The following is a 111789-nucleotide window of genomic DNA, read 5'->3' as shown; positions in this document are numbered from 1 at the left end:
TAGAGAAGCACTGCGTAGGGCATGTCCCCGTTGCCAGGCAACATCCGGCCACCCGCCCCGCGCAAGCACACTTTCTAATCTTCATCACGTATTTGGGAGAGGCATCATGGATAAATTAACTGTTCGCACCCAGCTCACTCTGGCTTTCGGCCTGCTGGTCTTTTTCCTCATCGGCATCTCGATCCTGTCAGTGCGGAGCCTGTCCAACTTCAACACCAGTTTTGACAGGTACGTCAACGGCATCACCGCCCGCGCCAATACGGCGCACCGCGTGCGCGATGCGATCGACATGCGCGCCGTGGCGGCCAGGAACCTGGTGCTCGTTTCCAAGCCGGAAGACATGGAAATCGAACGCAAGCACGTCCTGCAGGCGCAGGCCGATGTCGTCAAGAACATGCAGCAGCTGCTGCAACTGGCGCAGGAGCCGGGCGTATCGGACGAAGTGCGCAGCACCATCAACAAGATCGACAGCATCGAAAAACGCTATTCGCCCGTGGCATTGGCCATCGTCGATCTGGCCTTGCAAAAGAAGAACGAGCAAGCCATTGTCAAGATGAACGAGGAATGCCGTCCGCTGCTGGCCGCCCTCGTCGCCGCCAGCGATGAGTATTTCGCGCTCACAGACCAGCGCTCCGCCCTCATCCTGCAGGAAGATAACGAACAGTACATTCTCAACAGAAATATCCTCATCGGCGCCAGCCTGCTGTCCATCGTGCTGGCTGCCCTGGCGGGTTGGCTCATCACGCGTCACTTGCTCAAGGCGCTGGGCGCCGAACCGCGCCAGCTGTGCGACGCCGTCAGCCTGCTCGCCGGCGGCGACCTGACAGGCAAACTGAGCGTCGCGCCGAACGATACGGCCAGCGTGCTGTCAGCGCTGCAGCGCATGCAGGTGTCGCTGACCTCGGTAGTCTCATCCGTGCGCCAGGATTCAGACACGGTCTCACTGGCCGCCGCGGAAATATCCACCGGCAATAACGACCTGTCGTTGCGCACGGAACAGCAAGCCAGCTCGCTGGAAGAAACCGCTTCCTCGATGGAAGAACTCACCAGCACCGTGCGCAAGAATGCGGACAATGCCCGCGAAGCCAATGTGCTGGCCAGCACGGCATCGGACGTCGCCAGCAAGGGCGGCGCCGTGGTAGGGCAAGTGATGGGCACCATGGACCTGATCAGCGAATCGTCGCGCAAGATAGTCGACATCATCAGCGTCATCGACGGCATCGCCTTCCAGACCAATATCCTGGCCCTGAATGCGGCCGTGGAAGCGGCGCGCGCCGGCGAACAGGGCCGTGGCTTTGCCGTCGTGGCGACCGAAGTGCGCGGCCTGGCCCAGCGCAGCGCCAGCGCGGCCAAGGAAATCAAGACGCTGATCGACGACTCCGTGAGCCGCGTCGATGCGGGTTCCAGGCTGGCGGCGCAGGCGGGCACGACGATGTCCGAGGTGGTCGCCAGCGTCGCCCGCGTCAGCAACATCATCGCTGACATCACGATGGCCAGCCAGGAACAATCCACCGGCATCGAGCAGATCAATCAGGCGGTGGCCCAGATGGACAGCGTCACGCAGCAAAACGCCTCACTGGTGGAAGAGGCGGCGGCGGCGGCCGAATCCCTGCGCGACCAGGCCAGCCACCTGGTGCAAACCGTGAGCATCTTCAAGACGCACGACAGCCAGGTGGCAGCGCCCGCCCCCACCCCGGCACGCGCCAGCGCCAAGCCGCTGCGCCTGGTACCGGCGCCCGCCAGCAGCCCCGCCAGGCGCCAGGCCGCACCCGCGAAACTGCGCGCGGTGCAGGCGGAAGCCGTGACGGCAGGCGACTGGGAAGAGTTCTGACGCGCTGCGGCCATGCGGGCGCGCATGCCTTGCTGCAACGACACATGGCAGGCAGCCGGCGCCGCGCGCCGGGAGGACCAGCCAGGTTCGCCTGCACGCGCGGCAGCGGTGCCCGCCCCCCAGCGGCGCAAGCTGCGCCAGTTTGGCTGGGCCGGCCTCGCCAGCAACAGGCTCGTCCCGCACCTAAGCCGGCCCGCCACAAGGCCGGCCGGCAGCAATTGCCCCACCAGCCAGAAATGGCACACACTCGGGCCAAGGCTGGAACGGATACAAAGTAAGGAGAGTTGACGCTGCGCAAGCCCGGCTTGCTCAGCTCTACGGCAACAATGACAGCGCTATGTCCGGCATCGTCGTGGCAGGCTGATGGAACCGGCAGCATGGACGCAGGTGGCTTTTTCGGAACAGAGCGTTTTGCGGAACTGGCGAAGGCTTGGAAAATAGTGAGTACTATCTCGGGGAATTACATGCGCGCTGATGGAGCCGGAATCGAAAACCGCCAGGCTAACTCAGCCAATAGCCCAAAAAACCATCATACATACCATCATTGGAGAAAAAGTTCTTCGATTCCATTCCGCCTGGAGCGGTTGATGGTGACTTCAGACAATCAATCTCGTACAGAAAACGTCAAATGGTAGTGCTCACGTTGAAGTTTTTTTCCTTTGTATTTTCGTCCCTGCAAGCATCGGCACTGAGGGAATACCTTCTTGAAAGGCATGGCCGAAAACTGCTGCGATTTTTTTGAGGCGGCGGTTTCTCTATTGCGGTGTCCGCTTACGCCCCAAAGCCGACACTCGCCTAACTTATGTCGAACACTGAGCCAGTTGGTCCAGTGCTCTCAACAAAGCCAACGATGCCGCAATTTCAAAGCTTCCCTCGTTCGAATCAATAGCATGTGATGACCCATCTACTATCCGAATCAGGAGACCTTCCGTGCTGTATGTACCAAACCTTGCGTGAGGCTGGAATTGTGCCTCGATGCCTCTGTAAACCGCTGCCTTAAATTCCTCAGGGATCCTTGTAGGCGAGACTTCCCATGTGAATGAAAGCGCCGTTTGCGCCGGTTCGACTGACAGGATTACGTGACCGTAGCGATGCATGCCGCCAACTTGTCGGACGATTAGCCCTTCTCCACGCAGTGGACCTTCAATCGCAAATCTCTTCATTGTTTAGTCACCATCGCCGTTTCCGCCACTCTGCAAAAGACCGCTCCTGGCCGGCTGCCGTCGTTGCCAGATTCTGCCCCGAACCAGATATTGCCTATGCTGAGGAGCATTCGACACCGCGCAAACGAAGCGAACGACAAAGCGTTTCCACCTTAATCTCATTGTCTTGCACGCTCACAAAATATCTTTCGTTTTGCAGAGCCTCAAATCCAGACGGCAGTGCCCAAATCGGATCAAGAGAATTTCTGACAGAGCCTTCTAAATAATAGTTAAATCCATCTATCGACTCGCGTTGGGAGTCATTGGCGAAGACGCAGTCGAACCCCTCAATCCATTTTGCGAACTGGGTACTCATTCCGTGCAGCCCCGGATACAGACGACGTAAAGGCGTCGGCAGAAATCGGACCTCGCCGATGGTCCAGATGACGTCGCGGCGAACCTTGGGAAGCAACACAGTCACCAGGGGCGAAGCATTGGCGTCAATCGCACCATCAGCGTGGTACTTGATCTCGCCGAAAGTCTTGAAGTGCAGAGCAGCGCCCCAGTCGGTAAGTGTAACGGCTGGGGGAACTGCGAGCGCACGAAACCATTCAAGTATTTCAGAGCATGCTTCTGGGCTAGCGGCGAATCGGTAAGTCGTAGCCATCTGAATAGAATCCTTTAACTAGATGATTCGGAAACGAATTCCTACGTCTGCTTGTGGCCGAACCAGGCCGTTCAGCTCAGCATAGCAGGTCGTCAGCACAAAAATCCAGCGCGTCCCACTACAGGCTTGATTCGACCCAAAGCCGCCGTACAAATGAAATGATAGCAGGCAAAGCTCAGTGCTTACGACGCCAGTCAAGGTATTCAAACTCGCTGTCGTCCCTGTCCAATTCCACGCGGTAGTAGGAACGCTTCGCCATCTCGCTAGGGGTATCGTGCCAGTAAAGTTCAGCAATCTTCTCAACTGTTAGACGTGCAAGTAACCGGTTGTAATAGGAGCCTGTAATCTCTCGAGCGCGCTGACTCGGCACCCCAAACCGTTTCTTTACCTCATCGATAGTTTGCTCTAGCAGATGCGGCATCGTGCATTCTATCGGTGCGTCCGAGTCACGAAAAGTGGTGACTGGTTGTTTTAACGCCGAGTCCAGAATGTATCTCGCTACGCTAGAACCAGAGTTGGTTGTGAGAACGAGTTCCCCCTCTTGCTCCAGCTCGACGAGAGACTGCAAAATCTTTTCTACGAGCTGCTCGTCGTCCATATAGAACTCCCGATAATTATGAATTTGCCGTCGGCCCGAAGCTGCCAGTCGGCGAAGGTCCGCTTTTGGCTGCGGATTCAATCGGTCAACGCAACTAGTTGTTTCTGGCCGTTTTCCGTCATTGGCAGGTTACGCCGCCATTGCGGACACTAACAATCGGCATAAACGCAACAACGAATTCGCGCGTTTAATTGCGACAGGTTATTCGGCAATCAGCCCCGGGGAATGAACCACACTTCCGTTCCTTTCGGAACATCATTTTTCGTAATATCTCTTGGTAAAAGGATTGGAGCCGTGATGACCATCTGTCTTGGGCGACCCAACATTTCCACACCTTGAATCACAGTTTCGAAGCTTTGCCCATCAGGCTTGCGCAACTGTAGGCGATCTCCAATTCGAAGCGGCTGCGCACCGGCCTCTCCAGAAGGGCCGGGAGCAAGCACGCATCCACGATTAGTTATCTGAAACGCGTCCTCGACTATAAAAAGTAGAATCGGCTCCATGTCGCAATCCCTTCTGTGTTGGTAATGTCCGCTTCTGGCTGCGGATTCAATCGGTCAACGCAACACACTGTTCAAATCGTTGAGCCGGTGTTTGGTAGTGTAGCGTCTTCCTGGGCCGCTCGTTGAGTCGTCTGGCTATTCCATCGAGTTGCTCTTGCGAATACGTGGAAATATCCAGCCCCTTGGGGAAATACTGGCGCAACAGGCCATTGGTATTTTCATTTGAACCGCGCTGCCATGGATTCTGTGGATCGCAGAAGTAGACCTGGATGTCGGTGGCCAACGTAAAGCGTTTATGCCCAGCGAGCTCGCTGCCACGATCCCAGGTCAGTGATTTATACAGTTCCTGGGGAAGCCTGCGGGCATTGTCGATCAATGCGTTAACCACTGTTTCGGTATTTTTGGCGGCGACTTTTATCAGCATGACATAGCGCGTCTGGCGCTCAACCAAGGTCACGATCTGGCTGTTGTGGCTGCCGCATAGCAGGTCTCCCTCCCAATGCCCGGGCACCGCTCGATCCGCTGCCGTCGCTGGACGCTCGCTGATCGACACGGCGTCGACAATTCTGCCGTGGTTGTCCGTCTTTTGGGTGTGATGACGTGAGCGGCGCATGGCGCGCGTACGACGCAAGTGCTCCAGCAGTTCCTTCTTTAAGGCGCCTCGGGCCTGGATATAGAGGCTGCGGTAAATGGTTTCATGCGACACGTGGCACTCCTCGTGGCGCGTGAACAGCCGCTTGAGCCAGCCAGCAATCTGTTCCGGCGACCACTGCAATTGGAGCTTGCTGGCAACCATGTTGGCCAGCATGCGGCTCTCCGTCAGCTTACAAGGTTTGGGGCGACGCGCCTGATCCCAAGCATGCTGATCCGCCTGAGTCGCACGATATGCTTCGCGGCCACCATTGCGCCTGAGTTCCCTGCTGATGGTCGATGGTGCGCGCCCAAGGCGCCGGGCAAGTGCGCGGATGGATATACACCGGTAACGATGGCGCGCGAGACTTCCTCGCGCTCGGCCAGTGTCAGCGCCAGTCTGGAACGGCTTCGCGGCGCTGGCCGTATACCACCAGATTCGGCCAGAATGCGCTGTATCGATGAGTGATTCCGATCAAACAGTTGGGCTATCATCTGCAGGGAATCACCTTGCTTCCAGCGCTCCCACATCAAGGCCTTCTGGCTCTCGGTGTAATAAATGCGTGGTTTCTGTTCCATCTTCAACACTCCTGTAACCTAGGCGTTTGGGTTAGAGTGTTGCGACCACCGATTGAATCCGCAGCCGGTTGCCGTCGTTGGTCGGTTACGCCCCGAAGCAGACATAGATCTGACGCATTCGACATATGCCACCGCAGCAGATTAACCGTCGTGATAAACAACGCCGTATGTGTCGAACATAGCTCCAGCTAGCTCGACCATGCTTAAGCCGCTGCGCTCCCAAAAAAACAGAAAGTACTCCAACTTGTCGTAAGGTGCTTCAGCGTCCATGCCGTGCAGCGCACAAATCGTGGTTCTGATACGCAACACCTCAGGGTCATCCGACATATCGCGTCCTCGGATGGTCTCCCAAAGCCTCACCCGGACAGCTAAGGCCTCGCTATCCGTTGCCGCGCCCTCAAGATATCGTTTAGCAGCCAAAACAGAAGACTGCGCGGTAACGGGTAGACATTCGATCACCCGAGCCAGGGCGTTAACCATAAAGCGTTGAGCATCACCGTGCTCTACCGGATCATCCAGATCAACGGTGGATGAAATAACATCAAAAGGATCACGGTGAGACATGCTGACTTTCTGAGTAAAGCTTAATTGGTCAATTGCCGACTGTCCGCTTCTGGCCGGTATCGGCCGCATGAATCTCCGCCGTTTCCTCGGCCGTGGGTGAAAAGCTCCACATGTTTCCCATTGCTTCGCGATTGATGTCGTCGGCATCAATTAACACCTCATCGTCTTGCGCCATTTCCAGTCATGCATTGACTGTCCTGCAATTCATCATGTCGTCATGCATCCCATGTTTTAAAAGCCGTCCATACCGAGCGCCATGCGCCATGCGGAAGTTTGGCCTGCATGGAAAGTGACAGTCCGCCGTCACCCATACGATCGCCTGGCTTCCATTGTTTATTCTTCAGACTAAGTGCCCGTGCTCTTCCCATGTCGACAGTTTTCATGTCTTTGATGTCATAGCCGACTTCCAATACGGGATGCAGCACTTCTCCATTAGCTGTCAAATATAAAGTATCGACATGGACCTTGGGTTTGTCAAAACGTTCGTAAAGCCTTGTTGCAGCGGATTTGAAACCCTGGCCAATGGCGATGCTGATGGTCGTTGGGCCATTGCAGCCCAGAAGCGAGGCAAGCGCCCAATAATCATGATCAGCCGTGACAAGCCTGGCCAAACAGCGTTCTATCCATGCCGATTCATCAGTTCTGAATTCTTTCCAGTATGGAGAAAACGAATTTTGCAGGTAGCCAACTTCGTGCAGCGCACCGACCAGGTTAATCTGCTTGTCCACGCAGCCAATATCTTGCAACAGATGGGCTGCGGCTGCGGCGACCGCATACTCGCCTTTGGCCATGGCCTTGTCTTCGAGTTTTTTCAGTTTGGTGTTAATACTCATTCTTTTCCTGGTGCGAACGATACCGCGTTCGTTATGGTTACTGGTGGCTCCTGGAAGCGGGAGCCGCGGCATGGCTCGCGTTGACGCAAGCTTGATCGCGCGCCCCTATAAACAGGCGGGGCGCCAACGCTCCATGCCGTCCTCTTCATCGAGAATGCTTAAAGTATTATCCAAAGTCTCCATCATTCCTTTTCTGTATCCTAGAAATATCAAAACCGATGTTGCGAAGGGCTGTTTCTGGCCGTTTTGCGCCCAAGAGCATAACAAGTTGCCAATCGGAAAAACTCACACATTGTCACATGCTGGTGCGAAGGCCCGCTATGGGGGGAGCTGCTCTTCGTTAAACGTCCGCTTCTGGCCGAACTCGGCCGTTACTCATCATATTCGTCGAGCAAAAGGAAGCGCTGCACTTCTTCATCGCCCGGCTGCCAGTCAGCACCACGTTCCTCGTAAATCTTTACTAGCCCCAGCAAAGTCAATGGGTCATCAGCGACAAAAATACCAGCGTCATCTTCCGCTTGATATTGTTGTTCAGCCGTCTTGTCTCGAGTTACCGCATAGCCAAGTTTGTGCAAGACTTCCAACGCAGGAGCAAGCGTGTTTCTAACTGCTGCAATTCGAATTTTATGTTGCATTTCAATGATTTCATCATCAGTACAGATGCATTTCGTGCCAAGGGCAGTCCGCTCTTGGCCGCAATGAAGCCGTCGGTCCCGCAATTTCCGCTATTTGACTCCGACGGCACCCCAGCCATCGTAATACCCGTTGCGAACTTCTGCCAGGGATTGCAGTGTGCGTGTAGTCGCCTGCATTGCTTGCAACTCTGGCACCATCTTGCGCTTGGCGTGAATTTCCCATTGCTTCGTGGTGGGCGGCTGGCCAACGCCTACAATCTCGTATCCCAAGGCACTGATTTTCTCCGCAGTGGCAACCGCGTCGTCCTTTCGTGTAAAGACAAGAAAGAAATCGATGTCGTGTACTTTGCTAACATCCGCGCCGTTCTGACGCAGAGTTTCTATGACCCGTGCATCCTGCTGTTCGGCAATTGATGTTTGAGCAATGACTGTCGATGCCGCAAACCATGCAGTTACCAACGTCGCGCAGGCTAACAGGCTAAGTGGTTTCATAGAGATGTGATCTTTCTTGATCTAGTATAAAAATGTGGTGAGCACATTGGCCAACGACAGCTGACTGTCTGCTTCTGGCCGATTGCAGCGTAGACCTGAACTGAAGAATCATTGGCTTCTCCATTGAATTCCTGGAGTTCTGCGCTGCAACGGTAACCAACACTTCAGAGTATTTATAGCAGCGCTCACCGTCAGTCCTTCGGCTATAAACCCGCAATGTTCATGTGCGACTATGGTGGCTTGTTCTTGTGCATCTATTTCAACTATAAGATTGCCGTAGTCTACGGACGCGCCAAGACACGCAACAAAAAGCTCTGAGCCGGGTTTAAGATTGAGATTCGAAAAACTAAGAACTTCAGCTTCGCTAACAGAACGAAAAGATGACCGAGTTGGCATATCTCCAAAACTTTCGAACTCAACATAGTAGTAGGTGTTTGGTCGCATTTATCGTGACAAAAATTTAGCCTAAGTGAACGTCTGGTAGTGGCCACTTGCCGCCGTTACCTAATTGAACCGCAGCCGACAAACGTCCCCGAGAATAGCAAATTGTCAAACGGAAAACTACACGTATTATCACGCCCGTGCAAATGACTCCCCACGCGCCAGACAGTCGCCACCATGTCGAAATGCAACCGGTAAAGCTGCTGCTAAGGTCGCCAGCACTTGGCCGGTTATCTGGCGCGTCCGCTCGAGCGTTTCCGGACAGCGCCCTGCGGCATGGGCAGCCTGGGCGGTAGCGGCGGGTCCGGCAGGTGCGCCATGCGCTCCAGGCAGGTTGCTGCGGCTGTTGCCACTGCTGCGCCCGATGCCTGCAGCAGCGCATAGCGTGCCGCTGGCCCTTCGGCCATGGCCGATGCGTGGCAGGTCAACCGGGCCAGCGCGCCAAATTCCGCGACCGTGATGGCGCTGCCGCTGCGGCAAAGCTCGGCCTCCATGCGGGATGCCGCCTGGCCGCGCAAGGCGTCGGCGACTGGCTGATCTCCCAGCGTTTTCCAGCCTTGTGCCGGGACACCTCGCGCCCGTAGCGATCAAACGCATCCTTGCACGTCTCTTCGACAACCTTCCTCTTGCCGTCCGCCAGTTGTACGCGCTGGCTTGCCTCCCATGCGAGAGCGGCCGCCCTGGTCTCGAAGCTTACGGACACACGAACGCCCTTGATCATGAGGCGATGCCGCCAAATTCTGCCATCCATGACCGGAGCTGCCATTTTGGTAAATCCATTGGTAAATTTTGGCAAATGGCAGCGGCATTTCGGTGTTTTATGCCGCATATTGCGTTTTGTACAGATGAAAAAAAACCGCCTTCTCCTATAAAAATAGAAGAAAGCGGCTTTTGTATCATAATGCGTTTTTTGTTCTTGGTGCCGGAGCCGGAATCGAAAACCGCTCTGTTAACTCAGCCAATATCCAAAAATACCATCATAAATACCATCATTGGAGAAAAAGTTCTTCGTTACCATTCCACCTGGAGCGGTTGCTGGTGACTTCAGACAAATAGTCTAGTACAAAAAACGTCAAATGCTAGTACTCGCGTTGAAGTTTTTTTGGCTTTGTATTTTCGTCCCTGCAAGCATCGGCAGTGAGGGAATACCTTCTTGAAAAGCATGGCCGAAACTACTGCGTTTTTTTGAGGTGGCTGCTTCTGTATTGCGGTGTCCGCTTCCGCCCCAAAGCAGACACTTTCCAGAGTCAACAGGATAGCTCGGGACATGGGAGCCCTAGCAACCAATTTCATCTGGCCGACGAATTCGAATACGTGTCCCTGCGCAAGCCTGTGGCTGCAGATCTGCGGGATGATTGCATGACAAAGTAATACTAACGACTCTTCAGTTACTCTGAAATACTTCCGGGAAAATCACAGCGCCGGTTTCATTGCCGTAAACAGCTTGACCGTCGCGTTGTAATACGCTGAACTCAATCCTTCGTAGCGCATGCCGATTCGTTCACATACGCCGATAGACGCAATATTTTCAGGATAGGTGACGGCGACCACTCGTTCAAGACCTTCACCGAATGCATGCTGTAGTAGTGCTGCCGCACTTTCGGATGCAAAGCCCTTGCCCCATGCTTTTGGGTGAAGTTGCCATCCAATTTCTGTGTCGTCGGGTGAGCATGATGCATTGTTTTCGAATGAAAATGGAATCGGCTTTAAAAATACGGTACCAAGCAAGGCTCCTGATTCTTTGGATGTGATGGCCCAGAAACCGTTGATCTCATGCCGCAGACTTTGCCACTGAAGGATTTTTTCCTCAGCCTCTGCTCGGCGTGCCAGAACTCGAGGGGAGAATCCGATGAAGCGTTGGACCTCCCATCGAGAGTACATGTCGAAAACGAACTCTACATCATCTAGCGTCCATGGACGTAGTATGAGCCGATCGGTGGTATGTGATTTCATAAGGTATTTCTTCTAACTGAAGCGTATCTGATTGTTGGCTGGTAGGGCTGTGCCTGTTGCACAGCCAACAACGGAAAGAACCGTCTCTGCTATTTCATGTGGCGAGCTCCCGGCGCATTCAATCACCGTGTCATCCACATTTGCATCGCGAAGAATTAAATCGAGCTCAAGGCTTCGTTGCAGATGCCATTGAAGCGCTTTCGAGTCGTTCTGATGCCGTACCTGCAAGCGCCGCAGTATCACTTCGGATGGGGCCATGAGCCGACAGATGAAGAGCGACTTGCCTCGCAGGGCTGCACGGTAACGCGCCGCGCTATTTACGCTCTCAATGACCCCGGCTATCACCAGGTATTGCGCCCCTGCACGTTCAAAGTTAGCGGCAAGTGCTGCCAAGTTCAATAGCTCAATTTCCAGGTTGAACGGATCGCGTGCCGACGCGGGCCAGTACTGCCGAATACTGTCTAAATCAATGACTGCATGGGGCATGGGGCGTGCTGCGCGCGGCAAGGCATGCCCCCAAGTGTTCGGCGGTGGTTGATTTCCCCACACCAACGGTACCGTTGAGGAAAATTGATTTCATATTTTCTTTTCTAAAAATTAATATGTGACTGATGCCTAACCATTAGGACGCCAAGCGCGCGCCCCATAAGTGCTGACTAGCATCAAGAAGAAACTCATCTTGATAGTGGCCTGCAGTTAAAGATAGACCGATTGGAACTCCATCGACCTGGGCCAGCGGGAGGGTTATTTCTGGCAATCTGGCAATACCCGCGAAGGACGTAACGGCCATGGTCCGGTCGTAATAGTCGAGAACGGCGGGAAGGTTGTCGCCAGTTAACGTGCCCTTCTTCGGTGCCAATACTGGTACGGTGGGGTAACAGAAAACATCGCCCGGCTTAGTGAAAGCAGCGATTCGGGTAAAGAGGTTCTCGCACAGGTTCAAGCCGTCACTCAGGGTACTGCGATCATAGTCTTCGACATTCCGATATCCAGCCTGGAAATTTGGTCCTAGTTCGGGTTGATTTGCACGAATCCAGCCACCTATCGCATTGCCCACCTCTACCGTCTGCAGAACGCGTAGCGCTTTCTTGTTGCATGACATCAAGTCCAGGTCCAGCCCTGTTATGTCGCGCAGCGTAATCGAAGAAACGGTGATGTCAGTGCGGTTGCGTAGGTAAGCAAGATGTTCAGATAGCGCAGCTTGGATAGCAGGATCGGCCAGCTTAAAGGCATCTTCCAATAGATACACATTTTTAACAGTTGGGGATATTGCATTTTGGCTGCGAAGAAGCACGCGCATTGCTTTGCGCAGAATGGGTAGACTTCGAGCCATTACACCGACGGTACTTACACTCGGTGCAAAAGGAAGCACGCCGGCTTCGGAAATGCGGTGTAAACTTGGACGCATCCCAAATACTCCGCAAAGGCTGGCTGGAACTCGAATAGATCCACCGCAGTCAGTACCAAGTGCAAAATCCACCAGCTCGCAGGCGACCGCTGATGCCGAACCACTAGATGAGCCCCCAGGAATTCGATCAGGTGCACGCGGATTCAATGGGGTGCCAAAGAAGTGGCTCTCGCCATCCAGGCTGTAGGTGAATTCATCGGCCACGGTTTTTCCGACGCAGTGAGCGCCGACCGCCAACAACTGTTCAACACAAACCGCGTGAAATGCTGAAGGCGGATGTACATCACGCCAGGGTTTACTGCCATATGAGGTCAGGCGGTCACAGATGTCGATGTTATCTTTGACCGCGAATCGCAAGCCGTCCAAAGTGCCAGGCGCATAGGGTTTAAGTTCAAATTCTTCCACAAAGGCGCCGCTGGCTTGAAACTGACTTTTGTCATAGCCGTCCTGAACACACGAAAATGCGGCAGGTACACGTTGATTCATAGGGTGTTTTTAGTCTGAGAAAAGTCTACGAAAACAGGCGCTGTCAACTGGAGCGTGACGACGTCTAGCAAGGGTACTGATCACCGAGAACAAGGTGGTAGTAGGCACCGGATTCCCAACGCTTGTCACCGATAGTCCGTTTTTTGCATTTCACTATCCCTGGGGATCGTAGTTAATTGCTGATAATTGCCCCCGAGGAGCGCTGACCAACCTCTGTGCCTCGCGAAGACCCGAGATGTAGGCCCCGTCAACATAGCCGAAACGTTGCATAGAAGTCGCCTCGCCGGCGAAGAGAACACGACCTACGGGTTCGCTTAGCGACCGCAAATCCTCAATTGTAGAAACGGGAGACAAATGTGTATACGCGCCGCGACTACAAGGATCTCCAGACCAATTGGTCTGATGGACGGCCGTAGGTTTCGGTACTTCACAAGCAAAGGCGGTAGCGAGTGCCGCTAAAGCCATCGCGAGCGCTGCATCGGGGCTGAAGTTAGCTAATGCAAGGGCTGGCGGCCCTGCGATGTGCGCGACCAAGGTCGGTCGACCGGCGGTGGAGGTTACATCAATCCAGTACGGGAAAACTGGGTGATCCCGAATGAATACACCACTGGGACTAGCATTCCCAATTTTCCAAAATGCCTGCTCGAATTGGAGAATAAGTTTTTCGAATGCCCCAAAACCCAGCTGCTCGATGGCTCTCTTTTTTGCCACTGGCAATTCCGGCGAAAAACGGATGCAACCAGCCTTCAGGACGCCCAGCGGCACGCTGATCACCACATGCGATCCCCGTTCTACGCGCCCGTCGGTACAGCGTACTGTAACGCCCTCAGTGGTTTGCTGCACCTCACTTACGAGCGCGTCGCAGTATATTTCCAAACCATCGGCTAGACGGGAAAGCATTTTTCCGTAACCGCCCACGATGCAGTCATCTCCCCCGCTGAACCCCGCATCAAAGGCGTAATTGGCAATGGAAATATCTTCTGCATGACATGCTAAATCAGCCTGAAACCCCGTGTATACAATAAAGCGCACCCACGCCCGTAGAGATGGATCGGTGATTGAGCGTAGTCGCAACTCAAGCAGTTCGGCCACGTTTTGTGTGGGCGCATATTTAAACGCCGACTGCGTCAGTTCCGTCTCAATCTCATCGGCAAGCTGCATAACACGATCACGCTCCAGCGTATCTAACACTTCCCCGTGCAAGCCTGCCAGCCGCATCTCCGAAAAGATGTCGCTCAGCGCAAACCGGCGTTGTTCGATAGAAAGAAACTTGGCCAGGTCGGTCAAAGGATTACCGATCGGTGCATGAATCCAGGCGCCCCCCGCCTCTACACTTGCACCCAGGGCGGGCAGCGTGCGCGTACGCCCACCGATCTGCGAGCGCCCTTCCAACACCACCACTTCCACACCGCAAGTTTGCAGTGAATTAGCGGCAGCAATACCCGAAAACCCTGCTCCCACGATAATCACCCGAGTGACGGGATCTTGAACTTTCGCCACAAATTCTTGTTCAATTGGCTCAAAAATGCGTCTATTAATGTCCAAATTTAAATAGTTGATAATAGTATTCCCATTTCAAAAGTACCATTAAAATTAATTGCTTTCTTACAGTTCTGCTCCAGTCGTGGCGCACAGTGTCTTTATCGCGTTCCTTGCTGGCGTTGCAGCTGGCCAGGCTGGCAAGTCGATGCGGATGCTGTGCTCCACAGCCAATGCCAATGTTATGGCGCTGGTGTCAGTCACGCCGCTATCCCGCGGCTGATCTGGACTTGACCACACCGAATATTGCTATTGTTTCCATAAAATCAGATAGCTTGCCGCTGCTTGTGCGGCGCTGCTGCGTTGCTCAACGAGTACGTAGCGTGGCGCGCCGTCAACGGACAAGCGGAATGCCTGAAGCCGGGTAGTGATGCCTATTTCCGTCAATCCGTCCCTCCCCAGCATGCGGTCCACTTCGGTGGCAGTGTAGGCAGTTGTCACGCCCGAGCCACCAGGCTGATGCGTGGTACGCCACAGCAAATTGCCCGCGCTGTCGAAGCGCAGACTTTCGCTGGCCGTGTCGTCTGCACAGTCGTCGAAACTGCTGTCGAATCGTTGCTCCGCCAAAGCAGCTGCTGTACTCACTACTTCGGCGACGGCGGCCACCAGTATATGAGTGGCTTTGCGGTTATCCTTTCCTCCTAAGCCAGACATGCACAACATGGCTGCATAAGGCAAATGCTTCGCCTGCGGATGGTGGTACGCAGTAACTCCCCCGTTTAGGCCAGCCCCCCAACTTGCCCGGCCATCGGCCGCTATCGTCAGGCTGCCACGCGGCGAAATCGTTGCTGGTGTACCTGTTGGTGCAATGCTAATACTGCCCGTGCCAGGTAGCAGCTTGGGCGCGTCATGTGTGTACACCAGGTAAGGAATGGTGGATGGGGGCATGGTTGCATCGACGCTACCGCCGCAGGCGGACAACAGGGCGACGAGCGACGCTGGGAGCATGGCCCATGCGGCGCGGCGAGGCGGCATCATGCCTCGCCTTCCAGGATGAAATCGACTGCAGCGAGTGCATGTAGTTGGGTGCTGTCGAGCAGGGGCAGGTCGCTGTGTTCCTGCTGTAGCAGCAAGCTGATTTCCGTGCAGCCAAGGACGACGGCTTGTGCGCCGCGCGCGGCTAGCGCATCGATAGTGCGCAGGAAGACGGCACGTGAGCAAGTTCGCACAATGCCGGCGCACAGTTCGGTATAAATGATGTCGTGCAAGGCAGTTTGCTGTGCCTCGGGTGGTACGAGCACTTCCAGGCCATGCCGTTCCAGCCGATCGCGCAGAAAGCGTTCCTGCATGGTGAACGAGGTGCCGAGCAGGCCGACCGTACACAATCCTAGCGCCTGTGCCGCGCTGCCAACGGGATCGGCAATGTGCAGGAATGGCAATGGCGATGCCGAAGCGATTTCGTCGGCGAGCACATGCATTGTGTTGGTGCACAGCACGATGCCGTCGGCGCCCCCCGCATGCAGACATAACGTCGCATCGCGCAGGATGGTACCGGCATCTTGCCAGCGGCCTGCATGCTGTGCTTGCGCGACTGGGCCGAAATCAACGCTGTATAGCAATACGGGCGCAGAGCGAAGCGGCCCCAGGCGGGCGCGTACGCCCTGGTTAATGATGCGGTAATATTCTGCACTGGATTCCCAGCTCATGCCGCCGATCAATCCGATTGTTCGCATATGCTTTCCTGTCGCGTGTGGTAGATGTACTGCTGTGAGCCCGGCTAGTATCTCCATTACCAACATTTTGATCTATCAGGAAATTTCACATGGCACGGCCACTTATCAAGGAGAGTACAGGCGGAGCAATGCCTGTCATCACACACGCAGCAGGCGGACTGTGCCTGCAGCTTTTGCCGGGCGCACCTTACAGCGCGCGCGACCCCGTGCAGTCACAAAGCATGGGCGTGTCGCTGCAGCGTCAGCGGGGCGTGCATGCGATAGGTTCCGACAGGCGCGTCGATTTCGATACATGGCCTGGCGTGCTCGCTTGCACACCAGCCGGGATTGATGTTTTTTCCGAATCTGCGCAGGGTGGCGAATATTTGGTCCTACGCTGGCATGGCGCGGTGTTGACCGACGTGCCGGAGGCAGATGCGAAAGGGGGGCGCGTGGAAATGGCCGGGCATCGGCAGGCCCTCACTCTGGCGCTACGCCTGCGGCGGCTAATGCTGGCTACAGAGGCTGACCCACTGGCACTGGAACACGAGGCGTTGGCATTTCTGTCGCTGCGGCAGGTATACCGAGACGCACCCCGACGCACGGCGCGGGCCGACATGACGCGGGTACTGGAGCGGATCGCTTGCCAGTTCGGGCAGGGACTGACCCTAGAACAGCTGGCTGCTGATGAAGGCTTGCCGGTCCTGCGCTTCCTGCGCGACTTTAGTCGGGCGACAGGCATGACGCCGCATGCCTACATTGTGGAAACGCGCATGCAGGCGGTGCGGAGCATGCTACAAGAGGTGGATCGGCCGCTGGCGGACATTGCCTGCGCCAGTGGCTTTGCACATCAGTCGCACATGGGTAGTGCAATGCGCGCCGCCCTGGGCATGACACCAAGCCAGTATCGCCATATGTTAGGGACTTAAATATCTGGAAGTTGTTCGCACACCGCCTATAGCGCGAACTCGTCCCGATACTGTGTAGCAACGACTGACAGAGTGAAGGGATCGCTCGCCATGTCAGACATGGGCAGCGAGATATCAAACTGGTAGACCGCACCCGGAAATGAAGAGCTGGCCGGAGGCCTATTCGCATCAAACCCGTCAGTGATTAGAACTTTGAACCACCACAGCGATCTTCACTCGGTAGCGGTAGGTAAGAACAAGGGCGATGTCAGCTATCGCCCCATAGCGGCCGGCCACGTCTGTGCCAAGGTCATCTGCGGGGCCGCGCCTCGAACTCATCGACCAAACGATACAATTTGCTTAATTGTGTTTCAGAATCGCCAGAACCTTCAAGTTCGTCGATCCGATGCCGCACAAGATAGAATTGGTTCTCCCCCCGGATCTTGCCGGTTGTCAGAATCTCTTCAAGGCGTTTAGCTTCCTTGGCAGCGAAATCTGGATAAAACGTACGCACGGCGCTGCTTAGCGCAGCTACAACTTGGGAACGGTTCTTTAGTTCAGCATCCGCAAGGAGCAAGGGCAATTCACGTAGGCCTTGCTCAAGGCCGGCAGCAATTCTCGACTTCGATTCGCCTGCAGAAAGAAACTTCTCATACTGTGCCTTTGCCAAATTCCATGAGTCTCGCAGATCGGAAATTCGTCGGTCTGACAGTTCAGGTAAGGATGCATAGAACTGCTCGAAGACATTGAACAGTTTGTCGTATTTCGTTCGGGGCTGGTTCGACGCTTCGTTCATCAAGTTCCCTAGGTCAAATCGATTGACCGCTTCTGGCCGTTAGCTGAACAAATATTCGTCGGCAAATGGAATCATGCCGGCTTCATGCCTTAGTCTGCCACTTGACATCTTTCGGGGATAATCCGAAAAATTGCACCAGCAGCGTAACTGCTGAATGGACATGGCAGGAGGCATCCACATATAGAGCTGTTAGTCCCGATGGGCTGTTGTCGTGCCTCATGATCAAAACCGTCCCCACTCCATCAATTTGTACATAGGCCCCCTCGAACCAGTCGAGGTCATCTTTATCTCTAAAGATGGTGGCATCAGTATCAACGATTAGCTCAACTGGAGTGCGCAGGGTAGCGATGATAGGTTTGCAGTCCCCACTCGGCCATACAAGGCCAGTCTGTTTACTCACTTGAGCCGCCCACCTATCAAAGAGAAAAATGAAATACCACAGGCAATACAAAGGGCCGCTTCTGGCCGGTTGCCGTCGTTGACCGGTTGAATCCGCAGCCGACAGCCGCCCCCGAGAATAGCAAATTGTCAAACGGAAAACTACACGTATTATCACGCCCGTGCAAATGACTCCCCACGTGCCAGACAGTCGCCGCCATGTCGAAATGCTAGCGGGAACGCTGCTGCCCAGGCCGCCAGCACCGGCTGCCGGTTATCTGGCGCGCCCGCTCGAGCGTTTCCGGACGGCGCCCTGCGGCATGGACAGCCTGGGCGGTAGCGGCGGGTCCGGCAGGTGCGCCATGCGCTCCAGGCAGGGCGCTGCGGCGGCGGCCACTGCTCCGCTCGATGCCTGCAGCAACGCATAGCGTGCCGCTGGCCCTTCGGCCATGCGCGGTGCGTGGCAGGTCAATCCGGCCAGCGCGCCAAATTCCGCGACCGTGATGGCGCTGCCGCTGCGGCGAAGGTCGGCCGCCAGGCGGGATGCCGCCTGGCCGCGCAAGGCGTCGGCGACTGGGTGCACGGACAGTTTGATCCAGGCCTGGAAGCGGCCATGCTGCACCGCCACTACGGCGGCGCTGTGCCAGCCGCGCGCGTCCAGGCGCTGCACATCGGCCTGTTGCAAGCCGTCGAGCAGCACCAGGCCATGCTGGCCTGCGGGCCACAGGGTGACGTCGTAGCCGCGCGCATTCATGCGCTTGAGCCAGGCCAGGCTGCGCAGCAGTTCCAGCCCGCTCCACTGCCGCGTCTCTTGCTTGCCGTCCCTTGCCTGCACCAGCCTGACGATGAACTGCGCGCAGCCCAGTGCCGTCATTTGCCCGCGCACGGCTTCCAGGCTGCGGTCGCGGGCCGGATCAGCGCGGCCAGCTGCTGCGCGTCCAGCACGTTCTGCAGCCTGGGGGCAGGTGCCAGACAGAGCCACAATGCGCTGGCGAGCAGACCCGTCATCATGCCCACCAGCGCGGCCAGCAGATACTGGCGCTGCGACAGCGTCCGGCTGCTGCAGTCGATTGCCTGGGCGCTCTCGCGCGCCGCCTGTTCCGCGCTGCGCCAGGCGCTCGTCGCCGCCTCGATCTGGCGCCGGAACTGCTCCCCCTGGCGCGTGCCGTCGAGGCCCAGCTGCTGCATCGTCTGGCGCGCCTCGTCCGTCAGGGCCGCCATCGCCTGCGCCAGCGGCTCCAGGGTCGCCGCCAGTTCCTCGGCGCTGGCCAGCTTCGCCTGGTGCAGCTGCGCCATCCTGCACGCCAGCGCGTCCAGCTGCGCCGTGTTCTCGGCAGTGGCCAACTGCCGCAAGGTCTCGCTCTTTGTCATAGTGGACTCCTCGTTTCGCCAATCCCATCGGGCTGTATCCGCGTCCCAGGTCGCTACCCTTCATCAGCACGCCATCGAGGCGGTAGGACAGGCCCGCCAGGGTGCTGTCATTGCGCTGCGTTACAGGCACCAGGGCCACGCCCGCCGCCGCCAGGCGCTGCATGAAAGCGGTGAAACTGCCGCAGCCGGTAATGGCGGCGTCGCACAGCTGCTGCAGGCGCTGCCGCGTCGAGGCGATGCCGGTGCGCAGGCCCGCCTCGATTTCGCCCCGGCTCGCCGCGCGGCGCGGCGCCTCGACGGAGGGGCGCAGCTGCTGCAGGCCGAAGTCGCGTTCGACCGCGCGCATGATGATTTCCTGGCGCCGGTAGTCGTGGCTGTCGCTGGCCACGCCGCCATCGCAGCGGACGCGGTTGACCAGCAGGTGCACGTGTTCATGCCGGGTGTCGGCGTGGCGCGTCAGCAGGTACTGGTTGTCGTCCAGGCCCATGCCCGCCAGATAGCGGCCCGCGATCTGCCTCCATTGGGCGTCGGACAGCTGCTCTCCCGGCGCGGCCGACAGCGATACGTGCAGCACCGCCTTGCCCAGGCCTGGGCGCAGCTTGCGCACGGCGCCGAATTCCTGCGCCAGTTCGCGCGGCGTGCGGCCGGTCATGTTGGTGTCGATCACGCGCGCCTGCTGCTTGCCCAGGTCATACGCCAGCACGCCGCGAAAGCCGCGTCCCTTGATGGCCTTAGCGATCATCGTCCTGTTCCTTCACGCCCAGCAGTGCCAGCCGCAGGCGGCGCGTTTCCGCGATCAGCCGCTGCAGCAGGGCGTCGGCCACGGCGACACGCCCGCCTTCGTTGGCGAGATGGGTCAACTGATTCAGGTTGGACGCCAGGCGGGCCAGTTCCACGTAGTGTTCGCGGTTGATGGCGGCGACGGGCGGCGGGGGCAAGGCGCGCGCCAGCGCTGCGGCGCGCAGCCATTGGGCGGGACGCATCTGCATGCGGGCGGCGCGTTCCAGCAGCGCCACATGTTCGGCGGCCGAGACGCGCACGCCGATGGTGGCGCCGCGCACGGCGGCCGGGTCGCCTTTCGGGCGGCCGCCTTGTCGCTTGCGTGGCGTGGTTTCGGCGTGCATCGATGCTCCTGGCGTGGTGGGCGAGCGCAGCGAGGATGGCCCCGCAGGGCAAGCCGGTTTGAGCGAAGCGAAAACATGGCTTGCTCCTCGCCAGCCCACGCGCCCGCGGCTCCCCGGTCTTTAATGTAGGCGCGGGCCAGCCGCTTTCCTTACGCGATATCAAACAGCGCGGGCGCTGTCGCGAAACAGGACGACGGCGGATGCGGGTGGACGCACGCCGTGTCGCCCATCGTGGCGCGGCGACGACATGCGCGCGTGGCGCGGCACCTGTTCCGGCCAGCGCCGCCGCTGGTTTTCTTTCTCCAGGCGGGCGTCGCCGTCAGGCTGGCGGCGTGGCGACGCCGTCGCGCAGGGCGTCGAGATAGTCGGCCCAGCGCTGCATCATGGCGCGGCGCGCAGGCAGGTGCGCCGTGCGGTTGTAGGCGCGCCCGTTCGGGTCGATGACGCTGTGCGCCAGCTGGTGCTCGATCAGGTCCACGCGCTCCTGCAGCACTTCGTCGAGGATGGTGCGGGCCATGGCGCGGAAACCGTGGCCGGTCATGACTTCCTTGGCATAGCCCAGGGACCGCAGCGCCGCATTGATGGTGTTTTCGCTCATGCAGCGCTGGCCGCCGCGCAGGCAGGGAAACACATAGCGGCCTTCGCCGGTGACAGGCTGCAGCGCGCGCAGGATCGCCACGGCCTGTGTCGGCAGCGGCACCAGGTGTTCGAGCTGCATTTTCATTTTCCTGGCCGGGATGCGCCACTCGGCGGCATCGAGATGGATTTCGCTCCATTCGGCGGCGCGCAGTTCGCCGGGACGCACGAACAGCATGGGCGCCAGTTTCAGCGCCGCCACCGCCGTGGCGTGGCCCTGGTAGCCGTCGATGGCGCGCAGCAGCGGCGCGACATCGCCCGGTTCCGTCAGTGCCGGGTAGTGCGTTCTCGGCACCGGCGTCAATGCGCCTTTCAGGTCCGCCGTGACGTCGCGCTCGACGAGGTCCATCGCCACGCCGAAGCGCAGCACCTGGCCGCACAGCTGCTTGATGCGGTGCGCCGAATCGATCGCGCCGCGCGCCTCGACGCGCTGTACCACGCGCAGCACGTCGCGCGGGCGGATGGTGTTGAGCGGCATCTTGCCCAGGTAGGGGATAACGTCGCCTTCGAGCCAGTTGCCGACTTTCTTTTGCGTATTGGCGCTGCCGTTGCGCTGGATGGTGAGCAGCCACTGGCGCGCCAGCTTGTCGAAGGTATTCAAGGCGGCGCTGCGCTGCTCGGCCTTCTGCGCGCGCTTGACGGCGTTCGGATCGATCCCTTCGGCCAGCGCCTTGCGCGCATCTTCGGCCTTGCGCCGCGCCTGGGCCAGGCTCACGCGGGGGTAGACGCCCAGGGCCAGTGTTTTTTGCTTGCCTGCATGGCGGTAATTCAACCGCCAGTACTTGCCGGTACGGGTGACCAGCAGGTACATGCCGTACAGGTCGGGATACTTGTCGCCGCTGGGCGTGCCCTTGTAGACGGCATGGCGGATAAGCAGATCGGACAGTGGCATGGCGCACTCCCTGATGGTATTTTTTTAGAGAAAATCCTAAATCCAGCAAAAAGTACCAACAAAGTTCATCGCTTTTAATGTACGCCGATGGACGCGAATGGACAACAAAAAACCCGCTCTCCTATGACGGAGGCGGGTTTTTGGACGTTCTTGGATTTTTACGGCTGAGTTCTTGGTGCCCGGAGCCGGAATCGAACCGGCACGCCCTTACAGGCGGGAGATTTTAAGTCTCCAGTGTCTACCAGTTTCACCATCCGGGCAGCGCGGCAAGATTCTAGCACAAGTGATATGGATTGCACCATCTTGCCTGGCAATTGGCCGGTCTCCCTCACTCGCTCCCATGACTGTTCGTGCGCGCCTGCTCCCGCGCCGCATCTGCGCACGCCAGACCATTGAAGAACAAATTGAGCAGCACGGCGACGATGGCGGCCAGCAGGATGCCGCTGTGCAACAATGGCGACAGTACCTTGGGCATATGCTGCGCGTATTGTTCCGCCACCAGCGGCAGCATGCCGAAGCCGATCGACAGGGCCACGATGAAAAGGTTGTTGCGGTTGCTCCTGTAGTCGACGCCGGCCAGGATGCGGATGCCGGTGGCGGCGACCATGCCGAACATCACCAGCCCTGCCCCACCCAGCACGAATGCCGGCACGGCTTCGGCCGTCTGCGCGATCTTCGGGATGACGCCCATGACGAGCAGAATGATGCCGGCCGCCACGCACACCCAGCGGCTGCGCACGCCCGTCACGCCCACCAGGCCCACATTCTGCGAGAACGAGGTGTAGGGAAAGGTATTGAAAATGCCGCCGATCAGGGTGCCCAGGCCGTCGACGCGCAAGCCGCGGCTGATGTCGGCCTGTTCGATACGCTTGCCCGTCATCTCGCCCAAGGCCAGGAACATGCCCAGGGACTCGATCATGACGACGATCATCACCAGGCTCATGGTCACGATAGCGACCAGGTCGAAAGTCGGCATGCCGAACTGAAACGGCGTGACGATGGCAAAGGCCTTGGCGCTGGCCACCTTGGCGAAATCGGCCTTGCCCAGCGCAAATGACAAGGCCGTGCCGGCGATGATGCCGATCAAGACAGCGATATTTGACAGAAATCCCCTGCCGTACTTGGCCACCAGCAAGATGACAGCCAGCACGAAGAAGGCGATGCCCATATTGTCCAGCGCGCCGTAGCCGGGATTGGCGATCATGGGCACGGGGCCTGGCGGCGCGGGCAAGCCGGCCGCCGCAGCAGCAGCGGCCCTCTGGACAAAGGCGGGGTCGGCAATCTGCGCCATGGCCGGCGGTCCGCCCATGGCCCAGTTCACCCCCACGCGCATCAGGGACACGCCGATCACGGCGATGATACTGCCCGTCACCACGGGCGGGAACAGCGCCAGCAGGCGGCTGATGAAGGGGGCGATCAGCATGGACACGACACCGGCGCCGATCACGGCGCCAAAGATGCCGCTGATGCCCAGGGACGGGTTATTCGCCATGGCCAGCATCGGGCTGACGGCGGCAAAGGTCACGCCCATCATCACGGGCAGGCGGATGCCGAAGTGTTTGCCTATCCCCAGGGACTGGATCAGCGTCACCAGGCCGCAGCAGAACAGGTCGGCACTGATCAGCGCCGCCACCTGTTCGGGCGGCAGCTTGAGGGCGCGGCCGACGATCAGCGGCACGGCAATGGCGCCCGCATACATGACGAGCACGTGCTGCAGGCCCAGGGTGAATAGCTTCCCTACAGGCAAGATTTCATCGACGGGCGATGTGGCGGCGGGCACGCTGCGGTGGACGGATTTCAGTCGGGGAGAGGCCATTTACGCTCCATTTCCTGGGTTGCCGCGGCCAGGATGGACGCGGGTGCAAGGGGAAAGCAAGAGAGAAACGGGACGACAGGAATACAATGGCGACCGACGATGCATGCGAAGCTCCTTGAACGGGCGAATGCCCATGGCTGAGCATGCATGCATCGTGCCAGGTCAATTGTATGCGGAAATTGTGCCGAAAATCACCAGCGATTGACCAATCTGACGGTGCATGCACCGATTTCTCGCATGGCGCCCCCTGCGCATGCACCGAAAAGCGGCAAAAATGCGACAGTGCTGGCAGGTGACAAGGATTTAGCCGCTAGAGCAGACATCAAGCAGCGATTCCAGTTGGCGGACATGGGCGGCACGTAGCTGTTCACGCGCCAGCAAGGCTTGCACTTGCTCGAAGATGCCATGGGATGGTACCGCTGGCAAGGCGGGCGCGACAGGACGCGTGGCTATGCATGGCGCGCTCACGGGCACAGCGTCCACCTTCGATGCTGGCAGGCATGTCGCACAGCCGCTCAAGAAACTCACCAACAATAGCGTGCTGGCACACTCGACACTCCGCCTCTTTGCCCGCCTGCCTGCACTCTCACGCGTTGGCCTCATGGCATTTCGCTGGCGATCAGCGCCTCGGCGGCACGGCAGGCTTCGCCTTCGGGCTGCAGCGCCAGGATACGCCTCGCAGCTGCCTGGGCATCAGCCTGCCCGACCTGTGCGCTGCCCAGCGCCTGGCGTAACCGCACCGACCGGCGTGCGCCCTCCTCCCGCATCGCATTCAGGGCCTGGTTCTAGCGCAGCAACAGCCCCTGCGTCTCCTGCACTTGCGCCGCGCACGCTGCACGACCTGCTTCGCGTCCCCAACGCTGCGCGGAAAACATAGCTGCCCCCAGCAGCAACAGCATGGCCAAAATGCTCAACGACGGCTTCATGCCAGCACCTTGCGCGCAGCCTGGTACAAGGACAGACGCTCTGCCAGGCCGTTCACGCCGCCGTTGATGCGGCGCGTCACCCGTTCCTGGTCACCCGCGTCGGCCAGGCGGTTCAAGCCGCGCGATTGCCAGAACCAGCCCGCCGAGCGACACGCGAAAGTCGTTTCCTCCAGCAACTGCGGCGCCGCCAGCAAGTCGATATCCAGCGCCACGCCGCACGCCGCATAGTTGGCGCGCCCCGTCACCTGCAGCAAGCCACGCCCCTTGAAGCGCACGCCATCGCCAGCGACCACGTTCCCCAGGTCCGCGCGTCCTTCATAGGCCGTGCCGCTGGCCAGCTCGCGCACATAACGCAACTGTCCCGATTCGTGCCCCACCTGCGCCAGAAACGCCGCCTGGCGCAGCGGCGTATCGATGCTGAACTCGCTCATCGCCGCATTCAGCGGTGCCAGGAATAGCGTAGCGCGGCGGCCGGCTAACGGCATGATCTGCATCAATTGCGCGCCTGTCACAGCATGCCCCGCACATCCTTGACGGCAGCGGCCGCATCGGCCGCCAGTTCGCCGATATCCTTGCCGCGCCGCTTATCGAACCAGCGCACGCAGGCGCCCAGTACCCACCAGGCAGGCAAGCCGGCAGCCACCATCAGCGGCGCGGCGATAAATAAAAATCCCGTGGCCGGGTCGCCGCCATACAGGCCCGCCACGGTTTTCGCACTGTCGAACAGGCTGGGCCACCACGACAGCACGGCGGCCACAAGCACAGGGCCGAGAAAGGTGGAAATGATGATGCTGGAACAAAAACGAATAAATGCCTCCTTGGTGGTTTGGGGCCACATGAACATGAAGCCCAGCGACGTGGCGGCGGCGCCGGCCAGCACGGGCACGCCAAACAGTTTGATCAATGCGCCGCCGGCGGCGGTGGTTTCGAGGGCCATGGTTGCCTTTCAGGTGGTGGAAATGAAAAACCCGCCGAAGCGGGTTTGTTGATGAGGTATAAGAAATACAGGAACTTAGGTCATCCGTTCGTCTGCGGGCACTGCGTCAAGCAATGGGGCTTCAAACTGCTTCGGCATGCCCCCGTCCGCAAGCCACTCCGTATATTTTATGTAATCGACGTTCTGGCAATCCATCGGTATGATCGCCCCGTCCGCTTCACGTATGATTACGTTTGCCTCTTCTGCGATGGTGTACATGCGTTCTCCTAATCTTAAATTTCGGCGATGGCTTCCCAGTTACCTTGGATATTGTACTGACGAGCCGAGGTATTGGACTTTACTTTCATGTACTTATTGGTAATTTCTCCGGCTTGTCCCAAAAAGCCCTGGACACCCCCTTGAGCTGCCGTACCTTGGCATGCCCAGCTGTACGGATTGCCCACATAGCCCCGCATATTGATCGTCGGAGTAGCACGCATAGGGATAGGAAACTTAACCGTATGACGGCCGTTATTTTCCAGAGAATCTACAGCTTCGCCTCCCGATAAAATTAACCCAAGCGCGTCAGTAGCAAGTACAGTTACATCTGCACCTTCAGGGAACGAATTGCAGTAGTAACGAATGCACAGACTCATTTCCTCTGCCATAGAGCGACGCGAGAATGGTGTTGCTGTGCCTACTTCAAACTGCACACCTGTGATCAGGAAGTTGCCATTATTAGCTAACATGTTTACAGCACCGGCTACACCTGTCATGTTGCCAGTAATCCAAGTACCTGTTACTGGACGTACAAAGTTAACCCCCGACCCCAAGTTAAAGCGCAGGTGCAGGCCTTGCATATTATTCGTGTTCATTGCACTTGCAAGGTCACCGGGGATAGAGACAGCGATTTTCGTCCATGTGTTCGCTACGGGAACCGAGAAAGAAAACACATAGCTTTTGTTTGCCAAAATGTTGTATAAAGCACCCGAATGTGAACCAGCGATGTTCGAGTAAACCCAAGCGGACAACGTGCAAGTTTTTGCACTGGCTGTGCCATATTGCAGGTCGGCTAAATGATTGCCCTCAATTACCTGCTGTAAGAGGTATGCCTCTATAGCCGAGGCAGAATAAGCGCCTTGAGCGCCCAAACCAAGGTAATTAGGGAAGCCGGGGGCACGAGTTGCCACATTGTAAAAATTAGGGCCATAGGCAACCTTACCTGCCACCGATGCATCGTAGTTCCAGCGATCCAAACCATAACCAATGAGATATGTGCCCGAATTAGGTACACCACGTTGATTGATACGCATATCGCCGTTGATGACACGATTCTGCATACCGCCGATGAACGAACCGTTAATACTGGCTAATTTAAAGTCCAGTGTGACATCACCGTTCTGCGATGCCTTTAAATCCAGCGCCGCTCTTTGCGTAATGCTGACTGGCTTGTCCATATCGGCCGTATTGTCGACGCTACCCAGGCCAACATCAACCTTGCTGCCTGACGTAGCCACCGCCGCAAACTGTGGCTTACCAGTAATGCTGCCCCAGGCCGGCACATACGAGCTAGGCTGCGCATCAGTAATGCCATAGCCAGCCAGCGTCGTCGCGCGCACCGCTTTTTTGGTATCCAATTCGGCCAGCGCGGCCTGCACATTCGTCGCAACGATGCCACCCGCCGGCGTGCTTGCAACTTGCGAGGCCACGTTGGTGGGTATCGTCATCCAGGCGCCAGCCTGAAATACGCGCAGGCAGCCGCCGTTCAGCACCGTGTCCCAGTAGGTCGCGCCGGCCAGCAGCGCTGCGCCAGCGTTGTCCGATGTCGGCGCCAGCGCTTTAGCACCGAGATAGCGCGCGTCGAGCGAAACAAACGCGGCGCTTGCGGATGCGGCCTGCGCGGATGCTTTAACTGCATCTGCGCTGGCGCTGGTAGCGGCCAGTCCCGCCGCTGCCGCACTGGCCGCAGCAGCAGCCGCATTGCGCGGAATATCCGCGACATCCTTAGCAAGCGCCAAGTCGTTGAGCTTGCGCACATAGTCCGTTTGCCCGGGATAAAAATTGGCTGGCATCAGATTTCCTCTACAGTAATGGATGTCGAATAACGTTCGAATTGCGGCGTGGTGACGGCAGCCGCATCGGGCAGCTTGCCGTATACCTGGTGATCCTGCTCCAGCAAGGGGTCGTCGGATTCCGGAAAGAGGCTGATGAAGACCGGACGCGACTTGCCATTGCCGCGCAAGATGGCCATCAACTTGCTGCGGTCGGGTGGCGACATGGCAGTCAGGCTCAGAGCCAGCTTGCGGCTGCGCGGTCCCACATTCGTCAGCAAATCACCGCCTTCATTGCGGTAATGCTGGCTGGCATCGTCGGCCGTCACCGAAGCACCATAGTCGGCATTGCTTTCAGGCGACCAGTACATGCCGGCGACAAGGCGCGACGCCTCAATGTAGCCGGCAGGATTGAGCGCGTCATCGATGTCAATTTCCAGCTTTTCCACCCAAGTCGGTGCAAACCAGATGCGCCCGTAGGCGCCGCCGCCATACGAAAAAGCGTTCACACCCAAGGGTTCCAGGCCCCAGTCCCAGGCACCCAGCGGCTGGTGTGCACAAGCCTGCACCGTGCCCGTGTCGAATGCGGGTGTCGAATCGCTCGCCAATACGTAGCCGCGCACACGCAAGGTGGCGGCCGAACTCAAGTTGCAAAATGGCAGCGCCACAGCGCCGATCAAAGCGGCTGAAGGGAAAACTGCGCGCAGGGTGGCGTTTGTGCCTGTCGACCGCCAAACTTCGGATTTAATGTCTGTCAACAAATTCGCTACGGTAAGCGCGCCAGACTGGCTTGATGCCGTGATGACGGTCTGGTCGGCCGCGTTGTGGTGGATGATGCGAAGATTTTTCATGGCAAATTAGCCCCCTCAATAATAAATAGTGGCCCAGGGCCATCGAAAATACTCTTGCTGTCCTCTTCCATATCAAGCATGCATCGAATTGCTGTTTTATTTCCCACTTTAATAAGTGTCTCGCTGACGCGATGCCAATATGAAAAAATCTCAATATGCAACATCGTATAAATACTCCATCGTTCACGAGTATTGAGAATTGCCGCATATCCTGGCATTCCAATCCCAACAGGTCGTCGCATTTCTGGAATACTAATTCCATTCTTCGCTGCAAAGCCATCACCAAACGCACGTGGAAAAAGAGGAGAATCTTGAGTAAAATCAGCAGATATACTACCGTCGTTCTCATCATGCAAAACTAGCCCTAATGGTGAAGCGCGCGATTTAGAAAAACCAAAAATCCATATATCAACTGGATACTGAGTATCAAATCCATATTCATCTGGATTTCCACCGCAATAGGCCTCGATCTCCCATACGCCTGGATTAGGGCTAGTCACACGATTAATGCCGACATGACGGCCAATTGGCATATCAAAGGCCACAAGTATCGGTCCTGTATGAAGGATTCGATAAATCGAATATCCTGCCACACGTCCAGGCTCCGCTGAAGGGACACGCCCAGCCGGTTGTACAATCGAATGCAAGGCAGCTTTGCCAATACAGTAAGGCAAACGTCCTTCTGAACTGACAACCAATTCTTGGCTCCCATTATTGATACGTAAGCGGATGCTCATTTAACAAAAAGCGCGACCGGCTCATCAATGCCAAACTGAAAAATAAATATTGGATAAAGACTCCCCTCATATCTATAGCCTCCGTCACTCATGGCATTACCACTTGGCCTGACGACGATTCCCGACAAACCGGGCCCCATCGTTGGGAATGAAAAAAATCGACCGCCTGTTGGCACATTATACAAACCCAAACATACTCCCCCTACCGCTAGGCGCGAATCAAATTTAATCCGTTGGGTTCCAGGTTCTCGAATAATCAATGCAAATTCTGTCATTTATATGGTACTCCTAACTCAATAACGGGCTTACCGTCAGAAAACAAATAGAAACCTTTCGGCGTAAGTTCCATTCGCTCATTGCCTTGGGACCTTAACAAAAACGTACCATCCGCATTAATAGCCACATTCCCATTTTCCGACTTGCAGGTATCGCTGAACGTCAACGCCCCCGTCTTGGTCGAAATCGCCTCCAGCGAGCCAAACTTGGCATAGCTCTGGAAAGGAGTCGTCCACACAGTCTGGTTGGTTACCGGATCGTAGTTGCCGCTGGACTGGAACCACACCTGCCGTTCCGCCGGGGCGCCATTGATGGCCGCGCCCCAGGGGCGCGTCTCGCCCCAGGTACCCACGGGGGGATAAGCGTCGCCCTGCACCGTCACGCTGGCCGGATTGAAGGCCAGCGCATAGCCGTCGATCAGCGTGAAGCACTGGCGCGCTGACTTGCCGCTGCTGCCATTCGATCCAGGCACGCCATTCACGCCGTCCTGCACCTTGTTGACGATCTGCTGCGCCGTGAACGTCACGCCGCTGTCGTGCAGCAAAGTGGCGGTCACGGTGACCTGCTGCACCGACATGGCGCTATAGGCCAGGCTACGCGTGTTACCGCTACCGCTCAGGACGCCGCCAGCGCTGCAGCTCCATTGCACGGTGCCGGGCAAATTGATTTGCGTGGCCTTGAAATTGATGGCGGCCGGCGAGCCGGCGCCGCTGGTGCTGACGTGGAACACGGGCGTGTCCACCGTCAGCAGCAGCGCGGCCCCCGCTTCCGGCGCCGTCAGCCGTGGCGACGTTGCCTGCAACAGCACGTCACGGTCATTCATGATGGTACTCATACGACAAACCCCACTTTCACATGTCCAGTCAACCAATCCGGGGCCAGTGATACAACCTGCCCCGCCACGCCGTTTTCCATGCCAAAGCGTGGATGCGTGACTGTCACGGCCTGTCCCAATTCCAGCGCCAGCATCTCCGCCGTGCCGTCGAATTCGTAAACCATGCGCGGCACGCGGCCAATCGCCAGGCGGCGCTGCGCCTCTGCCTCGGCATCGACGCGGCGCAGCAGCATGGTGTCCTGCTGCAGCGGTTCCGCGTCGAGCCGGTAGGCCGCCTGTATCGCACTGTCCACAAGGGTGGCCGTCAGCCACTCCGTTTCAAACAAATCCTTGTGCTGGACTGGGATACCTGTCAACAAACCCGTTTGCACGGTCCAGTTCTTGCAGAAGCCCAGCTTGACGGATGCCATCGGCGCGCTGCGGCTGACTGGCGTCAGGCTGCCCGCCACCATGTGCTTCGGCCCTACCTGCGTCGGCGAGCCGGCGGGAGGCAGGCTAAGTTGCAGCAGCCGCAGCTGCCCCAGGCGGGACATCACCAGCTGCGCACCCAAGCTGGACGCCAGCATCTGGCAGGCATTGAGCACATTCGTGCGGCCGGCCAGGAACAGGCCCACCGCTTGCGGATGCGCGGCATCAAACGCCGCCAGGTTGGCCGTATCGAGATCGCCATCGGCAAAGCGGTCGCCCACCTTGCCGTAACCTGTCGCCAGGCGCCGCACCAGCGCGGCCACCGTATTGGCATAGGCGCCAGGACGGTCGCCCTGCACAGTCACTGTAACTGTCCCGGCGGGTGGCGCCGCCAGGACGACGGTTCCCCTGGCCTTGTCAGCCGTGATTCGCACCGGCAACCCGTTGTCGCGCACTTCGATGATCCCTTCGATGGCGCCGTCATGCACTTGGTACTGAAGCAAGGCCGGATCGGCCAGCAGCGGCGTGATGTTGTGCACCTCGCCAAAAACCAGCGGCAGCACGGCGTCCTTGTTCGGCGTCGCGCCCCCCAGCTTGGCCTCGCTGACAGGCGTATTCAGGCGTTGCAGCTTGTCGCGCAGTTTCAGGGCCAGCTTGTCGCGGCCTTTCGGCGCGACGTCGGCCACCACGCCATTGAAGATCATGCGAAAGTCGCTGCGGCGCCAGCGCGGATCGCCGATCCAGGCACGAATCGGACGGTTCATCCACACGTCATCGAGCCAGGCATCACGGATGCCGGACGGATTGTGGATCTCGATGTCGCCCGCCGACAGACTGGCCTCGCCGCCCAGCGACAGCTGTTCGGTGAACTGCATGCCCGTCGAGACGATGGACTGGTACGCCAGGTTCGGCGGCGTGTCATCGGGCGACGTGACATACGCACCCGTGCTCAGGAAGCGGGTGCGCTCCTGGCCACCGCTGTACACGGCCACCTCGATCAGCACCAGACGGCGCGCCGAGGGATTGCGCAGCCACGCGGTGAACTGCGCGTCGCCCATGGCCCCATTCAAGGTTTCGTTCATACTATGCTCGCTTTCGATTGACTGGCCCAAACTGAGGCACGGGCCGCTTCCGACGCGCCGGCCGACACCTTGTCGGCGGCGCGTTCATTGGCGTCGTAATTGCTGCTGATGATGGCGCCCGTCTGCTGGTCCTGATCGGCGCGCAGCTGGCGCACTTCCTCGCGCAAGCCCTTGATCTCTGCCACCAGCGCTTCGTTGACGCCATCGCCGGCACTGAAATAGCGCTGCATCGCTTGCGCCGCCGGCGCGTCGACCACCACCTCGTCAACGGCGGCAAGCGGCATGCCGAAAGCGGATGCGAACTGCATCCCGCCTGTAATATCGACGTTGCCACCTGCCCGCAATGCAGCGCCCAGCGCATCGACCGCTTCCTGGATGCCCACCGCCGTCTTGTTTAGATTGATCAACTGCCCTACCTGCGTGTCGAGGGCCGTCAACTGCTTCTGCGCATCGCTCATCTGCGTGCCGGCAATCGCCGCCAGAGCCGCCAGGTCAGCCTGCACCCGCGCCGCATCGGCCGCATAGGCGTCGCTCGACGATTTGACTACCTGGTTCGCCGTCAAGTACGCCGTGGCCACCGCCGTCAGCGCCGATTGCGCCGCCGCATCGCCCGTCTTCGCCTTGGCCAGCGTTTCCTCATATTGGCGCTGCGCCTCAGCCATTTTCTGCATCGGCGTCAGGGTCGACAAGCTGCCCAGCAGCAGGGAATCCTTGAAAGAGCGGATGCCATCGCCGAAGGTTTTCAGGCGGTCGATGGTGGATTTGAGGGCGGAGGACTCCGTCTCGTAGGCGCTGGTGATGTCTTGCCGCGCCTGCAGCTGGTCATATAGCGCCTGGTTGGAAGCATCGACCGAAGTACGCTCGCGGGCACGCAATTGCGCCGACGTCATCGTCATCTGGTCAAGTTTTTCCTGGATGCTCTTACGCTCGTCGGCGATACCCTGCTCCGATTTGGTCAGGTCTTCCGTCGCCGCATGCGTCTTCGCAAACGCATCGGCCAGCGCCATCAGGCCCGCATACTGCTCGGCGCCCGTCTTGGTGGCCAATGCGCCGGAATTGACCAGTTGCAAGACCGTGTCCTTGAACTGCGCGCGCGTGGTCACGCTGGCATAGCCCAGGGCGGCCATCTGTTCCGTCACGTGTTTTTGCACGGGCGCCAGGCGCTCGGCTTCGGTCAGGTAATTTTCGGCAAAGAACGCAGTCCGATTGCCCAGTGCCTCAACGCCGCCGGCAGCCTTGACCAATTGCTCGCGCGCCGCCAGGGATGCCACGCCGACGGCGCCAAATGCCTGCTGCGAAGTGCTGCCCAAGGTTGCCAGCACGGCGTCAACAGTGGCATAACTACCCGCCAGGCGCTGCAGCGCAGCGCTCGCCGACTCGCCTTTCAATTTGAGCTGCGACAAGGAAGGAACCAATTCCATGGCCATGGCATCGCCGACGCCGGTAAAGAAGTCGGCAATGGCTTTCTGATTGGTCGCATCGTCCTTGGTCATGACAATATTGAGCGACTGCGTGCGCGTGGCCAGGCCATCCGTATTCACGCCCAGTGTGCTGGCGAACGTGCCCGTCACCGCCTTCATCTGCGCGTACGTATCGCCTAGCGATGCGGCCAGCTCGGCATCAACTTCATAGTGGTCGGTACCCTTTTTATTCTTGCGGAAAAGACCGCCTTTCTGGGTCCAGTTCGAATAACTCTCGCCCGTAAAGCCATCGACACCGAGACTGCCGGAAATACCTGCGCTGCTGACCTTTTTCTCTCCCATGCCGAACAGGCGATTCGCGGCGCCTCCCAGCAAGCCGCCAACCAGGGCGCCCATAGCAGTACCTACCACCGGGAAAATGCTGCCAACGACAGTCCCGATCGCCGTGCCAGCATTGACGATGCCATTGCGGCCATATTCACCCGAAATCATCTTGCCGCCGTACACGCCACCCATGACGCCGGCGGAAACGCTTGCCGCCGCGCCCGCACCGGTGGCAAATGCGCCATTGGCCCCGGCTGTGTACGGAGTGCCTTGCAGCATGCTCATGCCACGCTGCACGCCATTGGCTACCGAAGTACCAATACCGGAAAGTCCGTTCGACAGCGATTCATAGATGCCTTTCGCCGAACTCAAAAGCGACTGGATACCCCCGCCATTGGCCAAACTGCCATGCGCTTGCGCCGCACCCGGATTCAGAAACGAGGCAAAGCCGGCCGCAATGGGAGACATGATCGGTTGCAGCACGAGGTTGTTGAACATGCTCTTCAACTTGTCCTTGAACATCGTCGCCAGGTTCTTGCCGCCTTCGAAGCCGTTCATGAAGGCGTCAGTCAGCGATTTTTCGATATCCTTGGCGCTGGCGGCCCAGTCATCCGAGGCCTTCTTGGCCGCAGCGGCAGACGCTTCCTTGGCGGCCAGTTCTTCCGTCGCCGTCATGCTGCGCTGCTTGGCATCGATCAAGGCATTCAAATACTCGATCTGCGCCGCATTTTCCTTGCCCACCGCCAGCGCGGCGCGCTGTTCCTTCAACAACGCCATTTCATTTTGCGCGATAGCGGTCTTGCTCATGCCATACACCGCTACCAGCTTTTCGCCAGCCTCCGCTTCCTTGACGGCATCGGCAACGGCCTGCGTCCGCGTATCGGACAGCGCTTTCGCGTCCGCCTGCGCCTGCTCCGACACTGCCTTGGCTTTCTTGTCCACCTCGATCTCATCGAGGCGAGTTTGTATCACTTTGCGTGCAACCTCGAATCCCGCCTGCTGTGCTGCGGTCACCTTTTTCGTCCGATCCGCCAGGAGTTCCTTCAACCGATAATCGAACTGTTGCGCCTCGTTCATCTCGGCATAGCCGGCAACTTCGCGCTTCAGGTCGCGGGCCTTGCCGCGCATGTCATCCATCATGGCTTCGAAAGGCGTTGGCGGAGCGGGAAGTGATGGCGCGCCTGTACCAGTTCCGCTCGTCGGTTTACCCGACGCGCCTTGCTGCTCAAGCTGCTTGAGCTTGCCCTGCAGCGCATCGAATTCGGCTTGCAGCCTTGCCATGTTGCTGTCCCGCGCCGCCTTGTCCAGGGACTGGTATTTTCCAGTGCGATTGCGCACCGCATCCATCTCCGTCGATATCTCTGCCATGCGCTCGCCAGCCGGGGTATCCAATCCCTTTTCCGACACGCCCAGCTTTGCCAGCTCATTGCGCTTTGCCAGCTGGACCATCTGTTTGTCGAGTTCAGCAATAATATCCTTGGTACTCTTGCGCATGGGTTCTACGGCTTTCTCCGCATTGTCCTTCGATGAATTCCCCCACATGGCCCAGGCAGTTGCACCCAAGCCCAACACCGTGACAATCAAGCCGATCGGGCCACCCAGGAATGCCAACGCACCGCGCAACACGCCAGCGGTGACGGACGCGGCACGCATTGCCGCCGTCTGCGCCACCAATGCAGCCGCATGGGCCTCGGTGGCAACTGCAGCGCGGGCCTGGGCCGGTATCAGGCCATTGGTGGTCAACGCCAGCGCCACGTCGGCCTGGCTGGCGCGTATCGTCGCTTGCAATTCAGCCACGCGCGCGGTCGCCAGTGCCGAGGTGGCGGCGGTCGCCGTCACGTCGGCATTCGCCGCCGCCAGGGTGGATGCAAGCAAGGCCCGGTTGGCTGTGACCTTGCTGTAAGTAGCCACTACGACGCCGGCAGCCCAGGTGGCAAACTTCGCGGTGGTCAGCGTTTCCAGCACGCCAACGACCAGGGTCAGGTTATTCGACAAAAATTCGAGACCGCTCGTCATCAGGCGCACGGCGCCGCTCGACTCCGCCTGCCTCGCCGTGAATTCCATCACGTTATTGCTCAGAACGGTAAAGCTGCCGCCAATAGTTTCGAACTGCACGGCTTCCTTGCGCAACTCGCCCAGCGCGTTCGGCAGCGCGATGGCCATCACATCGGCGGTGATCAATCCTGCGCCGGCAAACCCGGCAAGCGCTTCTTTCGACACGCCCAGACCGGCGGCCATTGCCGCCATGACTTCAGGGGCGGCCTGGCTGATGGCGTTAAATTGCTGACTGTTCAGAGCGCCATCGGCGAAGGCATCGGACAGCCCCTTGAAAGCGGTAGCGGAATCGGCCGCGGAGGCGCCGCTGATCTTGACGCCAAGATTGAGCGCCTCGGTGATACCGGCCACTTCGGCCTGGCTGATGCCCAATTTCTTGGTCGCATCGTTCATTTGGGTATACAGACCCGCCGTAGCGGCGAGATCCGTTTGTCCCGAGGCGGCAATACGCTTGACATTGTCGTACGCCTCGCCATATTCCTGCGTAGAGCTGGTCGACATGCGCAGTTGCGCTGTCAATTTCGTATATTCATCAGTTAATTTAACGATCTGGCCGATATTGTTGGAAATACCCAGGCTGGAGAGTATCTCCGTGTACTTTTTCGTGACATCTTCGAGTTTCAGAGTCGACTTGGCGGCCTTCTCGCTGGCCTCGCGCATGCGTTCCAGGTCATCTGCCGCGATGCGCACATTGAGCGTATCAATGCGTATCTGTAGTGTTGCAATATCAACGGTCATAATTTACCCATAAAAAAAGCCACCGAAGGGTGGCAATGCAAATCGAGGCCCCCCTGGCGATGACAGTTGTGTTTTTGGCGTCACCTCTGCTATAGATAGGCCGGGTAAAGGCCAGCCTAATGAGAACTGTTTTGATGGGCCATGTAGGCCGCGTCAAGCTGATCGACCAGCTCTTCTTCCCATACCGCCAGGCGTATGCGGTGTCGCAACTGCCAAGCCAGGATATCGAGGCTGCTCAAGGGATTGACCGCCATGCCGTTTTGCCGCTTGCGGCTCATCTGCACGAAAAACTGCCACACGTGCGCCAGTTCAAACGGCAGTTGCGCGCAAACGGGAGCCTGCGGCTCCCGGTAGAGTGGATGACGCTTCGCGGCATCCAGGTGCTCGCCTTTCGCATTGCCATCAGCCGCCTTCGCCGAACGCTCAAACTGTTCGTCGGCAAAGAGCAGCAAGGCGGCGGCTAGACCGTCAAAAAATTGCCGTCCGCCTCGAGCGCAGCCAGCACTTTTTCCTGCCAGGACGGCATTTTTTCAAAAATCGCCTTCAGCAAAGCCGGGGACGGTTGTACCGGCACGCCCTTGTCGACGAAACCAGGCATGCCCACCACCACCGCGATGGCGATCTTCATGCTGCGGTTTTCCGCCAAGTCATACAGTTCCGCAGCGCCTTCGTCGGTCTTCGCGTCGATCTGCTTGCTTTTTTGCACCGAGCGCTTGATCGCCACCACCGACGTTTCGCGGATCACGGCACGGTACTGGTCGGAATTTTTGCCGACGATTTCAAAGCCCGCCTTGTGCGCACCATCTTCGTCGAACAAGACCGACACCAGGTGCACCTGGTCCACAGTCTTGTTACCGTCATTCAGCAGGGAGATATCAAAACCAGCCGAGGCGATCATTTGTGCGTTGTTCATGTGTATTTTCTTTCTTGATAAAGGTAAAAAGTAAAAGGCCGCCCTCACGGCGGCCCCGGGTCAAGCGTCAGCCGCTTACAGCGCGCTGTCCTGGATGGTCAGGGTGGTCGCTTCATGCTGCGCATCGGCGCCCTTGTAGCGCAGGACGTCGAAGGCGCAGGTGACGATCTTGTTTTTCTCGCCGTCGTCGATCTTGGCCGACGTGATCTTGATGCGGCCCATGGCCAGCGCCAGCACGTCGGCGGTTGGCGCCGTGCCCGACGCCATGGCGTAGGCCAGCGGGATTTCCGTCTCGGACTTGAAGTAGTCGAGGTAGGTGGCGTCCTGCAGCAGCACCGTGAACTGGCCCGAGCCCATGACCTTGCCGCGCGAGGCGGCCGTGGCGTACTTCGAGCCGATCACCGGGTCGACCTTGACCTGGCCGTCGAGCGAAACGGACATGCCGGTGCAGATCTGCGACGGGATGCCGTTCACGGACAGCATCGCCGTGGCGCCCGAAAACTTGCCGGCGCCAGGCGCGGCCAGCGGCGTGGGGAAGTACGGCACGGCCGTGGTCGGGCCTTCCGCCTTGCCCATCAGGGTGAAGTCCAGGCTCGTGATGCCGTTCGGCTGCACGGCGATATCCATCTTGCTGACCAGCTGGTCGACGAAGCTGCGGTGCACGCCGATCTTCGGGTCCTGCACTTCGGCCGTGAACCAGTCGGTGGTGTGGCCACTCAAAGGGGTGAAGCTGCGCTTGCCCACCGCCGCCACGCCGACCGAGTCGCCGGCCGCCTTGACGATCATGGCCGAACCATCCATGAACTGGCCATTCAGGTTGGTCGCCGTCACCGACGTGACGAAGAAGTTCTTCGCGTTGTTGGCGGCGGCCGGTGCCGTCATGCCGGTGATGCGCACCACGCTGCCGGCGCGGAAACCCTCGGCCAGCCAGGAACCGGCGCTGCGCGTCAGGCCGGAGGCGGCGGCAGCGATGGTGGTTTGCGCGGCAGCGACGCCGCCAGCCGTGAAGTCGCGGCGCAGCAGCGCTGCCATCAGCGGCGCGTAGGTGCCGCACGCCGCTTCGGCCTTGATGGCGCCCGTGGTGCGGAAATTGCCCAGGCGGGTATCGCCCTGCTGCTGGCTGGCGTCGATTTCGGCGCTCGCGTATTTGTCCGCTTCCGTGTCGAAGGTGGCCGTGACGCGGGGATAAATCTGACCGCCGCCGGCTGCGGCCTTGCTGCCTTCGGCGCTTTGTTTGCTGATAACGATCAAGCTGTCAATGCCGTTTGCTGTCGATGCCATAAGTAATACCTTTCGTGGGATGAAAAAAAGACCACAGCTGTGGTCTTGAGGGGGGGGAACTGCCAAGTATCGGGAAAATAAAAAGCCCGCGCGGTGAGGCGGCGGGCTGGCGTCCGGAAGGCGCGAGGCCGTGCCGGACGGAATGGGCGAAGGGGGCCATGAAGGCGGTTCGCTGCGCTGATTTCCCCTATCGGTGTCGCGCCAGAGGCGCGTCTATTACGAGTGGAGAAGCATGTGGTCCTGCGGTGTTGCCGGTATTGCTGTTGCTGCGTGATCGAGACTCTATTGTAGGGGCATTTTTTTCAGCGTCAGGCATATTGCAAAAAACTTTTCAGTGACCCAGACGGCGCATGGCGCGGGCCCCGTGCGACTGGAAGATGCCTTCCAGCTCGCTGACCATATCCTTGATGCGTTCGAGCTCGAAGCCGCCGGAGCAGCAGATGGCCGCTTCGCCGGCACCGTGGCACGCCTTGCAGACGACCGGCGCTCCGGCCTGCATGGCGGCGACGACGCCCGTGCCGTGGCAGACCTTGCATTTGCTGTCAAGCCAATGCGCGAGCGACGCTTCGGCCACGCGGCGATACAAGGTATTGGCGGCCTGCGCATCCCAGGCCGTGTGCGCCTTGACCCAGCGCCGCGCCCGGCCCTTCTGCGTCACGGCCGCAGTCCAGGCGCGCAGCAGCTGCGCCAGATTGCCCGCATTGCCTTCGAACAGGCGGCTGACGGTGCCGTCCGCGTACTTGACACGGCACAGCAAGGCGCCCATGTCGCCGGCCAGCGCGGCCGCCGCGATCACGTCCAGGTCGTGGTGGACCGCATCGTCGCGCAGGTTCTGCGAGGACAGCGATGCGATGAATTTTTCTGCAAATCCCATGATTTCTCCTCGTTGATACTAATCGTTATTCCGTGCCGGCCCGAACAGCGCCGCCACCAGCGGATCGCGGCGCGCCGCACCGCGTGGCCAGCTGGCCGTGCGGCGCACCTGCGGCGGCAGTTGGGCCCAGCCGTCGACCTCGTCGTCCTGCTCCCCCAGCGCATACAAGGCCGGCCGCTGGCGCCCCGGCTCCGTGCAGTGGCGTTGCGCCAGGTGGATCTGTCCCATGCCGCACATGTGGCGCAAATAGCGGCTCATGGTGCCCGCGTCGAGTCCCAGCAGGGCGGACAGCTGCGCCGCGCTGGCCTGGCCCTGCTCGCCGACGTACTGCACGATGCGGGCGATATGCAGCTGCGCCTTCTTGCTGCGTCCCTGTAACTGGCGCGGCGTGCGCGCCGCCGCCCTGTCCACACTTTCCTGACTACTGTTCAACATCTGCCTGACCTCCCGTGGTGGTGCCAGCCGGCAGACGCTGTAGTGCGTTTGCGACAGGCAACGAGTGGACTTTATCAATCGCTAATGTTAAAGTCAAGCATTTGGTAATTTATCAAACGGTAAATTTCAGGTTTAATGTGGAGATGAATATGTATCAATACAGACGCGACCGCCTGTTGGCCCTGATCCGCGAGCACTACGACAACACGCGCAAGAAAATTTCCGACGCCAGCGGCTGGAGCGAGGCGCGCATTTCGCAAATCCTCTCGCCCACCTACCGCGAGGGCCGCGCCTTCAGCGAAAAGATCGCGCGCAAGCTGGAAGCGGACCTGCGGCTGGACGGCATGTATTTCGATCAGGGCGCGGCGCCCGACCAGGCGGCCATGGCGGCGCGCGCGCTGGCCGGCGTGCAGCCCGTCATCGTGGACGATGGCGAAGATGAGCGCTTCTACCCGATCCGCAAGGTGAAGCTGCGCCTGTCGGCCGGCATCACGGGCTTTGCCATCGAACCGGAAACGCACGACGGCAGCACCATCAGCGTGCCGCGCAGCTGGGTCGAGCGCAATGGCTACCACCCGGAGAAACTGGTGGCGATCAAGGTCAAGGGCGAAAGCATGGAGCCGGCCCTGTACGAGGACGACGTGGTGATCATCAACACGGCCGACAGCCGCCCGGCCGACGGCGTGGTATTTGCCATCAACTACGAAGGCGAGCCGGTGGTCAAGCGCCTGGCGCGCGATATCGGCGAATGGTGGCTGACGTCGGACAACCCGGACCAGCGCAAATACCACCGCAAGCTATGCCGCGGCAATGAATGCCTGATCGTCGGGCGCGTCGTGCGCAAGGAAAGCGACCGGATTTAGCCGGAGTTTACCGAACGATAAACTCCGGTTGTTCCTGGCGCTTAAGCCAGGGCTGCGGCGATCTGCTGCAGCGACGCAGGATCTTCGATCGACGTCAGGTCGCCCGGACTGCGTCCTTCGCAGATGGCCTGGATCGAGCGGCGCAGCAGCTTGCCCGACCGCGTCTTCGGCAGCTGCGCGACGAACAGCACGCGCGCGGGCCGCGCCACGGCGCCCAGCTGCCGGTCGACGACCGCCATCACCTCGCGCTCCAGGGCCGCTTTCGCGTCAACGCTGTCGATGCCCTGCGGATTCTTCAGGATCACGAAAGCCATCGCCACCTGTCCCTTGAGCTTGTCCTCCATGCCCACCACGGCCACTTCCGACACGTTCGGATGGCTGGAGATGCTTTCCTCGATTTCGCGCGTGCCCAGGCGGTGGCCGGCCACGTTGATCACGTCGTCCGTGCGCCCCAGGATGAAGTAATAGCCATCGGCGTCGCGCATGCCCCAGTCGAAGGTGGAATACACCTGGCGCTCGCCGAAGGTGGACCAGTAGGTGTCGACAAAGCGCGCGTCGTCGCCATACACTGTCTGCATGCAGCCGGGCGGCAGCGGACCTTCCAGCACCAGCACGCCCTTCTCGTTGGCGCCGCACTCCTCGCCCGTCGCCTCATTGAGCAGCCTGACCTGGTAGCCGTACATGGCCAGGCCGGGGCTGCCCAGGCGCGTCGGGGTGTCGGCCACGCCTTTCGCCACCGACAAAATCGGCCAGCCCGTCTCCGTCTGCCAGTAGTTGTCGATGATGTCCACTTTCAGTTCGTCGGCGATCCACTGCGACGTGGTTTCGTCAAGCGGCTCGCCCGCCAGGTACAGCGCTTTCAATGACGACAGGTCATACTTGCGCATCAGCTCCACCGGATGCTTGCGCAGCACGCGGATGGCAGTGGGCGCCGAAAACATGCGCGTGACCTTGTATTTTTCAACGATGCTCCACCAGACGCCCGCATCTGGACAAATGGGCAAACCCTCGTACAGGATGGTGGCCATGCCGGCGATCAGCGGGCCGTACACGATGTAGGAATGGCCCACTACCCAGCCGATATCCGAGGTGGCAAAGAAGGTTTCGCCGGGCTTGCCGCAGAATGTGTACTGCATCGACGCCGCCAGCGCCACGGCGTAGCCGCCCACGTCGCGCTGCACGCCCTTGGGTTTGCCCGTCGTGCCCGAGGTGTACAGCACATACGAGGGCTCGTTCGATTCGAGCCAGGCGACGGGCACCTGCGCGCCCAGGTGCTGCTCGCGCAGGGCCGCGTAATCGACGTCGCGCCCCTGCGTCAGTTGCATCGGCACCAGATGCCGGTCGACCAGCAGCACATGCCGCGGCTGGTGCGCGGACAAGCGGATCGCTTCGTCGAGCAGCGGCTTGTAGGCAATCGCCTTGCCGTTGCGCGAGCCGGCATCGGCGGAGACGACCAGCTTGGGCTGCGCGTCGTCGATGCGGCTGGCCAGGCTGTTGGCCGCAAAGCCGCCGAACACCACGGAATGCACGGCGCCGATGCGGGCGCAGGCGAGCATGGCGAACGCCGCCTCGGCGATCATCGGCATGTAGATCAGCACGCGGTCGCCCTTGACGACGCCCAGCGATTGCAGCATGGCGGCGCAGCGCTCCACTTCGCGCTGCAGCTCGCGAAAGCTGTAGCTGCGCTCCGTGTTCGTCTCGGTGGAAATGGCGATCAGCGCGGCGGCATCGCCCTGGCTGTCCACCCAGCGGTCGACGGCGTTATGGCACAAATTGGTGGTGCCGCCGACGAACCATTTGGCAAATGGCGGGCGCGAATAATCAAGCACTTGTGAAAACGGGGTATGCCAGGCGATCTTTGCCGCTTCCTCGCGCCAGAATGCTTCTGGCGTGTCGATCGAGCGCTGATAAAATGCTGCGAAATTCATGTCTCCTCCGGTAGGCTTGCAATCTGTTGTAGTTGCTGCTCGTTCCTGTTCTGCTGATCTTTTTCGCGCAAGCGCCCTCCGCACCGTGCCGGCACTGGCAGGGTAGGTATCGGCCGGGCCAGCGGCGGCCCGGCGGCACGGCTTAGCCGGGCAAGGCGTCGCCGGGAATGCGCACGAATCCCTCCATCACCACGCGCGCGCTGCGGCTCATGATGGCCTTGGTGACGCTCCATTGGCCATCGACCAGCGCCGCTTGCGCGCCCACCGTCAGGGTGCCCGACGGGTGGCCGAAACGCACGCTGCTTTTTTCGCCGCCGCCGGCCGCCAGGTTGACCAGGGTGCCGGGAATGGCCGCCGCCGTGCCGATGGCGACGGCCGCCGTGCCCATCATGGCGTGGTGCAGCTTGCCCATGGACATGGCACGCACCAGCAGGTCGATCTCGCCCGCTTCCACCTTTTTCCCGCTGGACGACACGTAGCCAGCCGGCCGGGCGACAAACGCCACTTTCGGCGTGTGCTGGCGCTTGGCCGCCTCATCGAGGCGGGAAATCAAACCCATGCGCAGGGCGCCGTGCGCGCGGATGGTCTCGAAGCGGGCCAGGGCTGCCGGATCGCCGTTGATGGCGTCCTGCAGTTCCGTGCCCGTGTAGCCGATGGCGTCCGCGTCGACAAAAATCGTCGGGATGCCGGCGTTGATCATGGTGACGTTCAACACGCCGATGCCAGGCACATCGAGCTCATCGACGAGGTTGCCAGTAGGGAACATCGCGGAACTGCCGCCGTCGCCGCCCTCCTCGTCCGCGGCCGGATCGAGGAATTCCAGCTTGACTTCCGCGGCCGGGAAGGTCACGCCATCGAGCTCGAAGTTGCCCGTTTCCTGCACTTCGCCATGCGTCATGGGGACGTGGGCGATGATGGTCTTGCCGATATTGGCTTGCCAGATGCGCACCGTGGCGATGCCGTCGGCAGGCACGCGGGCGGCGTCCAGCAAGCCGCTGGCGATGGCGAACGAGCCGACGGCGGCCGACAGGTTGCCGCAATTGCCGCTCCAGTCGACGAAGGGCTTGTCGATCGAGACCTGGCCGAACAGGTAGTCGACGTCGTGGTCAGGCTTGCTGCTTTTCGCCAGGATCACCGTCTTGCTGGTGCTCGACGTGGCGCCGCCCATGCCGTCGATCTGCTTGCCGTAGGGGTCGGGGCTGCCGATCACGCGCAGCAGGAGCGCATCGCGCGCCGCGCCCGGCACTTGCGCGCTGGCGGGCAAATCCTGCAGGCGGAAGAACACGCCCTTGCTGGTGCCGCCGCGCATGTAGGTGGCGGGGATTTTGATTTGGGGGGTGTGGGTCATGAAATTTCCTGAAAAGCCGGGCGACGCGCGCCTGCGCGCCACCCGGTGAATGACGAACTGCTTACGCTGCCTTGGACGATTCGAGGAAATCCTGCGCGAATCGTTGAAGAACGCCGCCCGCCTCGTAGATCGACACCTCTTCCGCCGTATCGAGGCGGCAGGTGACGGGCACGTCGACCGTGTCGCCGTTCTTGCGATGGATCAACAAGGTCAGGGTGGAGCGCGGCGTGCGTTCGCCCACGACGTCGTAGGTTTCGCTGCCGTCCAGGCCCAGGGTCTTGCGGTTCACGCCAGGGAGGAATTCCAGCGGCAAGACGCCCATGCCCACCAGGTTGGTGCGGTGGATGCGTTCAAAACCTTCGGCCACGATGGCTTCCACGCCGGCCAGGCGCACGCCCTTGGCGGCCCAGTCGCGCGAGGAACCCTGGCCATAGTCGGCGCCGGCGATGATGATCAATGGCTGCTTGCGCTCCATGTACACCTCGATGGCTTCCCACATGCGCGAGATTTTGCCTTCCGGCTCGATGCGCGTGAGCGAACCGGCCTTCACCTTGCCGTCCTCGACGACCATCTCGTTCTTCAGGGTCGGGTTGGCGAACGTGGCGCGCTGCGCCGTCAGATGGTCGCCCCGGTGCGTGGCGTAGGAATTGAAGTCTTCCTCGGGCAAACCCATCTTCGCCAGGTATTCGCCGGCCGCGCTGTCGAGCATGATGGCGTTCGATGGCGACAAGTGGTCGGTGGTGATGTTGTCGCCGAGGACGGCCAGCGGACGCATGCCTTTCAAGGGGCGCGCGCCGGCCAGCGCGCCTTCCCAGTATGGCGGGCGGCGGATATACGTCGTCTGCGGACGCCAGTCGTACAGGGGGCTGACCTTGATGCCGTCATCCGCCTGCGCGGCAAACATGGGAATGTACACCTTGCGGAACTGCTCCGGCTTGACGCTGGAAGCGACGATGGCGTCGATTTCCTCGTCAGACGGCCAGATATCTTTCAACAGAATCGGCTTGCCGTCGGCGTCATGGCCCAGCACATCCTTTTCGATATCGAAGCGGATGGTGCCGGCGATCGCATAGGCCACCACCAGCGGCGGCGAGGCGAGGAAAGCCTGTTTCGCGTACGGGTGGATGCGGCCGTCGAAGTTGCGGTTGCCCGACAAGACGGCCGTGGCGTACAGGTCGCGCGACACCACTTCGTCCTGGATGACAGGATCGAGCGCGCCCGACATGCCATTGCACGAGGTGCAGGCAAAGGCCACCACGCCAAAACCCAATGCTTCGAGTTCCGGCATCAGGCCCGCTTCCTGCAGATACAGTTCCACGGTTTTCGAGCCGGGCGCCAGCGACGATTTCACCCAGGGTTTACGGGTCAGGCCGAGGCGGTTCGCATTGCGCGCGATCAAACCGGCGGCGATCATGTTGCGCGGGTTGTTCGTGTTGGTGCAGCTGGTGATGGCGGCGATGATGACGGCGCCGTCCGGCATCTTGCCCGGCTCGTTTTCCACCACGCCGGAAATGCCGCGCGCGGCCAGTTCCGACGTCGGCACGCGGTTGTGCGGATTCGACGGGCCGGCGATATTGCGCACGACGGACGACAGGTCGAAGCTCAAGACGCGCTCGTACTGCGCATCGGCCAGGCTGTCGGCCCACAATCCCGTTTCCTTCGCATACAGCTCCACCAGCTTGACCAGCTCGTCGTCGCGGCCCGTCAATTTCAGGTACTTGATGGTTTGCGCGTCGATGTAGAACATGGCGGCCGTGGCGCCGAATTCCGGCGCCATGTTGGAAATCGTGGCACGGTCGCCCAGGGTCAGGTGCGACGCGCCTTCACCGAAGAATTCCAGGTAGGACGAAACGACCTTCTGCTTGCGCAAGAATTCCGTCAGCGCCAGCACGGTATCGGTCGCCGTGATGCCCGGCTGCGGTTTGCCCGTCAGCTTGACGCCGATGATGTCGGGCAAACGCATCCACGAGGCGCGGCCCAGCATCACGCTTTCCGCTTCCAGGCCGCCCACGCCGATGGCGATCACGCCCAGCGCGTCGACCATCGGCGTGTGCGAATCCGTGCCCACCAGGGTATCGGGATAGGCTACACCATTTTGCACCTGGATCACGGGCGACATGCGCTCAAGATTGATCTGGTGCAAGATGCCGTTGCCTGGCGGAATCACATCGACGTTCTTGAACGCCTTTTTCGTCCAGTCGATGAAATCGAAGCGGTCTTCGTTGCGGCGGTCTTCGATGGCGCGGTTCTTGGCGAAGGCGTCGGGGTCGAAACCGCCGCATTCGACGGCCAGCGAATGGTCGACCACCAGCTGCGTCGGCACGACGGGGTTGACCAGGGCCGGATCGCCGCCCTGGGCCGCGATGGCGTCGCGCAGGCCGGCCAGGTCGACCAGGGCCGTCTGGCCCAGGATGTCATGACAGACGACGCGGGCGGGGAACCACGGGAAATCGAGGTCGCGGCGGCGTTCGATGAACTGGCTCAGCGAAGCGTCCAGGGTCGCCGGGTCGCAGCGGCGCACGAGGTTTTCGGCCAGTACGCGCGAGGTGTAGGGCAAGGTGGCGTAGGCGCCCGGGGCGATGGCATCGACGGCGGCGCGCGTGTCGAAGTAGTCCAGCCCTGTTCCCGGCAATGGCTTGCGGTACAGGGTATTCATCGGGGTAGTCATTGCGGTGCTCATTATTTGCGGTCCTTGATCGGCACGAATTCCAGGTCTTCCGGGCCGACGTAGTTGGCGCTCGGGCGGATGATCTTGTTGTCGATGCGCTGCTCGATGATGTGGGCGGCCCAGCCCGAGGTGCGCGAGATGACGAACAGCGGCGTAAACATCGCCGTCGGCACGCCCATCATGTGGTAGGACACGGCCGAGAACCAGTCCAGGTTCGGGAACATGTTCTTGATTTCCCACATGACCGATTCCAGGCGCTCGGCGATGTCGAACATCTTGGTCGATCCCGCTTCCAGCGACAGCTTGCGCGCCACTTCCTTGATGACCACGTTGCGCGGGTCCGAGATCGTGTAGACGGGGTGGCCGAAGCCGATCACCACTTCCTTGTTGGCCACGCGCTCGCGGATGTCCGCTTCCGCTTCGTCGGGGTTGTCGTAGCGCTTCTGGATGTCCAGCGCCACTTCGTTGGCGCCGCCGTGTTTCGGGCCGCGCAGCGCGCCGATGGCGCCCGTGATGGCCGAATGGATGTCCGAACCCGTGCCGGCGATGACGCGGCTGGTGAAGGTCGAGGCGTTGAACTCATGTTCCGCGTACAGGATCAGCGAGGTATGCATGGCTTTTTCCCACGACGCCGACGGTTTTTCGCCGTGCAGCAGGTGCAGGAAGTGGCCGCCGATCGAGTCGTCGTCCGTTTCCACCTCGATGCGCTTGCCGTTATGGCTGTAGTGGTACCAGTACAGCAGCATGGAGCCGAACGACGCCATCAGGCGGTCGGCGATGTCGCGCGCGCCCGGCGCGTTATGGTCGTCCTTTTCCGGCAGGGTGCAGCCGAGGACGGACACGCCCGTGCGCATCACGTCCATCGGGTGGGCGGCCGCCGGCAGCGCTTCCAGCGCCAGCTTGACGGCCGACGGCAAGCCGCGCAGCGATTTCAGCTTGGCCTTGTAGCCTTTCAGTTCGGCGCTTGTGGGCAGCTTGCCGTGCACCAGCAGGTAGGCGATTTCCTCGAACTCGCAGCTGTCGGCCACGTCCAGGATGTCGTAGCCGCGGTAGTGCAAATCGTTGCCGGTCTTGCCGACCGAGCACAGCGCCGTGTTGCCGGCGGTGACGCCGGACAGGGCGACGGATTTTTTAGGCTTGAAAGTGGCGGCTTGCGGTGCGTTCATTGATTTCTCCAAAAATTGACTAGTCTCGGTTGCGTCACTGCGGGGCCGGCAGGCGGCCCCTGCTTCTTTACTTATTTCTGCTTATTTCTTTTGCGCGGCGAACAGCGCGTCGAGTTTTTGTTCAAAATCATGATAGTTGATCGATTCATACAATTCCATGCGCGTCTGCATGGTGTCGACGACGTTCTTTTGCGTGCCGTCGCGGCGCAGCGCCTGGTAGACGTTTTCCGCCGCCTTGTTCATGGCGCGGAAGGCCGACAGCGGATACAGGGCCAGGCCCACATGGGCGCTGCGCAGTTCGTCCAAGGTGAACAGCGGCGTGGCACCGAATTCCGTGATGTTGGCCAGGATCGGCACATTGACGGCCTTGGCAAACGTGGCGTACATGTCCAGGTCAGTGATGGCTTCCGGGAAGATCATGTCGGCGCCCGCTTCGACGCAGGCGATGGCGCGTTCCAGCGCCGCTTCCAGGCCATCGACGGCCAGCGCATCGGTGCGCGCCATGATGACGAAGTTCGGGTCCGTGCGCGCGTCGACAGCCGCCTTGATGCGGTCGACCATCTCTTCCTTGCTGACGATTTCCTTGCCCGGACGGTGGCCGCAGCGCTTGGCGCCCACCTGGTCTTCGATGTGCAGGCCGGCCGCGCCGAACTTGATCATCGATTTCACGGTGCGCGCCACATTGAAGGCGGAGGCGCCAAAGCCCGTGTCGGCGTCGACCAGCAGCGGCAGGTCGCACACGTCGGTGATGCGGCGGATGTCGGTCAGCACGTCGTCCAGGCTGGAAATGCCCAGGTCGGGCAAGCCCAGCGAGCCGGCCGCGACGCCGCCGCCGGACAGGTAGATGGCTTTATAGCCGGCGCGCTTGGCCAGCAAGGCGTGGTTGGCGTTGATGGCGCCGACGACTTGCAACGGCGATTCTTCCTGGACGGCCTTGCGGAATGCGGCACCTGCGGAGTATTGAGTCATGTGTTCACCTTATGGGTTTCGGATGGTCCCGAATGTTTCACGGAGTGGCTATGAGCATTCCTATTGCAAATGCCGTGCCAGCCCCGCTCACCGGCCCGGGAAATGCGCCACAGCACAGTGAAAAACAGGGGAGGCGGCCACGCGGCGGCGCGGCGCGCGCTGTCACGCCAGGGAACATCGATGTCACGATTCAGCGCAACGATGTTTCAAATATGTTTCAATCATTCCGTTTGAAACATTGAAACATGAAACAGATCAGGCTGCCAGCAGGCAGGACGCCGGGCGCGCGCATAAAAAAACAGCCGGCGGGCGCCGGCTGCAGGATTGCTGGAACGTCAGGATTTACGCCAGCCGCACCAGCGGGTTGGCGATGATGTTGTCGATCTGGCGCACGGCCTCTTCGCAGGCGGCGGCAATGGCGCCCTCCTCGTCGTCGCGCACGAACTGCATGGTCGAGCCTTCGAAGACTTCCAGGCCTTCCGCGGTGGCGCGTTCGATGTCGCAGCTGGCCGACCATTTGCCGTCGGTGGTGGGCACGGCCAGGGGAACGATTTCCCAGCCTTTATAGTGAATTTTAGAACTGTTATCCATGGGTGCCTCCTTGGTGACTGACTCAATAGTGGAAATCGTAGCATGAAGCGCCGCCGGCAGCGACGTGTTTCACGCGCCGGCACGCAATTGGGCTAAACGATTTACGCTGGCTCAAGGACGCAGCAGATTGTCCACTTCCGTCTTCGCCACTTCCAGGCCGGCCGCGCAGGCCGTCTCGGGGGCCGCATAGCCGCCCAGGGTGCGGCTGCGCGTGATGGCCTGCGCCCCGGCTTCCCCGTCGCGCTGCAGGCGATAGCTAAAGTCCCATAAATCGTCGTTATCCTTTTGCGGGGTCACGGAAATCGTAAAACCACGGTACTGTTCGCTGCGTGCAGTGATATCGTTCATGAATTCCTCCTTGTCAGAATGAGGTTACCACGCTGCAAGGCCCAGGGTGCGCACGGCAGTCGCGTGCGCGGCACGGCCCCTTATCTGTTTTTCGCATGTTAAATGTGAATCTGCAGCATTTTTTTAGCGAACTCTGGCGATATAATGCCCTTCCCTGTCCGTCCCTTGCCGCCGTGATGACTCCACAAATCCAAGCTTTCTTCGACCCCGCCACCGCCACCGTCACCTATGTCGTCTACGAGGCTGACGGACGCGACTGCGCCATCATCGATTCCGTGCTCGACTACGACCCGAAGGCGGGCCGCACGTCCACCGCCTCGGCCGACAAGGTGATCGCCTTCGTGCGCGAGCATGGCTTGCAGTGCCGCTGGCTGCTGGAAACCCACGCGCACGCCGATCATCTTTCCGCCGCGCCCTACCTGCAGCAGCAGCTGGGCGGCGACGTGGCCATCGGCGCAGCCATCCAGACGGTGCAGCAGGCGTTCGCCGCCGTCTACCACCAGGATGCGGCCCCGGCCGACGGCTCGCAGTTCGACCAGTTGTTCGCGCCCGACCAGGTGTTTCATATCGGCAAGCTGGAAGCGCGCGCGCTGCATGTGCCCGGCCACACGCCGGCCGACCTGGCGTACCAGATCGGCGACGCCGTGTTTGTCGGCGACACCCTGTTCATGCCGGACGTGGGCTCGGCCCGCTGCGATTTCCCCGGCGGTTCCGCTACCCTGCTGTACCGCTCCGTGCAGCGTTTGCTGGCGCTGCCGCCGCAGACGCGGCTGTTCATGTGCCACGACTACCCTCCCAACGGCCGCGCGCCGCGCTGGGAAGTGACGGTGGCCGAACAGCGCGCCGGCAACATCCACTTGCACGACGGCATCACGGAAGACCAGTTCGTGGCGATGCGCACCCGCCGCGACGCCACCCTGGACATGCCGACCCTGATCCTGCCCGCCATCCAGGTCAACATCAACGCGGGCAAGCTGCCCGAGCCGGAAGACAACGGCGTGCGCTACCTCAAGATACCGCTGAACGCCATCTGATTTTCCCGCACTCCCCGCCTGCCGCACGTCCTTTCTTGACACCACGCAAGTTCCACCCCGGGCAATCCGCATACAGTGCAGATTGCCCGGGCTCGCCTGGGCGCCGCTTTTTCCTGTTGAACCTTGACGGAGCGCCCGTATGCTTCCCGACTACACGCCAGGCACCGACTGCCTGCTGCTGGCCGAGGCCGAAGGCACGACCTTGTTCAGCCATGCCTTGCTCAAGGCCGTCACGCGCTTGCCGCGCCCCGGCATCGTCATCTTCGTGCACGGCGTCAATTCCGACGGCGAATGGTATGAGCAGGCCGAGCAAGGCCTGTGCGCCGGCCTGAATGCCCGCCTGAAGCGCCGCGACGAGGACCTGGCACTCCCCGGCCCGGCCGCCGGACAGATGCAGGCTGCCACTTACGCGCGCGAACTGACGGACGACGGCTTCCTCAACCCCAAGCGCAATGCCACCACCTTCCTGCAGGCGGACGATGCCAATTCACCCGTGATCCGCTTTCGCTGGGGCTACAAGGCCAACGGCGAGCAATTGCAGGCATTCGGCGACGGTATCTATCTGAACGAAAAGAATTACTGGGGCGGCGGGCCGTTCGCCAACGGCTGCAGCGCCCTGCCTGACCTGTGGGGCCAGGGCTTGTCGGAGGAACTGTTCCTGTGGATGCATATCCAGCACATGAACCCGACGAATGACCGGCAAGTGTATGCCTGCCCGCCACGCCCGTACTTCGTGTTCGCCGCCTGGCGCCTGGCGCGTCTCGTACAATCGATCAGAGCGTGCCAGCACGACGCGCCCGTCACCATCGTCTGCCATAGCCAGGGCAATATGGTGGCCATGGCGGCCGCGTTTCTCGGCGAAACGCTGGGCGCTTCCGCCGTGGCAGACAGTTACGTTCTATGCAACCCGCCCTACAGCCTGCTCGACAGCAATTTTACGGAAAACTGGGTCAGCGGCCATCTGAAGGATGAGCACGGCAACACGGGCCGGCAAAAGTACGAAGCGCGCACGCAGACCTTGAAAGCGTTTTTCAACATCCTGCGCACCCGCCCGGCCATGCAGCAGGATGCCGCCTTTGTCGACGAATGCAGCGCCAATCGCAAGCCTGCACGCAAGGACAGCTATACGGCCGCGTTCGACCGCGCAGACTACGGCTTGCATGGTTCCACCTATGGCAGGGTCACCCTGTATTTCAACCCGCACGACCAGGTGATTTCGGCCACGCCCGTGCAAGGCATAGGCTGGCGCGGCATGTCGGCACAGGAAATTGCCGATGCGGGCGGTGAAGGCGTCTTCACGCAGCGCGTGTTTGCGCAAAATCACCTTGTCGGCCAGGAAAATGAAAAGGACTACGACATCTGGCAGCGCAATGGCCAGTCCTTGACGCCGGACAGCCTCGATTTCTGGCACCCGCGTTCACTGGTCGCCGAGTACTCGATCGAAAAGGGCATGCGGGCCAGCAAAGGCATCGGCCGCAAGATACTGACCTTCCTCTTCGCCCCCATCGTCATCGTGCTCGCCAAGACTGCCGGCACGCGCATCAACGCCCTGCCGCCCAAGTCCTGGCGGCTGCCGATGAAGGCGCCCAGGCTGCCCGAGCCCTTCCTGCCGCATTCGAAACGCTTTGCCGATACGAGCGAACAATTTGACGAAGGCTGCGATGCCCCTGCCGGCTCCCTGCACAAGGACCGCGCCGCCGAAACCGACGACGCGTATGCGCCTTACCGTTCCCAGGGCAAGGGCGATGCACAGACCGAGGCGGCACTGCGCTACGAACAGAATGGCATGCTGCGCATGCAGGCCAGGCGTGACGGCTGGGTCGAAAAAGGCAAGCCTGTGACGGCGGTGGACAAGCCGGAGGAGGCTTCCACGGAATTCAAGGCCTGGCGCAAGCAGGAAATCCAGAACTACCTGGCCGCCAATATCGACACCCACGCCACCGATCACTCGACCATCATGACCAATCCCGAGCATGCGCAGAAGGCGCTGGCCTATGACGTGGCGGTGGGCGTATGCACGATCAGGCAGGAGGCGTTGCGAGAATTAAGGGTTGCGGCGGATTGGAGCCTGTTGAAAGGCTCATCTTTCGAGTCTGGAGAGTTCTTTGAATACTACGACAATGGGACATTTAAAAATGTATCTTTATTTACATGGGCAAATGACAAAGACAGCCCTGCCAGAAAACCAAAAAGCATCGTTGACGAGCGCCAGAATGCCAGGCCTGCCGACCCTTCCACCAACTTTGCACTGAGGACTGACGGTGCGTAAGTTCATTGTCACGCCGCGCCAGCGACTGGCCTGGGCGCTCGCCACATCTTTCATTGTCATTTGCCTTGTGCTCTGGCTCAACTGGCCAAGCTATGCAGGTCACCAGACTATCCATTCACCTGGAGAACTCATGAAACAGTTCCTTGCGCTGCCCATGCTCGCTGCGTTCACCATGTTTGCGCTATTGACGGCCTGCGCCGTGCAACCTGTGCAGAAGGAAGACGATCTCCCAAAAAACACGACCCATGCTCCCTTCCGGGCACAAGTGGTGGGCCTGCAATGGCTCAATCCACTGCAACGGCTCGACTATCCGACCGAGTGGCAGCTGCTATGGACGTTGGGATTGGCCAAGCCCAACAAGAATGACGATATGGTCAGGACGGATCCCAGGGGCTTCAGCACCTTGCAGGCCGTCGCCCCCATTGCTCACGATATCAATGGCAGGGAAACGTTCAAGGGTTATCACCATAAGTATCTGCGCGAGCTGATGACCAATTTCCACGACATTTATTATTCCAGCCCCACCTACTTCTACCACGTCTACCCCAAGGATAAAAAACAGAACTGGCGTGAACTGGCAGGCATCCGCGTGGAATATGCCCTGCCTGAAGGAAAATTCGATTTGGCAGAAGTACATCAATTCACGCAGCAAACCATCACCGACACCTTCAGCATCGGCAACACTCACTTCCCCACCCTCTGGACCCGCGCCACGCCACCCGACGTGCGCATCACCCTGGGCGGCAACAATGCGGGCTTCGTCTCCCTGCAAGCCGCGCTGGCCTATCTGGAAGCGCATCCGAAGGAAACCGTATGGGTCATGAACTGGGATGCGCCGAGCCGGCCGAAAACCATGCAGATCAATGAAAACCTCGTGCTGCTGGTGCTGGCCGGCCCTGATTACAAAACGGAGCGGGCGGCGCTGGCGTGGATAGGCTATCCGGCCACGAAGAATGTCGCCGATTTTGCACTGGCCAAGGGCAAGCCGCCGCGCGCCGTGCAGGCCTGGCAGGCGCTATTTGCCGAAGTCGCGCGCCATGGCGGCAAGACGGAAGAAGACATCGGCTACGTCATCCACGATGCCAACAGGACCTTGCCCACGTCCCCCGACCGCCTGGGCCAGCTGGCGCATGCCTTGACCCTGGAAGTGCCGGGCTTCGACTTCCTGCCGCAGACCTTCAATACGCCTGCCCTGCTGGGCGAAATGGGCGCCGGCACGGCGCTGACCAATGTCGCCCTGGGCATCGCCCATGCCAACCACGTCGGCCAGCCCGTGCTGGTGGCGGGCACCAGCGATCCCGACAGCGTCACGGGCGTGCTGGTGTCGCCGCCGGCCATCGTGCGCCCCATCAATCACGACCAGCCGTGGTTCCGCGCGCGCGGCGAACACCATGCCTACCTGCCGTGGTGGGGCATCCGCCACGACGCGGCGGACGGTATGCAGGGTTACTCGGATTGAAATCCGAAGGCAACGCTTGTCACATGGCGTCAAACGCAATAACACAATGCAAATGATGCGTCTTCCGCCATGCCAGATCCCTCGCTACCATGTGGTGACCCTATTCGAGAATCAGCCACGCCATGCAACTACCGTCAAAATCCGCACCACCCGAGCAGCAGGCCATCACGCTACCCGTGCGCGGCGCGCTTGCCAGCCTGTCCCTGGCGATGCTGCTGCCCGCGCTGGGCACCAGCATCGCCAACGTGGGCTTGCCCGACATGGCCAGGGCCCTGCAGGCGTCGTTCCAGGATGTGCAATGGATCGTACTGGCCTACCTGCTGGCCATCACCGCCCTGATCGTCAGCGTGGGGCGCCTCGGCGACATGCTCGGCCGGCGCCGCCTGCTGCTGGCCGGCATCGCGCTGTTTGCCCTTGCCTCCATCCTGTGCGCCCTGGCGCCCACCTTGTGGCTGCTGGTTGCCGCGCGCGCCCTGCAGGGCCTGGGCGCTGCCGTCATGATGGCCCTGACCATGGCCTTTGTCGGCAGCACCGTGCCCAAGTCCCGGACGGGCAGCGCCATGGGCCTGCTCGGCACCATGTCCGCCGTCGGCACCACGCTGGGCCCCGCGCTGGGCGGCCTGCTGATCGCGCGCCTCGGCTGGCAAGCCATTTTCCTTGTCAACGTGCCGCTGGCCGGCGTGGCGCTGCTGCTGGCCTGGCGCTACCTGCCGGCGGACCTGCACGGCGCGCACGCCAAGCGCCCCGTGTTCGACCACCGCGGCACCGTGCTGCTGGCGCTGACCCTGGGCGCGTATGCGCTGGCCATGACCCTGGGCCGCGGCCATTTCGGCGTGCGCAACGCGGCGCTGCTGCTGACCGCCTGCATCGGCGCCATCCTGTTCGTCCGGGTCGAACTGAAGGCGCCGGCGCCGCTGATACGCCTGGCCATGCTGCGCGCGCCCGTGCTCAGCGCCGGCCTGGCGACCAGCATGCTGGTGTCGACGGTCATGATGTCCACCCTGGTGGTCGGTCCCTTCTACCTGGCGCGCGGCCTGGGCCTGGGCACGGCCGTCACCGGCATGGTGCTGGCGGCCGGGCCGCTGGTGGCGGCGTTCTGCGGCGTGCCGTCCGGCTGGCTGGTGGACCGCTACGGCGCGCAGCGCATGGGCGGCGCGGGCCTGTGCGGCGCGGCAGCGGCCTGCCTGGCGCTGGCCCTGCTACCCGCCAGCCTGGGCATCCCCGGCTACGTCGCGCCGATCATGCTGCTCACGGCCAGCTACGCGCTGTTCCAGGCGGCCAACAATACCGCCGTGATGGGCGACATCGCTGCCGACCAGCGCGGCGTCATCTCCGGCATGCTCAATCTGTCGCGCAATCTGGGCCTCGTCACGGGCGCCTCCGTGATGGGCGCCGTCTTCGCCGCCGGCGCTGGCGATATCGCCGGCGCCCGGCCAGCCGCCATGATCGGCGGCATGCACGCCACCTTTGCCGTCGCCAGCGCGCTGATACTCGCCGCGCTGGCCATTTTCGCGCTCGGCCGCGCCTTGCGCAGGGCTGGAGAGCCCGCATGATGCGCGCCCGTGCAACCGGATTCCTTCCTGTCCTGCGCTTACTGCTGCTGGCGTTGGCCTGCGGCGCCATCCTGTCCGGCTGCTGCTGGCCCTGACCTGCCGCACCGGGAGGCCCCGCCGGCGCCTTCAGCCGACGCTGATCCGTGCCGCGCAGGCGTCGACCACGCAGCCGCGCAGCCAGCGGTGGGCCGGGTCGGCATCCATGCGCGGATGCCACATCAGCGACACGGTCAGGTCCGGCATGCCTAGCGGCAGCGCAAAGCTGAACATGCCGGCGCGCAGATTGCCCGTATGCCGTTCCGGCACGGTGGCGATCAGGTCGGAGCCGGCGGCCAGCGCCAGCGCCGCCGTAAAGCCGCCGACGATGCTGGCGATCGTGCGCTGCAGTCCCAGCGCGGCCAGCGCATCGTCCATCGGCCCCGTATCCTGGTCGCGCCGCGCCACCAGCACATGCTGGCCGGCCGCATAGCGCTCGGCGCTGATCCCGCCTTGCGCCAGCGGATGGCCGCTGCGCACCACGCCGACAAAACGGTCGCCGAACAGCCTGCGCGTGCGCACTTCCGGGCTGGTGAAACTGCCGATCACGCCCGTCTCCAGGTCGATGCTGCCCTCGCGCAGCTGCACGCTTTCGCGGTCGGGCTTTTGCACGAAGCGCAGGCGCACGCCGGGCGCCTGCGCGCCGATGTGCGCGAGCAGCGCCGGGCCGAAATTTTCCACGAAGCCGTCGCTCGAACGCAGCGTGAACGTCTGTTCCAGCTGGCGCGGATCGAGCCGTTGCGCCGGCCCCAGCACGGCCAGCACCTCGCCCAGCAGGTGGCCCACCCGTTCGCGCAGCTCCAGCGCGCGCGGCGTGGGCACCAGTTCACGCCCGGCGCGCACCAGCAGCGGATCGCCCGTCGTTTCGCGCAGGCGCGCCAGCGCGCGGCTCATGGCCGATGGACTCAAACGCAGGCGCCGCGCCGCACGCGTGACGCTGCCTTCGGCCAGCAGGACATCGAGGGTAAGCAACAGGTTCAGGTCCGGTATCGACATGGTTTTACCGTGCCCCCTGTTGCCGGCGCCACAGCTGGCGCGTGCCGAAGGCTATGCGCTCCAGTTCGCCCATGGCGTGCAGCTGCTGCAGCGCCACGTCGACGACGCACGGCGGACACTCCCCGGCCACCCACCATTGCGCTATGCCTTCGCACGTGTCGGCAGCATGCGGATGCCGGCTCATATAAGTACGGATCTGCTGGATGACGCTGTCGATGAGGGCGGAATCTGGAGTCATGAAATACGCTCGATGGATGTTGTCAAAACGACGCTGGGAGCGCCGGCAAGGCAGCGGCCCGCGCTACGCAGATTATTCGCCCTGCTCCGGCGCGCGGCCGATTTCGCCGTCGAGATTGGCCAGGAACCAGGCCAGCGACGCCATCAGCGCCACGTTGCGCTTGAGGTTATCCGGATCGACCTTGTCCAGGGTGTCGGCCGGCGTATGGTGGTAGTGGAAGTAGCTGTGGCTGTCGACCAGCGGCTCGAAACTGGGCACGCCGCCCGTTTCCAGCCGGTGCAGGTCGCCCGTGCCCAGCGCGTCGCGGCGGGTAAACGCGTGCGCGCCCATGGGCTGCAAGGCGGCGCGCAGGGGGCCAAACAGTTTTTCCGACTTCGGCCCCACGCTGGCGAGGATGCCGAACGGGCGGCCGGCGCCGCTGTCCATCTCGATGGCCGCATATTGTTTACCGAGCGCCTGCTTGTGGGCCTCAAAATACGCCTGGCCGCCGCGGCCGCCGTTTTCCTCGTTCATCCAGGCGATCACGCGGATGGTGCGGCGCGGCCGGTAGTCGAGCTTATTCAGGGTTTCCAGCACGCCCATGGCCGCCACCACGCCGGCGCCGTCGTCGTGCGCGCCCGTCGCCAGGTCCCAGGAATCGAGGTGGCCAGAGACCACCACCACTTCGTCCGCCTTGTCCGTGCCCGGCCAGTCGGCGATCACGTTGTAGCTGTCCGCCTCGGGCATGTTTTGCGGCGTCAGGGTCAGGTGCATTGTCAAGGAGCCGCGCGCGGCCAGGCGGCCGATCAGCAAGGCGTCTTCCACGGTGACGGCGGCGGCCGGGATGCGCTTGCTGTCGTCCAGGCCCGTGGCGCCCGCGTGCGGGATGCGGAAGTTCGCGCCGCCCACCGAGCGCACCAGCGCGGCCGCCGCGCCCAGCTGCGCCGCCGCCTTCGGTCCGTTGAAGCGCAAGCGCGAGCCCTGGCCATACGTGACGCCGGCCAGGCCCCGCTCGGCCATCTCCTGGTCGAACGGCGTGTCGATCAGCACGATGGCGCCCTGCACTTGCGGCGCGCGCGCCTTGAGTTCTTCCAGGCTCTTGACGATGATCAAGGGTGCCGTCAGGCCGGCGGCCGGCGTGGCGCCGGAGCCGCCCAGGGCTGTGAGCACCACGCGCTGCGACACGCCCTGAGGACGGCCCGCGTAGTCGACGATTTCCGCCGTTTCCACGCCGCGCACCCAGTGCGGCACTTTCACGGGCTGCAGGGTGACGGTGGCGCCCAGCTGGCGCATGGCGTCGGCCACCTGCCGCACGGCGGCCGCCGCGCCGGCGGAGCCGGACAGGCGCGGGCCGATCAGATCCGTCATGTCGGCCAGGCGGGCGTAGGCCCAGTCGCTTTGCAGGGCCGTGTCGCGCACCTGCGCCAGCGCCTGCGGCGCATTGCCGGGGGCGGCGGCAAAGGCGTCCGTGCTGACAAGGCAGCCCAGGGCGATCGATAAAGCGCAACGGCGCCGCAAAGCGCCAGTCAGGATGGTCTGCATGTGATGTCGGTTCCAGTCTACAAGGTCGGAGCGGGTGCGCCATGGCCGGGGGCACGGCGCGGTTTTCTACGATAACGTATTTATTCTGTCATTGCAGCAACTTTTGCGCGACCGATTGCCTGTATCCGCCAGAGTCGATTACCATGCAGGTCGTGATCGCCACCGGATACCGCCATGCTCAAGGGAACTCTCTGTATCGTCCGGCATTTGACTGCCGCCGACCTGAACACCTATATCGCGCTGATCAACGACCTGCCCGCGCGCAGCGAATTCTTTTCGATGCAGTTCAAGTCGCCCGAGGTCATGCGGCGCGATTTCCTGCAAACAGGCTTTGTCACCGAGGACAGCGAATTGTTCCTCATCGAGGATCACGCCCAGCAGATCATCGGCACGATCACGCATTTCAAGAGCCGCACGCCAGCCTGCCGCGAAATCGGCTACCGCCTGTTCGACCCCAGGTGGGGCGGACGCGGCTATACCACTGAAGCGACGCGTCTGGTAATCGACTACCTGTTCAATGCCTATCCCTATCACCGCCTGGAATTGCTGATGGACCCGCAGAACACCGCCTCCGAGCGCATCGCGCAAAAGAACGGCTTTACCGAGGAAGGGGTGAAACGGCAAGCCTTTTTCATCAACGGCAGCATGCGCGATGTCAAAATGTACAGCCTGCTGCGGCCGGAATGGCAAGCCCGCTCCCGCTGACTTGTTACCGCCGGGGCGGGATTGTAATAAGTTGTATTAGACGTGGAACAAGCGGGGAACTGCGGATATAGTCCAGTTCATGCAGATCATTGTGATCTCGCCGGAATGGAAGGAAATGCCATGTTGAACAAGAAACTCCTGGGTGCGGTAATGGTAGCGGCAGTGGCTGTGTCTTCGGCCGCAGTCGCCGGTGACCGCGACTTCAATACCGTTGCAGGCGCCGTTGTCGGAGCGGCCATTGGCAACAGCACCGGCGGGCGCAATGGCGCGATCGTCGGTGGCGTGCTGGGCGCGGCCGTCGGCAACAGCATCAGCACGAATGACCGCTATTACGACCGTGGCGGCTATCGCGGCGGCTACCGCGAAACCTATTACGCCCCTGCGCCACAGCCCGTCTACTACGCGCCCGCGCCGCAGCCTGTGTACTACGCGCCGCCGCCACGCTACTACGGCCCGCCTGCCGTCGTCTACGTGCAACCGGGGCGCGGCTACTACCGCGACCATGGCCGCCGTGACTACTATGACCATGGCCACGGCCACGGCTGGGGCCATCGCCGCTAGGCACCGCCCCGCAGCTCCGTGACAACAACCTGCGCCAGCCTGCTGCCGCAGGTTTTTTTGCGAGAAAAGCAAGGTATCGCCCGTCCACAATATCGGCTAAGCTGTGTCCTATGATCAATATCGGGCCGCCTGGACCGCAGCAAACGATGCATTTAATCAAAGACGAGCTCGACTTTGGCCCCTGGCTTGACGCGGCGGCCGGCAGCAGCGTGGGCGCCGGCCCCATGCCGCGGCGCGAAAACCAGGACAATTTCCTGCTGATCGACGCCGGCGGCCACGCCGTCTGCCTGTCGCAGCAAGCGCCGTTCCACTGCCAGGTTCCCGGCTGGCCGGCCGGCCACGTGCGCGCCGCCGTGCTCGACGGCATGGGCGGCCACGGCCACGGGCGCGAAGCGGCGGAAGCGGCCGTGCAAGGCTTGCTGGCCATCCCCGCCTGCCGCGACACGGCCAGCCTGTCGGCCCAGCTCGATCATTTGCATGAGCGCTTGCAAGCCGCTTTCACGGCGGATATGCCGGCCCGTCCACCGGGCACCACCCTGACCTTGCTCGAAATACCGCCCGGCCAGGCGCCGCTGCTGTACCACGTGGGCGATTCGCGCCTGTACGAGATCAGCGATGGCGCGGCCGCGGTGCTCACCGTCGACCACGTGCCGGCCACCGCCTATGCGATGCGCGGCGCGCTGGACGAGGCGCAATGGCGCGCCCGCGTGCATGGCGAACACCATCCGCAAATCTCGCAGGCCTTCATTTTAGGCAACGCCTTCGGCGCGTCCCTGCATCTCGACAAACCCCTGCTCGCCCTCGATGCAGGCAATTTGCCGCCCTTCCTGGCCCGGCTGGGCGACCGCCGCGTGCTGCAGCTACGCCCCGGCGCCCACTATCTGCTGCTCAGCGACGGCTTCTGGGCCTGTGAAGACCCCTATGCCGCCACGGCGCGCTGGCCGGCCCTGTGCGCAGGCAGGACGGCGGCGCAAGCCGTCGCGGCCCTGCTGGGCGACTTCCTCGCCAGCCCGCCCAAGGGCTTGTCCAGCGACAACCTGACCGTGCTGGCGCTGCGCTTTCTTCCCCATCATTCGCGCCCAGCCGCGCCGCAGCGGCCCGCATAAAAATGAACCCGCGGCGCCCCGCGTGGTCTGATGGTAGACAGTTTGCAGCATTCCATCACCGCCACCAGGAGCTTGCCATGAGCGACGCCATTCCCGCCCCACCGCCTACACCCGGCGCCCCCGACTATGCCGCCATCAAGCAGCGCCAGCAGGCGGGCTGGGCCAGCGGCGACTTCGCCGTCATCGGCGTCACCCTGCAAATAGTGGGCGAGTCGCTGGCCGAGGCGGCCGACATCCGCGCCCACGAAGACGTCATCGACATCGCCGCCGGCAATGGCAACGCCACCCTGGCCGCGGCGCGCCGCTTTGCGCGCGTCGTCTCCACCGATTACGTGCCGGCCCTGCTGGAAAAAGGCCGCGCCCGCGCCGAGGCCGAAGGGCTGGCCGTGACCTTCCGCGTGGCCGACGCCGAAAACCTGCCGTTCGACGGCGCCAGTTTCGACGCCGCGCTGTCGACCTTCGGCGTGATGTTTGCCCCCGACCACCGGCGCGCGGCCAGCGAAATGCTGCGCATGCTGCGTCCCGGCGGACGCATCGGCATGGCCAACTGGACGCCGGACGGCTTTATCGGGCAGCTCTTCAGGATCATCGGCAAATACGTGCCGCCGCCGGCGGGCGTGACGTCGCCGGCCCGCTGGGGCGAGGAAGCCTATTTGCGCGACCTGTTTGGCCGGGGGGCGGAACAGGTGCATGCGCAGCGCAAGTTCTTCAACTTCCGCTACGCCTCGGCCGCCCACTGGCTGCAGGTGTTCCGCGACTACTACGGTCCCGTGCACAAGGCCTACGCGGCGCTGGACCAGGCCGGCGCCCGGGCCCTGGAGCAAGACCTCACGACCCTGCTCGAGCGTTCGAACACGGCCGGCGCCCAGTCGCTGGTCGTGCCGGCCGAATACCTGGAGGTGATCATCAACAAACGCCGCAGCTGATTGACAAATAAACATGCCTTAAAAGATATAAAATATGATTTTAAGCAATTGTTTCCATGGCAATTATAGCAGGATGTGATCAGGGACATCAATTCAGGAAAAAAGAGTGCGCACGCACGCCGCGAAGGTTGCCAAGCGGGCGCAAATGCGCGTAAGCTCTCAGGTATAACAGAGGGCAAAATGTCCCCGCTCGATTCGAGTCAGAATGTCATGAAAAAATGCAGCAACCCGGAGCACCCGCACTGTACGTTCTGGGTCTTGCCTGGGGAAAACGTCTGCGCGGCCAACCATCCGCAAGCGACGATTGCTCCCAGCAGCTACGACCTGTTGACCGCACTGCGCAGCGCCCGTTCCGAGCCATCGGCAACGGCGCTTCCGCACGCCCCTGCCCATGACGCTGTCATTCAGGTGGCAAGCAGCCCCGCGCCGGCTGCCGCCGCGCCCCGCGTCCTCACGCCTGCGGCGCCCGCGGCTTACCAGCCCGTGCAGGCCCACCTGCACATCAGCGGCTTCGATCCCCGCGCGGCAGGCGGGCGCCAGACCCTGAAAATGGAATTGCGCGGCATGAGCGCCAGCTGCGCGCCGCAACTGACCCTGCGCCTGCGCTCGGACCTGATCCCGCGCGGGCACGTGCAGCATGATTTCGTGCGCACCACGCGCGGCGACTGGCGGCCCGTGTTTGTCGAGTTCTCCTCGCGCAACAAGGAACACGGGCAATACCAGATCGACGTGGAAGTCCACAGCCACGTCGATGGCGCCGTGGCGCAGAAATGGGTGTGCACGTTTGTCATCCTCGTGCCGCGCCGCGACGCCACCCTGACGGAAATCCACCAGATCTTCCTCAGCACGCACAAGAACGTGCGCGTGATGGCCGACGACGCCTCGATCGCCAGAGTCACGGGCGGCGACGGCTGCAACCTCGACGTCACGGCGCGCAACGCCGGCATCGCCCATGTGGATTTATCGGCGCCGCAAGGCAAGATCGACATGGGCTTTACCACCATCGCCTGGGACGAGGAACTGATCGAAGTCGACCTTCCCGCCGCCAGCCACTGCCATCCGCACCCGAGCCAGGCCGCCTGCCTCGTCAATGCGGCGCCGGAAGCGGGCGAACAGCGCCAGATCCGCCTGTTCGCGCTGGAAGAATGCATGCTGGGCCGCTTCGAGCTGGTGGACCCGGAAGCCGACGTACTGCTCAGCCATTTCAGCCCCGACGGCCAGGACAACAACGGTTTGACGCGCCGCCTGTCGGGCCGCCACGCCATCATCCGGCGCAGCCAGCAAGGCTTTGAAATCGAAGACGTGTCGCGCTACGGCGTGCTGCTCGACGGCGTGTGGCCCGGCAAGCACAAGCCCGTCGCCCTGCGCCTGGGCATGCGCATCGAATTGTCCGCCAGCATCAAGGGCATCGTCGTGCTCAGCGTCACGGCCCTGCTCGCGCACGGCGTGATCCTGCACCGCATCGACCACGGCGCCCGCGCCGAGTGTTTTTACCTGCTGCTGCCCGACACCCAGCCCGCGCCGGCAAGTCACCTTGCCACGCCGCAGGCAAGCTGCCTTCCCGTGCTGTTCCACCGCAACGGCGGTTTCTGGCACCTGGACAAGGCCAGCGGCAAGGAAACCGCGCTGGCCCCCGCCACCGCCCTTGACAAGCTCAGCGGTTTTGCCCGGCATAACCGCTTTGCCAGCGAACCGTATCCGGAATGCTGGATCATCCGCACCGAAGGCGCTGCCCTGTGCGATAGCACCATGCAAACTGCATAGGAACACTGAACCAAACCTACTGCGCGTCCGTATAGGCGGCCTGCGATGCTCACCGTACTTCTAGTATGGTTGCGCTTCTCGACCACCTCTCCCTTCCGCTCGCTACGGTTTTGTTCAGCGTTATAAGTCCGCTGTTATCCACAATGCACTAGCGTGGTATCAGTACGAGAAAAATCATCGACAGGCCCAGAATGAACACCGCTTCCAGCGTAAACACGATGGCGGGAATCTGCAATTCGCGCGGGATTTTCATGGCGACACCCCTTAAAACGTAAGACTGCTTTCAGCATAGCGCGCCGCGCGCCAAATACATTATCAGCCGCACAACATACTTAACCGGCCGGCATCAGGCGCCGAGTCCGCCATCACGTCCATTCCGACACACAATTTAACACTTTAATAGCAGATATTGCGCAAATAGCCCCCATTGGCGCCCCTGCGTACTGTATATTCATCCAGTTAATATTTCCCGTACTTCACAAAGCGCCCGCGCGGCGTTTTACATTTCCTATGGCTTCCAACAAAGCGCATCATGCGACTGGCTGGGCCGCCGGCGTGATCGCCGCGGCCCTCGTCGCGCACGCCGGCGCCGGCGGCCCTTACCAAGTGCTGAGCATGCTCGCCTTTGTCATGGGCGCGCTGGGCGGCACGGCGCCGGACTGGCTGGAAGTGGCCTGGTGGGCGCGCACGCACCGGCTGTGGATCACGCACCGCACATGGACCCACTGGGGCCTGGCCTGGATCGCCCTGCTCGTCTACACGTATCTGCAATTGCCGCATCACTTCTGGGCGCCGCCTTTGTTCGGCTTTGCCGCCGGCGGCATCATGCATCTGCTGGCCGACTGGCCCAATCCGCTGGGCGTGCCGTGGATCTTCCGCCGCCACTCGCTGCGCTGGTGGAAAAGCGGCCGCCACGACATCATCGTCATCATCGCCGCCTGGCTGGCCGCCACCGTCGTGGCCGACCACGTGTTTTTCGACGGCATCCACCTGCGGCGCACCGTGCTGGCGCTGGACAGCCTGCTGCACTGGTGCGCCGCCGCCCTGGGCCAAGCCTGGGCGGATCTGCAACAGTGGCAGGAGCGCTGGCGCCTGGGAGACGGACAGTAATTGACGCCGCCCGCACGGCAATGTGATAATGAGTATCATTCTCAAACAGCCCAGCCAGCCGGCGCCCCGCGTTCCGTCAGCCCAGCTCTTCCCTTGCCTGGAGAACGCAGTGAGTACCGTCAGTCCCGTCCATGCCATCCACCTGAAGACCCTGTACAGCGAGCACCACGGCTGGCTGTATGGCTGGCTGCGCGGCAAGCTGGGCAACCGCGCCGAGGCGGCCGACCTGGCGCACGATACGTTCTTGCGCCTGCTGGGCAAGCGCGAGGTGACACCGCTGGCGTCCCTGCGCGAGCCGCGCGGCTACCTGGCCACCATCGCGCGTGGCTTGCTGATCGACCGCTACCGGCGCCAGGCGCTGGAGCACGCCTACCTGGAGGCGCTGGCCCAGCAAGCCGAGCCGACAGCGGCCTGCGCCGAAACGCACGCCATCATCATCGAAACCCTGCTGGCCGTCGACCGCCTGCTCGACAGCCTGGGTGCGCGTACGCGGACCATCTTCCTGCTGGCGCAGATCGAAGAACTGAGCTATGCGGACATCAGCCGGCGCCTGGGCGTCTCCCTGCCCACCGTCAAGAAGCACCTGGTGCGCGCCTACACGGAATGCCTGATGCTGGCGGCCGCCTGATGTTTTCCCCTTCCGCCCCGCAGCCAGCCCCGCCGCCAGCCCCAATCCCCCGCAAGGTCCTGGCCGCCGCCGCCCACTGGCACGTGGAAATCAAGAGCGGCAGCGCCGATGCCGCCGCCGTGCAGGCCTGGCGCGAGGCCAGCGCCGAGCATGAACGGGCCTGGGACCTGCTGCAGCGCATGGACGGCCAGTTGGGCGCGATACCGCCGGCGCTGGCGCTTCCCGCCCTGCAGGCGGCGCAGCAGCGCCGCCGCGCGACAGCGAGGATACTGGCCGTGCTGGTGGCGGCCGGCGGCGGCATCGCACTGGGCCAGGCGGGCATGCAATCGGGCCCATGGCAAGCGTTGACGGCGTCCTTGCGCACGGCGCCGGGCCAGCGCCGCCATGTGGCGCTGGCCGATGGCGGGGGCCTGGAAGTCAATACGGATAGCGCCCTGGATGTCGCTTACAGCGCCACGCAGCGCCGCATCCGCCTGCACCATGGCGAAATCATGATCACGACGGCGCCCGATCCGCGCCCCTTCCTCGTCGACACGCCGCACGGCGTGATTCGCGCGCTGGGCACGCGTTTCGGCGTGCGCTGCGATGACAGCGGCAGCGTCGCCAGCGTCTTCGAGCACGCGGTGGAAGTGCGCTGCACTGCGCGCCCGGACGCCGTGCGCCGCCTGGAAGCGGGCCGCCAGCTGCGCTTCACGGAGGCCGGATTTGAAGCCGTCCTGGCCATGCCGGCCCACCAGGACAGCTGGCTGCGCGGCATGCTGGTGGCCGCCGACTGGCCCCTGCAACAACTGGTACGGGAGCTGGCGCGCTACCGGCGCGGACGGCTCGCCTGCGACGCCAGGGTGGCGCAACGCCCCGTCACGGGCACCTACCGCCTGGACGATATCGACGCCGTGCTGGAAAGCCTGTGCGCCTCGCACGGGCTGCAAGTGACCTACTTCACGCGCTACTGGGCCACGGTGTCGGCCCGGCCAACATAATTATCTTCAGTTTTTTTGCCTCAGGGGTTGGTGTTTCGGCGCGCTGCTTCGGCTAGACAGGTAAGTAGCCGATTCATACGCCATTTTCCTATCCCTTTTAGCAGAAAGACCGAGCATGCAGCTGACCACCCCCGTCCTCCATCCCGCCGCGCGCGCCATCCGCCTGGCCGTCGTCGCCATGGCGTGCGCCGCGCCCGCCGCCTTTGTCGCCGCGCCCGCGCTGGCGCAAGGCCAGGCCGCCGCCGCGCCACAAAGCTACGCCATCGTGGCCGGCCCGCTGGCCACCGCCCTGAACGACTTCGCCGTGGCCGCCGGCGTCAGCCTGTCGACCGACCCCGCGCAGACGCGCGGCCAGCGCTCGCCCGGCGTGCGCGGCAGCTTCAACGTAAGCCAGGGCTTTGCCCAGGTGCTGGCCGGCAGCGGCCTGGAAGCGGTGCAGCTGCCGAACGGCGCCTACGTGCTGCGCCAGGCGGCCGCCCCCTCGGCAACGGCGGCCGGCGTGGAAAAGACCATGGCCCCCGTGGTCGTGAACGCCAGCATGCAGCGCGACCCCGTCAGTGAACACAGCAACTCGTATGCGGCGCGCGCCGTCACGGTCGGCAAGGGCGTGCAGACCCTGCGCGAAATTCCGCAATCGGTCAGCGTCGTCACGCGGCAGAAGATGGATGACCAGAACCTCAACACCATCGATGCCGTCCTCGCCAACACCACCGGCATCACCATGTACGACAGTCCCATGGGCGGGCGCTATGTGTATTCGCGCGGCTTCATGGTCGACACCTACCAGTTCGATGGCGTCAACCGCGCCATGTACTATCCGCAGGCGAACAGCTTCACCAGCAACACGGCCGTGCTGGACCGCGTGGAGATCGTGCGCGGCGCCACGGGTCTGCTGCAGGGCACGGGCTCGCCGGGCGCCGCCATCAACATGGTGCGCAAGCGTCCGCTGGCGGAAAAGCAGGTGCAGCTGGCGCTCGGCGCGGGCCGCTGGAACGACGTGCGCGGCGAAGTCGATGTCACCGGCCCCTTGAGCGAATCGGGCAGCATCCGCGGCCGCGCCGTGGCCGCGATTGAGCAGCGCGATTATTTCTATGACGTGGCCGACAGCCGCACCGACGTGCTGTACGGCGTGCTGGAATTCGACCTGGCGCCGGGCAGCAGGCTGACGACGGGCGCCAGCCATGAAAAACTGAAATCGACGCCGTTTTTCTCCGGCATGCCGCGCTACCTCGATGGCAGCGACCCGAAACTGCCCCGCGAGACCTTCCTGGGCGCCGACTGGAACCGCTGGAACAGCCGCCAGACGGCCGTCTTCGCCGAATTCGAGCACCGCTTCGACGCCGACTGGTCGCTGAAAGCCAGCGCCAACTACACGCGCGAGCGGCATGACGTGAAATACATGTTCAGCCAGGGCGCGATCAATCCCGCCACCATGGCCGGCATGATGATGTACGGCGGCGTATTTGACTACGGCAGCACCAACAAGGGCATCGACCTGTCGCTCGACGGCAAATTCAACGCCATCGGCCGCCGCCACGGCTTCAGCGCCGGCATCAGCACGAACCGGCTGGAAAGCGACAGCGATTTCAATCTGGCGCTGCTGCAGCAAGCAAACAATCCGCTGCAGCCGAATCACGGCGTGGCCGAACCGAGCGACGCCTGGTTCCGCGAACACAGCTACCGGGGCGACCCCAGCGTCACAAAAATGACGCAGACAGGCGCCTACGGCGTGGCCCGTTTCAGCGTCAGCGATCCGCTCACCGTGGTGGCGGGCGCGCGCGTGTCGAACTACAAATGGAGCAGCGTGTACCGCGACACGGGCGAGGTGTATATCGACCCGTACCGCGAAACCGGCGTCGTCACGCCGTATGGCGGCATCATTTACGCATTCGACAGGCGCTGGTCCGGCTACGCCAGCGTCTCCGACATCTTCCAGCCGCAGAACCAGCGCACGGCCGATGGCGCCCTGCTCGATCCGCTCAAGGGGCGCAACCTGGAAGCGGGAGTGAAAGGTGAACTGTTCGACGGCAAAGTGAACACCTCGCTGGCGCTGTTCCGCATCGAGCAGCGCAACCGCGCGGAACTCGACCTGGCCAATGCCTGCTCCAGCGGCACGGAGTGCTATTTCTCGACGGGCAAGGTGCGCAGTGTAGGCCTCGATGCGGAAATCAGCGGCGAAGTGGCGCCGGGCTGGCAGCTGTTCGCCGGCTACACGCTGAACAATTTCAAATACCTGGAGCAGACGTCGAACGCGGGCGTGATGTTCGCCAGCACCTACTCGCCGCGCCACATGCTGCGCGCGTGGAGCGACTACCGCCTGCCCGGCGCCTTGCAGAAGTGGAGCGTGGGCGGCGGCGTGAACTTCCAGACGGAGAGCTCGCGCATCACGCGCGACGTGACCGTGGCGCAGGGCGCGTATGCCTTGTGGAGCGCGCGCGCCGCCTGGCAGATCGACCGCAACTGGACGGCCTCACTGTCCGTGACGAATTTGCTCGACAAGCGCTATTACCAGACCGTGGGTGCGCCCGCATGGGGCAATTTCTACGGCGAGCCGCGCAAGGCGCAACTGACCTTGCGCGCGCGCTTCTAAGCGGGACTCAGGTCGCCGGGCGCAGGGGCGCCTTCGGCAGCGGGATGAATTCCGTCTCGCCCGGCACCTGCCCCATGCGCTGGGCGCTCCAGTCGTCGGCCGCCTGCGCCAGGCGCTCCTTGCTCGACGAGACGAAGTTCCAGAACAGGTAGCGGTGGCCGTCCAGCGGCTCGCCGCCGATGACGACGAACTGCGCCGGGCCGCCGCCTGCCGTCACCACGGGCACCGTCCCCTCCTCCAGCAAGGCCATGGTGTGCGGCGCGAGCAGCACGCCATCGACCGATACCTCTCCGCTGACCGGATAGATGGCCGCTTCCGGCGGCAAGCCCTCCAGCCGCAACTCGCGCCCCGCCTGCAGCGCCACGTCCAGGTACACCGTCTGCATGTAGCTGCGCACGGGCGAGGTCTGGCCGAACGCCGTGCCAATCAGGACTTTCACGACGGCGCCGTCGAGCGTCACGACGGGAATGTCGGCCTGCGGCGTGTGCGTGAAACTCGGCGCGTCCTCTTCGTGCGCCTTTGGCAGCGCGGCCCACAGCTGCAAGCCGTGCGTGCGGTGCGGCTGGCCGGCCAGGTCGTGCGGCGTGCGCTCGGAATGCACGATGCCGCGCCCGGCCGTCATCCAGTTGATGGCGCCCGGCTCGATGCGCTGGCAGGAACCGATGCTGTCGCGGTGGTCGATCGCGCCCTCGAACAGATAGGTGACGGTGGCCAGGCCGATATGCGGATGGGGACGCACGTCATGGTTGGCGTCGGGCGCCACGTCGATGGGGCCGAAATGGTCGAAAAAGATGAAGGGGCCGACGGCCTGCTTGGCCGCGGAAGGCAGCAGGCGCCGCACGACAAAGCCGCCGCCGAGGTCCTTTTCGTGGCTTTTCAGGATGGCCGCGCTCATGCCAGCACCGTCGTCACTTCGGTGGTCACCGCCGTCATCAGCTTGTGCAGCGGGCATTTGCCGGCCGCAGCCAGCAATTCCTGGCGCTGCGCATCCGTCAGCTCGCCCGACAGGTGCAGGGTGGCGGCCAGGCGGTACACGCCCTTGCGCTCTTCGCTGGCATCGCGCTCGGTCGATACTTCCACGTGTTCCAGCGGGATGCCCTTGTGTCTGGCGTACCAGACGACGGTGAGCGCCTTGCAGGCCGACAGGGCCGCGTCATACAGGTCGTGCGGCGACGGGCCGGAATCGCCGCCTCCTTCGTCCACCGAGGCATCGGCGGAAATGATGTGATCGCGCACGTGCACGATGTGGCGCATGGGTTGCGACTGGTCGCGGATGGCTTTGATGGGCATGGCGTTCCTTGGTGCGTTTGGAAAGCCACAATTTACACCGTTTGCCCGCTTTGCGCAGCCCGTCCCCCGGCACCTGGCTACTTGATGCGGAACACGGCGTCGACCGTCTGTCCCATCTTGAGGCTGGTCACTGTCAGCATGTCGTCGGGATTTTGCCGCTGGCGGCTGTTGGCGCGCTGGTAGCGGTCGGACGGCACCAGGCCCACCGCATTGCCCAGGTTTTTCAGCTGGTCCGAGGAAATGCCGGCCACGGCGCCCGCGCGCTTGCCGAAGCCGCGCGCCATGGCGTCGGCCTTGCGCTGCGCATCCTTGACGGCCTCGCCCATCAGTTCTTCTTCCAGGCGGATGCGCTGCGTGGCGCCGAAGGTAACGGCAAACGCGTCGATATTCGGCATGGCCAGCAGCGGACGCATGACGGCCGGCCACTTCGACAGGTCAGCCACGTTGATATGCACGCTGGCCTTGAGCGTGTACTGCGGGTTGGCCGGATCCTGTTCTGCGCCCTTGCGGATTTCCTTGCGCACGTCGCGTACCTCGATGCCGGCCGCCGCCTCGGGCAAGCCCTGCTCCACCAGCAGCGCCTTGATTTCCGTGATGCGCGCCTGCACCAGCGCCGTGGCCACGTCCGGCGCGGGATCGAAGGCGCTGACGTCGAAATCGATCTCGCCCAGGTCCGGCATGACAAAGCTGAACGCTGTCCCCGTCGCGTGGATGAAGGGATAGGAGGGCAAATCGCCGGCCAGGGCGGAGACGGGCAGGCAGACGAACACGATGGACAGCAGGCGGCGTTTGAACACGGAGACTCCAGCACGGTTGGGGTGCATGAAGTATCCGCCAATATGATACATTTAACAACAAATTAATCGAGCGTGCGCGCTACCCGGAATCCTACGATGTCGTTCGACAGCACGGTGGAAAAACCGTTGCGCAAGGCCGAGCGCAAGTAGCGCGGGTGGTACAGCCAGGAGCCGCCGCGCAGGATGCGCCGGCTGCTGTCGCTGCCCTCTTCCCACGCGCTGCCGTCGACAGGGGCGCCTTCGTAGTTGTCATGCACGACGTCCTGCACCCATTCCCACACATTGCCATGCATGTCGAACAGGCCCCAGGAATTCGGCGCGAAGGTGCCCAGCGGCGTGGTGCCGCCCCGGTACACGCCGCGCGGGCCGCCGTTGTACACGTACAGGCCGTCGTAGTTGGCCTGCTCGGTGCTGATCGTGTCGCCCACGTTGAAGGCCGTGCGCGTGCCGGCGCGGCACGCGTATTCCCACTCCGCCTCACTGGGCAGGCGATATTGCCGGCCCGTGCGCTCGCTCATCCACGCCAGGTAAAGCTGCGCGTCATTCCAGCTCACGCCCACCACCGGGTGCAGGTCGGTTTGCACGAAACCGGGATTGTCCCAGTCCGTTTCCGAGCCGCCCGCCCATCCGGTCGCCTTGACGAAGGCGCGCCATTCGCCCACGCTGACGGGGTGGCGCGCCAGCGCGAACGGCCGCTCGATGCCCACCCAGTGCTGCGGCGTTTCGCGGTCGAGCCAGGTTTGCTGCGAACCGGCCTGGATGGCGGCCTTGTGCTCCGTCTCGTGCGCGCCCATCTGGAAACGGCCGCTGGGAATGAGCACCAGTTCCGGGCCCTGGCCCGAACCATCGAGAAAATCGTCGCGCAGCACGCCTTCGGCATTGGCCACCGGTTCCGCATGGCCGGGCGGCGGCGCCGTCTCGGCCGCTGCCACGGCGGCCGGCGCCTGCTGCTGCAACTGCTGCGCCGCGGCGCGGCTGGCCTCTTCGCGGCGCGCGCGCTCCTGCTCGGCGCGGTAGGCCGCCTCCGCCTTGGCGACGATGGCCTTGCGCTGCAGTTCCTGGTGCTCCTGCAGCGCCATCGCCGCATCGGCTTCGCGGCGCGCGCGCAGCTGGCCCCGCAGCGCTTCCTTGCGCAGCTTGCGCGCCTCTTCCGCTTCGAAATGGCGCTGTGCGTCCTGCTCGCGGCGCAGCTTGTCCTGGCGCTGTTTTTCCAATGCCGCCGCCTGGATTTCCGCCTTGCGGCGCTGGTCCAGTTCCTCCTGCCGTATGCGGGCCTGCCTGAGTTCTTCCTCGCGCGCCTGCCCGGCCGCCAGCGCCGCCTGCTTTTGCTGGTGCGCCAGACGCGATTGTTCCTGGCGCGCCAGTTCGGCCAGTTCTTCCGGCGATGGGCCGGCGGCGCGTTCCAGGCTTTCCAGCAAGGCTTGCACGGATTGCGGCCGCAGTTCCGCCGTCAGCGAAAAACCGTTCTGCAACACCTGCCACTGCGGCGCATTCAGCGCCTGCGGCTTCGAGGGCAGGTCGCTGGCGCTGCGCGCGTCGTCGAACGGCATGCGCCCTTCGAGCATCTGGTAAATCATCACCGCCACCGCGTACACGTCGAGGCGCGGGCTGGGCTGGCGCTGGTGCGTGCCCGCTTCGGGCGCCCGGTAGCCCTGCGTGCCCGCGTTCGGCGTTTCCAGTCCCAGGCTGCTGCCCGCATTGCGCACGCGCGTGGCGATGCCGTAATCGAGCAGCTTGATGTCGCCCTTCGCCGTCAGGAAGACATTGCCCGGCTTGAGGTCGCGGTGCACCAGCTTGTGCTTTTCCCACGCATACGACAGCGCGTCGGCGACCGGCTGCAGCAGTTCCTGCACGGTCGGCAGGGACAGCGCGCCCTGGCGCCCCAGGTAATGTTCGAGGTCTTCGCCGTCCAGGCATTCCATGATGATGAAATAACTGGCCGTGGCCGGGTCCTGCGCCCACTCATAGACGCGCACGATGTTTTCATGCGCCAGCTTGCGCGCCTGCGTCGCTTCCTCGATCAGCAGCTTGGCGTGCGTGGCGCTCTGCGTCAGCTGCGGCGGCAGGATCTTCAGCGCCACCATTTCGCTGCTGCCCAGCTCCGCGTGCGTGGCCAGGTCGGTGGCTTGCCACACCTGTCCCATGCCGCCCGTGCCGATCAGCCGTTCGAGCCGGTAGCGACGGTTTTGCGGGCCGATTTCCTGGCCCGTCATGAAGCCCAGCTCCGTGCCCTGGCGCACGGGCAGCGGCGCGGGCGTGGCGCCAGGCGGCGCGTATTCGGCGTCGAGGATGGCGTTCTTGCGGCTTTCAAATTCCTGCTCGCTGAGCAGCCCGTCGTCGTGGAGGGCGCGCAGTTCCCGCAGTTTTTCTCGTGCTTTTTGCATCATCTGGGGTGAAACGCTTCCGTCAAGGCTGCAAGGCGACGCCGCAGGCGGCGCAGAATTTATCTTCCGAATGGCCGGCGCGCTGCGCATGGCCGTTCTTGCAGCGCGCCGGAGCCGCAGCAGCGGCGCCTGGCTGCAGCGCCTGCGCCACGGCCGCGCCCAGCTGCGCCTGCGCCGACAGGCCGTGCGCATGCGCCGCATTTTGCAAGTTGATCAGGTCGAGCTGCTGGCGCCGTTCGCGCTCCGCCTGGCCTTCCAGGTAGCTGCGCTCCTGCGCCACGCTGTCCTGCGCCATGCGCAGCGCATCGGCGGGGGAAACGCTGTTCTCGGCCGCCGCCAGCGCCGCCAGCGCGTGGAGCTGTTCGGCGCTCATGCCCGCCTGCAGCTGCACCTTCAGCACTTGCGCCAGCGCGGCCGCATTCTGCCCGGCGGCCATGGCCAGCTTGCCCGTGTCGCTCAGGGTGCCGATTTTCTCGATGCGGTCGATGTCGATGCGCGCCAGTTCGGCCGCGTGCGCCTGCTGCGCCAGCAGGGCTTCGTATTCGCCCTTCCAGCGCGCGTAATCGGTGTCGCGCTGCTGTGCCATGGCCAGCAGGTCGCGCTGCCATTGCGCTTCCTGTTCCAGCTGGCGCAGCTGCTGGCGCTGTTCCTCGATGGCCAGCGCGTCGAGCTGCGCCAGCTGCGCTTGCTGCTGCAGCTGGCGCGCGTGCACGCCGTCCGCCTCGATGGTGCGCAGCAGCTTTTCCTGCTGCGCGACGGCCTCTTCGCGCGCGCCGCCGCGGCGCAGCGCCGCCACCTTTTCCGCGATTTCCGCCGCCTGCACCTGGGCCGCCTCGTCCTTGTGCGCCTCGGCGCGCAGCAGTTCGCGCTGGCGCGCCAGCTGCATCTGGTCTTCCCACTCCTGCACCCGCTCGGCCTCGCGCTTGCGCGCCGCGTTGGCCAGCATCAGGCCCTGCCAGGCGGCCTGGTGCTGCTCCGCCTCCAGCTGCGCCTCGCGCCGGGCGGCGTCCGCTTCCGCCTGGCGCAGGCGCGCCAGCTGGGCGCGGCGGCCCGCCTCGTCGTCGATCAGCAGCGCGCTCTCGACCTGCTGCGCGATCGACTGCAAATGCACCTGGTGCGTAAAGCGCTGCTGCGCCAGCTGGATCTGCTCGCGCCCGCTCAGCTGTGACAATTCCAGCTCGCTGCGCATCTTGATGGCGGCCAGCGCGCGCACGTGTTCCCAGTTGGCCGCTTCATCGGCGCGCTGCGCGCCCTTCTGCGCCAGCTCCTGTTCCAGTTCGCCCAGCGCCAGCGCGGCGCCGTGGTCGAGCGCCTGGCGCCGCGATTTCGCTTCCAGGATGCGGCCGTACAGGTCGATCTGGCGTCCGCGCAGCGCCTGCAGGCGTTCCGCCTCCTGGTGGCCCAGTTCGGCCTTTTCCACCGTCGCGTCCTGCTGCAGCTCGGCGCGCCGCTGCGCATGGCGCGCCGCCAGCTCTTCGCGGCGGATGCGCTGCCATTCTTCCTCGTCATACAGCTGGTCGAGCTGTTTCATGCGCTCCAGGCTGTGCTGCTCCAGTTCCTGCGCCGGCAAGCCGCCCAGCCACAGCGTGCCGATGCTGGCAGCGGCGGAACCGTCGCCGGCGCGCTTGTCGTGGCGCAAGCTGAGCGTTTCCACGCGCGCCACGGCCAGGCCGGACGGCGCCAGGCGCTGCGTCAGGGCCGATTGCAGGCGTTCGTTCAATTCGGGCCGCAGGTCGGCATTCGCGTCCATCTCGCGCAGCGCGCGGCTGCCGATGAATTCCAGCGCAATCTGGCGCACGGACGGCAGCAGCAAGGCGTGCAGGTGGGCGCGCGTGACGGCGCCCGGCGCGCGCATGAACTGGCGCGCGAACGCATCGGGCTGGCCCAGCGCGATGTCCACGCGCAGCGAGGCGGCGATGTTCAGCAGTTCCGTGCTGGCCAGGTCGGGCAGGTCGAAATCGAGGTTCACGGCGCCGGCGCGCGCGATCAGCACTTCGGCCGGGCGCGCCGGCAGCAGCGCCGGCAGGCGCGCAAAGAAGGCGGCGCTGTCGTAGTCGCCAGCCGGTATCAAGGTGAAAGCGTCCGTCTGCACGATCCAGGCGCGCGTTTCGGCGGGCACCTGCAGGCGGCGCGCGGCGGCGCCGAACAGGGACGACAGCTCGCGCACGCCAAAGAACAGGGCCAGCTGTTCGTCGGCCAGGCGCCACTGGTTGGCGTGCAGCACCGCATCGCTGTCGGGCGCGCCCAGCGACAGGCCGCACTGCGCGCAGTAACCGGCGGCGGCGCCGTTCCTGTGCTCGCAACGGGGACAGCGGGCGCCGCCAAAACCAAACAATTGGAACATGTGTGACTCCTGATGAGAATGATTGCGCGCGCGCTGGCTGCCGTAGCGATTCTAGCAGGAGCGCCGGCGGCGCACGCTACGCCGCGCAGTCTCAAATAATGCCATGTGGCAATTGCATTCATATGCCCGGATACAGGGCTATTTAGCCCTCAATTCCAGCCGTCGCACCACCAGCCGCCCCCGCCGGCGTTTCAGCGCCGTTTTTTTGCAGGCCATCCCGCCAAAACCACGGCTGGTCGCATGCGCATGGCGGCCCGGCGCGCCCTTGGCTACAGTGCATGCATACCCACCCGCCACCCGAAAGGAACGATCATGAAATCACTGAAAAGCACGCTGAACAACATGGAAGTCATCTTCACCGTCGCCGTCGCCATCGCTTGCGCCGCCAGCTATGTCAGCTTCATGCAGCCGCAGCCCGCCAAGGCTGGCGACGTGGCGCGGGCGCACGCCATTCCCGTGGTGGTCGTCAGCGCCAAACGCCTGACGGAACAGGAAAAGAAGACCTCGCTGATCGAGGAACGCCAGGCCATGCTGGCCAATGCCACCGCCAGCGCACTGTGAGCCGCGCATGACGCCCCCGCGCCGCCTGGCGCCGCAGCACCATTAATTCCACACAGCAAGTATCCGCGCCAGGCCGCCATTTGTATCCGCCACGGATACACGGACACCCAGCATTGTGTCAATTGTAATAAGTTGAATCAAAGGCGATCACCGCGCCGGCAAGTGTCTATAGTCCATTTCATGCACTCACCGAAATGGAGACGGAAATGAAACCCATCACACTCTACGCAGCAGCCATGCTCGCCATCAGCACCGCAGCCTTCTTGCCAGTCCAGGCGATGGCGCAAAGCCAGGTCGGCGTCAGCATTGTCATCGGCAACGCCCCGCCTCCACCACGGTTTGAAAGCGTGCCGCCAGCGCGCGCCGGCTATGTCTGGGCGCCCGGCTACTGGAACTGGGACGGCCACCGCCACGTCTGGAACAGCGGCGAATGGCTGCGTGAACGGGGCGGCAACCAGTACCGCCGCGCCGCCTGGGTACAGGAAAACAATCAATGGCGCCTGGACCGGGGTGGCTGGGTCGCGGCGCAGGTGCAGCCCGTGCGCTATGACGAGATCCGCATCGCCCCGCCGCCGCCGCGCCGCGAAGCCATCCCGCGCGCGCGCCACGGCTACGTCTGGGCGCCCGGCCACTGGGAATGGCGTGCCCAGCGCTATGCCTGGACGCCGGGCGTGTGGATCGCCGAACGCCCCGGCTACGTGTATGCGCCGCCCGCCTGGAACCAGCGCGACGGCCGCTGGCAGATGGAGCAAGGCCGCTGGTCGCCACGCGGCCCGAACGGCGACCGCGACCGGGACGGCATCCCCAACCGCTATGACCGCGACAATGGCAACCGCCACGACCGCGACGGCGACGGCATTCCGAACCGCGACGACCGTCGGCCCGACAATCCCCATCGCAACTAATCCGCGGCGGCAGTTCCCGTCCAGGCCACCCATCGCGGTGGCCTTGTCATTTTCCGGACATATCCGTGTATTAACATCGCGCGACGATCAATCACACTGCGCGAGAAAGATTCACGATGGCGATGGAAACTGCCGGCTTTACCTATGGCTCGGACACCTCGGGCCTCGTCTGGGGCTTCCTGTTTGGCCGCGACGGTCAGCCGCTGGCGCTCGACTCGACGGCCGCACTGGCCTGGCTCAATGCGGGCGCGGCACGGCCGGCGCAGGAATTCGTCTGGCTGCATTTTAATTTGTCGCATGCGGCCAGCGAAAAATGGCTGATGACGCATACGCAGCTGGCCGACGAATTCTATGAAACCCTGCACCAGGGCTCGCGCTCCACGCGCATCGAGCAGGCGGAAAACACCCTGATCGCCGTCGTCAACGACGTGGTGCACAATTTCTCGTTCGAGGCGTCCGACATTTCCACCATGTGGGCCAGCGTGGCGCAAGACCTCGTCATCACGGCGCGCCGCGCGCCGCTGCAGTCGATCGAACGCCTGCGCCAGGCCGTCATCAAGAACCACGAGCCGATCCGCTCGTCGGTGGAGCTGCTGGTCCATCTGCTGCGCGACCAGGCCGACGTACTGGTCAACATCGTGCGCGACGCCGTGACGCGGGTCGACGACATCGAAGACCACTTGCTGGCCGGGCGGCTGGTGCCGAAACGCGAAGACCTGGGCGCCATGCGGCGCGTGCTGGTACGGCTGCAGCGCCTGCTGGCGCCGGAACCGGCCGCCCTGTTCCGCCTGCTGCAGCGCCCGCCCGCATGGGTGTCGGAGCTGGACAGCCTGGAATTGCGCCAGTCGACGGAGGAGTTTTCCGTCGTGCTCAGCGATATGTCCTCGCTGCAGGAACGCATCAAATTGCTGCAGGAAGAGATTGCCGCCAGGGTCAACGAGGAAAACAGCCGCAGCCTGTTCGTGCTGACCATCGTCACCGTGCTGGCCTTGCCGATCAATATCATCGCCGGCATGCTGGGCATGAATGTGGGGGGAATTCCGCTGGCCCAGCACCCGCAGGGCTTCTGGATCATCGTTGCCATCATCGTCACGTTCACGGTCGTGGCGGGATGGCTGGTGGTGCGCGTGCAACGCAATAGTTGACTATTGGAAACACGGCCTGGCAGGCGAACGGCAGGCGCCGTCCGCCGTCACTGCTTGCCGCGCCTAGCGGTGGTATTCGCCGGCCCGTTCAGGCTGATAGACGATTTCCTCGATCTTCACCTTCACCACGCCGCCGGGCATAGGCCAGGCGATGCTGTCGCCGACAGACAGGCCCAGCAGCGCACTGCCGACGGGCGCCAGCACGGAAATGCGGTCGGCCTGGCCTTCCACGTCCTTCGGATAGACGAGCGTCAGGCAAAACTCTTCCTTGTTCTCCACCGTGAAGCGCACGGTGGAATTCATCGTCACGACGGTCGGCGGTATCTCCTGCGGCTCGAGCACCTCGGCGCGGCCCAGCTCATCGAGCAAGGCGGCTTTGTCCGGCGACAAGTTATTTCCCAAGGCATACAACAACGCTTCCAGTCGTTCCAGGTCTTGTGACGACAAAATAATTTTTGGTTTTTTTTCCAAGATATCCTCACTGATTATCATTAGGGCGGCGTCCGGTTTCGCTGGCGGCAAGTTACTTGGCCGCGGCAGACAAAACAAACAGCATCAGAACGTCCATCATCAGCGGATTATGGACGAACTCGCGTGGCAAGGCCATAGCGTTTGCACATTCCCCCGTAAAATTTATTAAAATCAACGACTTGCAATGCAATATTTACACCAGCAATAAACTCGGCAGCCGCCGCAAAGTTATTCACCACGGCATTTTGTTTACGGCCAGCATCTCTTTTTTGAAAAAAAACCGGCCGGCAAAAAAAGGATTAAAATAAAACACAAAAATTATTAGAAAGACATGCCTCGTTTTTTAGCCTGTGCCGGCCTGCTTCTCCCTGGTCGCCATGCATGCTGCCGCCGGACTGCGGCTGGCCCACTAAATTGCCGCACAGCCTGTACTTTCACGCTGCAAAATGACAATATGTCGGCCTTAACAACACGTTGAGAGTTCCGGCTCACATCGGTTTTCATCAGACTGGAACGCAAAGTATGGCAGGGCGAGGCGGGATCACACGGGGCGGCGGCAAGCCGGGCCGGCAAGGAAAGGCGGCATGATGACGCCATTGATGCTGCCGTCGGCGCAATTGCGCGGCGACCGGATAGCCAGGCTGAACCTGCTGGCCGCGGCAGCCATGCTGACGGCCGCCAGCCTGCTGCTGGTGCTGTTCCAGTGGTTTTCCTTGCAAGCATCATTGCAGCGCAACCTGCAGATACAGGCCGGCATGCTGGCTCCCGCCGCCAGCGCGGCCTTGCGCCAGAACAATCTCCTTGCCGCAGAGCAAACGCTTGCCACCCTGTCCGCCGCTCCCCAACTCCAGCAGGCGCTGCTGTACAAACCCGAGGGCACGCCGTTTGCCCGCTATGCGCGCCACGGCGCCGATGCCGCGCCGGCCGCGCCGCGCCCGGGCCTGCACGTTGACTTTCTGGCTGGCAACGCCACCTTCACTGCCTCCCTGCCTGGCGGCGGCGCCCTGTTCCTGCGCGCCAGCCTGGCGCAGCAATACCGCAGCCTCGCGCATTTTGCCGCCTTTACCCTGCTCGTCAGCCTGTGCGCGTTCGGCTTGACGACCCTGATGGTGCGCCGCACGCGCATCGCCGCCCAACATGCGGAAAACCATCTGCATTACCTGGCCCACGTCGACCCCGTCACGCAGCTGCCGAACCGGCATGAATTCAATGACGCCCTGGCCTACGCGCTGGCGCGCGCCGACCGCCAGGACAGCAGCGTGGGCCTGCTGCTGCTGGACCTGGACAACTTCAAGGTGGTCAACGACACCCTGGGCCACCACTGCGGCGACCAGCTGCTCAAGCTCGTCGCCGAACGCCTGATGGCCATCCTGCGCACCACCGACATCATCTGCCGCATCGGCGGCGACGAATTCGTCGTCATCGTCGAACCGGCCGACGACGCCTCGGAAATGGCCAGCGTGTCGCGCAAGATCCTCGCCGTGCTGGCCGAACCGTTCGCCCTCGAAGGCCACCAGCTGTACGTCAGCGCCAGCATCGGCATGAGCCTGTACCCGTTCGACGCGCGCGACGTGGCGACCCTGACGCGCAATGCCGACACGGCCATGTACCACGCCAAGCACCAGGGCAAGAACCGCTACGCCGTCTTCCAGCCGGAAATGGAGCTGCGCGCCCAGCGCCGCCTGCGCATGGAAGCGAACCTGCGCCGCGCCCTGCAGAACGAGGAACTGTATCTGCATTACCAGCCGCAGATCGACCTGCGCAGCGGGCGCATCGTCGGCGTGGAAGCGCTGATACGCTGGAACTGCCGCGACATGGGCCAGCTCAGCCCCAGCGAATTCATTCCCGTGGCCGAGGAAAGCGGCATCATCGTCGACCTGGGGCGCTGGGTGCTGCAAAGCGCCTGCCGCCAGGCGGCCGCCTGGTGCAAGGCGGGCCTGCTCGATTCGCTGGAACACGTGGCCGTCAACCTGTCGGCCTGCCAGGCGAGCGATCCTGGCCTGATGGACGACATCCGCGCCATCCTGCAGGAGACGCAGCTGCCGCACGGCTTGCTGGAGCTGGAAATCACGGAAGGGGTATTGATGGACAATATCCACGCCAACGTGGAACTGATGCGGCGCCTGCAGGAAACGGGCATCCATTTGTCGGTCGACGACTTCGGCACCGGCTATTCCTCGATGTCCTACCTGAAGCGCCTGCCCATCGACCAGCTGAAGATCGACCGCAGCTTCGTGCACGACCTGCCCGGCGAGGGCGAAGCCATCGTCACGGCCATCATCGCCATGGCGCACAGCCTGCACCTGAAAGTGGTGGCCGAAGGCGTGGAAACACTGCAGCAGGTGGAGTTTTTAAGGAAAGCGGGCTGCGACAACGTGCAGGGCTTCTTCTTCGCGCGCCCGATGACGGCGGCGCAGCTGACGGCATTGCTGCTGGAACGGCGCGACTGGAGCACGCGCACGATCCTGCCGGCGTAAAAAAAGGGCAGAACCGCTGGTTCTGCCCCCCTGGCACCTACTTGATATTCATCAAGCCAATTTCGCGGAATGCTCGCGCGTCGCGTGGAACGTCAGCTTCGGCCAGCGCTCTTCCGTCAGGCGCAGGTTGACGCCCGACGTGGCCAGATAGGCCATGTTGCCGGCCGCATCGTAGGCCACGTTGTGGCCCAGCGCGTTCTCGAAATCCTGCAGGACGCGCTTGTCGTCGCAGCTGACCCAGCGCGCGCTGCTGATGCTGGTGCCCTCGAACACGGCGTCGACGCCATATTCGTTGAGCAAACGGCTGGCCACCACTTCGAACTGCAGCACGCCGACAGCGCCCAGTACCAGTTCGCCGCCCTGCACGGGCTTGAAGACCTGCACCGCGCCCTCTTCGCCCAGCTGCTGCAAACCCTTGTGCAACTGCTTGATTTTCAAGGGATTACGGATGCGCACGGAGCGGAAGAAGTCGGGCGCGAAGTATGGGATGCCGGTAAAGGTCAGCATCTCGCCTTCGGAAAAACTGTCGCCGATCTGCATGTTGCCGTGGTTCGGCAAGCCGATGATGTCGCCCGCGTACGCTTCTTCCACCTGTTCGCGCGACGATGCCATGAAGGTCACCACGTTCGACACCTTGATCTCGCGCCCCAGGCGCAAGTGCTTGACCTTCATGCCGCGCTCGAAACGCCCCGAGCACACGCGCAAAAAGGCGATGCGGTCGCGGTGCGCCGGGTCCATGTTCGCCTGGATCTTGAAGACGAAGCCCGTGAACGGCTGCTCGGTCGGATCGACGGAGCGCACGGTGGCGTCGCGCTCGCGCGGCGCCGGCGCCCAGTCGACCAGCGCGGACAGGATCTCGCGCACGCCGAAGTTGTTGATGGCCGAACCGAAGAACACGGGCGTCTGCACGCCGGAGAGGAATTCCTCCAGGTTGAACGGATGCGAGGCGCCGTGCACCAGCTCGACTTCCATGCGCAATTGATCCATCTCAAGCGGGAACATCTCCTGCAGGCGCGGATTGTCGATGCCCTTGATGATTTCGAAGGCGCCGTCGGCCTTTTCCTCGCCGGCCTTGAACAGCATGATCTCGTCGTTCAGCAGGTGGTACACGCCGCGGAAGTTCTTGCCCATGCCGATAGGCCAGGTGACGGGCGCGCACTGGATCTTCAGCACCGATTCGAGTTCGTCGAGCAGTTCCAGCGGATCGCGCGTCTCGCGGTCCATCTTGTTCATGAAGGTGACGATGGGCGTATTGCGCATGCGGCAGACGGCCAGCAGCTTGATCGTCTGCGCTTCCACGCCCTTGGCCGCATCGATCACCATCAGGGCCGAGTCGACGGCCGTCAGCACGCGGTAGGTATCTTCCGAGAAGTCCTGGTGGCCCGGGGTGTCGAGCAGGTTGACGACGTGGTCGCGGAATTCGAACTGCATCACCGAGGAAGCGACGGAAATGCCGCGCTGCTTCTCGATCTCCATCCAGTCCGACGTCGCGTGGCGGCCCGATTTGCGGGCCTTGACGGTGCCGGCCATCTGGATCGCGCCCGAGAACAGTAGCAGTTTTTCCGTCAGCGTGGTCTTGCCCGCATCCGGGTGGGAAATGATGCCGAAAGTGCGGCGGCGCTTGACTTCGCGCGCGATCACGGCCGGCGCCTTGCTGCTCGCCGGCGCCGCGGCGCTGTCCGCGCTGTCGCTGGAATCGGGGGTATTGATGTCGTTCTCGTTGGCCATATTGGTGACCATAATATGGCCCTCGCAAAAAACCCTCGATTTTACAGAAGGATCGGCCTTCCGTGTGAACTGCTTCACTCTGGCGAACGGCAAAATCGGCTGACCGGGGCGCAGTTCATCAAGGGGTCACAATCCGCAGGCAACATTGCACTGCAGAAATGTTGTCACCCTACCCTGGAAACCCGATGAAAATGCTCCTCACCCCCGCCATCCGACTCATGCAGCGCTTGCGACTGCTGCCCAGATTCATGCTCGTCTGCCTCGTCTTCCTGCTGCCGCTGGCGCTGGCGACGACCCTGCTGATCTCGGAACTGGGCAAGTCGCTGGCCCAGGCGCAGGACGCGCAGCTGGGCGTGGCCTATGTGCGCCAGCTGCAGGAAGGGACGCGGCTGCTGCAGCAGCGGCGCGGCCTCGAACACTTGCGCCTGAGCGGCAAGGCGGGCATGGACAACACGGCCCTGAACGCGCGCATCACGGCTTCTCTGGCGGCCCTGGCGCGCCTGCCGGCGGGCGCCGGCCTGCCCCAGGCGGCCGAGCTGACGAAGCAGTGGCAAGCGCTGCTGGGCCGCCAGGCGGGCCTCGCGGCGCGCGACAGCTACGCGGCGCACACGGCGCTGCTGCGCCAGGCAGGCAAGCTGGGCCAGCTGGTGGCCGACCGCTCGCACCTGAGCCTGGACCCGGACGCGGGCGCCAACCACCTGAGCGCCGTCTTCACGGCCACCCTGCCCGACCTGGCCGAGAGCCTGTCGGACATCGCCGGGCGCGGCGCCGCCTACATCGACACGGGCCTGTTCGAAGCCAACGAAGACCAGCTCGTCAACGCCAATGCCCTGATCGCGCGCCACGAGCTGGAACGCCTGCCGGCCCGCTTCGACGAAATCCTCGGCACCCGGCCGGAACTTCGCGCCAGCCTGCAGCCGGCCCTGAAAGCCGTGCCGGCCGCGCTGGCCTTCCTCGAACGCACGAAAAACGAAGTGACGAATTCCTACGATCAGACCTCGGGCGCGCAATTCCACGCGGCCGGCATGCAGGCCATCGACGCCCTGCACGCGTTGTCCGGCGCCTCGGCCACGGCGCTGGACGGCTTGCTGCTGGACCGCATCGCCCGCGACCAGGCGCGCCGCGCCCTGGTCCTGGGCGCCATGCTGCTGGTGCTGCTGGCCGCCGCCTACCTGTGCGCCGGCTTCTACGCCGCGTTCGCGCGCGACGTCACGCAGCTGCGCGTGGCCGTGAAAGCGGCGGCGGCGGGCGACCTGTCGCAGCGCATCACCTCGCAGGCGCATGACGAAATCGGCGACCTGGTGCGCGACTTCGGCGCCATGACGCACGGCCTGGCCACCCTGGTGCAGGAAATCCGCGGCGGCGCGGCCGTCATCGCGGCGGCCGGCGCCGATATCGCCCAGGGCAACGCCGCCCTGTCCGGCCACACGGCCACGCAGTCGCAGGCGCTGGGCGCCACCGTGGACTCGATGCGCGAGCTGACGGCCACCGTGGGCCGCAACGAAGCCCACGTAGGACAGGGGCGCACCCTGGTGGCGTCGGCCGCCGAAGTGGCCCTGCGCGGCGGCGAGACCGTCAGCGCCGTGGTCGAGACCATGGCCTCGATCAAGGCCAGCTCGCACAAGATCGTCGACATCATCGGCGTCATCAACGGCATCGCCTTCCAGACCAACATCCTGGCCCTGAACGCGGCCGTGGAAGCGGCGCGCGCGGGCGAACAGGGGCGCGGCTTTGCCGTCGTGGCGGCCGAGGTGCGCAGCCTGGCGCAGCGCTCCAGCGAGGCGGCGCAGCAGATCAAGCGCCTGATCGGCGATTCCGTGGCCACCGTGGACGCCGGTGGCGACCTGGTCAACGCGGCCGGCAGCACCATGCGGCAGGTGGTCGACGCCGTGCAGCAGGTGGCCGTCGTCATCGGTCGCATCAGCAGCGCCGGCGCCGAGCAGAATGGCGAGATTGCCCAGATCAACGCGGCGCTGGCGCAGATCGATGACATGACGCGCCAGAACGCGGGCCTGGTCGAGGAGGCGCGCGCCGGCTCGCAGCGCCTGCACCAGGAAGGCGGGGCGCTGACGCAGGCCGTCAGCCGCTTCCGCCTGGGAGAAAAGGACGTACCTGCCGAGCGTCCGGCACCGGCCGCCGGCATGCGCGACGGCCTGCCCAGCGTGCGTCCGGCCGGCCTGTGGAGCGCCAACAAGCCGCGCGTCATATCACAAAATCGCGCAGAACGGCGCAAGGCTAGCTAGGCTAAAGTGCGCATGTAGGACAAGGACTACAATTTCGCCTCAGTAGAGACTACAAAGTGGCGACTGCTAATCTTATGTTCGCCACTTACATAAGCTTTTAAAGTAGCTACATCGCGATCTGCACCGCGCGGTTGAAAAAAAACGCCGTTTCCAGATGGAACCGGCCGATTTTTTGACCAGCAACGCGGCAATCGCACTCCGATGTAAAAAGCCTGTGAGGACATACCATGAACCATACTCAACTTAGCACCCCGGTCCAGAAGAACCAGTTGCTGCCGCGCGCCATGCCGGCGGCCGGCCGGGAAATCAAGCTTGCGTCGCGGGTCAGCCTCAGTAGCGCACAACAGAATGAATTGCTGGCCGCCCTGCCGCGCGCCGCGCTCGAATCGCTGTTCCAGGACCTGGAACTGGTGGAACTGCCTTTCGGCAAGGAACTGTATGCCTACGGCAATAACCTGGAATACAGCTATTTCCCCACCACCGCCATCATTTCCCTGCTGTATGTGATGGAAGACGGCGCCACGACGGAAATCGCCGTCGTCGGCCATGAAGGCGTGGCCGGCGCCTCGCTGCTGGCGGGCGAACGCGCCATGTGCACGGCTGTCGTGCAGAGCGCCGGCTACGGTTACCGCCTCAAAACGCAAAGCCTGCGCGACGCCTTCAACCAGGGCGGCGCCCTGCCCCAGCTGCTGATGCGCTACACCAACGCCCTGTTTGCGCAAATGGCGCAGAACGCCGTCGGCGGCCGCCACAGTTCGATCGAGCAAAAACTGTGCCGCTGGCTGCTGGACCGCCTGGACCGTTCGCCATCGAATGAATTGAAAGTGACACAGGAACTCATTTCCATCATGCTGGGCGTGCGCCGCGAAAGCATCACGGCCGCCGCCGGCAAATTGCAGGAAGAAGGCTTGATCCACTATCGCCGCGGCAACATCACGGTGCTGGACCGCGCCGGCCTCGAATGCTATGCGGGCGAGTGCTACAAGGTGGCCAAGACGGAATACGACCGTTTGCTGCGCGACGTTTCCCGTTGCTGATGCGCTGCTGACCTGGATCAGCAGGATGGATAAAAAAATGGCCGGGCTGCATGCCTGGCCATTTTTTCGCCCGTCAGCACTTAAACGCTGGCGTCTTCGTCGATCTCTTCCGGTTCCGGCGTCAGCGGCAAGGGAATCACCGCTTCCACGCACGTGCCCTTGCCTTCCGGGCCCTGGCGCACGGTCAGTGTGCCGCCCAGCAACAGAGCCCGCTCGCGCATGCCCAGCAAGCCGTGCGACATGGGCTTTTGCAGGGCCTCGTCCGTGATGCCGATGCCGTCGTCGATGACGCGCAGCACCAGGCCGTGCTCATTGCGTTTCAGGGTGACGCTGACCATGCCGGCGCGCGCATATTTCAGGATGTTCGTCAGCGACTCCTGCACGATGCGGAACAGGGCGATCGTCAGGGTCGCTTCGCGATTGTCGATATTGATGGCCACGTCCGTTTCGCAGCGCACCGAACTCATGCGGGCGAAATCCTCGCAATAGCTTTCGATGGCGGCGCACAGGCCCAGGTTGTCCAGCAGGCTGGGGCGCAGGTCTTCGACGATGCGGCGCTTCAGTTCCACCGTCTCCAGCAAGGTTGCCTTGGCACGGCGCAATTGCGCGGCCAGTTCCGGCTGCGTGTGCGCCAGTTGCTGCGTGACGGCGCCCAGGTCCATGCTGATCGAGGTCAAATTGGCGCCCAGTTCGTCGTGCAGCTCGCGCGCCAGGCGCGCCTTCTCCACTTCATTGACGCTGATCAAATGCCGCGACAGCACGGATAATTGTTCGGTTCGCCTGGTGACCGTCGATTCCAGCGTGTCATTGGCATTTTGCAACGCGTACTCGACGGCCGCGCGGTTCTGGAAGCTGCGCCGCACCAGCTGGTAAAACATGACCAGCACGAGGATGGCCAGCGCATTGATGCCGATGCCGAGTATCACGGCTTTCTGGTACTCATGGTAAAAGGCGGCGCTGCCGGACGTCAGCGCTTCATTCTGCTCGCGCGTCATGATCACCACCTGCAGGCGGATTTCATCCATGGTGGCGCGGTCATCGGTGACGCGCGAGATATTGACGATTTCGGCCAACCCGCCCTGCTTGTAGACCTCGATTGCCTGTTGCAACATCGACATCTTGCGACGAATCAAGCTTTTCAGTTGCGCCAGGTTCTTCAGCTGGGTCGGACTGCCCGCCAGCAAGGTCTGCAACTCATTGAATTCGTTGTCGATTTCCATGGAAGCCGTCTTCGACGGCCCCAAATAGGTTTCCGAGCCGGAAATGAAATAGCCGCGCAAGCTGCTCTCCGCATCGAGCACGAGCACGTTCAGGTACTGCAGGCGGTCGGCCACGCGGGCGCTCTGGCTGAGCAAGGCATTCGTGCCCTTCAGCGATTGCAGGTTATGGAAGAGACTGAAACCATTGAGTACAAGCAGCAAGGCGCAAGTCACGCACAGGATCGTCTTGTAGAGGGGCAGGCGGTGATTCGGGGCCGGTTCAGCGGTGAAATACATCCTGATGTGCATCCTTAGCAAGGTTCGGCGCGGGAAAGAACACCGGCGCCGGCCAATTATAATCCTCGCCACAGACTGCTGCACTGCACAACATCAAGTCGTGCCAGGCTGGCATGCCGGGCGATCATGAGACCATGATCGCACCGCCGCGCTAGTCAAGCAAATTGTTTTTCATTGCGTAATAGGTCAAGTCGCTGTTGGATTGCAAGCCCATTTTTTCCATGATGCGCGTACGGTAAGTACTCACCGTCTTGATGCTCAGCGACAAGGCCACGCCGATATCGGACACGGTAGCGCCGCGCGCCAGGCGCAAAAAGACCTGGAACTCGCGGTCCGACAATTCCGTGTGCAGCGCGGCATTCGTATCGCGGTCGAACGACTGGGCCAGCAATTCGCCCACGGTGGAGCTGACGTAGCGGCGCCCCTGGTACACGGTGCGCACGGCCGTCATCAGCTCGTCGGCCTCGCATTCCTTGTTCAGATAGCCGTTTGCCCCCATCTTGAACAGGTTCAGCGCATATTGCTGCGCAGGATAGCCGCTCAGTATCAGCACGGGCAATTCCGGCTGGCCCTGGCGGATCGTGCGCAAGGTATCGATGCCGCTCTGGTCGGGCATGGCAATATCGAGCAACAACACATCGCAAATCTCGCGGCGGGCGATATCGAGCGCTTCGCGCCCCGTACCGGCTTCCGCCACGACACTGAAGTCGCTTGACGACGAAAAAATCTGTTTGAATCCAGCTCGTACTATTTGGTGATCATCACAAATGGCAACGCGTATCATTGTTTCCCCTTAAATTTTCCTGGCCTGGGAAAGACTACCGGAACCTGAACGCTGCTCCGGTTCAGCGTTACTAACAAAAACGCAACATTAACATTATATTCAAAATATGGCGCGCCGTCCGCTACGGCCACCGCACCAAGGCGGTGCGCCAGCTCAGTATTGGCAGCTGGCACCGGACAACCCGACCTATATTGGTACAAATCTTATTTTAGCAAGTTTAAAATCGCAATTAATTCATTGCGTATCCATACGCGGTCCAGCGGCGCTTCCTGCGGCGGCAAGGGCTCGGCCGGCAGGACGGGAACATCGTCGATGACGGCATGCGCCGCGCCACGACTGTCGAGCTTGTTGCGCGCGCCGCTGATGGTAAAACCTTGTTCGTACAGCAATTCACGGATCCGCCGTATCAGCAGCACTTCATGGTGCTGGTAATAACGGCGGTTGCCACGTCGTTTGACCGGCTTAAGCTGGGAAAACTCCTGCTCCCAGTAGCGCAGTACATGCGGTTTGACGCCGCACAACTCGCTGACCTCGCCGATCGTGAAATAGCGCTTGGCCGGGATGGGCGGCAAGGCGATCAACTCGGTTTTACTGATGCGCTCGTTCATCGCCACTCACTCAGGCTGCACGGGCCAGCGGACTGGTCTCTTCGACCATGCTTTTCAGCTTCTGGCTCGCATGAAAAGTCACGACACGGCGCGCCGTGATGGGAATCTCTTCGCCCGTCTTCGGATTGCGGCCCGGCCGTTGCGGTTTGTCGCGCAACTGGAAATTGCCGAAACCGGACAGCTTGACGGCTTCGCCGCGCTCGAGCGCATTGCGGATCTCGTCGAAAAAGGTCTCGACCATATCCTTCGCTTCGCGCTTGTTCAGGCCCACCTGCTCGAACAACAGTTCGGCCAGTTCCGCCTTGGTCAAGGTGGGCAAATCTTTTTCCGCTTCCTGGCGCACTTTGGCAACCAGCATGGCCCGATGCAGATCGGCGGCCAATGCGGACTGCAGTACGGCGGAATCAACGTCGCTATTATTAATTTTCCTGCCCTGCCTTTTCTGTGCGCCCGAACCGGCCACATGGCCGGTTCGTCTACGGTTGACGACGGAAAGGCCGTCACGCAAAAAGCGACGGCCGGTCCGGTAATTACGAACGCAGTTTCGCGTCGTGGCCCTGCTTGGCGGCATCGATCAACACAGCCATCAGGCCATCGACGACATCGTCTTGCAGGGTGTTTTGAGTATCTTGCAAGCTAATCCGGAAAGCAAGGCTTTTTTCATCCGTTTCCAGCCCTTTTCCACGATATTCATCAAATAAAACAATGGCTTGCACGATACGTGCTGCCGGGCTGGCCTTGGCGGCAGCCTGGAACGTATCGAGCAGATCCTGCACTGCCACCGATTGCTTGACCACCACGGCGAGGTCGCGGCTGGCGCCAGGAAATTTCGAGATTTCCTGGTACACGGGAACTTCGCGCTGCGTCAAGGCCGCGGCATCGACTTCGAACAGCACGGGCGCCAGCGGCAAGTCATATTTTTGCATCCAGCGCGGGTGCAGTTCGCCGATGAAACCAATGACTTTACCGTCGAGTTCCACGTTGGCCGAACGGCCCGGATGCAGGGCTGGATGTTCTGCCTTGCTGAAACGCAAGACCAGCGGTGCGAACAGCGCTTCCAGGTCCGCCTTCACGTCGAAGAAATCGACCGTGCGCGCAGCCTGGCCCCATTGCTCGTCAGCCACGGCGCCGTATGCCATGGCGGCCACGCGCTTCGGCTGGGCGTAGCCGGCTACCGACAGGGGGCCGTTTTGCACGCTGTCGTCGCGCTGGTAGATGGCGCCCACTTCAAAGATGCGCACGCGGTTGGTCTTGCGGTTCAGGTTATAGCGCACATTGGCGATCAGGCTGCCAATCAGCGAGGAGCGCATCACGCTCATCTGGCTGGCGATCGGGTTCTGCAATTTGATCGGCTGCGTGTTACCCGAGAAATCGCGTTCCCATGCCGTATCGACAAAGCTCATGTTAACCACTTCCTGGAATCCCAGGTCAGCCAGCACATGACGTACCGCAAACAAGGAGCGGGTATTTTCCGGTGCAATCTGCATCACGTTCGCCGCCACGGGCGGCCGGGTCGGGATGTTTTCAAAACCATACACGCGCGCCACTTCCTCGATCAGGTCTTCCTCGATCTCGATGTCGAAACGGTAGCTGGGCGAGGTCACGGAAAACACGCCGTCGGCCAGGGTGAACGGCAGGGCCAGGCGCGTGAAGATATCGGCGATCAGCGCATCCGTCAGCGGCACGCCGATGACTTTTTGCGCGCGCGCCGTGCGCATGGTGACGGGCTGGCGTTGCGGCAAGTTCACCACGTGGTCGTCGACGGGGCCGACGGTGGTGGCCGGCGTGCCGCAGATTTCCACGATCAGGGCCGTGATGCGCTCGATGTGCTCGACGGTGGTGGCGAAATCGACGCCGCGCTCGAAGCGGTGCGCCGCATCGGTCGAGAAATTCAAACGGCGGGCGCGGCCCTGAATGGCGTTCGGCCACCAGAATGCCGCTTCCAGGTAGATGCTGTCCGTATCGTCGGATACCGAGCTGGCGTCGCCGCCCATGATGCCGGCCAGCGATTCGATTTCCTGCTCATCGGCAATGACGCCGAGCCATTCGTCGACGGCGATGGTGTTGCCATTCAACAGCTTGACGGATTCGCCCGCCTTGCCCCAACGCACGTCGAGGCTGCCGTGGATCTTTGCCAGGTCGAAAACGTGGCTGGGACGGCCCAGTTCCAGCATGACATAATTGGAAATATCGACCAGGGCCGACAGCGGACGCTGGCCGCTGCGCTCGAGCCGCTGCTTCATCCAGTCCGGCGTGGCGGCGCGGGCGTTCAAGCCGCGGATGACGCGGCCCGTGAAACGGCCGCACAGATCCGGCGCGCTCACCTTCACGGGCAGGATTTCGTCGCTGGTGACGGGCACGGTGCGGAACTGCGGCGCATTCAGCGGCACGCCCGTGAGGGCCGACACTTCGCGCGCCACGCCCAGCACGGACAGGCAATCCGCCTTGTTCGGCGTCAACTTGATGGTGAATTTCAGGTCGTTGAGCGCAAAGTAATCGCGGAAATTCTGGCCGATCGGCGCGTCGTCCGGCAATTCCATCAGGCCGGCGTTTTCTTCCGACAATTTCAATTCGCGCGCGGAGCACAGCATGCCTTGCGACTCGACGCCGCGCAGCTGGCCCACCTTGATTTCAAACGGCTTGCCGTCGGCGCCAGGAGGCAGCACGGCGCCTGCCATCGCGCAGACGACTTTCAAGCCCGGGCGCACGTTGGGCGCGCCGCAGACGATGTTGAGCATGGTGCCCGTGCCGACGTCAACCTGGCACACATTCAGGCGGTCCGCGTTCGGATGTTTTTCCATCTCCAGGACCAGGCCCACGACCACGTTCGAGAATGGCGGGGCGACGGGATCGACGTCCTCGACTTCGAGACCGGACATAGTCAGCAGATGGGCCAGTTCGTCCGAAGTCATCTTCGGATCGACCATGGTACGGAGCCAGTTTTCGGAAAATTGCATAATCAAGCCTTCAAATGGTCAAAGCTCACAGCGCGAGCGCACAGGCGCTCAAGCGCCATGAATCAAACGGAACAACGCTTAGTTGAATTGCTTCAGGAACCTTAAATCGCCTTCATAAAACAGACGCAGATCGTTGATGCCATAGCGCAGCATCGTCAAGCGTTCCAGGCCGGAGCCGAAAGCAAAACCGATGAATTTCTCGGGATCGAGGCCGAAGTTCTTCACCACGGTCGGATGCACCTGGCCGGCGCCCGACACTTCCAGCCAGCGGCCCTTCAAAGGACCGGAGCCGAAGGCGATGTCGATCTCGGCCGACGGTTCCGTGAACGGGAAGTACGACGGGCGGAAGCGCACCTGCAGGTCATCCGTTTCAAAGAAGGCCTTGACGAAGTTCAGGTAGATACCCTTCAGGTCGGCAAAGCTGATGTCTTCGGCGATCCACAGGCCTTCGACCTGATGGAACATGGGCGAATGGGTGGCGTCGCTGTCGACGCGGTAGGTGCGGCCCGGCGCGATGACCTTGATCGGCGGCGTATGCGTGCGCGCATAGCGCACCTGCATCGGGCTCGTGTGCGTGCGCAGCAGCAAGGGATTGCCATCGGTATCGTTGCCGTCGATGTAGAACGTGTCATGCATGGAACGGGCTGGGTGGTTTTCCGGGCTGTTGAGCGCCGTGAAGTTGGTCCAGTCGTTCTCGATTTCAGGGCCATCGGCCACGTCGAAGCCGATCGAGCGGAAGATTTCCTCGACCCGCTCCCACGTGCGCATGACGGGATGGATGCCGCCAGGCATGCGGCCACGGCCTGGCAGGGTCACGTCGATCGCTTCGGCATTCAGGCGACCTTGCATTTGGGCATCGGCCAGCGCATCACGGCGCGCCGTCAGCGCGTCTTCGATCTGTACTTTGACGGCGTTGATCAGGGCGCCCTGCGCCTTGCGCGCGTCCGGGTCCAGCTTGCCCAGGCCCTTCATCATTTCGGTAATCTGGCCAGTCTTGCCCAGGTAGCGGGCTTTGGCGTTTTCAAGTGCGGCAGCGTCTGCGGCGGCGATAAAGTCAGCCTGGGCCGAGACGACGAGTTCTTCTAGGGAGTTCATGCGGCATTTCCTGTTTTGGACATCAATTCTGGACTCGGTTAGCTAAAATCCAACAATCAAAAACGGAAACGGGGCATAAGGTGTTAAAACCCCTGCCCCGCTCTTTATAACGTCACCCTGCGGATGACGTTGTGCAATAACCGTGCTTACGCAGCGATTTTTGCTTTCACTGCGTTGACAATCGCAGCGAATGCTGGCTTGTCCATCACAGCCATATCGGCCAGGACTTTACGGTCCAGTTCGATATTTGCTTTTTTCAAGCCGTTCATGAATACGCTGTACGTCACGCCATGCTCACGGGAAGCGGCGTTGATACGGGCGATCCACAGGCGGCGGAAAACGCGCTTCTTGTTGCGGCGATCGCGGTAAGCGTATTGGCCAGCGCGCATAACTGCTTGCTTGGCAACACGGTATACGCGGCTGCGGCGACCACGGTAGCCTTTAGCTTGAACAAGAATCTTTTTATGACGGGCACGAGCTGTAACCCCACGTTTTACTCTAGGCATAGTAACTCCTTAAATTGAGTGTGAGATTAAGCAGTCGGCATCATGCGCATGACGGATGTAACATCCGATGCGTTGATGTTACGGGTACCGCGCAACTGACGTTTGTTCTTGGTGGTCTTCTTGGTCAGGATGTGGCGTTTGAACGCGTGACCCGACTTGACAGTTCCACCTGGACGCACGCGAAAACGTTTTTTCGCGGAGCTTTTGGTCTTCATTTTAGGCATAGCAATCTGTCCTCTTACGGACAGCTCCATTTATAACAGGATTGCAGGTGGCAACACGACGTTGCGCTTAGATGCCTGCTTTCACATGTTGTGCAGCGGATGCGAGTCCGCTACAGTTCACGCGGCCCGCACATTGCTGAGCGGGCCGCGCAAATTCTGCCTGGGGTTTGACGCCGCGCCAATGCTGGCACGCGCTGTATTCACCCACAGTAAAACGCTATTGTAGCTTACTTCTTCTTCTTAGGCGAAAGAACCATGATCATTTGGCGGCCTTCCATCTTCGGGAACTGCTCGACCTGGCCATATGGCTCCAGATCGGCCTTCAGACGTTCCAGCATGCGGAAGCCAATATCCTGATGCGCCATCTCACGACCGCGGAAACGCAAGGTAATCTTGGTTTTATCGCCATCTTCGAGGAATTTGATGAGATTACGCAACTTGATATTGTAGTCACCATCATCAGTCCCCGGACGGAATTTGACTTCCTTCACGAGGATGATCTTTTGCTTCAATTTGGCTTCGTGAGCTTTCTTCTGCTCCGAATACTTAAATTTGCCGTAGTCCATCAAACGGCACACCGGTGGCTGCGCGGTAGGCGCAATTTCCACCAGGTCGACGTTTGCCTCTTCCGCCAGGCGGAAGGCTTCAGCCAAACTTACGATACCGAGTGGCTCGTTATCGACCCCGCTTAAACGCATTTCAGGGGCAGTGATTTCGCCATTGATGCGATGTGACTTGTCAGTAGCTATTGTAATTTCCTTTAAAAATCTTGTAAGACGGTCGTGCAGCGAGTTTCCTCGTCAGGCCTTGGTGTCGACTTCAAGTTTGAGTCGCTCTATCAGGGCATCGACGGACATGACGCCCAGATCGACATTGCCCCGCGCCCGCACGGCCACTGTATTCGCATCCCGCTCTTTGTCGCCAATTACTAAGATGTAAGGCAATTTTTGTACGGAATGTTCACGTATTTTATAGGTAATCTTCTCGTTACGCAAATCAGCCTGTACGCGCAGCCCCGCTTTGCGCAGTTTTGTTGTAACTTCCTGTACATAATCGGCTTGAGCGTCGGAAATATTCAACACCGACACCTGTACCGGCGACAACCACAACGGCATCGCGCCCGCATAGTGTTCGATCAGGATGCCGATGAAACGTTCCAGCGAACCGACGATCGCGCGGTGCAGCATGATGGGCACCTGGCGCGTGTTGTCCACGGCCACGTATTCGGCGCCCAGACGGCCCGGCATCGACGGATCGATCTGCACGGTGCCCACCTGCCACGCGCGGCCCAGGCTGTCCTTCAGGTGGTATTCGATCTTCGGACCATAGAAGGCGCCCTCGCCCGGCAACTCGGTCCATTCCACGCCGCAGGCGCGCAGGGCCGAACGCAGAGATTCCTCGGCGAAATCCCACGACTCTTCCGTGCCGATGCGGTTATCGGGACGCAAGGCCAGTTTCACGTCGATATTCGTGAAGCCGAACGCCGTATACACATCCATGGCCTGCTGGTGGAAAGCCGTCACTTCGCCGGCGATCTGCTCTTCCAGGCAGAAAATATGGCCGTCATCCTGCGTAAAGCCGCGCACGCGCATCATGCCGTGCAAGGCGCCCGACGGCTCGTTGCGGTGGCATTGGCCGAATTCGCCGTAGCGCAATGGCAAGTCGCGGTAGCTGCGCATGCCATTGTTGAAAATCTGGATATGGCCTGGGCAATTCATCGGCTTCAGCGCATAGGCGCGGTTTTCCGATTCCGTGATGAACATGTTTTCACGGTAATTATCCCAGTGGCCGGTTTTTTCCCACAGGCCACGGTCAAGGATTTGCGGCGCCTTGACTTCCTGGTAGCCGTTGACCTGGTACACATTGCGCATGTATTGCTCGACTTGCTGCCAGATCGACCAGCCTTTCGGGTGCCAGAAGATCAGGCCCGGCGCTTCTTCCTGGAAATGGAAGAAATCAAGCTGCTTGCCCAGCTTGCGGTGATCGCGCTTTTCCGCCTCTTCCAGGTTGTGCAGATACAACTCCTGATCTTCCTTCTTGGCCCAGGCCGTGCCATAGATACGCTGCAGCATCTCGTTTTTCGAGTCGCCGCGCCAGTAGGCGCCGGCCAGCTTCATCAGCTTGAATACTTTCAGCTTGCCCGTCGATGGCACGTGGGGGCCGCGGCACAAGTCCGTGAACTTGCCTTCGGAATACAGCGACACTTCCTGGTCGGCAGGAATCGAGCCGATCAGTTCAGCCTTGTAGGCTTCGCCGATGCCCTTGAAGTAATCGATCGCTTCGTCGCGGGCGACGACCTTGCGCGTGACTTGCTCATCCTTCTTGGCCAGTTCCGCCATTTTCTTTTCGATCGCGACCAGGTCTTCCGGCGTGAACGGACGCTTGTAGGCGAAGTCATAATAAAAGCCGTTGTCGATCACGGGACCGATGGTCACTTGCGCGTCCGGGAACAATTCCTTGACGGCATACGCCAGCAAATGGGCCGTCGAGTGGCGGATCACTTCCAGGCCGTCGGCGTCCTTGTCCGTGACGATCGCCAGTTCCGCGTCCCGCTCGATCAAATAGGAAGTATCGACCAGCTTGCCGTCGACCTTGCCCGCCAGGGCAGCCTTGGCCAGGCCGGTACCAATATTGGCCGCAACCTGGGCCACGGTGACCGGGCCGTCAAATTGACGGGCGGAACCATCGGGAAGTCGGATTGTAAGCATATTGATCTCCATATCGGCGCTGGCGCCAGGTAAAACTGCAATGAATGGTGTGGACAGAAAAACTGAAAGGAAAACGCAGACGCAAAAAAACGCGGACTAGCCGCGTTTTTCACTTTTTTGAGACAAAGGAAACCCGTTCGACTAGCGTCACTCCCAAAGCTTGGTAGTAGTTCGCGGTGTCATAACCGGTTTACCCTTTCTCTCTAACTGCATTCTGGTGGGCGGTGAGGAATTCGAATCCCCGACCCCTTGGATGTCGACCAAGTATTCTAACCAGCTGAACTAACCGCCCGTAAAACTTTTGTTGATCATTGTATTTCAAATGACCGCTTGCGGCTTGCGCCAGCTTAAAACTCTTAAAAACTGCCTACTGCTAAATTCTGGTGGGCGGTGAGGAATTCGAATCCCCGACCCCTTGGATGTCGACCAAGTATTCTAACCAGCTGAACTAACCCGCCCCGAAGACCAGCATTATAGAGAGGCTTTCCCAGAATGACAAGGGCTGTTTTACAGGAAACTTTAATCTGTTTTTCATCCGCTTCCCGGGCGTCAGCCTCCTTGATATACAGTCGGCCCGGCATGCGCGGAATGCCGCTAGAATCGCGGCATGAACTCCACCCTATTCGCCTGGCTGAAAACCCTGAGCCGCATCTGCGGTTTTGAAACGGCCGACTCCTTCCCGCCCGGCCACCCGTATGCGCGCACGCGCTGGGAAGCCGCGTATTTCGATATCGCTTCCGACGTGAAGCCCGACGAGATGGAGCGGCGTCTGTGCGCGGCCGTCGCCAACACGCCGAGCGTCTTCGCCTACATCACCAATCCCACGCCGCGCATGCAGCGCGCGCTGTTGAACGTGATCCACGACCGGCTGCGGCGCCAGCCCGGCGCGGGTGCCACGGACCTGGTCTTGTTATTGATCAATGCCTACGCCAGTCCCCACATCGCGGAAGCCGTGCCCGGCCTGCGCGCCCTGATCGTCAACACGGAACACGAAGACACGAATCTGCGCGTGCATGCCATCCTGGAATTACTGGTGGGCACGCCGCGAGGACTCGATGTGATCGATATGTAATTTACTCCTGCGAACTTGCCTGTCAAATGCGCCACGTCAATTTCGTCGTAGCAGGTTCCTGTACATTCCAAGAACAATGATGCCTGCCGACAACACCGGCAGCACGCCATTTGAAATGACCATCAGGCCAGGAGAGACAATGAAAAAACGTTCAACCAAGATCGCCATGTGGCTGCAATCTACTCTCTTGATTGCCGCCATGGCTGGTCCAGGCGTAGCCGGCGCAGAAGATGTGCAGGCACCTGCGAGCCAGCGTATCGTAGAGGCATTGCCGCAAGATTGCAGCACTGAATCACACACACTCGTCAAGACGCGCGCCGACAGCGGCGATACGCAGGCTCAGCACTTGATGGGTATCAAGGCCTACCTCGGCGCTTGCGAGGACCGTGACCTCGACACTGCGGTGTTCTACCTATCAAAATCCGCCGCGAAATTTTTCCCGCCATCCATGTTCCACCTTGCCAGCGTCTTGCAGCTCCGCGGAGGCGCGCGCGATGCGGACTTGCTGCAATTATTTCGCGGCGCTGCGGAACGGGGATTTGCCAAGGCAGAGATGAACGTCCTCCTGTACTACGTAGACAAAAAGTCCAAGGTCTACGATATTGCCGAGGCCTATGCATGGCACTCCTTTTGCGCGCCACATGACACCTTTTGCGATTGGCCACAAATCAACGAGGCACTATCTCACATGAGCAAAAGAGAGAGGGAAAGGGGAGAAATACTCAAGGCCAGCTTGTTTGAAAAAATGAAATCCGTTGAAAGATTCGACGATATATTTTGCTGCGCTGGCACGAGGGTTGGCTCCGGCTCGGGCTTTGGCCGGCGTTAAACATGCATGATGCAGCCTTGGCAAAGCCCACTGCGGGAAATGCCGTACCTCAGCGGTGATTAGCCGGCACATAACGCGCCCGCAATCGCATGAACGGCGTTTCCACCACTCTATACAAGAGCCAGCCCGTAAAGATACTGACGGCAACACTGATCAGTATCGCCGGCGCGCCGTCCGGGCCATACCCCATATCCTGCAAGAGTGGCCGCAGCAAGATGCACAGTTGTTTGTGCAACAGATAAATCGCATACGACCACAACGCCAGGCTGGCCGCGCCCGGCACGCGCAGTTGATACAAAGCACTGGCAGGACTCAGCGCGGCGATCAGCAATAAGGTAAAACTGGCGGCCAGGGCCGGATAGCCGAACACGGTCACCGCATGACCATAGTGATCGTTGAGGAAGACATAAAACATCAGCGCCGTGCCAAAGATTCCCGCCAGCAAAGTGCGATTACCATGGGATGTCAGGCGCAGCCAGGCGCCAGGGTGGTAATTTTTCAGCAGCGCCAGCGCCACGCCCGCCACCAGCTCGTCGAAACGGCACCACGACGCGTAATAAATGTACTTGTAATAGCCGAGGCCGCCACGCGGCACTTGTACGTACTCATCCCACAGATAGGCGCGCACCAGCATGCCGACGATCAAGCTGGCGGCCACGGCCAGCCAGGCCCACAGCAAGGACTTGCGGCAGGCGGCAATCACCAGCGCCACGGCCGGCAACAGCACATAGAATTGCTCTTCCACGCACAGCGACCAGGCATGGGAAAACGCCGTGCCCGGCGTCAGGTTGATGTTTTGCGTAAACGTCAGGAATTTCCACAGGGGCAGCAGCGCACTGTCGCCACGGAACGCGGGCCACACATAATACAAAGCCAGCACGACATAGAAATTGGGCAAGGTGCGCAAAAATCTCCGCGCATAGAAGCGCGGCAAGGAAAAGCCGTGCTCGCTGCGCAAGGCGGCAAAGATCTGGTTGCCGATCAGATAGCCGCTGAGGGCAAAGAACAGGTCCACGCCCGTCCAGCCGATTTCTCCCCAGAAACCAAACGCCCCGCCCTCGCTGACGAACAGCAAATAATGGTTCATGAAGACCAGCACGATTGCCAGCGCCCGCAAGGTGTCGAGGCCGTACAGGCGGGAAGGATGGGACGTACTGGTCATGGAAATCGGCAAGGGAAAACAACGGTGGCGCCGATCATGCCACGCCAGAGTGCGCCATGGCCACATTTTTGCAGGCGTGCACGGCGAATCCCGCTAAAATATGCCGACCCCGCTTTCCCTTCCCGCAACAGCATAGGATATGTCCAGCATGAGCAGCGCACTCCACTTCAAGTCCATCAACTACACGGGCCAGGGCAGCGGCCCGCGCCTGATCATCACGGGCGCCGTGCACGGCAATGAAACCTGCGGCACCAAGGGCATCCACCGCGTGATGGCTGAACTCGACAGCGGCGCCCTCTCCATCGTGGCCGGCAGCGTCACCTTCGTGCCCATCACCAACCCGCTGGCCTACGCCAAGGGCGTGCGCAGCGGCGACCGCAACCTGAACCGCAATTTGTTTCCAAACGATAATCCGCAGGATTTCGAAGACCGCATCGCCAACTGGCTGTGCCCGCTGTTGGGCCAGCACGACGTGCTGCTCGATTTGCACTCGTTCAATGCCGACAGCCAGCCTTTCGTCATGGTGGGGCCGCGCAACAACGACGGCCCGCTGCAACCTTTTAAACATGAAGAACAGGAACGCGCACTGGCGCGCCGCCTGGGCGTGCGCCGCTTCGTCGATGGCTGGCTGCATGCGTATGGCCAGGGCGTGCAGCGCCGCCTGGGCAATAGCGACCAGGTAGGCCTGGTCTTGCGCTATGGCGTGGGCACGACGGAATACATGCGCTCGACGGGCGGTTACGCGCTGACCCTGGAATGCGGCCAGCACGCGGACCCGGCCGCGCCGGACGTGGCCTACCGCGCCATCATGAACACCCTGGCTTTCCTCGGTTTCATTGATGCGCCGCAACCGGAAGCCATCGCCGACGCGGACATGGAAGCGCTGAACATGGTCGTCGTGCACGACAAGCTGCACGCGGATGACCGCTTCATCAAGACCTGGTCCAGCTTTGACAAGGTCAAACAGGGCGAGCAGATCGGCGTGCGCGCGGACGGCACGCCCGTGACGGCCGAATTCGACGCCTACATCCTCTTCCCGGACGTCAGTGCGGCAGCCAACGCCGAGTGGTATTACCTGGCGCGGGTGGCTGCCAGCTTTTGATTAGTGGCCGACCGACTTGGAAAACAAGTTAATGACGAGCACGCCGGCAATGATCAGCCCCAGGCCGATCAAGGCCGGCGTGTCGAGGCTTTGCTTGAACCAGAACCAGCCGACGGCGGAAATGAGCACGATGCCCACGCCCGACCAGATCGCGTACACGATGCCGGTAGGAATAACCTTCAAGGTCAGCGACAAACACCAGAACGCGATGCTGTAGCCAATCACGGTGATGATGCTGGGCCACAGGCGGCTGAAACCATCGGACGCCTTCAAGGCGCTGGTGGCGATGACTTCCGCGATGATGGCGATGGCCAGGTAGAAATACGTCATGGCAAGGCTCATGCTTGCATCCTTTCAAAGAGGGCGGAAACAACAACGCCCCGCCCGTCACCCGCTCAGGCAGGCAACGCGACGCCGCGGGGCGCGTCAGGAAAACCTTATTGCGGGCTGAGCAGCTTCAAGCCCAGGATGCCCGAGACGATCAGGGCAATGCAGGCGATGCGCGCGGCGCTGGCCGGTTCGCCCAGCACCATGATGCCGAAGATGGCCGTGCCCACGGTGCCGATGCCTGTCCAGATGGCGTAGGCCGTGCCCAGCGGCAAGGTGCGCAGGGCCAGGCCCAGCATCACCACGCTGCCCAGCATGGACACCGCCGTGAGGACGGATGGCACGAGGCGGGTAAAGCCGGCGCTGTATTTGAGGCCGATGGCCCAGCCGATTTCCAGCAAGCCAGCCAAGACCAGGATGATCCACGCCATGATTATTCTCCCGAGGCGGCAGGGTCGTCCCCGCCATGCAGCCCCACATCGAGCGGGGTCGTCCCCACAGGAGCAAAGGGAAAAGTATACCATTCGGTGAAAGGTCTTGCCGCCAGTACATTTTTTCCAGTGCGGCCGCTCCAATCAAATATTGCCAAAAAACATGCTTGTGGCAGCATAATTGCTGAATCCAAAACTTTCAGGAGCGACGATGCACGTTCTGGCCCAGATTCTGACGGCGATCATTATGCTGTTGCACATCTACATCGTGCTGCTGGAAACCCTCCTTTTCGATACGCGCGGACGCAAGGTCTTTGGCCTGAGCAAGGAAAAAGCGGAAATCGTCCGCCCTGCCATGTCCAACCAGGGCTGCTACAACGGCTTTCTCGTCGCGGCCCTGGCGCTGGGCTTTTTCTACCCGGACGCGGCCATCGCCCATGCGTTCACCGTGTTCGGCCTGGCCTGCATCGCCGTCGCCGGCCTGTGGGGCGCGATGACCGTCATGACGCGCATCCTCTACCTGCAAACGGTGCCCGCCATCCTCGCCCTGCTGCTGTTTCACTTCGCCTGATTCCCGCCGGGCGGCCAGCGGGCCGCCCCGCCTGAAAAATCCCCCGGCCAGCACGTTTTTCATTTATATCGTAATATGACGATATTGAAATTCACAAAAGACGATACATATATCGTTTGAAGACGAACATCGACCAGGAGAAACAGCATGGACATCGACGCCATCCACAAGGCGCTGGCCAATCCCGTACGGCGGCAGATCCTGCAATGGCTGAGGGAGCCGGAGCAGTATTTTTGCGAACAAGACCATCCGCTCGACTTCGGCGTCTGCGCCGGCCTGATCGACCGCCGGCTGGGGCTGTCGCAGTCGACGGTCTCGGCCCACCTGGCCACCTTGCAAAAGGCCGGCTTGATTTCCGCCAGGAAAGTTGGCCAATGGAGCTTTTTCAAGCGCAATGAAGCCACCATCGAGGCCTTTCTGGAGCACATGCAGCAAGGTCTGTAACAGCAACCCCATCCATATCGCCGTCCGCGGCACTCTCGACAGGAAAAATAGCAATCATGACAACCTTATTCGACCCCATCACCATCGGCAGCCTGCAACTGAAAAACCGCATCATCATGGCGCCGCTGACGCGTTCGCGCGCCGGCAATCCGGGGCGCGTGCCCAACGCCCTGATGGCCGAGTACTACGCGCAGCGCGCCTCGGCCGGCATGATCATCTCGGAAGCGACGGCCGTCACGCCGCAGGGCGTGGGCTATGCGGACACGCCGGGCATCTGGTCCGAGGAACAGGTGGAAGGCTGGAAACACATCACCCGCGCCGTGCATGAGGCGGGCGGCCTGATCGTGCTGCAACTGTGGCATGTGGGCCGCATTTCCGCGCCCCTGTTCCTGAATGGCGACTTGCCCGTGGCGCCCAGCGCCGTCAAGCCGGCCGGCCATGTGAGCCTGGTGCGCCCGCAACAGGAATTCGTCACGCCGCGCGCGCTGGACGCGGAAGAAATCCCCGGCATCGTGGCCGCCTACCGCCTGGGCGCCGAAAATGCAAAGAAAGCGGGCTTCGACGGCGTGGAAATCCACGGCGCCAATGGTTACTTGCTCGACCAGTTCCTGCAAGACAGCACCAACTTGCGCACGGACAACTACGGCGGCGCGATCGAAAACCGCGCCCGCCTGATGCTGGAAGTGACGGATGCGTGCATAGAAGTATGGGGCGCCGACAAGGTGGGCATGCACCTGGCGCCGCGCCGCGACGCGCACGACATGGGCGATTCCGACCCGCGCGCCACCTTTGGCTACGTGGCACGCGAACTGGGCAAGCGCGGCATCGCCTTCATCTGCGCGCGCGAAGCGCTCGGTGACGACCGCCTGGGCCCCTACCTGAAGCAGGAGTTCGGCGGCGTGTACATTGCCAACGAAAAAATGGACAAGGCGGCGGCCGAAGCCTTGCTGGCCAAGGGCGAAGCCGATGCCGTGGCCTTCGGCCTGTGGTTCATCGCCAACCCGGACCTGCCCATCCGCCTGCACAGCGATGCGCCGCTCAACCCGCTGAACCCGGCCACCCTGTACGCCCCGGACGCGGCCGGCTACACGGACTATCCGGCGCTGGCCTGAGCAGCCAGCGGATAGACAACTGGCAAATAGATAGCTAACAGCCAGCGAATCGCCGACAAACCAGCGTGCAGCGGTCCACCCGCGGCGCGCCCCGCCCTTTGCGGTGGGCGCAACGATACAAGCGCAGAAAAAGCGCGGCTATCGAAACGCCCGCCGTTTGTTTTATCTCAACACCAAATGCGCAACACCCGGGCCGCTCAACGCCATCGGCGCCGCGCCGGACGCGCGGGCCGGCGCGCCTGGGCGCTGCTGAAGACGCGGTAAATGACCTCGGCCGGCACGGCATGCTCGCGCAGATAAGCCGTCGCCACCGTCCTGCCCAGGGCGTGGTGGAAAGCGACGCCCCGTTCGACCAGCTCGGCCATCGCCTTGTCCGTTCTGACATTCTCCCCGTCATTGCTGCTATTGAATGCATCGATACTGTTCTTCATGCCATGGCTCCATGTCTGGTGGATCTACACTGCATCAAGTTTTGACCACATGGCAGGCATTTAGTGCCCGGCGCAGAGCCCGGGCATGGTTAAAATGGCAGTACGAAGAGCCCCGATACCGCATGGATAGCGGGCCCGGCTGCTTGTCGCCACCGCCAGCCCCGTATAGAATGCCTGCGCAGAATTTTGCTTCAAGGAAAATGGCCATCAGCGCCATCCCATTAAAACAGTGTCACTGAAGGGTATCAATGGACGATTTATTCATACAGCCGGGCGCGCTGCCCACCTGGCACCAGCGCTGCGCGCTGCGGGTGCTGCACCTGTTCGGCTGGCGCATGCGCTTTCGTCCCCTGCCGGGACCGCGCGGCATCGCCGTCGTCTACCCGCACACGTCGAACTGGGATTTCATGGTGGGCCTGTTCGGCAAATGGGCGCTGTCGCTGCCGTTCCGCTGGCTGGCCAAGGACTCCCTGTTCCGCGGCCCCATGGGCAAGGTGCTGCGCTACCTGGGCGGCGAACCGGTCGACCGCAGCACCACCAGCGGCACCATCGGCCGCCAGGCCGAACGCATGCTGGCCGCCGACTGGTACTGGCTGGCCATCACGCCGGAAGCGACGCGCAGCTACCGCCCGAACTGGAAAAGCGGCTTTTATCACCTGGCGCTGGCCGCCAAGGTACCCTTGCTGCTCGTCTACATCGACTATCCGAACAAGGTGCTGGGCGTCGTCGACCATTTGTACTTGACGGGCGACAAGGAGGCCGACATGGCGGCCATCGCCGCCGTATATGCGGGCCATCAGGGCTTGCATCCGGAAAAGGCGGCGCCCATCGTGCTGTCCGAGAAGCGCCCCGGCGCTTAAACGCGCTTAAACGATTAAGCAAGCCCCATCAGCACCACGCCGGCGGCCGTGATGGCCACGCCGGCCAGGCGCAGCACGCGCCCGGCCAGCACCTGGCCGGTGAAACATCCAGCGCACAGCAGCATGGCCGAGGCCAGCAGGAAGCCGCAGGCGGCCGAGGCGACCGGCAATTCCTGGCCATGCGCATTGCCATGCGCCAGCGCAAACATCCCCACCAATCCCAAGCTTAGCCAGTTCGGCAAGGCCAGCGCCAGCGCGATGGCCAGTCCCGCCAGCGCCACCGTGGCGGCGATGCCCGTTTCCAGTCCTGGCACCGTCAAGCCCGCCATGCCGGCCAGCGCGCCAAGCAGCATCATGCCGAGGAAAGTGGCGGGCTGCCTCCAGCCGCGGCGCTGCTGGCCGCCCCAGAGCCCCACGCCCAGCATGGCCAGCAAATGGTCGATGCCCGTGAACGGATGGGCAAAACCGGCCAGCAGGCCCGCGCTCTCGCCATGACCGGGATGGGCCATGGCAGGCAAGGCCAGCAGGCACAGCACGGCCGCGGCGGCCGTTTTCCTCATCAGTGTTGCGCTCATTGCAGCTCCTTGCCGGGTTGATCGAGCAAACCTTGCTCGCGGATAAAATCAATGACGACCTGCACGCCGTCGCCGCTGCGCAGGTTGGTAAACACGAAGGGGCGCTCGCCGCGCATGCGCCTGGCGTCCTGCGCCATCACGTCGAGGTTGGCGCCCACGTAGGGCGCCAGGTCCGTCTTGTTGATAATGAGCAAATCGGAGCGCGTGATGCCGGGCCCGCCCTTGCGCGGGATCTTTTCGCCGCCGGCCACGTCGATCACGTAAATGGTCAGGTCCGACAGTTCCGGGCTGAAGGTGGCGGCCAGGTTGTCGCCGCCCGATTCGACCAGGATCAGGTCGAGATTGGGAAAATCGGCCTGCATGCGCGCGATCGCTTCCAGATTGATGGACGCATCCTCGCGGATGGCCGTGTGCGGGCAGCCGCCCGTCTCCACGCCCATCAGGCGCTCGGCCGGCAAGGCATCGGCGCGCAGCAGGATTTCCATGTCTTCCTTGGTATAGATGTCGTTCGTGATGACGGCCATGTCGTAGCGCTCGCGCATGCCCTTGCACAGCATTTCGCACAGGGCCGTCTTGCCCGAGCCGACGGGGCCGCCGATGCCCACGCGCAGGGGGTTTGAGGTAATCGATGTCATGTTGTGGTCTCTCGGTGTAGTGTTCAGGAACGGTACAGGCGGCTGTACTGCACTTCATGGCGCATCGACAGCAGCGACAGGCCCGGCGCCCAGTTGCCCATCTCGTCGTCTGCCAAGGTTTGCGCCGTCAGCGCGGCCGCTTCCAGGTCGGGCCGCAGCGACAGCAGCAGGCGCTGGCCCGCCACCTGCCCCAGCGGCACGGATTTGACGCAGACGAGCACCTGGTTTTCCGCCCAGGCGAACAGCATGGCCAGCAGCGCCTCCTCGCGCGGAATGGCCAGCGCCGCCACGGCGCAGGCATAGGCGGTGGGCAGCGCCACCTCCGGCCGGCCCTGCAGCATGTCGATCAAGACGCCGTCGGCCACGCCCAGTTCGGCCAGCAATTTGCTCAATGAGTATCCCATCTGGATGGTCTCGGCGCGAAATTCCGCCGTGTCGCGCGAAGCGATGAAACGCTCGCTCCAGCGCTGCACGGCGCCCAGGTCCTGCGCTGCAAACGCCTGCATCAAGCGCCAGCACAGGGGCGCTTCCCAGCGCGCCACCACCAAGGTCAGATGCTCGGCGATCCACGCGCGCGCCGTGGCCGCGTCGCTCACCAGGCCTGATTCGAGCGCCGCTTCCAGCCCCTGCGAATAGCTGTAGGCGCCGATGGGCAGGGCCGGGCTGGCGAACTGCAACAGATGCAGCAGGGCCGAGGCCTGCATCATGCGGCGCCCGGTGCATCGCCGGGACGGTGGATCTTCTGCCGCAGCGGCACGGGCGCCAGCAAATGCTGGCCGTGGCCGTCGTGGTGGCCATGGCCGCCGCCGTAGGCGCCCGCTTCCGGCTCGAACGGCGCGCTTTCTTCCGTCACGGTCGCCTGCAAGCGTTCGAGCATCTCCTTGAGCACCACGTCCTTGCGGATGCGCAAAAAACCGTCGCCCACCTGCGCCTGCGTGTGGCGGTTGCCCAGGTGAAAGGCGCAGCGCAGCAGGGTGTGGGCATCCGCGCAGCGCACCAGGTAAGTCGCTTCGCGCGCGGCGACGATCCGCACCACCTGCCCGCCCGGTCCCGTCATGCGCTCGCCGTCGCGCAGCACCGTGCCGCGCACGGTGAACACGGCCACCTCTTCGCCATTCGACAGCACGGCACGCAGCCGGCATTTTTCGCGCTGGTCGTAGGGCAGCACGAGTTGGACAACGGCGGCGCGAGTGTCGTCAGGCGCCAGTCTGGTATGCAATGTGAGCATGGTGTCCCTCGCTAAAATAGAAAATAACGCTGCGCCATCGGCAGCACGGCCGCCGCCTCGCACACGAGCAGCTGGCCGTCGGCGCGCACGGCATAGGTTTCCGGGTCCACTTCCATGTGCGGCGTGGCGCCGTTGTGGATCATGTCCTGCTTGCGCAGGCCGCGCATGTTCTTCACGGCGATGACGGATTTGTTCAGTTTCAACTGGTGGCCGATATCGAGCTCGCATGCCGCCTGCGAGACAAAGGTGAACGATTTTTTCAGGCCGCCGCCGAAGGCGCCGAACATCATGCGGTAATGCACGGGCTGCGGCGTGGGAATCGAGGCGTTCGGGTCGCCCATCTGCGCGGCGGCGATCATGCCGCCCTTTAAGATCATCGACGGCTTGACGCCGAAGAAAGCCGGCTTCCACAGCACGATATCGGCGATCTTGCCCGCCTCGATGGAGCCGGCCACGTGCGATATCCCGTGCGTGATGGCCGGGTTGATCGTGTACTTGGCAATGTAGCGTTTGGCGCGAAAATTGTCGCTGCGCGCCGTGTCGGGCGCCAGGGCGCCGCGCTGCACCTTCATCTTGTGCGCCGTCTGCCAGGTGCGCATGATCACTTCGCCGACTCTCCCCATGGCTTGCGAATCGGACGACATCATGGAAATGGCGCCGATATCGTGCAGGATGTCTTCGGCGGCGATGGTTTCGCGGCGGATGCGCGACTCGGCAAAGGCCACGTCTTCGGCAATGGCCGGGTCCAGGTGGTGGCACACCATCAGCATGTCCAGGTGCTCGTCGAGCGTGTTGACGGTAAACGGGCGCGTGGGGTTGGTCGACGAGGGCAGCACGTTGGCTTGCCCCACGGCGGCGATGATGTCGGGCGCATGGCCGCCGCCCGCCCCTTCCGTGTGAAACGTGTGGATGGTGCGGTCCTTGAAGGCGGCCAGCGTATGTTCGAGGAAGCCGCCCTCGTTGAGGGTGTCGCTGTGCAGCGCCACCTGGATATCCATGCGGTCGGCGACGGACAGGCAATTGTCGATGGCGGCCGGCGTGCTGCCCCAGTCTTCATGCAGTTTCAGGCCGATGGCGCCCGCGCGCACCTGCTCTTCCAGCGGCAGCGGCAGGCTGACGTTACCTTTGCCCATGAAGCCCAGGTTCATCGGGAAGGCGTCGGCGGCCGCCAGCATGGCGTGCAAGTGCCACGGTCCCGGCGTGCAGGTGGTGGCAGCCGTGCCCACGGCCGGCCCCGTGCCGCCGCCCAGCATGGTGGTCACGCCGCTCATCAGGGCTTCCTCGATCTGCTGCGGGCAGATGAAGTGGATGTGCGTGTCGACGCCGCCGGCCGTGACGATCATGCCCTCGCCGGCGATGATCTCGGTGGCGCCGCCGATGGCCAGGGTCACGCCCGGCTGGATGTCCGGGTTGCCCGCCTTGCCGATGCCGGAGATCAGCCCGTTTTTCAGGCCGATATCGGCCTTCACGATGCCCCAGTGGTCGAGGATGACGGCATTCGTGATGACGGTGTCCATCACTTCGGCCGCGCAGCGCTGCGACTGGCCCATGCCGTCGCGGATCACCTTGCCGCCGCCGAATTTCACCTCTTCGCCGTAGATCGCGTAGTCATGCTCGATCTCGATGAACAGTGCCGTGTCGGCCAGGCGGATGCGGTCGCCCTTGGTGGGGCCGAACATCTCGGCATACGCGCTGCGGGGAATGCTGGCCATCTCAATCCTTTCCTGGTGGAGTGTCCTGCAGTTCGCCCATCACTGCGCCGTTGAAGCCGTAGACCTTGCGCTCGCCCGCCAGCGCCACCAGTTCCACGGTGCGCTGCTGGCCCGGCTCGAAGCGCACGGCCGTGCCGGCCGTGATATTGAGGCGCATGCCGTAGGCGCGCCAGCGCTCGAAGACCAGCGCGGGGTTGACCTCGAAAAAGTGAAAGTGCGAGCCCACCTGGATGGGCCGGTCGCCCCGGTTGGCCACCACCACGGTGGCCGTGGCGCGGCCCGCATTGAGGCTGATTTCGCCTTCTTCCAGTTTGTATTCGCCTGGGGTCATGTGAGACTCCTTCAAAGATCGCAACGCTTGCCGGCGGGTGGCCGGCGCAAGAACAGCCCTGGCGCGGGTGACGCCCTGGCTGGCCGGAAAACTACGGTATCGGGTGGTGCACGGTCACCAGCTTGCTGCCGTCGGGGAAAGTCGCTTCCACCTGGATATCGGGGATCATCTCGGCGATGCCGTCCATGACGTCGGCGCGCGAGAGTATCTTCGTGCCGTCCGCCATGAGCTGCGCCACCGATTTGCCATCGCGCGCGCCCTCCATGATGGCGGCGCTGATCAGGGCCACCGCTTCCGGGTAATTGAGCTTCAAGCCGCGCGCCAGGCGCCGTTCGGCCAGCAGCGCGGCCGTAAAAATGAGCAGCTTGTCTTTTTCGCGGGGTGTCAGGTCCATGGTTTTCCTTGTGCTTCTTTCCTGTTCAAGTGTTCCAGATGCGGGGCACGACGGCGGCGCGTCCCAGCATGGCGGGGCGCAGCAGCTGCCAGGCGGCCAGCATGACGCGGCGCGCCGCCTCGCTGTCGCCGCACAGCAGGCGCACCACCACCAGCGATTTCATGTGCGTGGCGCCAAACGCGGCGCCGGCAGGCACCTTGATCTCGCGCAAGGCGGCCAGCACGGCGGGGGAAACGGACGCACCGACGCCGATCAGGGTGGCGCACACCGTGTGGCCGGCAAGGCCCAGGGGGCTGGCCATCAGGGCGCCGCCGGCGGCCAGCACGCCCTGCTCCCACCACAGCAGCCTGCCGCCGCGGCGGATCCGCACCTGCTGGCTGATGCTGCCGGTACTGAAAATTTCGCCCGCGGCGCTGCGGCCCAGGCAAACGATGTCGCAGCCGATGTAGCCGGCGTCTTGCGCCAGTTCCACCTCGAGGCGCAGGCGCACGCAGGCCTGGTCGAAGAAGATGCTTTCCTGCGGCAGCCACTCGATGGCGGCGCCGCTGCCGGCGCGCAGCACGACGTGCTGGCCCGAGACATGGCCGTTCGCGCGGTACCACTTGGCGGCGCCCGGCGACGTGAGCAAGGCGTGCGCGCCCTCGCCCGCCGTGGCGTCGACGGCCAGCTGGTCGCCGCCCACCACGCCGCCTGGCGGGTGGATGATGATGGCGTGGCAGACGGCGCCGCCTTCCGGATACAGGGGCTTTTGCACGCGCAGGGGGCCGCTGTGCGCGCGTTCGACGAGGCGGCTGACGCCATCGTGCAGCGCGAAGCCCAGGCGCAGCCGCGCCTGCCAGGCGCCGTGCGCGCTGGCCTGTGAGGGCGTGGCTGGGTGGGTACTGTCTGGCATGCGGGGCAATCGCGTAAATAAGCGATTACCTAAGCAGGATATGTGCCAGCATCAGGGGAAGGAAAAGTGAGAATCCTGCACCGCGCTGCGGCGCACGCACCGCCATGGTGCATCGGCCGCACCGCGGCGCTTAGGCCTGGGCCACGGCCAGCGTGCGCCGCTCGCGCAGCAAGTCCGTGAATGGGGCGGCCGCGAGGGGGCGGCTGAAATAATAGCCCTGCATTTCATCGCAGCCGTGTTCCGTCAGGAAATCGACCTGCTCGCGCGTTTCCACGCCTTCGGCGATGACGCGCATGTCGAGATTGTGCGCCAGCGAGATGACGGAGCGGGCGATGACCGCGTCGCTGCTGCTGGTGGTGACGTCGTCGACGAAGGATTTGTCGATCTTCAGCACGTCGATGGGGAAGCGCTTCAGGTAACCGAGGCTGGAATAGCCGGTGCCGAAGTCGTCGAGCGAAATGCCCACGCCGATATCCTTCAGGCGCGTCAGGGCCGCCACGGCCTTGTCCGGGTCGCCCATCACCGTGCTTTCCGTAATTTCGATGCCCAGGCAGGCCGGCGCGATGC

At 62.1% G+C, this 111789-nt stretch carries 109 protein-coding genes, 3 tRNA genes and 2 pseudogenes (1 of these 114 running past the window's edge); 33 read left to right on the top strand and 81 right to left on the bottom strand.

Annotated elements, in window-relative coordinates:
• The first annotated feature begins 106 nt into the window (after positions 1-106).
• On the top strand, positions 107-1831 hold the full coding sequence (locus AC07VI_RS13705; RefSeq protein WP_086144837.1) for a methyl-accepting chemotaxis protein: 1725 nt from the start codon (positions 107-109) through the stop codon (positions 1829-1831).
• A 284-nt stretch (positions 1832-2115) separates the two neighbouring features.
• Positions 2116-2466, top strand: coding sequence for a hypothetical protein (locus AC07VI_RS13700; protein WP_492994751.1), 351 nt, complete (start codon positions 2116-2118; stop codon positions 2464-2466).
• Positions 2467-2631: 165 nt separating this feature from the next.
• Here the strand turns inward: AC07VI_RS13700 and AC07VI_RS13695 are convergent, their stop codons facing one another.
• The 11 genes and pseudogenes from AC07VI_RS13695 to AC07VI_RS13645 all read right to left on the bottom strand — a co-directional run bounded on the left by AC07VI_RS13695 (position 2632) and on the right by AC07VI_RS13645 (position 9409).
• The gene (locus AC07VI_RS13695; RefSeq protein WP_086144836.1) at positions 2632-2994 is read right to left on the bottom strand and encodes a hypothetical protein; all 363 of its coding nucleotides are present in this window, start codon (positions 2992-2994) and stop codon (positions 2632-2634) included.
• 94 nt (positions 2995-3088) lie between these two features.
• A complete protein-coding gene (locus AC07VI_RS13690; RefSeq protein ID WP_086144835.1) occupies positions 3089-3640 on the bottom strand; it encodes a hypothetical protein in 552 nt (183 codons plus the stop codon).
• Between the two features lie 175 nt (positions 3641-3815).
• On the bottom strand, positions 3816-4238 hold the full coding sequence (locus AC07VI_RS13685) for a hypothetical protein (RefSeq protein ID WP_086144834.1): 423 nt from the start codon (positions 4236-4238) through the stop codon (positions 3816-3818).
• Between the two features lie 212 nt (positions 4239-4450).
• Positions 4451-4741, bottom strand: a complete 291-nt coding sequence (locus AC07VI_RS13680) for a hypothetical protein (RefSeq protein ID WP_139842429.1) — start codon at positions 4739-4741, stop codon at positions 4451-4453.
• 46 nt (positions 4742-4787) lie between these two features.
• Positions 4788-5950 (bottom strand): annotated as a pseudogene (locus AC07VI_RS13675) (IS30 family transposase).
• A gap of 141 nt (positions 5951-6091) precedes the next feature.
• Complete coding sequence (locus AC07VI_RS13670; protein WP_139842428.1) at positions 6092-6514, bottom strand: hypothetical protein; 423 nt, start codon at positions 6512-6514, stop codon at positions 6092-6094.
• 28 nt (positions 6515-6542) lie between these two features.
• A complete protein-coding gene (locus AC07VI_RS13665; RefSeq protein ID WP_157792277.1) occupies positions 6543-6689 on the bottom strand; it encodes a hypothetical protein in 147 nt (48 codons plus the stop codon).
• Between the two features lie 40 nt (positions 6690-6729).
• Positions 6730-7347, bottom strand: coding sequence for a hypothetical protein (locus AC07VI_RS13660; protein ID WP_086144832.1), 618 nt, complete (start codon positions 7345-7347; stop codon positions 6730-6732).
• Positions 7348-7718: 371 nt separating this feature from the next.
• Positions 7719-7982 carry a hypothetical protein gene (locus AC07VI_RS13655; protein ID WP_099420385.1) on the bottom strand — a complete coding sequence of 88 codons (264 nt, stop codon included), beginning with the start codon at positions 7980-7982 and terminating at the stop codon, positions 7719-7721.
• A 90-nt stretch (positions 7983-8072) separates the two neighbouring features.
• Positions 8073-8474 carry a ribonuclease E inhibitor RraB gene (locus tag AC07VI_RS13650; protein WP_086144830.1) on the bottom strand — a complete coding sequence of 134 codons (402 nt, stop codon included), beginning with the start codon at positions 8472-8474 and terminating at the stop codon, positions 8073-8075.
• Between the two features lie 671 nt (positions 8475-9145).
• On the bottom strand, positions 9146-9409 hold the full coding sequence (locus tag AC07VI_RS13645; protein ID WP_139842427.1) for a hypothetical protein: 264 nt from the start codon (positions 9407-9409) through the stop codon (positions 9146-9148).
• Positions 9410-9642: 233 nt separating this feature from the next.
• Between AC07VI_RS13645 and AC07VI_RS13640 the strand changes: the two genes are divergently transcribed.
• On the top strand, positions 9643-9957 hold the full coding sequence (locus AC07VI_RS13640) for a hypothetical protein (RefSeq protein WP_157792278.1): 315 nt from the start codon (positions 9643-9645) through the stop codon (positions 9955-9957).
• A 371-nt stretch (positions 9958-10328) separates the two neighbouring features.
• On the opposite strand, the gene AC07VI_RS13635 is transcribed toward AC07VI_RS13640, so the two are convergent.
• From AC07VI_RS13635 to AC07VI_RS13610, 6 genes are all read right to left on the bottom strand, one after another.
• Positions 10329-10868: a GNAT family N-acetyltransferase gene (locus AC07VI_RS13635; RefSeq protein ID WP_099420386.1), complete on the bottom strand. Its 540-nt coding sequence runs from the start codon at positions 10866-10868 to the stop codon at positions 10329-10331.
• Between the two features lie 12 nt (positions 10869-10880).
• The gene (locus AC07VI_RS13630; protein WP_492994757.1) at positions 10881-11354 is read right to left on the bottom strand and encodes a nucleoside/nucleotide kinase family protein; all 474 of its coding nucleotides are present in this window, start codon (positions 11352-11354) and stop codon (positions 10881-10883) included.
• A 136-nt stretch (positions 11355-11490) separates the two neighbouring features.
• The gene (locus tag AC07VI_RS13625) at positions 11491-12762 is read right to left on the bottom strand and encodes an amidase family protein (protein ID WP_099420387.1); all 1272 of its coding nucleotides are present in this window, start codon (positions 12760-12762) and stop codon (positions 11491-11493) included.
• Between the two features lie 153 nt (positions 12763-12915).
• Complete coding sequence (locus AC07VI_RS13620; RefSeq protein ID WP_492994759.1) at positions 12916-14262, bottom strand: flavin monoamine oxidase family protein; 1347 nt, start codon at positions 14260-14262, stop codon at positions 12916-12918.
• Between the two features lie 288 nt (positions 14263-14550).
• Positions 14551-15279, bottom strand: coding sequence for a hypothetical protein (locus AC07VI_RS13615; protein ID WP_152615369.1), 729 nt, complete (start codon positions 15277-15279; stop codon positions 14551-14553).
• Positions 15276-15974: an aspartate/glutamate racemase family protein gene (locus AC07VI_RS13610; protein WP_099420389.1), complete on the bottom strand. Its 699-nt coding sequence runs from the start codon at positions 15972-15974 to the stop codon at positions 15276-15278. The genes AC07VI_RS13615 and AC07VI_RS13610 overlap by 4 nt, the downstream gene beginning before the upstream one ends.
• Before the next feature lie 128 nt (positions 15975-16102).
• Here AC07VI_RS13610 and AC07VI_RS13605 point away from each other — a divergent pair, with 128 nt between their 5' ends.
• Complete coding sequence (locus tag AC07VI_RS13605) at positions 16103-16882, top strand: helix-turn-helix transcriptional regulator (RefSeq protein WP_099420401.1); 780 nt, start codon at positions 16103-16105, stop codon at positions 16880-16882.
• A 289-nt stretch (positions 16883-17171) separates the two neighbouring features.
• On the opposite strand, the gene AC07VI_RS13600 is transcribed toward AC07VI_RS13605, so the two are convergent.
• From AC07VI_RS13600 to AC07VI_RS13495, 22 genes and pseudogenes are all read right to left on the bottom strand, one after another.
• Positions 17172-17657, bottom strand: a complete 486-nt coding sequence (locus tag AC07VI_RS13600; protein WP_492994762.1) for a hypothetical protein — start codon at positions 17655-17657, stop codon at positions 17172-17174.
• A 1248-nt stretch (positions 17658-18905) separates the two neighbouring features.
• Positions 18906-19256 (bottom strand): hypothetical protein, encoded by a 351-nt coding sequence (locus AC07VI_RS13595; protein ID WP_494808799.1) that lies wholly within the window; start codon positions 19254-19256, stop codon positions 18906-18908.
• Between the two features lie 478 nt (positions 19257-19734).
• A pseudogene (locus tag AC07VI_RS13590) lies at positions 19735-20148 on the bottom strand (relaxase/mobilization nuclease domain-containing protein); the annotation flags it as partial.
• Positions 20138-20530: a plasmid mobilization protein gene (locus tag AC07VI_RS13585; protein WP_099375927.1), complete on the bottom strand. Its 393-nt coding sequence runs from the start codon at positions 20528-20530 to the stop codon at positions 20138-20140. The pseudogene AC07VI_RS13590 and the gene AC07VI_RS13585, both read right to left, overlap by 11 nt.
• Positions 20531-20849: 319 nt before the next feature.
• Positions 20850-22058, bottom strand: a complete 1209-nt coding sequence (locus AC07VI_RS13580; protein WP_099420393.1) for a tyrosine-type recombinase/integrase — start codon at positions 22056-22058, stop codon at positions 20850-20852.
• Positions 22059-22231: 173 nt separating this feature from the next.
• Positions 22232-22318: transfer RNA gene (locus tag AC07VI_RS13575), tRNA-Leu, on the bottom strand.
• Positions 22319-22386: 68 nt separating this feature from the next.
• Complete coding sequence (locus AC07VI_RS13570; protein WP_086144825.1) at positions 22387-23874, bottom strand: nucleobase:cation symporter-2 family protein; 1488 nt, start codon at positions 23872-23874, stop codon at positions 22387-22389.
• 922 nt (positions 23875-24796) lie between these two features.
• Positions 24797-25285, bottom strand: coding sequence for a glycoside hydrolase family 19 protein (locus tag AC07VI_RS13565; protein ID WP_226935917.1), 489 nt, complete (start codon positions 25283-25285; stop codon positions 24797-24799).
• A gap of 23 nt (positions 25286-25308) precedes the next feature.
• Entirely contained in the window at positions 25309-25737 is a 429-nt protein-coding gene (locus AC07VI_RS13560) for a hypothetical protein (RefSeq protein WP_070313495.1), read from the bottom strand.
• 75 nt (positions 25738-25812) lie between these two features.
• Positions 25813-25995, bottom strand: coding sequence for a hypothetical protein (locus tag AC07VI_RS13555; RefSeq protein ID WP_086144824.1), 183 nt, complete (start codon positions 25993-25995; stop codon positions 25813-25815).
• Between the two features lie 14 nt (positions 25996-26009).
• Entirely contained in the window at positions 26010-27788 is a 1779-nt protein-coding gene (locus tag AC07VI_RS13550; protein ID WP_086144823.1) for a hypothetical protein, read from the bottom strand.
• Complete coding sequence (locus AC07VI_RS13545; RefSeq protein WP_139842425.1) at positions 27788-28618, bottom strand: hypothetical protein; 831 nt, start codon at positions 28616-28618, stop codon at positions 27788-27790. Before AC07VI_RS13545 ends, AC07VI_RS13550 begins: the two co-directional genes overlap by 1 nt.
• A complete protein-coding gene (locus AC07VI_RS13540; protein ID WP_139842424.1) occupies positions 28615-29355 on the bottom strand; it encodes a hypothetical protein in 741 nt (246 codons plus the stop codon). The genes AC07VI_RS13545 and AC07VI_RS13540 overlap by 4 nt, the downstream gene beginning before the upstream one ends.
• Complete coding sequence (locus AC07VI_RS13535) at positions 29352-29630, bottom strand: hypothetical protein (RefSeq protein ID WP_139842423.1); 279 nt, start codon at positions 29628-29630, stop codon at positions 29352-29354. Before AC07VI_RS13535 ends, AC07VI_RS13540 begins: the two co-directional genes overlap by 4 nt.
• A complete protein-coding gene (locus tag AC07VI_RS13530; protein WP_139842422.1) occupies positions 29627-30454 on the bottom strand; it encodes a hypothetical protein in 828 nt (275 codons plus the stop codon). The genes AC07VI_RS13535 and AC07VI_RS13530 overlap by 4 nt, the downstream gene beginning before the upstream one ends.
• An 8-nt stretch (positions 30455-30462) precedes the next feature.
• On the bottom strand, positions 30463-31956 hold the full coding sequence (locus AC07VI_RS13525) for a hypothetical protein (RefSeq protein ID WP_226935915.1): 1494 nt from the start codon (positions 31954-31956) through the stop codon (positions 30463-30465).
• Positions 31953-36494: a tape measure protein gene (locus AC07VI_RS13520; RefSeq protein WP_086144818.1), complete on the bottom strand. Its 4542-nt coding sequence runs from the start codon at positions 36492-36494 to the stop codon at positions 31953-31955. Before AC07VI_RS13520 ends, AC07VI_RS13525 begins: the two co-directional genes overlap by 4 nt.
• Before the next feature lie 116 nt (positions 36495-36610).
• A complete protein-coding gene (locus AC07VI_RS13515; RefSeq protein ID WP_086144817.1) occupies positions 36611-36946 on the bottom strand; it encodes a phage tail assembly chaperone in 336 nt (111 codons plus the stop codon).
• 8 nt (positions 36947-36954) lie between these two features.
• On the bottom strand, positions 36955-37407 hold the full coding sequence (locus AC07VI_RS13510) for a hypothetical protein (protein WP_139842421.1): 453 nt from the start codon (positions 37405-37407) through the stop codon (positions 36955-36957).
• Between the two features lie 75 nt (positions 37408-37482).
• Entirely contained in the window at positions 37483-38688 is a 1206-nt protein-coding gene (locus tag AC07VI_RS13505; protein WP_139842420.1) for a phage tail tube protein, read from the bottom strand.
• A 331-nt stretch (positions 38689-39019) separates the two neighbouring features.
• Positions 39020-39562: a DnaJ-like cysteine-rich domain-containing protein gene (locus AC07VI_RS13500; RefSeq protein WP_086144814.1), complete on the bottom strand. Its 543-nt coding sequence runs from the start codon at positions 39560-39562 to the stop codon at positions 39020-39022.
• Between the two features lie 18 nt (positions 39563-39580).
• Positions 39581-39997 (bottom strand): FeoC-like transcriptional regulator, encoded by a 417-nt coding sequence (locus AC07VI_RS13495; RefSeq protein WP_139842419.1) that lies wholly within the window; start codon positions 39995-39997, stop codon positions 39581-39583.
• A gap of 149 nt (positions 39998-40146) precedes the next feature.
• Here AC07VI_RS13495 and AC07VI_RS13490 point away from each other — a divergent pair, with 149 nt between their 5' ends.
• A complete protein-coding gene (locus AC07VI_RS13490) occupies positions 40147-40860 on the top strand; it encodes a S24 family peptidase (RefSeq protein ID WP_086144876.1) in 714 nt (237 codons plus the stop codon).
• A gap of 41 nt (positions 40861-40901) precedes the next feature.
• On the opposite strand, the gene AC07VI_RS13485 is transcribed toward AC07VI_RS13490, so the two are convergent.
• From AC07VI_RS13485 to prpB, 5 genes are all read right to left on the bottom strand, one after another.
• Positions 40902-42788 (bottom strand): propionate--CoA ligase, encoded by a 1887-nt coding sequence (locus AC07VI_RS13485; RefSeq protein ID WP_086144812.1) that lies wholly within the window; start codon positions 42786-42788, stop codon positions 40902-40904.
• A gap of 142 nt (positions 42789-42930) precedes the next feature.
• On the bottom strand, positions 42931-44136 hold the full coding sequence (gene prpF / locus AC07VI_RS13480) for a 2-methylaconitate cis-trans isomerase PrpF (protein ID WP_492994773.1): 1206 nt from the start codon (positions 44134-44136) through the stop codon (positions 42931-42933).
• 61 nt (positions 44137-44197) lie between these two features.
• Positions 44198-46792 carry a Fe/S-dependent 2-methylisocitrate dehydratase AcnD gene (acnD, locus tag AC07VI_RS13475; RefSeq protein ID WP_086144810.1) on the bottom strand — a complete coding sequence of 865 codons (2595 nt, stop codon included), beginning with the start codon at positions 46790-46792 and terminating at the stop codon, positions 44198-44200.
• A gap of 23 nt (positions 46793-46815) precedes the next feature.
• Complete coding sequence (gene prpC, locus AC07VI_RS13470) at positions 46816-47970, bottom strand: bifunctional 2-methylcitrate synthase/citrate synthase (RefSeq protein WP_086144809.1); 1155 nt, start codon at positions 47968-47970, stop codon at positions 46816-46818.
• Positions 47971-48051: 81 nt separating this feature from the next.
• Entirely contained in the window at positions 48052-48939 is an 888-nt protein-coding gene (gene prpB / locus AC07VI_RS13465; RefSeq protein ID WP_086144808.1) for a methylisocitrate lyase, read from the bottom strand.
• A gap of 50 nt (positions 48940-48989) precedes the next feature.
• Here prpB and AC07VI_RS13460 point away from each other — a divergent pair, with 50 nt between their 5' ends.
• Complete coding sequence (locus AC07VI_RS13460) at positions 48990-49181, top strand: hypothetical protein (protein WP_492994775.1); 192 nt, start codon at positions 48990-48992, stop codon at positions 49179-49181.
• Positions 49182-49281: 100 nt separating this feature from the next.
• On the opposite strand, the gene AC07VI_RS13455 is transcribed toward AC07VI_RS13460, so the two are convergent.
• Both AC07VI_RS13455 and AC07VI_RS13450 read right to left on the bottom strand, forming a co-directional pair.
• Positions 49282-49530, bottom strand: a complete 249-nt coding sequence (locus tag AC07VI_RS13455) for a hypothetical protein (protein WP_086144807.1) — start codon at positions 49528-49530, stop codon at positions 49282-49284.
• Positions 49531-49641: 111 nt separating this feature from the next.
• The gene (locus tag AC07VI_RS13450) at positions 49642-49878 is read right to left on the bottom strand and encodes a hypothetical protein (protein ID WP_099375932.1); all 237 of its coding nucleotides are present in this window, start codon (positions 49876-49878) and stop codon (positions 49642-49644) included.
• 176 nt (positions 49879-50054) lie between these two features.
• On the opposite strand from AC07VI_RS13450, the gene AC07VI_RS13445 reads away from it, so the two are divergent.
• The 4 genes from AC07VI_RS13445 to AC07VI_RS13430 all read left to right on the top strand — a co-directional run bounded on the left by AC07VI_RS13445 (position 50055) and on the right by AC07VI_RS13430 (position 56193).
• On the top strand, positions 50055-50912 hold the full coding sequence (locus AC07VI_RS13445; protein WP_086144806.1) for an MBL fold metallo-hydrolase: 858 nt from the start codon (positions 50055-50057) through the stop codon (positions 50910-50912).
• 139 nt (positions 50913-51051) lie between these two features.
• Positions 51052-53181, top strand: a complete 2130-nt coding sequence (locus AC07VI_RS13440) for a T6SS effector phospholipase Tle3 domain-containing protein (RefSeq protein ID WP_086144805.1) — start codon at positions 51052-51054, stop codon at positions 53179-53181.
• Positions 53182-53311: 130 nt separating this feature from the next.
• Positions 53312-54640, top strand: coding sequence for a hypothetical protein (locus AC07VI_RS13435; RefSeq protein WP_086144804.1), 1329 nt, complete (start codon positions 53312-53314; stop codon positions 54638-54640).
• Between the two features lie 122 nt (positions 54641-54762).
• Positions 54763-56193, top strand: a complete 1431-nt coding sequence (locus AC07VI_RS13430; RefSeq protein WP_086144803.1) for an MFS transporter — start codon at positions 54763-54765, stop codon at positions 56191-56193.
• A 126-nt stretch (positions 56194-56319) separates the two neighbouring features.
• Here the strand turns inward: AC07VI_RS13430 and AC07VI_RS13425 are convergent, their stop codons facing one another.
• The 3 genes from AC07VI_RS13425 to AC07VI_RS13415 all read right to left on the bottom strand — a co-directional run bounded on the left by AC07VI_RS13425 (position 56320) and on the right by AC07VI_RS13415 (position 58984).
• Positions 56320-57225 (bottom strand): LysR family transcriptional regulator, encoded by a 906-nt coding sequence (locus AC07VI_RS13425; protein WP_086144802.1) that lies wholly within the window; start codon positions 57223-57225, stop codon positions 56320-56322.
• A 4-nt stretch (positions 57226-57229) separates the two neighbouring features.
• The gene (locus AC07VI_RS13420; RefSeq protein ID WP_086144801.1) at positions 57230-57463 is read right to left on the bottom strand and encodes a hypothetical protein; all 234 of its coding nucleotides are present in this window, start codon (positions 57461-57463) and stop codon (positions 57230-57232) included.
• Between the two features lie 72 nt (positions 57464-57535).
• Positions 57536-58984, bottom strand: a complete 1449-nt coding sequence (locus AC07VI_RS13415; protein ID WP_492994780.1) for a M20/M25/M40 family metallo-hydrolase — start codon at positions 58982-58984, stop codon at positions 57536-57538.
• Positions 58985-59158: 174 nt separating this feature from the next.
• Between AC07VI_RS13415 and AC07VI_RS13410 the strand changes: the two genes are divergently transcribed.
• From AC07VI_RS13410 to AC07VI_RS13370, 9 genes are all read left to right on the top strand, one after another.
• Positions 59159-59689: a GNAT family N-acetyltransferase gene (locus AC07VI_RS13410; RefSeq protein ID WP_086144799.1), complete on the top strand. Its 531-nt coding sequence runs from the start codon at positions 59159-59161 to the stop codon at positions 59687-59689.
• 120 nt (positions 59690-59809) lie between these two features.
• Positions 59810-60250, top strand: coding sequence for a glycine zipper 2TM domain-containing protein (locus AC07VI_RS13405; protein WP_086144798.1), 441 nt, complete (start codon positions 59810-59812; stop codon positions 60248-60250).
• A gap of 146 nt (positions 60251-60396) precedes the next feature.
• On the top strand, positions 60397-61356 hold the full coding sequence (locus AC07VI_RS13400) for a PP2C family protein-serine/threonine phosphatase (protein WP_492994783.1): 960 nt from the start codon (positions 60397-60399) through the stop codon (positions 61354-61356).
• Between the two features lie 77 nt (positions 61357-61433).
• Positions 61434-62282, top strand: a complete 849-nt coding sequence (locus tag AC07VI_RS13395; RefSeq protein ID WP_099420399.1) for a class I SAM-dependent methyltransferase — start codon at positions 61434-61436, stop codon at positions 62280-62282.
• A 210-nt stretch (positions 62283-62492) separates the two neighbouring features.
• Positions 62493-64046, top strand: coding sequence for an FHA domain-containing protein (locus AC07VI_RS13390; protein WP_492994785.1), 1554 nt, complete (start codon positions 62493-62495; stop codon positions 64044-64046).
• A gap of 510 nt (positions 64047-64556) precedes the next feature.
• Positions 64557-65156 (top strand): metal-dependent hydrolase, encoded by a 600-nt coding sequence (locus AC07VI_RS13385; RefSeq protein WP_492994787.1) that lies wholly within the window; start codon positions 64557-64559, stop codon positions 65154-65156.
• Positions 65157-65265: 109 nt separating this feature from the next.
• Positions 65266-65784, top strand: a complete 519-nt coding sequence (locus AC07VI_RS13380) for a sigma-70 family RNA polymerase sigma factor (protein ID WP_492994789.1) — start codon at positions 65266-65268, stop codon at positions 65782-65784.
• Positions 65784-66764, top strand: a complete 981-nt coding sequence (locus AC07VI_RS13375; RefSeq protein WP_492994791.1) for a FecR domain-containing protein — start codon at positions 65784-65786, stop codon at positions 66762-66764. The genes AC07VI_RS13380 and AC07VI_RS13375 overlap by 1 nt, the downstream gene beginning before the upstream one ends.
• A gap of 115 nt (positions 66765-66879) precedes the next feature.
• Complete coding sequence (locus tag AC07VI_RS13370) at positions 66880-69354, top strand: TonB-dependent siderophore receptor (RefSeq protein WP_492994793.1); 2475 nt, start codon at positions 66880-66882, stop codon at positions 69352-69354.
• Positions 69355-69361: 7 nt separating this feature from the next.
• Here the strand turns inward: AC07VI_RS13370 and AC07VI_RS13365 are convergent, their stop codons facing one another.
• The 5 genes from AC07VI_RS13365 to AC07VI_RS13345 form a co-directional block, all read right to left on the bottom strand.
• Positions 69362-70249 carry a pirin family protein gene (locus AC07VI_RS13365; RefSeq protein WP_086144791.1) on the bottom strand — a complete coding sequence of 296 codons (888 nt, stop codon included), beginning with the start codon at positions 70247-70249 and terminating at the stop codon, positions 69362-69364.
• Positions 70246-70644, bottom strand: coding sequence for an OsmC family protein (locus tag AC07VI_RS13360; protein WP_099420549.1), 399 nt, complete (start codon positions 70642-70644; stop codon positions 70246-70248). The genes AC07VI_RS13365 and AC07VI_RS13360 overlap by 4 nt, the downstream gene beginning before the upstream one ends.
• A 77-nt stretch (positions 70645-70721) precedes the next feature.
• On the bottom strand, positions 70722-71441 hold the full coding sequence (locus AC07VI_RS13355) for an SIMPL domain-containing protein (protein WP_253251907.1): 720 nt from the start codon (positions 71439-71441) through the stop codon (positions 70722-70724).
• A gap of 62 nt (positions 71442-71503) precedes the next feature.
• Positions 71504-73828 (bottom strand): SUMF1/EgtB/PvdO family nonheme iron enzyme, encoded by a 2325-nt coding sequence (locus AC07VI_RS13350; protein WP_492994796.1) that lies wholly within the window; start codon positions 73826-73828, stop codon positions 71504-71506.
• 19 nt (positions 73829-73847) lie between these two features.
• Entirely contained in the window at positions 73848-76169 is a 2322-nt protein-coding gene (locus AC07VI_RS13345; RefSeq protein ID WP_492994798.1) for a coiled-coil domain-containing protein, read from the bottom strand.
• A 312-nt stretch (positions 76170-76481) separates the two neighbouring features.
• Between AC07VI_RS13345 and AC07VI_RS13340 the strand changes: the two genes are divergently transcribed.
• From AC07VI_RS13340 to AC07VI_RS13330, 3 genes are all read left to right on the top strand, one after another.
• A complete protein-coding gene (locus AC07VI_RS13340) occupies positions 76482-76730 on the top strand; it encodes a hypothetical protein (protein WP_492994800.1) in 249 nt (82 codons plus the stop codon).
• Between the two features lie 206 nt (positions 76731-76936).
• On the top strand, positions 76937-77635 hold the full coding sequence (locus tag AC07VI_RS13335) for a YXWGXW repeat-containing protein (RefSeq protein ID WP_319017173.1): 699 nt from the start codon (positions 76937-76939) through the stop codon (positions 77633-77635).
• Between the two features lie 116 nt (positions 77636-77751).
• The gene (locus AC07VI_RS13330; RefSeq protein WP_492994802.1) at positions 77752-78780 is read left to right on the top strand and encodes a transporter; all 1029 of its coding nucleotides are present in this window, start codon (positions 77752-77754) and stop codon (positions 78778-78780) included.
• A gap of 63 nt (positions 78781-78843) precedes the next feature.
• On the opposite strand, the gene rnk is transcribed toward AC07VI_RS13330, so the two are convergent.
• Positions 78844-79251 carry a nucleoside diphosphate kinase regulator gene (rnk, locus tag AC07VI_RS13325; protein WP_162835757.1) on the bottom strand — a complete coding sequence of 136 codons (408 nt, stop codon included), beginning with the start codon at positions 79249-79251 and terminating at the stop codon, positions 78844-78846.
• 56 nt (positions 79252-79307) lie between these two features.
• Here rnk and AC07VI_RS13320 point away from each other — a divergent pair, with 56 nt between their 5' ends.
• Together AC07VI_RS13320 and AC07VI_RS13315 are read left to right on the top strand one after the other, a co-directional pair.
• Positions 79308-79559: a hypothetical protein gene (locus AC07VI_RS13320; protein WP_143450764.1), complete on the top strand. Its 252-nt coding sequence runs from the start codon at positions 79308-79310 to the stop codon at positions 79557-79559.
• Positions 79560-79835: 276 nt separating this feature from the next.
• Positions 79836-81728 carry a putative bifunctional diguanylate cyclase/phosphodiesterase gene (locus tag AC07VI_RS13315; protein WP_099420552.1) on the top strand — a complete coding sequence of 631 codons (1893 nt, stop codon included), beginning with the start codon at positions 79836-79838 and terminating at the stop codon, positions 81726-81728.
• A 51-nt stretch (positions 81729-81779) separates the two neighbouring features.
• On the opposite strand, the gene AC07VI_RS13310 is transcribed toward AC07VI_RS13315, so the two are convergent.
• Positions 81780-83456 carry a peptide chain release factor 3 gene (locus AC07VI_RS13310; protein WP_086144872.1) on the bottom strand — a complete coding sequence of 559 codons (1677 nt, stop codon included), beginning with the start codon at positions 83454-83456 and terminating at the stop codon, positions 81780-81782.
• A 185-nt stretch (positions 83457-83641) separates the two neighbouring features.
• Between AC07VI_RS13310 and AC07VI_RS13305 the strand changes: the two genes are divergently transcribed.
• Both AC07VI_RS13305 and AC07VI_RS13300 read left to right on the top strand, forming a co-directional pair.
• Positions 83642-85699: a methyl-accepting chemotaxis protein gene (locus AC07VI_RS13305; RefSeq protein ID WP_492994805.1), complete on the top strand. Its 2058-nt coding sequence runs from the start codon at positions 83642-83644 to the stop codon at positions 85697-85699.
• Positions 85700-85926: 227 nt separating this feature from the next.
• The gene (locus AC07VI_RS13300) at positions 85927-86736 is read left to right on the top strand and encodes a Crp/Fnr family transcriptional regulator (RefSeq protein ID WP_086144782.1); all 810 of its coding nucleotides are present in this window, start codon (positions 85927-85929) and stop codon (positions 86734-86736) included.
• Between the two features lie 80 nt (positions 86737-86816).
• Here the strand turns inward: AC07VI_RS13300 and AC07VI_RS13295 are convergent, their stop codons facing one another.
• The 12 genes from AC07VI_RS13295 to AC07VI_RS13240 form a co-directional block, all read right to left on the bottom strand.
• A complete protein-coding gene (locus AC07VI_RS13295; RefSeq protein ID WP_086144781.1) occupies positions 86817-88232 on the bottom strand; it encodes a sensor histidine kinase in 1416 nt (471 codons plus the stop codon).
• Positions 88233-88383: 151 nt separating this feature from the next.
• Complete coding sequence (locus AC07VI_RS13290) at positions 88384-89016, bottom strand: response regulator (protein WP_086144780.1); 633 nt, start codon at positions 89014-89016, stop codon at positions 88384-88386.
• Between the two features lie 203 nt (positions 89017-89219).
• Positions 89220-89624: a MerR family transcriptional regulator gene (locus tag AC07VI_RS13285; protein WP_086144779.1), complete on the bottom strand. Its 405-nt coding sequence runs from the start codon at positions 89622-89624 to the stop codon at positions 89220-89222.
• A gap of 10 nt (positions 89625-89634) precedes the next feature.
• The gene (locus AC07VI_RS13280) at positions 89635-89982 is read right to left on the bottom strand and encodes an integration host factor subunit alpha (RefSeq protein WP_010399205.1); all 348 of its coding nucleotides are present in this window, start codon (positions 89980-89982) and stop codon (positions 89635-89637) included.
• Positions 89983-90154: 172 nt separating this feature from the next.
• Positions 90155-92581, bottom strand: coding sequence for a phenylalanine--tRNA ligase subunit beta (gene pheT / locus AC07VI_RS13275; protein ID WP_086144778.1), 2427 nt, complete (start codon positions 92579-92581; stop codon positions 90155-90157).
• Between the two features lie 78 nt (positions 92582-92659).
• Positions 92660-93676: a phenylalanine--tRNA ligase subunit alpha gene (pheS, locus tag AC07VI_RS13270; protein ID WP_492994808.1), complete on the bottom strand. Its 1017-nt coding sequence runs from the start codon at positions 93674-93676 to the stop codon at positions 92660-92662.
• Positions 93677-93822: 146 nt separating this feature from the next.
• Positions 93823-94182: a 50S ribosomal protein L20 gene (gene rplT / locus AC07VI_RS13265; protein ID WP_010399214.1), complete on the bottom strand. Its 360-nt coding sequence runs from the start codon at positions 94180-94182 to the stop codon at positions 93823-93825.
• A 26-nt stretch (positions 94183-94208) separates the two neighbouring features.
• On the bottom strand, positions 94209-94406 hold the full coding sequence (gene rpmI / locus AC07VI_RS13260) for a 50S ribosomal protein L35 (protein WP_038493025.1): 198 nt from the start codon (positions 94404-94406) through the stop codon (positions 94209-94211).
• Between the two features lie 227 nt (positions 94407-94633).
• Positions 94634-95194 (bottom strand): translation initiation factor IF-3, encoded by a 561-nt coding sequence (gene infC, locus AC07VI_RS13255; protein WP_205711303.1) that lies wholly within the window; start codon positions 95192-95194, stop codon positions 94634-94636.
• A gap of 12 nt (positions 95195-95206) precedes the next feature.
• On the bottom strand, positions 95207-97114 hold the full coding sequence (gene thrS / locus AC07VI_RS13250) for a threonine--tRNA ligase (RefSeq protein ID WP_086144871.1): 1908 nt from the start codon (positions 97112-97114) through the stop codon (positions 95207-95209).
• 215 nt (positions 97115-97329) lie between these two features.
• A tRNA-Val gene (locus tag AC07VI_RS13245) sits at positions 97330-97406 on the bottom strand.
• An 89-nt stretch (positions 97407-97495) separates the two neighbouring features.
• A tRNA-Val gene (locus AC07VI_RS13240) sits at positions 97496-97573 on the bottom strand.
• A 148-nt stretch (positions 97574-97721) separates the two neighbouring features.
• On the opposite strand from AC07VI_RS13240, the gene AC07VI_RS13235 reads away from it, so the two are divergent.
• Both AC07VI_RS13235 and AC07VI_RS13230 read left to right on the top strand, forming a co-directional pair.
• Entirely contained in the window at positions 97722-98186 is a 465-nt protein-coding gene (locus AC07VI_RS13235; protein ID WP_492994811.1) for a hypothetical protein, read from the top strand.
• Positions 98187-98325: 139 nt separating this feature from the next.
• Positions 98326-99015 carry a tetratricopeptide repeat protein gene (locus AC07VI_RS13230; protein WP_139842416.1) on the top strand — a complete coding sequence of 230 codons (690 nt, stop codon included), beginning with the start codon at positions 98326-98328 and terminating at the stop codon, positions 99013-99015.
• Positions 99016-99064: 49 nt separating this feature from the next.
• Here the strand turns inward: AC07VI_RS13230 and AC07VI_RS13225 are convergent, their stop codons facing one another.
• Positions 99065-100177, bottom strand: a complete 1113-nt coding sequence (locus AC07VI_RS13225) for an acyltransferase family protein (protein ID WP_492994813.1) — start codon at positions 100175-100177, stop codon at positions 99065-99067.
• A gap of 139 nt (positions 100178-100316) precedes the next feature.
• Between AC07VI_RS13225 and AC07VI_RS13220 the strand changes: the two genes are divergently transcribed.
• Positions 100317-101279, top strand: coding sequence for a M14 family metallopeptidase (locus tag AC07VI_RS13220; RefSeq protein ID WP_492994815.1), 963 nt, complete (start codon positions 100317-100319; stop codon positions 101277-101279).
• Here AC07VI_RS13220 and AC07VI_RS13215 read toward each other — a convergent pair whose 3' ends face one another.
• Entirely contained in the window at positions 101280-101609 is a 330-nt protein-coding gene (locus AC07VI_RS13215) for an SMR family transporter (RefSeq protein ID WP_071076659.1), read from the bottom strand. It abuts the gene before it with no gap.
• 107 nt (positions 101610-101716) lie between these two features.
• Positions 101717-102037, bottom strand: a complete 321-nt coding sequence (gene sugE, locus AC07VI_RS13210) for a quaternary ammonium compound efflux SMR transporter SugE (protein WP_070217981.1) — start codon at positions 102035-102037, stop codon at positions 101717-101719.
• A 211-nt stretch (positions 102038-102248) separates the two neighbouring features.
• Here sugE and AC07VI_RS13205 point away from each other — a divergent pair, with 211 nt between their 5' ends.
• The 3 genes from AC07VI_RS13205 (at position 102249) to AC07VI_RS13195 (ending at position 104164) form a co-directional block, all read left to right on the top strand.
• Positions 102249-102608 (top strand): DUF1304 domain-containing protein, encoded by a 360-nt coding sequence (locus AC07VI_RS13205; RefSeq protein WP_086144773.1) that lies wholly within the window; start codon positions 102249-102251, stop codon positions 102606-102608.
• A 147-nt stretch (positions 102609-102755) separates the two neighbouring features.
• Complete coding sequence (locus tag AC07VI_RS13200; RefSeq protein WP_492994818.1) at positions 102756-103052, top strand: ArsR/SmtB family transcription factor; 297 nt, start codon at positions 102756-102758, stop codon at positions 103050-103052.
• 56 nt (positions 103053-103108) lie between these two features.
• The gene (locus AC07VI_RS13195) at positions 103109-104164 is read left to right on the top strand and encodes an alkene reductase (RefSeq protein WP_086144772.1); all 1056 of its coding nucleotides are present in this window, start codon (positions 103109-103111) and stop codon (positions 104162-104164) included.
• Between the two features lie 197 nt (positions 104165-104361).
• On the opposite strand, the gene AC07VI_RS13190 is transcribed toward AC07VI_RS13195, so the two are convergent.
• A complete protein-coding gene (locus tag AC07VI_RS13190) occupies positions 104362-104595 on the bottom strand; it encodes a hypothetical protein (protein WP_086144771.1) in 234 nt (77 codons plus the stop codon).
• Positions 104596-104843: 248 nt separating this feature from the next.
• On the opposite strand from AC07VI_RS13190, the gene AC07VI_RS13185 reads away from it, so the two are divergent.
• Positions 104844-105455 (top strand): 1-acyl-sn-glycerol-3-phosphate acyltransferase, encoded by a 612-nt coding sequence (locus tag AC07VI_RS13185; protein ID WP_086144770.1) that lies wholly within the window; start codon positions 104844-104846, stop codon positions 105453-105455.
• A 14-nt stretch (positions 105456-105469) separates the two neighbouring features.
• On the opposite strand, the gene AC07VI_RS13180 is transcribed toward AC07VI_RS13185, so the two are convergent.
• The 9 genes from AC07VI_RS13180 to AC07VI_RS13140 all read right to left on the bottom strand — a co-directional run.
• On the bottom strand, positions 105470-106030 hold the full coding sequence (locus tag AC07VI_RS13180; protein ID WP_492994821.1) for a HupE/UreJ family protein: 561 nt from the start codon (positions 106028-106030) through the stop codon (positions 105470-105472).
• A complete protein-coding gene (gene ureG, locus AC07VI_RS13175; RefSeq protein ID WP_086144768.1) occupies positions 106027-106665 on the bottom strand; it encodes an urease accessory protein UreG in 639 nt (212 codons plus the stop codon). Before ureG ends, AC07VI_RS13180 begins: the two co-directional genes overlap by 4 nt.
• Positions 106666-106688: 23 nt before the next feature.
• Positions 106689-107369 (bottom strand): urease accessory protein UreF, encoded by a 681-nt coding sequence (locus AC07VI_RS13170; RefSeq protein ID WP_086144869.1) that lies wholly within the window; start codon positions 107367-107369, stop codon positions 106689-106691.
• Entirely contained in the window at positions 107369-107893 is a 525-nt protein-coding gene (gene ureE, locus AC07VI_RS13165; RefSeq protein WP_086144767.1) for an urease accessory protein UreE, read from the bottom strand. The genes AC07VI_RS13170 and ureE overlap by 1 nt, the downstream gene beginning before the upstream one ends.
• Positions 107894-107904: 11 nt before the next feature.
• On the bottom strand, positions 107905-109605 hold the full coding sequence (gene ureC, locus AC07VI_RS13160; RefSeq protein WP_492994824.1) for an urease subunit alpha: 1701 nt from the start codon (positions 109603-109605) through the stop codon (positions 107905-107907).
• A gap of 1 nt (position 109606) precedes the next feature.
• The gene (locus AC07VI_RS13155) at positions 109607-109936 is read right to left on the bottom strand and encodes an urease subunit beta (protein ID WP_086144765.1); all 330 of its coding nucleotides are present in this window, start codon (positions 109934-109936) and stop codon (positions 109607-109609) included.
• 91 nt (positions 109937-110027) lie between these two features.
• Complete coding sequence (locus AC07VI_RS13150; protein WP_086144764.1) at positions 110028-110330, bottom strand: urease subunit gamma; 303 nt, start codon at positions 110328-110330, stop codon at positions 110028-110030.
• A gap of 25 nt (positions 110331-110355) precedes the next feature.
• The gene (locus AC07VI_RS13145) at positions 110356-111222 is read right to left on the bottom strand and encodes an urease accessory protein UreD (protein ID WP_086144763.1); all 867 of its coding nucleotides are present in this window, start codon (positions 111220-111222) and stop codon (positions 110356-110358) included.
• 130 nt (positions 111223-111352) lie between these two features.
• A protein-coding gene (locus AC07VI_RS13140) for a two-component system response regulator (protein WP_494808798.1) crosses the window boundary here: on the bottom strand, positions 111353-111789 show its 3' end. It continues 1774 nt past the right edge of the window; the window shows 437 of its 2211 coding nt (coding positions 1775-2211); the start codon falls outside the window, past its right edge; the stop codon is at positions 111353-111355.

Source organism: Janthinobacterium sp. GW821-FHT03A03 (assembly GCF_059421435.1).
The sequence above is the reverse complement of the archived record's forward strand: the minus strand, read 5'-3'. Positions and strand labels throughout refer to the sequence as shown.

What these genes read in the sequence shown, in the direction of transcription:
- AC07VI_RS13335 (WP_319017173.1), top strand. Translation starts at nt 76,937, where the DNA reads ATGAAACCCATCACACTCTACGCAGCAGCCATGCTCGCCATCAGCACC.
- AC07VI_RS13345 (WP_492994798.1), bottom strand. Translation starts at nt 76,169, where the DNA reads ATGTTCCAATTGTTTGGTTTTGGCGGCGCCCGCTGTCCCCGTTGCGAG.
- acnD (WP_086144810.1), bottom strand. Translation starts at nt 46,792, where the DNA reads ATGAATACCCTGTACCGCAAGCCATTGCCGGGAACAGGGCTGGACTAC.
- AC07VI_RS13420 (WP_086144801.1), bottom strand. Translation starts at nt 57,463, where the DNA reads ATGACTCCAGATTCCGCCCTCATCGACAGCGTCATCCAGCAGATCCGT.
- AC07VI_RS13225 (WP_492994813.1), bottom strand. Translation starts at nt 100,177, where the DNA reads ATGACCAGTACGTCCCATCCTTCCCGCCTGTACGGCCTCGACACCTTG.
- AC07VI_RS13145 (WP_086144763.1), bottom strand. Translation starts at nt 111,222, where the DNA reads ATGCCAGACAGTACCCACCCAGCCACGCCCTCACAGGCCAGCGCGCAC.
- ureG (WP_086144768.1), bottom strand. Translation starts at nt 106,665, where the DNA reads ATGACATCGATTACCTCAAACCCCCTGCGCGTGGGCATCGGCGGCCCC.
- AC07VI_RS13295 (WP_086144781.1), bottom strand. Translation starts at nt 88,232, where the DNA reads ATGTATTTCACCGCTGAACCGGCCCCGAATCACCGCCTGCCCCTCTAC.
- AC07VI_RS13510 (WP_139842421.1), bottom strand. Translation starts at nt 37,407, where the DNA reads ATGAACAACGCACAAATGATCGCCTCGGCTGGTTTTGATATCTCCCTG.
- AC07VI_RS13540 (WP_139842424.1), bottom strand. Translation starts at nt 29,355, where the DNA reads ATGAGCATCCGCTTACGTATCAATAATGGGAGCCAAGAATTGGTTGTC.
- AC07VI_RS13490 (WP_086144876.1), top strand. Translation starts at nt 40,147, where the DNA reads ATGTATCAATACAGACGCGACCGCCTGTTGGCCCTGATCCGCGAGCAC.
- AC07VI_RS13530 (WP_139842422.1), bottom strand. Translation starts at nt 30,454, where the DNA reads ATGAATGACCGTGACGTGCTGTTGCAGGCAACGTCGCCACGGCTGACG.
- prpF (WP_492994773.1), bottom strand. Translation starts at nt 44,136, where the DNA reads ATGACCCACACCCCCCAAATCAAAATCCCCGCCACCTACATGCGCGGC.
- AC07VI_RS13635 (WP_099420386.1), bottom strand. Translation starts at nt 10,868, where the DNA reads ATGAAATCACATACCACCGATCGGCTCATACTACGTCCATGGACGCTA.
- AC07VI_RS13605 (WP_099420401.1), top strand. Translation starts at nt 16,103, where the DNA reads ATGCCTGTCATCACACACGCAGCAGGCGGACTGTGCCTGCAGCTTTTG.
- AC07VI_RS13300 (WP_086144782.1), top strand. Translation starts at nt 85,927, where the DNA reads ATGAACCATACTCAACTTAGCACCCCGGTCCAGAAGAACCAGTTGCTG.
- AC07VI_RS13445 (WP_086144806.1), top strand. Translation starts at nt 50,055, where the DNA reads ATGACTCCACAAATCCAAGCTTTCTTCGACCCCGCCACCGCCACCGTC.
- AC07VI_RS13360 (WP_099420549.1), bottom strand. Translation starts at nt 70,644, where the DNA reads ATGCCCATCAAAGCCATCCGCGACCAGTCGCAACCCATGCGCCACATC.
- AC07VI_RS13670 (WP_139842428.1), bottom strand. Translation starts at nt 6,514, where the DNA reads ATGTCTCACCGTGATCCTTTTGATGTTATTTCATCCACCGTTGATCTG.
- AC07VI_RS13370 (WP_492994793.1), top strand. Translation starts at nt 66,880, where the DNA reads ATGCAGCTGACCACCCCCGTCCTCCATCCCGCCGCGCGCGCCATCCGC.
- AC07VI_RS13705 (WP_086144837.1), top strand. Translation starts at nt 107, where the DNA reads ATGGATAAATTAACTGTTCGCACCCAGCTCACTCTGGCTTTCGGCCTG.
- rplT (WP_010399214.1), bottom strand. Translation starts at nt 94,182, where the DNA reads ATGCCTAGAGTAAAACGTGGGGTTACAGCTCGTGCCCGTCATAAAAAG.
- AC07VI_RS13555 (WP_086144824.1), bottom strand. Translation starts at nt 25,995, where the DNA reads ATGTACACCATCGCAGAAGAGGCAAACGTAATCATACGTGAAGCGGAC.
- AC07VI_RS13660 (WP_086144832.1), bottom strand. Translation starts at nt 7,347, where the DNA reads ATGAGTATTAACACCAAACTGAAAAAACTCGAAGACAAGGCCATGGCC.
- AC07VI_RS13645 (WP_139842427.1), bottom strand. Translation starts at nt 9,409, where the DNA reads ATGGAGGCCGAGCTTTGCCGCAGCGGCAGCGCCATCACGGTCGCGGAA.
- AC07VI_RS13180 (WP_492994821.1), bottom strand. Translation starts at nt 106,030, where the DNA reads ATGAGCGCAACACTGATGAGGAAAACGGCCGCCGCGGCCGTGCTGTGC.
- AC07VI_RS13595 (WP_494808799.1), bottom strand. Translation starts at nt 19,256, where the DNA reads ATGGCGGCCCTGACGGACGAGGCGCGCCAGACGATGCAGCAGCTGGGC.
- pheT (WP_086144778.1), bottom strand. Translation starts at nt 92,581, where the DNA reads ATGCAATTTTCCGAAAACTGGCTCCGTACCATGGTCGATCCGAAGATG.
- AC07VI_RS13600 (WP_492994762.1), bottom strand. Translation starts at nt 17,657, where the DNA reads ATGAACGAAGCGTCGAACCAGCCCCGAACGAAATACGACAAACTGTTC.
- AC07VI_RS13615 (WP_152615369.1), bottom strand. Translation starts at nt 15,279, where the DNA reads ATGATGCCGCCTCGCCGCGCCGCATGGGCCATGCTCCCAGCGTCGCTC.
- AC07VI_RS13310 (WP_086144872.1), bottom strand. Translation starts at nt 83,456, where the DNA reads ATGGCCAACGAGAACGACATCAATACCCCCGATTCCAGCGACAGCGCG.
- AC07VI_RS13215 (WP_071076659.1), bottom strand. Translation starts at nt 101,609, where the DNA reads ATGACGTATTTCTACCTGGCCATCGCCATCATCGCGGAAGTCATCGCC.
- AC07VI_RS13665 (WP_157792277.1), bottom strand. Translation starts at nt 6,689, where the DNA reads ATGGCGCAAGACGATGAGGTGTTAATTGATGCCGACGACATCAATCGC.
- AC07VI_RS13220 (WP_492994815.1), top strand. Translation starts at nt 100,317, where the DNA reads ATGTCCAGCATGAGCAGCGCACTCCACTTCAAGTCCATCAACTACACG.
- AC07VI_RS13415 (WP_492994780.1), bottom strand. Translation starts at nt 58,984, where the DNA reads ATGCAGACCATCCTGACTGGCGCTTTGCGGCGCCGTTGCGCTTTATCG.
- AC07VI_RS13695 (WP_086144836.1), bottom strand. Translation starts at nt 2,994, where the DNA reads ATGAAGAGATTTGCGATTGAAGGTCCACTGCGTGGAGAAGGGCTAATC.
- AC07VI_RS13185 (WP_086144770.1), top strand. Translation starts at nt 104,844, where the DNA reads ATGGACGATTTATTCATACAGCCGGGCGCGCTGCCCACCTGGCACCAG.
- AC07VI_RS13430 (WP_086144803.1), top strand. Translation starts at nt 54,763, where the DNA reads ATGCAACTACCGTCAAAATCCGCACCACCCGAGCAGCAGGCCATCACG.
- AC07VI_RS13305 (WP_492994805.1), top strand. Translation starts at nt 83,642, where the DNA reads ATGAAAATGCTCCTCACCCCCGCCATCCGACTCATGCAGCGCTTGCGA.
- AC07VI_RS13565 (WP_226935917.1), bottom strand. Translation starts at nt 25,285, where the DNA reads ATGCCGTTAGCCGGCCGCCGCGCTACGCTATTCCTGGCACCGCTGAAT.
- rpmI (WP_038493025.1), bottom strand. Translation starts at nt 94,406, where the DNA reads ATGCCTAAAATGAAGACCAAAAGCTCCGCGAAAAAACGTTTTCGCGTG.
- AC07VI_RS13560 (WP_070313495.1), bottom strand. Translation starts at nt 25,737, where the DNA reads ATGGCCCTCGAAACCACCGCCGCCGGCGGCGCATTGATCAAACTGTTT.
- AC07VI_RS13315 (WP_099420552.1), top strand. Translation starts at nt 79,836, where the DNA reads ATGATGACGCCATTGATGCTGCCGTCGGCGCAATTGCGCGGCGACCGG.
- AC07VI_RS13580 (WP_099420393.1), bottom strand. Translation starts at nt 22,058, where the DNA reads ATGCCACTGTCCGATCTGCTTATCCGCCATGCCGTCTACAAGGGCACG.
- AC07VI_RS13680 (WP_139842429.1), bottom strand. Translation starts at nt 4,741, where the DNA reads ATGGAGCCGATTCTACTTTTTATAGTCGAGGACGCGTTTCAGATAACT.
- AC07VI_RS13230 (WP_139842416.1), top strand. Translation starts at nt 98,326, where the DNA reads ATGAAAAAACGTTCAACCAAGATCGCCATGTGGCTGCAATCTACTCTC.
- AC07VI_RS13350 (WP_492994796.1), bottom strand. Translation starts at nt 73,828, where the DNA reads ATGATGCAAAAAGCACGAGAAAAACTGCGGGAACTGCGCGCCCTCCAC.
- pheS (WP_492994808.1), bottom strand. Translation starts at nt 93,676, where the DNA reads ATGAACTCCCTAGAAGAACTCGTCGTCTCGGCCCAGGCTGACTTTATC.
- AC07VI_RS13170 (WP_086144869.1), bottom strand. Translation starts at nt 107,369, where the DNA reads ATGCAGGCCTCGGCCCTGCTGCATCTGTTGCAGTTCGCCAGCCCGGCC.
- ureC (WP_492994824.1), bottom strand. Translation starts at nt 109,605, where the DNA reads ATGGCCAGCATTCCCCGCAGCGCGTATGCCGAGATGTTCGGCCCCACC.
- AC07VI_RS13585 (WP_099375927.1), bottom strand. Translation starts at nt 20,530, where the DNA reads ATGCACGCCGAAACCACGCCACGCAAGCGACAAGGCGGCCGCCCGAAA.
- AC07VI_RS13195 (WP_086144772.1), top strand. Translation starts at nt 103,109, where the DNA reads ATGACAACCTTATTCGACCCCATCACCATCGGCAGCCTGCAACTGAAA.
- AC07VI_RS13570 (WP_086144825.1), bottom strand. Translation starts at nt 23,874, where the DNA reads ATGGCCTCTCCCCGACTGAAATCCGTCCACCGCAGCGTGCCCGCCGCC.
- AC07VI_RS13235 (WP_492994811.1), top strand. Translation starts at nt 97,722, where the DNA reads ATGAACTCCACCCTATTCGCCTGGCTGAAAACCCTGAGCCGCATCTGC.
- AC07VI_RS13545 (WP_139842425.1), bottom strand. Translation starts at nt 28,618, where the DNA reads ATGAAAAATCTTCGCATCATCCACCACAACGCGGCCGACCAGACCGTC.
- AC07VI_RS13400 (WP_492994783.1), top strand. Translation starts at nt 60,397, where the DNA reads ATGCATTTAATCAAAGACGAGCTCGACTTTGGCCCCTGGCTTGACGCG.
- AC07VI_RS13200 (WP_492994818.1), top strand. Translation starts at nt 102,756, where the DNA reads ATGGACATCGACGCCATCCACAAGGCGCTGGCCAATCCCGTACGGCGG.
- AC07VI_RS13330 (WP_492994802.1), top strand. Translation starts at nt 77,752, where the DNA reads ATGGCGATGGAAACTGCCGGCTTTACCTATGGCTCGGACACCTCGGGC.
- AC07VI_RS13550 (WP_086144823.1), bottom strand. Translation starts at nt 27,788, where the DNA reads ATGCCAGCCAATTTTTATCCCGGGCAAACGGACTATGTGCGCAAGCTC.
- AC07VI_RS13535 (WP_139842423.1), bottom strand. Translation starts at nt 29,630, where the DNA reads ATGACAGAATTTGCATTGATTATTCGAGAACCTGGAACCCAACGGATT.
- AC07VI_RS13505 (WP_139842420.1), bottom strand. Translation starts at nt 38,688, where the DNA reads ATGGCATCGACAGCAAACGGCATTGACAGCTTGATCGTTATCAGCAAA.
- AC07VI_RS13610 (WP_099420389.1), bottom strand. Translation starts at nt 15,974, where the DNA reads ATGCGAACAATCGGATTGATCGGCGGCATGAGCTGGGAATCCAGTGCA.
- AC07VI_RS13425 (WP_086144802.1), bottom strand. Translation starts at nt 57,225, where the DNA reads ATGTCGATACCGGACCTGAACCTGTTGCTTACCCTCGATGTCCTGCTG.
- AC07VI_RS13450 (WP_099375932.1), bottom strand. Translation starts at nt 49,878, where the DNA reads ATGAACGATATCACTGCACGCAGCGAACAGTACCGTGGTTTTACGATT.
- AC07VI_RS13155 (WP_086144765.1), bottom strand. Translation starts at nt 109,936, where the DNA reads ATGACCCCAGGCGAATACAAACTGGAAGAAGGCGAAATCAGCCTCAAT.
- AC07VI_RS13390 (WP_492994785.1), top strand. Translation starts at nt 62,493, where the DNA reads ATGAAAAAATGCAGCAACCCGGAGCACCCGCACTGTACGTTCTGGGTC.
- AC07VI_RS13640 (WP_157792278.1), top strand. Translation starts at nt 9,643, where the DNA reads ATGCCGCCAAATTCTGCCATCCATGACCGGAGCTGCCATTTTGGTAAA.
- thrS (WP_086144871.1), bottom strand. Translation starts at nt 97,114, where the DNA reads ATGCTTACAATCCGACTTCCCGATGGTTCCGCCCGTCAATTTGACGGC.
- AC07VI_RS13280 (WP_010399205.1), bottom strand. Translation starts at nt 89,982, where the DNA reads ATGCTGGTTGCCAAAGTGCGCCAGGAAGCGGAAAAAGATTTGCCCACC.
- AC07VI_RS13205 (WP_086144773.1), top strand. Translation starts at nt 102,249, where the DNA reads ATGCACGTTCTGGCCCAGATTCTGACGGCGATCATTATGCTGTTGCAC.
- AC07VI_RS13395 (WP_099420399.1), top strand. Translation starts at nt 61,434, where the DNA reads ATGAGCGACGCCATTCCCGCCCCACCGCCTACACCCGGCGCCCCCGAC.
- AC07VI_RS13630 (WP_492994757.1), bottom strand. Translation starts at nt 11,354, where the DNA reads ATGCCCCATGCAGTCATTGATTTAGACAGTATTCGGCAGTACTGGCCC.
- AC07VI_RS13365 (WP_086144791.1), bottom strand. Translation starts at nt 70,249, where the DNA reads ATGAGCGCGGCCATCCTGAAAAGCCACGAAAAGGACCTCGGCGGCGGC.
- AC07VI_RS13150 (WP_086144764.1), bottom strand. Translation starts at nt 110,330, where the DNA reads ATGGACCTGACACCCCGCGAAAAAGACAAGCTGCTCATTTTTACGGCC.
- sugE (WP_070217981.1), bottom strand. Translation starts at nt 102,037, where the DNA reads ATGGCGTGGATCATCCTGGTCTTGGCTGGCTTGCTGGAAATCGGCTGG.
- AC07VI_RS13285 (WP_086144779.1), bottom strand. Translation starts at nt 89,624, where the DNA reads ATGAACGAGCGCATCAGTAAAACCGAGTTGATCGCCTTGCCGCCCATC.
- AC07VI_RS13625 (WP_099420387.1), bottom strand. Translation starts at nt 12,762, where the DNA reads ATGAATCAACGTGTACCTGCCGCATTTTCGTGTGTTCAGGACGGCTAT.
- AC07VI_RS13485 (WP_086144812.1), bottom strand. Translation starts at nt 42,788, where the DNA reads ATGAATTTCGCAGCATTTTATCAGCGCTCGATCGACACGCCAGAAGCA.
- AC07VI_RS13455 (WP_086144807.1), bottom strand. Translation starts at nt 49,530, where the DNA reads ATGGATAACAGTTCTAAAATTCACTATAAAGGCTGGGAAATCGTTCCC.
- AC07VI_RS13690 (WP_086144835.1), bottom strand. Translation starts at nt 3,640, where the DNA reads ATGGCTACGACTTACCGATTCGCCGCTAGCCCAGAAGCATGCTCTGAA.
- AC07VI_RS13385 (WP_492994787.1), top strand. Translation starts at nt 64,557, where the DNA reads ATGGCTTCCAACAAAGCGCATCATGCGACTGGCTGGGCCGCCGGCGTG.
- AC07VI_RS13525 (WP_226935915.1), bottom strand. Translation starts at nt 31,956, where the DNA reads ATGAACGAAACCTTGAATGGGGCCATGGGCGACGCGCAGTTCACCGCG.
- ureE (WP_086144767.1), bottom strand. Translation starts at nt 107,893, where the DNA reads ATGCTCACATTGCATACCAGACTGGCGCCTGACGACACTCGCGCCGCC.
- AC07VI_RS13460 (WP_492994775.1), top strand. Translation starts at nt 48,990, where the DNA reads ATGAGCATTCCTATTGCAAATGCCGTGCCAGCCCCGCTCACCGGCCCG.
- AC07VI_RS13290 (WP_086144780.1), bottom strand. Translation starts at nt 89,016, where the DNA reads ATGATACGCGTTGCCATTTGTGATGATCACCAAATAGTACGAGCTGGA.
- AC07VI_RS13495 (WP_139842419.1), bottom strand. Translation starts at nt 39,997, where the DNA reads ATGTTGAACAGTAGTCAGGAAAGTGTGGACAGGGCGGCGGCGCGCACG.
- AC07VI_RS13685 (WP_086144834.1), bottom strand. Translation starts at nt 4,238, where the DNA reads ATGGACGACGAGCAGCTCGTAGAAAAGATTTTGCAGTCTCTCGTCGAG.
- AC07VI_RS13655 (WP_099420385.1), bottom strand. Translation starts at nt 7,982, where the DNA reads ATGCAACATAAAATTCGAATTGCAGCAGTTAGAAACACGCTTGCTCCT.
- AC07VI_RS13340 (WP_492994800.1), top strand. Translation starts at nt 76,482, where the DNA reads ATGAAATCACTGAAAAGCACGCTGAACAACATGGAAGTCATCTTCACC.
- AC07VI_RS13440 (WP_086144805.1), top strand. Translation starts at nt 51,052, where the DNA reads ATGCTTCCCGACTACACGCCAGGCACCGACTGCCTGCTGCTGGCCGAG.
- AC07VI_RS13500 (WP_086144814.1), bottom strand. Translation starts at nt 39,562, where the DNA reads ATGGGATTTGCAGAAAAATTCATCGCATCGCTGTCCTCGCAGAACCTG.
- AC07VI_RS13435 (WP_086144804.1), top strand. Translation starts at nt 53,312, where the DNA reads ATGAAACAGTTCCTTGCGCTGCCCATGCTCGCTGCGTTCACCATGTTT.
- AC07VI_RS13190 (WP_086144771.1), bottom strand. Translation starts at nt 104,595, where the DNA reads ATGAAGAACAGTATCGATGCATTCAATAGCAGCAATGACGGGGAGAAT.
- AC07VI_RS13405 (WP_086144798.1), top strand. Translation starts at nt 59,810, where the DNA reads ATGTTGAACAAGAAACTCCTGGGTGCGGTAATGGTAGCGGCAGTGGCT.
- AC07VI_RS13375 (WP_492994791.1), top strand. Translation starts at nt 65,784, where the DNA reads ATGTTTTCCCCTTCCGCCCCGCAGCCAGCCCCGCCGCCAGCCCCAATC.
- prpC (WP_086144809.1), bottom strand. Translation starts at nt 47,970, where the DNA reads ATGAACGCACCGCAAGCCGCCACTTTCAAGCCTAAAAAATCCGTCGCC.
- AC07VI_RS13650 (WP_086144830.1), bottom strand. Translation starts at nt 8,474, where the DNA reads ATGAAACCACTTAGCCTGTTAGCCTGCGCGACGTTGGTAACTGCATGG.
- AC07VI_RS13410 (WP_086144799.1), top strand. Translation starts at nt 59,159, where the DNA reads ATGCTCAAGGGAACTCTCTGTATCGTCCGGCATTTGACTGCCGCCGAC.
- prpB (WP_086144808.1), bottom strand. Translation starts at nt 48,939, where the DNA reads ATGACTCAATACTCCGCAGGTGCCGCATTCCGCAAGGCCGTCCAGGAA.
- AC07VI_RS13520 (WP_086144818.1), bottom strand. Translation starts at nt 36,494, where the DNA reads ATGACCGTTGATATTGCAACACTACAGATACGCATTGATACGCTCAAT.